This window comes from Pedobacter sp. Leaf132, from assembly GCF_920984695.1.
Classification (GTDB): Bacteria; Bacteroidota; Bacteroidia; order Sphingobacteriales; family Sphingobacteriaceae; genus Pedobacter.
Window position 1 is genome coordinate 115344 of sequence record NZ_CAKLBO010000004.1, and the last position, 115343, is coordinate 230686.

106 protein-coding genes and 1 riboswitch (2 of these 107 cut by a window edge) are annotated in these 115343 nt (G+C 35.8%); of the genes, 55 read left to right on the forward strand and 51 right to left on the reverse strand.

The features are described 5' to 3' along the window. A protein-coding gene (locus LUA86_RS09705; RefSeq protein ID WP_231460426.1) for a YccF domain-containing protein crosses the window boundary here: on the forward strand, window positions 1-325 show its 3' portion. Its footprint begins 44 nt before the window's first position; 325 of the gene's 369 nt are visible here — the last part of the coding sequence; its start codon lies beyond the left edge, outside the window; its stop codon occupies window positions 323-325. Window positions 326-453: 128 nt separating this feature from the next. Here the strand turns inward: LUA86_RS09705 and LUA86_RS09710 are convergent, their stop codons facing one another. Further along, on the reverse strand, window positions 454-1428 hold the full coding sequence (locus tag LUA86_RS09710) for an App1 family protein (RefSeq protein WP_231460427.1): 975 nt from the start codon (window positions 1426-1428) through the stop codon (window positions 454-456). Window positions 1429-1487: 59 nt separating this feature from the next. On the opposite strand from LUA86_RS09710, the gene LUA86_RS09715 reads away from it, so the two are divergent. Further along, window positions 1488-2342: a diacylglycerol kinase family protein gene (locus LUA86_RS09715; RefSeq protein WP_231460428.1), complete on the forward strand. Its 855-nt coding sequence runs from the start codon at window positions 1488-1490 to the stop codon at window positions 2340-2342. Window positions 2343-2344: 2 nt separating this feature from the next. Here LUA86_RS09715 and LUA86_RS09720 read toward each other — a convergent pair whose 3' ends face one another. Genes LUA86_RS09720 through rbfA form a run of 4 tightly spaced genes read right to left on the reverse strand, consistent with a single transcriptional unit; the run spans window position 2345 to window position 4509 of the window. Next, window positions 2345-2734: a hypothetical protein gene (locus LUA86_RS09720; protein WP_231460429.1), complete on the reverse strand. Its 390-nt coding sequence runs from the start codon at window positions 2732-2734 to the stop codon at window positions 2345-2347. Beyond that, window positions 2735-3388, reverse strand: coding sequence for a TonB family protein (locus tag LUA86_RS09725; protein WP_231460430.1), 654 nt, complete (start codon window positions 3386-3388; stop codon window positions 2735-2737). It abuts the gene before it with no gap. A gap of 44 nt (window positions 3389-3432) precedes the next feature. Continuing rightward, window positions 3433-4125, reverse strand: coding sequence for a peptidoglycan DD-metalloendopeptidase family protein (locus LUA86_RS09730; RefSeq protein WP_231460431.1), 693 nt, complete (start codon window positions 4123-4125; stop codon window positions 3433-3435). A 6-nt stretch (window positions 4126-4131) separates the two neighbouring features. Beyond that, a complete protein-coding gene (gene rbfA, locus LUA86_RS09735) occupies window positions 4132-4509 on the reverse strand; it encodes a 30S ribosome-binding factor RbfA (RefSeq protein WP_231460432.1) in 378 nt (125 codons plus the stop codon). A 185-nt stretch (window positions 4510-4694) separates the two neighbouring features. Here rbfA and LUA86_RS09740 point away from each other — a divergent pair, with 185 nt between their 5' ends. Further along, a complete protein-coding gene (locus LUA86_RS09740) occupies window positions 4695-5048 on the forward strand; it encodes a four helix bundle protein (RefSeq protein WP_231460433.1) in 354 nt (117 codons plus the stop codon). Between the two features lie 69 nt (window positions 5049-5117). Here LUA86_RS09740 and hflX read toward each other — a convergent pair whose 3' ends face one another. From hflX to LUA86_RS09765, 5 genes are all read right to left on the reverse strand, one after another. Beyond that, the gene (gene hflX / locus LUA86_RS09745; RefSeq protein WP_231460434.1) at window positions 5118-6308 is read right to left on the reverse strand and encodes a GTPase HflX; all 1191 of its coding nucleotides are present in this window, start codon (window positions 6306-6308) and stop codon (window positions 5118-5120) included. A gap of 197 nt (window positions 6309-6505) precedes the next feature. Next, window positions 6506-7288, reverse strand: coding sequence for an indole-3-glycerol phosphate synthase TrpC (gene trpC / locus LUA86_RS09750; RefSeq protein ID WP_231460435.1), 783 nt, complete (start codon window positions 7286-7288; stop codon window positions 6506-6508). A gap of 81 nt (window positions 7289-7369) precedes the next feature. Further along, window positions 7370-7972: an aminodeoxychorismate/anthranilate synthase component II gene (locus LUA86_RS09755; protein WP_231460436.1), complete on the reverse strand. Its 603-nt coding sequence runs from the start codon at window positions 7970-7972 to the stop codon at window positions 7370-7372. Between the two features lie 77 nt (window positions 7973-8049). Further along, window positions 8050-9447: an anthranilate synthase component I family protein gene (locus LUA86_RS09760; protein WP_231460437.1), complete on the reverse strand. Its 1398-nt coding sequence runs from the start codon at window positions 9445-9447 to the stop codon at window positions 8050-8052. Window positions 9448-9927: 480 nt separating this feature from the next. Further along, entirely contained in the window at window positions 9928-10374 is a 447-nt protein-coding gene (locus LUA86_RS09765; protein ID WP_231460438.1) for a cytochrome B, read from the reverse strand. Window positions 10375-10488: 114 nt separating this feature from the next. Here LUA86_RS09765 and LUA86_RS09770 point away from each other — a divergent pair, with 114 nt between their 5' ends. The 7 genes from LUA86_RS09770 to LUA86_RS19245 all read left to right on the forward strand — a co-directional run bounded on the left by LUA86_RS09770 (window position 10489) and on the right by LUA86_RS19245 (window position 23244). Then, on the forward strand, window positions 10489-13512 hold the full coding sequence (locus LUA86_RS09770; RefSeq protein ID WP_231460439.1) for an amidohydrolase family protein: 3024 nt from the start codon (window positions 10489-10491) through the stop codon (window positions 13510-13512). Beyond that, window positions 13502-14821: an amidohydrolase family protein gene (locus tag LUA86_RS09775; RefSeq protein WP_231460440.1), complete on the forward strand. Its 1320-nt coding sequence runs from the start codon at window positions 13502-13504 to the stop codon at window positions 14819-14821. The genes LUA86_RS09770 and LUA86_RS09775 overlap by 11 nt, the downstream gene beginning before the upstream one ends. Before the next feature lie 192 nt (window positions 14822-15013). Then, window positions 15014-16867, forward strand: a complete 1854-nt coding sequence (locus LUA86_RS09780) for a hypothetical protein (protein WP_231460441.1) — start codon at window positions 15014-15016, stop codon at window positions 16865-16867. 4 nt (window positions 16868-16871) lie between these two features. Further along, window positions 16872-17474, forward strand: a complete 603-nt coding sequence (locus tag LUA86_RS09785) for a hypothetical protein (RefSeq protein ID WP_231460442.1) — start codon at window positions 16872-16874, stop codon at window positions 17472-17474. Between the two features lie 492 nt (window positions 17475-17966). Continuing rightward, window positions 17967-21152: a TonB-dependent receptor gene (locus LUA86_RS09790; RefSeq protein ID WP_231460443.1), complete on the forward strand. Its 3186-nt coding sequence runs from the start codon at window positions 17967-17969 to the stop codon at window positions 21150-21152. 106 nt (window positions 21153-21258) lie between these two features. Continuing rightward, complete coding sequence (locus LUA86_RS09795) at window positions 21259-23010, forward strand: ABC transporter ATP-binding protein (RefSeq protein WP_231460444.1); 1752 nt, start codon at window positions 21259-21261, stop codon at window positions 23008-23010. Between the two features lie 15 nt (window positions 23011-23025). Continuing rightward, entirely contained in the window at window positions 23026-23244 is a 219-nt protein-coding gene (locus tag LUA86_RS19245; protein ID WP_231491029.1) for a PLDc N-terminal domain-containing protein, read from the forward strand. Window positions 23245-23802: 558 nt separating this feature from the next. Here LUA86_RS19245 and LUA86_RS09805 read toward each other — a convergent pair. The 6 genes from LUA86_RS09805 to LUA86_RS09825 all read right to left on the reverse strand — a co-directional run bounded on the left by LUA86_RS09805 (window position 23803) and on the right by LUA86_RS09825 (window position 30156). Further along, entirely contained in the window at window positions 23803-25086 is a 1284-nt protein-coding gene (locus LUA86_RS09805) for an MFS transporter (RefSeq protein WP_231460445.1), read from the reverse strand. An 85-nt stretch (window positions 25087-25171) separates the two neighbouring features. Then, a complete protein-coding gene (gene recG / locus LUA86_RS09810; protein ID WP_231460446.1) occupies window positions 25172-27277 on the reverse strand; it encodes an ATP-dependent DNA helicase RecG in 2106 nt (701 codons plus the stop codon). Window positions 27278-27283: 6 nt separating this feature from the next. Beyond that, window positions 27284-28186, reverse strand: coding sequence for an EamA family transporter (locus tag LUA86_RS09815; protein WP_231460447.1), 903 nt, complete (start codon window positions 28184-28186; stop codon window positions 27284-27286). Between the two features lie 2 nt (window positions 28187-28188). Continuing rightward, window positions 28189-28569: a RidA family protein gene (locus LUA86_RS09820; RefSeq protein ID WP_231460448.1), complete on the reverse strand. Its 381-nt coding sequence runs from the start codon at window positions 28567-28569 to the stop codon at window positions 28189-28191. Window positions 28570-28577: 8 nt separating this feature from the next. Beyond that, window positions 28578-28715 carry a DUF6728 family protein gene (locus tag LUA86_RS19315; RefSeq protein ID WP_370634352.1) on the reverse strand — a complete coding sequence of 46 codons (138 nt, stop codon included), beginning with the start codon at window positions 28713-28715 and terminating at the stop codon, window positions 28578-28580. 94 nt (window positions 28716-28809) lie between these two features. Continuing rightward, window positions 28810-30156: an OmpA family protein gene (locus LUA86_RS09825; RefSeq protein WP_231460449.1), complete on the reverse strand. Its 1347-nt coding sequence runs from the start codon at window positions 30154-30156 to the stop codon at window positions 28810-28812. Window positions 30157-30327: 171 nt separating this feature from the next. Between LUA86_RS09825 and LUA86_RS09830 the strand changes: the two genes are divergently transcribed. Continuing rightward, complete coding sequence (locus tag LUA86_RS09830) at window positions 30328-31617, forward strand: aminopeptidase P family protein (RefSeq protein ID WP_231460450.1); 1290 nt, start codon at window positions 30328-30330, stop codon at window positions 31615-31617. Between the two features lie 94 nt (window positions 31618-31711). On the opposite strand, the gene meaB is transcribed toward LUA86_RS09830, so the two are convergent. Continuing rightward, entirely contained in the window at window positions 31712-32617 is a 906-nt protein-coding gene (gene meaB / locus LUA86_RS09835) for a methylmalonyl Co-A mutase-associated GTPase MeaB (protein ID WP_231460451.1), read from the reverse strand. 75 nt (window positions 32618-32692) lie between these two features. On the opposite strand from meaB, the gene LUA86_RS09840 reads away from it, so the two are divergent. From LUA86_RS09840 to LUA86_RS09870, 7 genes are all read left to right on the forward strand, one after another. Further along, window positions 32693-33568: a glycosyltransferase family 2 protein gene (locus LUA86_RS09840; protein ID WP_231460452.1), complete on the forward strand. Its 876-nt coding sequence runs from the start codon at window positions 32693-32695 to the stop codon at window positions 33566-33568. Beyond that, window positions 33569-34555, forward strand: coding sequence for a glycosyltransferase family 2 protein (locus tag LUA86_RS09845; protein WP_231460453.1), 987 nt, complete (start codon window positions 33569-33571; stop codon window positions 34553-34555). A gap of 129 nt (window positions 34556-34684) precedes the next feature. Further along, window positions 34685-36511, forward strand: coding sequence for an ABC transporter ATP-binding protein (locus LUA86_RS09850; protein ID WP_231460454.1), 1827 nt, complete (start codon window positions 34685-34687; stop codon window positions 36509-36511). A 1-nt stretch (window position 36512) separates the two neighbouring features. Then, window positions 36513-37316, forward strand: a complete 804-nt coding sequence (locus LUA86_RS09855) for a hypothetical protein (RefSeq protein WP_231460455.1) — start codon at window positions 36513-36515, stop codon at window positions 37314-37316. Beyond that, window positions 37286-38206 carry a glycosyltransferase family 2 protein gene (locus LUA86_RS09860; RefSeq protein ID WP_231460456.1) on the forward strand — a complete coding sequence of 307 codons (921 nt, stop codon included), beginning with the start codon at window positions 37286-37288 and terminating at the stop codon, window positions 38204-38206. The genes LUA86_RS09855 and LUA86_RS09860 overlap by 31 nt, the downstream gene beginning before the upstream one ends. A gap of 13 nt (window positions 38207-38219) precedes the next feature. Continuing rightward, on the forward strand, window positions 38220-39161 hold the full coding sequence (locus tag LUA86_RS09865) for a glycosyltransferase family 2 protein (protein ID WP_231460457.1): 942 nt from the start codon (window positions 38220-38222) through the stop codon (window positions 39159-39161). Window positions 39162-39174: 13 nt separating this feature from the next. Beyond that, window positions 39175-40101 (forward strand): glycosyltransferase family 2 protein, encoded by a 927-nt coding sequence (locus LUA86_RS09870; RefSeq protein ID WP_231460458.1) that lies wholly within the window; start codon window positions 39175-39177, stop codon window positions 40099-40101. Here the strand turns inward: LUA86_RS09870 and LUA86_RS09875 are convergent. Further along, a complete protein-coding gene (locus tag LUA86_RS09875) occupies window positions 40096-40974 on the reverse strand; it encodes a glycosyltransferase (RefSeq protein WP_231460459.1) in 879 nt (292 codons plus the stop codon). The two genes, LUA86_RS09870 and LUA86_RS09875, sit on opposite strands and share 6 nt — an antisense overlap. A 161-nt stretch (window positions 40975-41135) precedes the next feature. On the opposite strand from LUA86_RS09875, the gene LUA86_RS09880 reads away from it, so the two are divergent. Beyond that, the gene (locus LUA86_RS09880) at window positions 41136-42218 is read left to right on the forward strand and encodes an acyltransferase (RefSeq protein WP_231460460.1); all 1083 of its coding nucleotides are present in this window, start codon (window positions 41136-41138) and stop codon (window positions 42216-42218) included. 2 nt (window positions 42219-42220) lie between these two features. Here LUA86_RS09880 and LUA86_RS09885 read toward each other — a convergent pair whose 3' ends face one another. Beyond that, window positions 42221-42916: a bifunctional 2-polyprenyl-6-hydroxyphenol methylase/3-demethylubiquinol 3-O-methyltransferase UbiG gene (locus LUA86_RS09885; protein WP_231460461.1), complete on the reverse strand. Its 696-nt coding sequence runs from the start codon at window positions 42914-42916 to the stop codon at window positions 42221-42223. A gap of 353 nt (window positions 42917-43269) precedes the next feature. After that, window positions 43270-43725: a PA2169 family four-helix-bundle protein gene (locus LUA86_RS09890; RefSeq protein WP_231460462.1), complete on the reverse strand. Its 456-nt coding sequence runs from the start codon at window positions 43723-43725 to the stop codon at window positions 43270-43272. A gap of 211 nt (window positions 43726-43936) precedes the next feature. Here LUA86_RS09890 and LUA86_RS09895 point away from each other — a divergent pair, with 211 nt between their 5' ends. Both LUA86_RS09895 and LUA86_RS09900 read left to right on the forward strand, forming a co-directional pair. Next, window positions 43937-44617 (forward strand): hypothetical protein, encoded by a 681-nt coding sequence (locus LUA86_RS09895; RefSeq protein WP_231460463.1) that lies wholly within the window; start codon window positions 43937-43939, stop codon window positions 44615-44617. 46 nt (window positions 44618-44663) lie between these two features. Then, window positions 44664-45071, forward strand: a complete 408-nt coding sequence (locus LUA86_RS09900) for a hypothetical protein (RefSeq protein ID WP_231460464.1) — start codon at window positions 44664-44666, stop codon at window positions 45069-45071. 61 nt (window positions 45072-45132) lie between these two features. Here the strand turns inward: LUA86_RS09900 and LUA86_RS09905 are convergent, their stop codons facing one another. Further along, window positions 45133-46197 carry a branched-chain amino acid aminotransferase gene (locus LUA86_RS09905; protein WP_231460465.1) on the reverse strand — a complete coding sequence of 355 codons (1065 nt, stop codon included), beginning with the start codon at window positions 46195-46197 and terminating at the stop codon, window positions 45133-45135. A 146-nt stretch (window positions 46198-46343) separates the two neighbouring features. Further along, entirely contained in the window at window positions 46344-47309 is a 966-nt protein-coding gene (locus LUA86_RS09910; protein WP_370634359.1) for a tryptophan 2,3-dioxygenase family protein, read from the reverse strand. Window positions 47310-47373: 64 nt separating this feature from the next. Then, window positions 47374-47436, forward strand: a riboswitch (Fluoride riboswitch). A gap of 15 nt (window positions 47437-47451) precedes the next feature. Between LUA86_RS09910 and LUA86_RS09915 the strand changes: the two genes are divergently transcribed. Continuing rightward, complete coding sequence (locus LUA86_RS09915) at window positions 47452-48732, forward strand: voltage-gated chloride channel family protein (RefSeq protein ID WP_231460467.1); 1281 nt, start codon at window positions 47452-47454, stop codon at window positions 48730-48732. A gap of 114 nt (window positions 48733-48846) precedes the next feature. Here the strand turns inward: LUA86_RS09915 and LUA86_RS09920 are convergent, their stop codons facing one another. Together LUA86_RS09920 and LUA86_RS09925 are read right to left on the reverse strand one after the other, a co-directional pair. Beyond that, on the reverse strand, window positions 48847-50148 hold the full coding sequence (locus tag LUA86_RS09920) for an HAD-IB family phosphatase (RefSeq protein WP_231460468.1): 1302 nt from the start codon (window positions 50146-50148) through the stop codon (window positions 48847-48849). Beyond that, window positions 50148-51110, reverse strand: a complete 963-nt coding sequence (locus LUA86_RS09925) for an NAD-dependent epimerase/dehydratase family protein (protein ID WP_231460469.1) — start codon at window positions 51108-51110, stop codon at window positions 50148-50150. Before LUA86_RS09925 ends, LUA86_RS09920 begins: the two co-directional genes overlap by 1 nt. A 71-nt stretch (window positions 51111-51181) precedes the next feature. Between LUA86_RS09925 and LUA86_RS09930 the strand changes: the two genes are divergently transcribed. Together LUA86_RS09930 and LUA86_RS09935 are read left to right on the forward strand one after the other, a co-directional pair. Then, entirely contained in the window at window positions 51182-52363 is a 1182-nt protein-coding gene (locus LUA86_RS09930; RefSeq protein ID WP_231460470.1) for a formimidoylglutamase, read from the forward strand. Window positions 52364-52451: 88 nt separating this feature from the next. Then, window positions 52452-53594: a TlpA disulfide reductase family protein gene (locus LUA86_RS09935; RefSeq protein ID WP_231460471.1), complete on the forward strand. Its 1143-nt coding sequence runs from the start codon at window positions 52452-52454 to the stop codon at window positions 53592-53594. An 85-nt stretch (window positions 53595-53679) separates the two neighbouring features. Here LUA86_RS09935 and purD read toward each other — a convergent pair whose 3' ends face one another. From purD to dcd, 5 genes are all read right to left on the reverse strand, one after another. Further along, a complete protein-coding gene (gene purD / locus LUA86_RS09940) occupies window positions 53680-54951 on the reverse strand; it encodes a phosphoribosylamine--glycine ligase (RefSeq protein ID WP_231460472.1) in 1272 nt (423 codons plus the stop codon). Between the two features lie 138 nt (window positions 54952-55089). After that, a complete protein-coding gene (locus LUA86_RS09945; RefSeq protein ID WP_231460473.1) occupies window positions 55090-55965 on the reverse strand; it encodes an SDR family oxidoreductase in 876 nt (291 codons plus the stop codon). 132 nt (window positions 55966-56097) lie between these two features. Further along, complete coding sequence (locus LUA86_RS09950; RefSeq protein ID WP_231460474.1) at window positions 56098-56859, reverse strand: enoyl-CoA hydratase/isomerase family protein; 762 nt, start codon at window positions 56857-56859, stop codon at window positions 56098-56100. Window positions 56860-57012: 153 nt separating this feature from the next. Continuing rightward, window positions 57013-59703 carry a TonB-dependent receptor plug domain-containing protein gene (locus LUA86_RS09955; protein WP_231460475.1) on the reverse strand — a complete coding sequence of 897 codons (2691 nt, stop codon included), beginning with the start codon at window positions 59701-59703 and terminating at the stop codon, window positions 57013-57015. 84 nt (window positions 59704-59787) lie between these two features. Further along, window positions 59788-60324 (reverse strand): dCTP deaminase, encoded by a 537-nt coding sequence (dcd, locus tag LUA86_RS09960; protein WP_231460476.1) that lies wholly within the window; start codon window positions 60322-60324, stop codon window positions 59788-59790. 72 nt (window positions 60325-60396) lie between these two features. On the opposite strand from dcd, the gene LUA86_RS09965 reads away from it, so the two are divergent. From LUA86_RS09965 to LUA86_RS09975, 3 genes are all read left to right on the forward strand, one after another. Then, a complete protein-coding gene (locus LUA86_RS09965) occupies window positions 60397-61047 on the forward strand; it encodes a 4'-phosphopantetheinyl transferase superfamily protein (protein ID WP_231460477.1) in 651 nt (216 codons plus the stop codon). Window positions 61048-61062: 15 nt separating this feature from the next. Then, the gene (gene lipB / locus LUA86_RS09970; RefSeq protein WP_231460478.1) at window positions 61063-61791 is read left to right on the forward strand and encodes a lipoyl(octanoyl) transferase LipB; all 729 of its coding nucleotides are present in this window, start codon (window positions 61063-61065) and stop codon (window positions 61789-61791) included. Window positions 61792-62358: 567 nt separating this feature from the next. Then, window positions 62359-63084, forward strand: coding sequence for an SGNH/GDSL hydrolase family protein (locus LUA86_RS09975; protein WP_231460479.1), 726 nt, complete (start codon window positions 62359-62361; stop codon window positions 63082-63084). Between the two features lie 5 nt (window positions 63085-63089). On the opposite strand, the gene LUA86_RS09980 is transcribed toward LUA86_RS09975, so the two are convergent. Beyond that, a complete protein-coding gene (locus LUA86_RS09980; RefSeq protein WP_231460480.1) occupies window positions 63090-63833 on the reverse strand; it encodes an RDD family protein in 744 nt (247 codons plus the stop codon). 142 nt (window positions 63834-63975) lie between these two features. Here LUA86_RS09980 and LUA86_RS09985 point away from each other — a divergent pair, with 142 nt between their 5' ends. Genes LUA86_RS09985 through LUA86_RS10010 form a run of 6 tightly spaced genes read left to right on the forward strand, consistent with a single transcriptional unit; the run spans window position 63976 to window position 70050 of the window. Next, window positions 63976-64926 carry a stage II sporulation protein M gene (locus LUA86_RS09985; RefSeq protein WP_231460481.1) on the forward strand — a complete coding sequence of 317 codons (951 nt, stop codon included), beginning with the start codon at window positions 63976-63978 and terminating at the stop codon, window positions 64924-64926. 1 nt (window position 64927) lies between these two features. After that, window positions 64928-65806 (forward strand): hypothetical protein, encoded by an 879-nt coding sequence (locus LUA86_RS09990; protein ID WP_231460482.1) that lies wholly within the window; start codon window positions 64928-64930, stop codon window positions 65804-65806. Between the two features lie 4 nt (window positions 65807-65810). Beyond that, on the forward strand, window positions 65811-66536 hold the full coding sequence (locus LUA86_RS09995) for a DUF4129 domain-containing protein (protein ID WP_231460483.1): 726 nt from the start codon (window positions 65811-65813) through the stop codon (window positions 66534-66536). Then, window positions 66533-67708 carry a DUF4350 domain-containing protein gene (locus LUA86_RS10000; protein WP_231460484.1) on the forward strand — a complete coding sequence of 392 codons (1176 nt, stop codon included), beginning with the start codon at window positions 66533-66535 and terminating at the stop codon, window positions 67706-67708. The genes LUA86_RS09995 and LUA86_RS10000 overlap by 4 nt, the downstream gene beginning before the upstream one ends. Continuing rightward, window positions 67708-68685, forward strand: a complete 978-nt coding sequence (locus tag LUA86_RS10005; RefSeq protein ID WP_231460485.1) for a MoxR family ATPase — start codon at window positions 67708-67710, stop codon at window positions 68683-68685. The genes LUA86_RS10000 and LUA86_RS10005 overlap by 1 nt, the downstream gene beginning before the upstream one ends. Before the next feature lie 18 nt (window positions 68686-68703). Beyond that, window positions 68704-70050: a DUF58 domain-containing protein gene (locus tag LUA86_RS10010; protein ID WP_231460486.1), complete on the forward strand. Its 1347-nt coding sequence runs from the start codon at window positions 68704-68706 to the stop codon at window positions 70048-70050. 294 nt (window positions 70051-70344) lie between these two features. Here LUA86_RS10010 and LUA86_RS10015 read toward each other — a convergent pair whose 3' ends face one another. Further along, entirely contained in the window at window positions 70345-71403 is a 1059-nt protein-coding gene (locus tag LUA86_RS10015; RefSeq protein WP_231460487.1) for a nucleoid-associated protein, read from the reverse strand. 267 nt (window positions 71404-71670) lie between these two features. On the opposite strand from LUA86_RS10015, the gene hisS reads away from it, so the two are divergent. Beyond that, window positions 71671-73053: a histidine--tRNA ligase gene (hisS, locus tag LUA86_RS10020; protein ID WP_231460488.1), complete on the forward strand. Its 1383-nt coding sequence runs from the start codon at window positions 71671-71673 to the stop codon at window positions 73051-73053. A gap of 446 nt (window positions 73054-73499) precedes the next feature. Here hisS and LUA86_RS10025 read toward each other — a convergent pair whose 3' ends face one another. Beyond that, window positions 73500-74231: a class I SAM-dependent methyltransferase gene (locus LUA86_RS10025; protein ID WP_231460489.1), complete on the reverse strand. Its 732-nt coding sequence runs from the start codon at window positions 74229-74231 to the stop codon at window positions 73500-73502. Window positions 74232-74348: 117 nt separating this feature from the next. On the opposite strand from LUA86_RS10025, the gene LUA86_RS10030 reads away from it, so the two are divergent. The 5 genes from LUA86_RS10030 (at window position 74349) to LUA86_RS10050 (ending at window position 80124) form a co-directional block, all read left to right on the forward strand. After that, window positions 74349-75656, forward strand: a complete 1308-nt coding sequence (locus LUA86_RS10030) for an MFS transporter (protein WP_231460490.1) — start codon at window positions 74349-74351, stop codon at window positions 75654-75656. Window positions 75657-75763: 107 nt separating this feature from the next. Continuing rightward, window positions 75764-77044 (forward strand): replication-associated recombination protein A, encoded by a 1281-nt coding sequence (locus tag LUA86_RS10035; protein WP_231460491.1) that lies wholly within the window; start codon window positions 75764-75766, stop codon window positions 77042-77044. A 60-nt stretch (window positions 77045-77104) separates the two neighbouring features. Further along, on the forward strand, window positions 77105-78577 hold the full coding sequence (locus tag LUA86_RS10040; protein WP_231460492.1) for a DUF5687 family protein: 1473 nt from the start codon (window positions 77105-77107) through the stop codon (window positions 78575-78577). A 2-nt stretch (window positions 78578-78579) separates the two neighbouring features. Next, entirely contained in the window at window positions 78580-79272 is a 693-nt protein-coding gene (locus LUA86_RS10045) for an ABC transporter ATP-binding protein (RefSeq protein ID WP_231460493.1), read from the forward strand. Window positions 79273-79446: 174 nt separating this feature from the next. Continuing rightward, a complete protein-coding gene (locus tag LUA86_RS10050; RefSeq protein ID WP_231460494.1) occupies window positions 79447-80124 on the forward strand; it encodes an OmpA family protein in 678 nt (225 codons plus the stop codon). A 251-nt stretch (window positions 80125-80375) separates the two neighbouring features. Here the strand turns inward: LUA86_RS10050 and LUA86_RS10055 are convergent, their stop codons facing one another. From LUA86_RS10055 to hutU, 4 genes are all read right to left on the reverse strand, one after another. Next, window positions 80376-81383 (reverse strand): transposase, encoded by a 1008-nt coding sequence (locus tag LUA86_RS10055; protein ID WP_231460495.1) that lies wholly within the window; start codon window positions 81381-81383, stop codon window positions 80376-80378. Between the two features lie 321 nt (window positions 81384-81704). Continuing rightward, window positions 81705-82271, reverse strand: coding sequence for a TlpA disulfide reductase family protein (locus LUA86_RS10060; RefSeq protein ID WP_231460496.1), 567 nt, complete (start codon window positions 82269-82271; stop codon window positions 81705-81707). A 5-nt stretch (window positions 82272-82276) separates the two neighbouring features. After that, window positions 82277-82714 carry a hypothetical protein gene (locus tag LUA86_RS10065; protein WP_231460497.1) on the reverse strand — a complete coding sequence of 146 codons (438 nt, stop codon included), beginning with the start codon at window positions 82712-82714 and terminating at the stop codon, window positions 82277-82279. Window positions 82715-82718: 4 nt separating this feature from the next. After that, window positions 82719-84389: a urocanate hydratase gene (hutU, locus tag LUA86_RS10070; protein WP_231460498.1), complete on the reverse strand. Its 1671-nt coding sequence runs from the start codon at window positions 84387-84389 to the stop codon at window positions 82719-82721. A 68-nt stretch (window positions 84390-84457) separates the two neighbouring features. Between hutU and LUA86_RS10075 the strand changes: the two genes are divergently transcribed. Together LUA86_RS10075 and LUA86_RS10080 are read left to right on the forward strand one after the other, a co-directional pair. Continuing rightward, a complete protein-coding gene (locus LUA86_RS10075) occupies window positions 84458-84790 on the forward strand; it encodes a hypothetical protein (RefSeq protein ID WP_231460499.1) in 333 nt (110 codons plus the stop codon). Between the two features lie 116 nt (window positions 84791-84906). Next, a complete protein-coding gene (locus LUA86_RS10080; protein ID WP_231460500.1) occupies window positions 84907-87222 on the forward strand; it encodes a TonB-dependent receptor in 2316 nt (771 codons plus the stop codon). Between the two features lie 67 nt (window positions 87223-87289). On the opposite strand, the gene namA is transcribed toward LUA86_RS10080, so the two are convergent. From namA to LUA86_RS10095, 3 genes are all read right to left on the reverse strand, one after another. Then, complete coding sequence (namA, locus tag LUA86_RS10085; RefSeq protein WP_231460501.1) at window positions 87290-88369, reverse strand: NADPH dehydrogenase NamA; 1080 nt, start codon at window positions 88367-88369, stop codon at window positions 87290-87292. Window positions 88370-88480: 111 nt separating this feature from the next. Next, entirely contained in the window at window positions 88481-89470 is a 990-nt protein-coding gene (locus LUA86_RS10090; RefSeq protein WP_231460502.1) for an aldo/keto reductase, read from the reverse strand. A 1-nt stretch (window position 89471) separates the two neighbouring features. Then, window positions 89472-89867 carry a DoxX family protein gene (locus LUA86_RS10095; protein WP_231460503.1) on the reverse strand — a complete coding sequence of 132 codons (396 nt, stop codon included), beginning with the start codon at window positions 89865-89867 and terminating at the stop codon, window positions 89472-89474. Between the two features lie 177 nt (window positions 89868-90044). Between LUA86_RS10095 and LUA86_RS10100 the strand changes: the two genes are divergently transcribed. The 4 genes from LUA86_RS10100 to LUA86_RS10115 are packed head-to-tail and all read left to right on the forward strand — an operon-like array spanning window position 90045 to window position 92930. Next, window positions 90045-90872, forward strand: a complete 828-nt coding sequence (locus tag LUA86_RS10100; protein WP_231460504.1) for an ATP-binding cassette domain-containing protein — start codon at window positions 90045-90047, stop codon at window positions 90870-90872. A gap of 3 nt (window positions 90873-90875) precedes the next feature. Beyond that, window positions 90876-91694 carry a hypothetical protein gene (locus LUA86_RS10105; RefSeq protein WP_231460505.1) on the forward strand — a complete coding sequence of 273 codons (819 nt, stop codon included), beginning with the start codon at window positions 90876-90878 and terminating at the stop codon, window positions 91692-91694. 18 nt (window positions 91695-91712) lie between these two features. Next, a complete protein-coding gene (locus tag LUA86_RS10110; RefSeq protein ID WP_231460506.1) occupies window positions 91713-92087 on the forward strand; it encodes a GntR family transcriptional regulator in 375 nt (124 codons plus the stop codon). Between the two features lie 3 nt (window positions 92088-92090). Further along, window positions 92091-92930, forward strand: coding sequence for a hypothetical protein (locus LUA86_RS10115; protein WP_231460507.1), 840 nt, complete (start codon window positions 92091-92093; stop codon window positions 92928-92930). Between the two features lie 7 nt (window positions 92931-92937). Here the strand turns inward: LUA86_RS10115 and hutH are convergent, their stop codons facing one another. Beyond that, a complete protein-coding gene (gene hutH, locus LUA86_RS10120) occupies window positions 92938-94440 on the reverse strand; it encodes a histidine ammonia-lyase (RefSeq protein ID WP_255713437.1) in 1503 nt (500 codons plus the stop codon). Between the two features lie 79 nt (window positions 94441-94519). On the opposite strand from hutH, the gene LUA86_RS10125 reads away from it, so the two are divergent. Next, window positions 94520-95506, forward strand: coding sequence for an alpha/beta fold hydrolase (locus tag LUA86_RS10125; protein WP_231460509.1), 987 nt, complete (start codon window positions 94520-94522; stop codon window positions 95504-95506). Between the two features lie 3 nt (window positions 95507-95509). Here LUA86_RS10125 and LUA86_RS10130 read toward each other — a convergent pair whose 3' ends face one another. From LUA86_RS10130 to LUA86_RS10140, 3 genes are read right to left on the reverse strand one after another with little or no spacing between them, the layout of a single operon-like run. Further along, window positions 95510-96400: a DUF6263 family protein gene (locus tag LUA86_RS10130; protein ID WP_231460510.1), complete on the reverse strand. Its 891-nt coding sequence runs from the start codon at window positions 96398-96400 to the stop codon at window positions 95510-95512. 14 nt (window positions 96401-96414) lie between these two features. After that, window positions 96415-97188 (reverse strand): zinc-dependent peptidase, encoded by a 774-nt coding sequence (locus LUA86_RS10135; protein ID WP_231460511.1) that lies wholly within the window; start codon window positions 97186-97188, stop codon window positions 96415-96417. Window positions 97189-97203: 15 nt separating this feature from the next. Beyond that, window positions 97204-98223, reverse strand: coding sequence for a Gfo/Idh/MocA family oxidoreductase (locus LUA86_RS10140; protein ID WP_231460512.1), 1020 nt, complete (start codon window positions 98221-98223; stop codon window positions 97204-97206). Window positions 98224-98332: 109 nt separating this feature from the next. Between LUA86_RS10140 and LUA86_RS10145 the strand changes: the two genes are divergently transcribed. The 6 genes from LUA86_RS10145 (at window position 98333) to LUA86_RS10170 (ending at window position 103384) form a co-directional block, all read left to right on the forward strand. Further along, entirely contained in the window at window positions 98333-98677 is a 345-nt protein-coding gene (locus tag LUA86_RS10145) for a hypothetical protein (protein WP_231460513.1), read from the forward strand. 408 nt (window positions 98678-99085) lie between these two features. Then, window positions 99086-100483 carry a class II fumarate hydratase gene (gene fumC, locus LUA86_RS10150; RefSeq protein ID WP_231460514.1) on the forward strand — a complete coding sequence of 466 codons (1398 nt, stop codon included), beginning with the start codon at window positions 99086-99088 and terminating at the stop codon, window positions 100481-100483. 247 nt (window positions 100484-100730) lie between these two features. After that, window positions 100731-101285, forward strand: a complete 555-nt coding sequence (locus tag LUA86_RS10155; protein WP_231460515.1) for a fumarate hydratase — start codon at window positions 100731-100733, stop codon at window positions 101283-101285. Between the two features lie 2 nt (window positions 101286-101287). Continuing rightward, the gene (locus LUA86_RS10160; RefSeq protein WP_231460516.1) at window positions 101288-102094 is read left to right on the forward strand and encodes a S1/P1 nuclease; all 807 of its coding nucleotides are present in this window, start codon (window positions 101288-101290) and stop codon (window positions 102092-102094) included. Window positions 102095-102156: 62 nt separating this feature from the next. Further along, complete coding sequence (locus tag LUA86_RS10165) at window positions 102157-102591, forward strand: low molecular weight protein-tyrosine-phosphatase (RefSeq protein WP_231460517.1); 435 nt, start codon at window positions 102157-102159, stop codon at window positions 102589-102591. A gap of 25 nt (window positions 102592-102616) precedes the next feature. After that, window positions 102617-103384, forward strand: a complete 768-nt coding sequence (locus LUA86_RS10170; RefSeq protein WP_231460518.1) for a ThuA domain-containing protein — start codon at window positions 102617-102619, stop codon at window positions 103382-103384. A 56-nt stretch (window positions 103385-103440) separates the two neighbouring features. Here the strand turns inward: LUA86_RS10170 and LUA86_RS10175 are convergent, their stop codons facing one another. The 5 genes from LUA86_RS10175 to LUA86_RS10200 all read right to left on the reverse strand — a co-directional run bounded on the left by LUA86_RS10175 (window position 103441) and on the right by LUA86_RS10200 (window position 108814). Continuing rightward, on the reverse strand, window positions 103441-103905 hold the full coding sequence (locus LUA86_RS10175; protein ID WP_231460519.1) for a DUF4920 domain-containing protein: 465 nt from the start codon (window positions 103903-103905) through the stop codon (window positions 103441-103443). Window positions 103906-104258: 353 nt separating this feature from the next. Then, window positions 104259-105635 (reverse strand): DNA repair protein RadA, encoded by a 1377-nt coding sequence (gene radA, locus LUA86_RS10180; protein WP_231460520.1) that lies wholly within the window; start codon window positions 105633-105635, stop codon window positions 104259-104261. Between the two features lie 157 nt (window positions 105636-105792). Next, window positions 105793-107343, reverse strand: coding sequence for an Rne/Rng family ribonuclease (locus tag LUA86_RS10185; RefSeq protein ID WP_231460521.1), 1551 nt, complete (start codon window positions 107341-107343; stop codon window positions 105793-105795). Window positions 107344-107624: 281 nt separating this feature from the next. Further along, window positions 107625-108500, reverse strand: a complete 876-nt coding sequence (locus LUA86_RS10195) for a M48 family metallopeptidase (protein WP_231460522.1) — start codon at window positions 108498-108500, stop codon at window positions 107625-107627. A gap of 11 nt (window positions 108501-108511) precedes the next feature. After that, window positions 108512-108814 (reverse strand): HU family DNA-binding protein, encoded by a 303-nt coding sequence (locus LUA86_RS10200; protein WP_055909222.1) that lies wholly within the window; start codon window positions 108812-108814, stop codon window positions 108512-108514. Window positions 108815-108985: 171 nt separating this feature from the next. Between LUA86_RS10200 and mutY the strand changes: the two genes are divergently transcribed. Next, on the forward strand, window positions 108986-110047 hold the full coding sequence (mutY, locus tag LUA86_RS10205; RefSeq protein ID WP_231460523.1) for an A/G-specific adenine glycosylase: 1062 nt from the start codon (window positions 108986-108988) through the stop codon (window positions 110045-110047). Window positions 110048-110109: 62 nt separating this feature from the next. Then, window positions 110110-110550 (forward strand): single-stranded DNA-binding protein, encoded by a 441-nt coding sequence (locus LUA86_RS10210; protein WP_231460524.1) that lies wholly within the window; start codon window positions 110110-110112, stop codon window positions 110548-110550. A gap of 63 nt (window positions 110551-110613) precedes the next feature. Here the strand turns inward: LUA86_RS10210 and glmS are convergent, their stop codons facing one another. The 3 genes from glmS to LUA86_RS10225 form a co-directional block, all read right to left on the reverse strand. Further along, a complete protein-coding gene (gene glmS, locus LUA86_RS10215; protein WP_231460525.1) occupies window positions 110614-112452 on the reverse strand; it encodes a glutamine--fructose-6-phosphate transaminase (isomerizing) in 1839 nt (612 codons plus the stop codon). A gap of 134 nt (window positions 112453-112586) precedes the next feature. Continuing rightward, window positions 112587-113996, reverse strand: a complete 1410-nt coding sequence (locus tag LUA86_RS10220; protein ID WP_231460526.1) for a DUF4270 domain-containing protein — start codon at window positions 113994-113996, stop codon at window positions 112587-112589. Between the two features lie 22 nt (window positions 113997-114018). Then, window positions 114019-114843: a glycogen/starch synthase gene (locus LUA86_RS10225; protein WP_231460527.1), complete on the reverse strand. Its 825-nt coding sequence runs from the start codon at window positions 114841-114843 to the stop codon at window positions 114019-114021. 149 nt (window positions 114844-114992) lie between these two features. Here LUA86_RS10225 and panC point away from each other — a divergent pair, with 149 nt between their 5' ends. Further along, a protein-coding gene (panC, locus tag LUA86_RS10230; RefSeq protein WP_231460528.1) for a pantoate--beta-alanine ligase crosses the window boundary here: on the forward strand, window positions 114993-115343 show its 5' portion. The gene runs 495 nt beyond the window's last position; the window shows 351 of its 846 coding nt (coding positions 1-351); its start codon is at window positions 114993-114995; the stop codon falls past the right edge of the window.

The following is a 115343-nucleotide window of genomic DNA, read 5'->3' on the forward strand; positions in this document are numbered from 1 at the left end:
ATTTATATTCTTTGAATATATAATCGGTGGATTAATATTGTGCTTAACTATTGTTGGTATTCCCTTCGGGATTCAATGTTTTAAATTTGCAATTGTTGGCCTGGCTCCATTTGGGGTAAAAATTACGGATACTTCATCAAATACCGGATGTTTATCAACCGTTATGAATTTAATCTGGATAGTATGTGGAGGTTTTTGGATTGCATTAACACACCTTTTCTTCGGTATTTTACTTTGCATCACAATTGTTGGTATTCCTTTTGGCAGGCAGCATTTTAAATTAATGAACCTGGCTTTTACGCCATTCGGAAAGTCTATTTCATAACCAGTTTGTTTCTTGCCAAAAGCAGCAAATTTATTTAAATAGCCCTCGATTGAATTGAAGCCATTTTTCATGGCGAAATGAAAGCGGGACTATCGAAACCGATGAGCAATACAATTGCGCTCCAAATTCTAAGAAATTAAACCTATTCGTTTAGAATGCTCAATAGCCTCTAAGCTATTGTTAAAAAGGCAGGTCTTAATTGGAAAAGGCTTTACCCTTTCGAATAATTTAAGGCTTTCTTCAACCTTTTCGGGTCTAATATTCCGAATGTAGATGGCTTCGATATTTTTTGGATATTTCTCGGCAATAGACGTATATATTTCCGGATCTTGCTGCGAATTATCGCCAAAAAACACAAACTTTTGGTTAGGGAAAGCGTCTAAAATCCGCATTACTCTAATTAATTTCCCCTCATGTCCGGTTTTACCGGTACGTATCAAATCCTTCCATCTCTTTAAAGTATTTAACAGGAATGCCCCCTCAGGCAATTCATTAAATCTAAAAGTTTCTAAAAGGTAATCGTACAAATTCCATTCGCTGCTACTCACGTAAAAAAAAGGATTTGGCTGGTTTTCTTCCGTATGAGATTTGGCCAAAAGCTGATAATGGTTAGCCACATCAGGAAATGTTTTTCGCGTTCGCGGATTTTTAATGAACAACTCCCGTAATCTACGTCCTATGGTTGCCGAATGCGATACCATTACGGTATCATCAACATCAGAAATAAAGGCGTACTGCGTAATGTGCGGCACATAAACTTTGCCCTCGCTACAGCTTAAAACGGTATCATCTGCGGCTAAAGCCTCAACTTTTACATAATGCCAACCGGCTTCAACGTCACTGTTTGCCTTCCATTCAAATTTAAAAAAGCCATCAGCTTCTGTTTTATTGTAGATGATTTGATCGAAAAATTGCAAGCGTATTTTAACAAAAGCATAAGGTTTTAAAATGAATAATTTAAGTAAGTGAACAATGTTTACAAATAGATTTTCGCTGTAAATCTGCTCAGTTTTTGCTTTCCGCTTAAACACGTGACCATACACCACCAAATTTTGGGTATGCCCGTAACCATGATATATCTTTACGCTTGTAGATTTATTCATCTATTTTAAAACAGACTTTGTGTTTAGTTGTTTTGAAAGGAGCAAATTAGCTTGCATTCATGAAATTACTATTCATTATTAACCCTGGTTCAGGCAGCCACGATATCGATCTAAAAGATGTTATTTCGAAATATTTTATTGATAAAGATATTGAAATAGATTTATTTGAATTGCCGGATGATTGCTCGATGGATAAAATTAAATCTAAAATTGACCAATCAAAAGCTGATAAAGTAATTGCTGCAGGTGGTGATGGCACATTAAAACTCGTGGCCGAATGCTTGCTAAATTCTGATACGCCAATCGGTATAATTCCAGCGGGGTCTGCAAATGGTATGGCAAAGGAACTTGGCATACCAACAAACATTGAAGAGGCATTAAAAATTATTGAACATGGAAAGCCTAAAAAAATTCACCTGGTTAAGTTAAATGATGAAATTTGTATTCATTTGTCTGATTTAGGCTTTAATGCTTATCTGGTTAAAAAGTTTGATACTTTACCCAACCGTGGTATGTGGGGTTATGCAAAGGCTACCTGGCATGCTTTATGGAACCACAAACGCATGGATGTAGAAATTAAAATTAAAGGCGAAAGCGTAAAATCTAAAGCTGCGATGGTTGCCATTGCAAATGCTACCATGTACGGCACTGGTTTAAAAATAAATCCGGATGGAAAGTTAGACGATGACCTTTTCGAAATTATATTGGTAAAGGATTATTCGTACTTAGAAATTTTGAAAATCTGGTTTACCAAACTTCCATTTAACCCAAAAAAAATCGAGGTTTTTCAAACATCTAGCGTAAAAATAGCATCGAAACATAAAGCGCATTTCCAGGTTGACGGAGAATATATCGGAAAAATTAACACTGTTGAAGCAGAGATACTACCTGCTGCTATTTCAGTAATTGTGTAACATTAAAATGTTTCACGATGAATTTTGATGGTAAAATATAATCTGAAAAATTCTGCAATGAAACAAATTTTGAAAAAGATATCAAACCAGAGTTCTTTCAGGTTGAAAAGCTCGGGCAGTAGCGTGATGAAACCTACCGTAAAAACCCAGATGATAAGTCGGATAGGAAATTGAACGTAATAAGCAATAAGCACAAACTTTTTATAGATGATTAAGCCTGCTGCCGATATAAAAAGAAGCAAGAACATTGGCAGTGTTAAAACGACTCTAACTTGAGATAGCGTTTCTTGTGGAATTTCTTTAAAGTGCGTAATAATTTGCCAAAAAGGCTGCGCTAACAAAGCAATACTGATAATATCTAAAAGGGCAAAAATTCTAACGGTTAAACGCATTTATTTACAATGTTTAGAAAGATAATTATCTGCTTTATCGCTACCCAGATTTTTAACCGTAGTAAAATCTTCACAGGCACCTTGTTTATCTCCCTGTTTTATTTTTTTCAAGCCCATATTTATCAACGAGTCGAAATATTCATCATCAATGCCTAATTGCGTTTTGATGGCTAAGATCTGACCTTCTTGACCAGGTTTAGCTGTATCAATGTTTTTATAGAAATTAATTACTGCATTTGTTAATCCCTCTTCGGCTAAAAAAGCGTTAATTGCAGATTTTATTTCGTTACTTGATTTACCCTCGCAACCGTAACCCGAAAGTTTAAAGTTTACCGGAACAACAACAGTAACAGTGGTATCATAACCTGCCGGTATCTGCCATTTTCCACTACTCAGGCGAATTAAACGCAACGCCTCGTTATCCAAATCAGAAATAATTCCTTTTGTAATTTTAGATGAGTATACTTTACCGCTTTTATTTAACTTAAAGCTGATGTTTACACTGCCTTGTATGCAATTCTGTTTTGAAAATTGCGGATAAATGGTGTTATTCTTAATGAAAGTTGCAAAACCAGACGGCCCATTTTTAAACTGCAATTGTGCTTGTGCAAATATAGTGCATAAAATAAAGCAAAGGGTTATTAACTTTTTCATCTATCTAATTTACGTAAAAAAGGTAAAAGGCTAAAGCGTAAAGATTAAAGTGATTTCAGGCTGCAATTTAAAATCAAGTTTGGGTTTAAACAGTTAGCCAAATACTTTTCGCGTTCAGAAAACTTACACACGCCGGGATAATCGCCTTCACAGCCTTCCATATTTTTTACAATTTGAAAGTGCAAATGTGGCGGCCAAAAACCATTTTCTTCTTTAATGCCTAAAGTTGCAAATGCCTTTCCTGCCGGGATAAATTTACCGGTTTCTAAACCATCTAAAGAGGCCAGACTTAAATGACCGTATAAGGCATGAAATTCGTAACCGTCTATTTTGTAATTTAAAATTATAGTTGCGCCGTAATCACCAAAATTATTGTTATTGGCAAAGCTGTGAACGGTAGCATCGTAAAAATTATAGACTGGAGTTAAAGCAGGCGCCCAAATATCTACACCTAAATGCAATCGTCTGGGTTCTTCGCCAGTATCAAAATGTCTGCTTCTAGAGTAGATGGTTCTATGTTCATTATAACCGCCAATGCCATATTTGGCGCCATTCGCCTCGAGTTCATTATTTACCCAAGCCGAAAATAAATCTGTATTATCTAAAATTTCATCTGTTAAAGCCGTATTTGCTGCGGTAAAATCAAGTGCTAATAGTTTATCACTTTGTAGATTGAAATCGACAACTTTACCAACTACAGATTTATTTGCTAAAATAACTTCTTCAAAAGTTTTCATCAAAAACTATTCTGCTTCTTCGTCTGGTTGTCTTGGTTCTTTAGCAATCTTATCAAAAAGATGATCCATCCGTTCTACATATTCGTTGGTATCATCAACAAAAAAAGTAAGTTCTGGAACAACCCTTACCTGATGGCGAATTCTAGACCCTAATTTATACCTGATTTCTCCGGCATGTGAATTTACTGTATTGATTGAAAGCGTAGTATTATTGGTATTAAAAAAGCTTAAATAAACTTTTGCCACCGCTAAATCGGGCGATACACGCACACGAGTGATGGTTACCAATGTGTTTGGCAAAAATGCAGCACCCTCACGCTGAAAAACCTGTGCTAACTCTTCTTGTAGCACTCCTGCAAATTTTTGCTGACGTTTACTTTCCATAATATTAAAATTTTCAAATTTCAATAGTCAATTATCAAACCACAAACGCCAAAAAAATAAAATAACGATTGTATCTGAAAAACAACTACAAAATTCTTTATTGCTGTAAAAATACTATATTTATTTAAGAACATTCCTAATATCAAACTCGATAACTAATATCCCAAGTTTTATTAAGCCATATTATGAATGAAACAAATTTCAATCTTGAAGATAGAACATTTCACTTTGCACAATCTATCAGAAAATACTGTAAAAACGTTAGTCAAACAATCATCAACATTCAAGATATTAAACAAGTTGTACGCTCATCAGGCTCAGTTGCCGCGAATTACATTGAAGCTAATGAAGCATTGAGTAAAGCTGATTTTATATATCGTGTAAAAGTTTGTCGCAAAGAAGCTAAAGAAACAGCACTTTGGATAAATCTAATCGACATAGAAGACAAACCTGAACTTAATTTGGTAAAATCTACATTAGCTGATGAAGCAAAACAACTTATGTTAATCTTTAATGCAATCATTAAAAAATCAGCTTAGCTATTATCTACGAAACTTCGCACCTTGCTGGTTTGATAATTGAAATTTGAAAATTGCTTACTCTATCAATTAATAAAGTAAATTACTATCATACGGGTACCTTGCAACATGCGCTGCTTTAACCTTATCGTATAATAATGTTTTAAACTCTTCGATATTTTCCTTTTCAGTTGCTGAAATAAATAAAACCGGAACCTTATCATGGCTCATCCAGCTGCGTTTAAATTCTTCAAGCGTTAATTTTCCATCGTCGTCTTCATCATCAACCTCCGGCGAAACATAGGCATCAATTTTATTGAAAAGCAAAATCATATCCTTATCAATTGCACCAATATCTTTTAAAGTTTCGTTTACGGTGTTTATCTGATCCTCAAAATTCGGATGCGAAACATCAACAACATGAATCAATAAATCAGCTTCTCTAACTTCATCTAAAGTAGATTTAAAACACTCTACCAAATGGTGAGGAAGTTTGCGAATAAAACCAACCGTATCAGATAAAAGAAATGGAAGATTTTCAATCACCACTTTACGAACAGTAGTATCAAGCGTAGCAAAAAGTTTATTTTCTGCAAATACTTCCGATTTCGAAAGCATATTCATAATCGTTGATTTACCAACATTTGTATAACCTACCAGCGCTACACGAATTAACTGACCGCGATTTTTGCGTTGCGTTTCGTTTTGCTTGTCAATATTTCTTAAACGCTCTTTTAACAGCGAGATTTTATTTAAAATTATCCTTCTATCACTTTCAATCTGCGTTTCACCAGGACCACGCATACCAATACCACCTTTTTGACGCTCAAGGTGCGTCCACATACCAGTTAAACGCGGTAAAACATATTGCAATTGCGCTAACTCTACCTGTGTTTTAGCCTGAGCTGTTTGTGCCCGGTTGGCAAAAATATCCAGAATCAGATTACTTCTATCCAAAACCTTAACACCTAATTCTCTGTCAATATTTCGCAGTTGCGATGGCGACAATTCATCATCAAACACAACCGTATCAATTTCTTCTGATTTTACATAGGCCTTTATTTCCTCGAGCTTACCTGTACCTACAAAAGTAGCACGCTCTGGCTTAAGCATTTTTTGTGTAAAAACCTTCTCCACTTTTCCGCCTGCGGTTTCAACCAAAAAGGAAAGCTCGTCAAGATATTCTTTTGTTTGTTCTTCCTTTTCGCCGGGTGTAACCACACCAACCAAAATTACCCGCTCCTGCTTTATCGCAGTATCATAAAATTTCTGTTTTCCCATTAATGCAACAAAGATACAAAATTTGTAAAATGTGATTTCACATAGAAACCATAGAGATGTAATAAAAGTTTTATAAAGACAGAAAAGCGACCTGCATAAGGCAGCCGTCATTGCGAGGCACGAAGCAATCTACTACTGAGATTGCTTCGTGCCTCGCAATGACGAAAAAATTACGTACTTCCGTGGCAAAGAAAGAATTACAGATGCGTTACAAAATCCCTAATCGCAGCACCCGGATTATCGGTTTTCATAAAATTTTCACCAATTAAAAAGCCGTTAAAACCAGCATTTCTAAGTTCTTTTATCGTTTCCGGATTGCTAATTGCACTTTCCGAAATCTTCATAAACTCATTCGGTATTTTATTAACCAAATCAAAAGAAGTTTGGATATTAACCGTAAAATCAGCCAAATTTCTATTGTTAACACCAATTGCATCTAAATTAGGGCAAATACTGCGTTCTAATTCTTCCAAATCGTGAACTTCTAACAATACATTTAAGCCCAAACTTTGTGCAAATTTGCCGTAATCGCTAATTTCCTTTGGAGTTAATATTGCAGCGATTAAGAGAATAATATCCGCACCCCAGGCTTTAGCTTCCAGAATCTGGTATTCATCAATAATAAAGTCTTTTCTTAAAACCGGAATATTGTTGGCTGCTCTGGCTGCAATTAAATCTTCGGTTTTACCGCCAAAAAAATCAACATCTGTTAAAACAGAAAGCGCAGAAGCACCGGCATCGCTGTAGGCTTTGGTAACTTCAGCAACATCAGCAATTCCATTTATTAAACCTTTGGATGGTGAACGACGCTTGAACTCTGCAATAATTCCGTTTCTATCATCAGCCAAAAGGAAATCTTTAAAAGAATATGGTGTACGGTTAAAATTAGTCGATTGCTCTAAATCAGCAACTGAAACCAACTGCTTTGCATCAGCAACTTCTTCTTTTTTACGTAATACAATTTTATCTAAAATAGTCATTTTTCTAAGCTATCGTCATTGCGAGGCACGAAGCAATCTATTGATGAGATTGCTTCGTGCCTCGCAATGACGTGTTTATTTTTAACTGGTCAACCAGTTCTCCATCATTTGTTTACCATATTCGGTAAGCACACTTTCAGGATGGAATTGTACACCCCGAACATCTAGTGTTTCGTGTCTTAAAGCCATGATTTCGCTCTTGTGGTCTCTTGCTGTGATTTTTAAACAATCCGGAAAATTCTCTTTACTTACTACCCAACTGTGGTATCGCCCAACATTAATGGTTTGCGGGCATTCCCAAAATAAAGATTCATCGCCATCTACAACCGTAACCGGAGTAGCAATACCATGCATTGGTCTGCCAAGGTTTAAAAGCGTTCCTCCAAAAACTTCGGCTATGGCCTGCTGACCTAAACATACGCCAAAAATACTTTTTGTGGCTGCATAAGTTTTTATTACATCAAGAAGCAAACCCGCTTCCTCAGGAATTCCCGGACCTGGAGATAACAAAATCTTATCGTATTTATCTACATCAGCAAGCTCAAATTTATCATTACGCCACACTTCAGCTTCATAACCAACCTCATTAATCAAATGAACCAGATTGTAGGTGAAGCTATCGTAATTATCGATTACAAGAACCACCCCCTTGCCCCCTGAAGGGGGAATATTACTATTATTCATTTCTATCCTTTCTAAAAAAATCCTTTATATACAATCTTCAAAATTTGCTATTAAGCTCCCCTTTATGGGTTTGGGGGTTAAATCTCTTTCGCCATTTCAACTGCTTTTCTAAGCGCAGCAATTTTATTATTCACTTCCTGCATTTCAGTTACAGGTACAGAATCGGCTACAATTCCGGCGCCAGCACGATAATGCAATTCATTATTTTTACTCATAAAAGTTCTAATCATTATGGCATGATTAAAATCTTCGTTAAAGCCCATAAAACCTATTGCACCTGCATAGAAATTTCTACCTAGTTTTTCGTTTTCATCAATTAATTGCATGGCTTTATATTTTGGCGCACCACTTAAAGTTCCGGCCGGATAAGTATCTGCCACAACTTTAAAAGCGCTAACATCATCTTGCAAATGGCCGCTAACTTTACTAACGAGGTGTATTAAGTGAGAATAATATTGAACTTCTTTGAATGATTTAACCTCAACGCGATTACAATGCCTGCTTAAATCGTTTCGAGCCAAATCTACAAGCATCACATGTTCTGCACTTTCTTTTGGGTCTTGCTCTAACTTTTTTGCCTGCTCTGCATCTTCCACATCATTACCACTACGTTTAAAGGTTCCGGCAATTGGGAAAATATTTGCAGTATTATTTTTTATGGTGATTTGTGCCTCCGGCGATGAACCGAAAAGCTTAAAGCTGCCGTAATCGAAGTAAAATAAATACGGCGATGGATTTATAGAACGAAGGCAACGGTAAACATTAAATTCATCGCCAGTAAATGCTTGCTTAAAAGCTCTTGATGGCACAATTTGAAAAACATCACCACGGTAAATATGCTTTTGAAGTTTTTCTACCAAATCGATAAAGCCCTGGTCGGTAAGGTTTGATTTTTCTTCGCCTTTGGTTTGAAATTTATATTCAGGATAGTTTTTATTCTGAATTAAATATTCCATTTTCTCCAAACCACTTTCTTCCTCGCCTTCAAATGAATTTCTAAACAAAGTGATTTCATTTTTGAAATGGTCTATAGCAATAATATATCGGTATAAGTGGTACTGCATTTCAGGAATTTCCTCACCATCTGGTGTTTCAGAACTGAACTTAATATCTTCGAAGTGCTGTACGGCGTTCCAGGTAAAATAGCCAAACAAACCGCTGGTAATAAATTTAATTTCAGGGATTTCGGTTTCCTTAAATTTATCTTTAAAATCCACAATTTCTTCAGTTAAGTTTTCTGTTTCCTTAATCTCAACGGTTCCGTCGGGGAAATAAGTTTCCAACCGATTTCCTTTTAAAATAATTCCGGCAACAGGCTCTGCACAAACAAAACTCATAGAATTTTCTCTACTATGGTAATCAGAACTTTCTAATAAAATACTATTCGGATAAACATCGCGAAGGCGAAGGTAAATACTAACCGGAGTAGTGGTATCGGCAAGCATTTTCTTGTATTGTGTATTTATTTTAAACATTATCTTTTCGTCATTGCGAGGAGGAACGACGAAGCAATCTCTCCCCTTTTGAATTATTATTATAAAAATAAAAAGCCCGGCGTGTGGTTCTACGCCGGGCTTTAATGGTTCTTTTTAAGATTTAGGATGATAGAATATTTTCATCATACGCAGCCGGCGCAATTCTGTTTTGAATTACCTTGCCAAAGCCATGCATGTATATTGTTAATCATATAGAGCAAAAATATAAAGAATTTTGAAAAATGAAAATTTTTATAAAAATAGTTTAATGTATGGTTTGATTTATTAACCAAATTGAGGGGTATGACTATGAATAGATGTACGAGGCCTAAGTTTATAAACCTGACAGCGCGAAAATACTTTTTGTTTCAGAAACTTAAATTAAAGCCCTGCCTTAAACAAAAAGATTGCAGTAATGGCAGGGCTTTGCTTTAATATATGCTGAAACTTGCTTTTCAAATAAATTTGATTAACATATCATTAAGAAATACCAAAAAAGCTTCTTCCCGGAACTTCTTTAACCATAAGGGCAATAGATACAATGATGATAAGTAAACCCAAACCAAAAAAGGTGGCAATAGTACGATGTTTAGCCACAGCATCGGCAACTTTTTTTGATTTCGCATTACCAACGGTAATTAAAATAATTGCGATAATCATCATGCTGATGTGTTCCATTTTAAAATAACGAACCGCAGGCGCACCTTTACTGCTCATAGCATACCAACCTTCGGTAAAATAAAGCACCAATCCGATAAGCAACTGGATGTGTGCACTAATTAAGGTAAACACGTTTAACTTTCTATTGCCTTCAGTGTAAGGTTTGTTGCCAAACCAGCCCGATAATGCTTTAACTACGGCAACAATTAGTAATGCAAAAACAACATAGCGCCAACCTGAATGCGCACTTTTTAGAATTTCGTTCATGATTTTATTTTTATAACCCTCAAAAATAAATATTTATTGTAAAAAATAGGTTAATTAACAAATTGAACAGTAATTTATATTAGTTTTAAAGCAAATAAACCCCCTAAACATATTATGAAGAAAATTTTACTCGCCTTAGCGCTGGTATTTTCCTCTACAATTCTGTTTGCACAGCAAACCACCTATCCTGTTAATGGCTCATACGATACAAGACCAGGAATGTTTGCCTTTACTAACGCAACAATTGTAGTAAATGCCACAAAAACTTTGTCAAATGCAACATTATTAATCAAAGGACAAACGATACAAGCCGTTGGTGCTGGTTTGGCTGTTCCAAAAGGTTATGTGATTGTAGATTTGAAAGGAAAATTTATTTACCCATCACTTGTTGATGCCTTTTCGAGTTATGGTACACCAGATGCAGCCACTCAGGCTCGCGGATTTGGCGGTCAGCGCCAATCTATATTTGTATCAACCAAAAAAGGAGCATACGGTTGGAACGAATCTATCAGACCTGAAACCTATGTAAAAAATATTTTTACAGTTGATAGCAAAAAAGCAGATGATTTACGTAAAGCTGGCTTTGGTAGTGTAAACGCTATCAGTCGCGATGGTATTGCCCGCGGCGTATCAGCCGCTGTAACTTTAAATGATGGTGCAGATAACAACGTTTATCTAAAAGATCAAACCGCAGCCAATTATTCTTTTAATAAAGGAACATCATCAAACGATTACCCGACTTCATTAATGGGTTCTATCGCTTTGCTTCGCCAAACTTATTACGATGCGCAATGGTATGGCAAACAAAAAGAAGAGTATAATATTTCTTTGGATGAATTTGCCAAGCAACAGGCAATGCCTCAAATTTTTGAGGTTGATGGTTGGGCAAACGTACTTCGTGCCGATAAAATTGGTAAAGAGTTTGGTAAACAATACATTATTAAATCTACTGGCGATGAATACCAAAGAATTGCAGAAGTAAAAGCGACTGGTGCAAGTTTAATTATTCCATTAACTTTCCCTAAAGCATATGATGTAGAAGACCCGGCAGAGGCAAGAAACATTACATTAACTCAAATGAAAGCCTGGGAAATGGCACCAACTAATGCTGCAGCTTTAGAAAAAGCAGGTATTAACTTTGCATTAACCTCTTTCGGGTTAGATAACACACGCGATTTCTGGACAAACATCCGCACTGCGATAGAAAATGGATTAACGGAGAAACAAGCTTTAGCTTCGGTAACGGAGATACCAGCTACTTTATTAGGTATAAACGATAAAGTGGGTTCACTGGAGAAAGGTAAAGTAGCCAACTTCTTAATATCATCTGATAATTTATTTAAAAAAGAGAATATCATTTTCGAAAACTGGGTACAAGGAAAACGTTTCATTGTAAATAAAATGGATGTTTCTGATGTTCGTGGTACTTATAATTTAAATGTTGATGGTATTGCTGGAGCATTAATTTTAAAAGTTACCGGAACTGGTAGCGGCTCTAGTGCAGCAATTGAAAGAACTGGTGCAGACAGCACAAAAACAACTGCAACTTTTACCAGAAACGGCGACTGGCTAAGCATCAACTTCAATTTAAAGAAAAACCCTAAAGGAGATGTTCGTTTAAGTGGTTATTTAACCTCTGCAAATCCACTAACTTTTAAAGGCGAAGTAGCTTTGCCTGATGGAACTTTTGGAAAATTTACAGCAACTTATAAAGAAGCTGCAAAAGAAACGCCAAAACGCGATGAACCAAAACCAGCAATAGCTATGGGTTCTTTACTTTATCCTTTCGGTGCTTTCGGAAATACAGAAATACCAAAACAAGAGAGTGTTTTAATTAAAAATGCAACCGTTTGGACTAACGAAAAAGAAGGAATTTTGCAAAATGCAGACGTGCTTTTAGAAAACGGCAAAATAAAAGCCGTTGGAAAAAGCTTATCAGCAGGAAGTGCAAAAGTTATTGATGGTACAGGCAAACACGTAACTGCTGGTATAATTGATGAGCACTCACACATTGCAGGTAGCGGAGGCATTAACGAGGGTGCACAGTCTGTTTCTGCTGAGGTACGTATTGCGGATATCATTAACTCTGAAGATGTAAACATTTATCGCCAGTTGGCTGGTGGTGTTACTACTTCACAAATCTTACACGGTTCGGCAAATCCCATTGGTGGGCAATCTCAATTAATAAAATTACGTTGGGGTAAAGCACCAGAAGAATTAAAATTTGCAGGTGCTGATGGTTTCATCAAATTTGCTTTAGGCGAAAACGTTAAGCAAAGTAATTTTGGTACTGGCGCACGTTTCCCGGTTACCCGTATGGGCGTTGAGCAAACATTTGTAGATGAATTTACACGTGCAAAAGAGTACGAAAAAGCAAGAGCAGTTAAAGGTAATACTGTTCGCCGCGATTTAGAATTGGATGCAATTGTTGAAATTTTAAATAACAAACGCTTTATCACTTGCCACTCTTATGTGCAAAGCGAAATCAATATGTTAATTCATGTTGCAGATAGTTTAGGTTTCAAAATCAACACTTTTACGCACATTTTAGAGGGTTATAAAGTAGCTGATAAAATGAAAGCGCATGGCATTGCAGCTTCTACTTTTTCTGATTGGTGGGCTTACAAAAACGAAGTTGCAGAGGCAATTCCATACAATGGCAAAATTATGCACAACGTTGGTGTAAGAACAGCATTTAACTCTGATGATGCGGAAATGGCTCGTCACTTAAATCAGGAAGCTGGAAAATCAGTGCTATACGGTAATGTTCCGGAAGAAGATGCCTTAAAATTTGTGACTTTAAACCCGGCTCGTATGCTTCATATTGATGATAAGGTTGGCAGTTTAAAGCCTGGTAAAGATGCTGACGTAGTAATCTGGTCGGCAAACCCATTATCTATTTATGCAAAAGCAGAAAAAACTTTTGTTGATGGCGTGGCTTATTGGGATCTGGAAAAAGATGCTCAGGTAATGAAAACACAACAAGGAGAAAAAGCTCGCTTAATTCAAAAAATGTTGGAAAGCAAAAACACCGGCGGTCGTACACAACGTCCGTTTGGCCCTGCACCACGTTTATACAATTGCGAAACTTTAGGAGATTATTCAGCAGACTTAAACGAAACAGACCATGCACACTAACATAAAGTATATCTTAAGTCTGGCTTTATCGACATCTAGCCTGATGTGCTTTGCTCAGGCAAACATATCGCCAGCAAAAAAACAAACTAAAACCATTGCCATAACCGGAGCAACAGTTCATGTTGGCAACGGAACGGTTATTGAAAACGGAACTATCCTTTTTGGTAACGGAAAAATTATCTCGGTAGTGGCGAATGGACAGGTTCCGCAAGATGATGTTTTACGCATCAATGCCTCGGGTAAGCACATTTATCCGGGTTTAATTGCAGCAACAACAAATTTAGGTTTAGCAGAAACTGAATCTATAAAAGCAACTTTAGATTATCAGGAAATAGGTGATTTCAACTCACATATCCGTTCTATTGTGGCTTACAATACCGATTCGAAAGTTCCGGCAACCTTACGTAGTAACGGTGTTTTAATGGCACAACCTACACCACAAGGCGGCACAATATCTGGTAGTTCATCTGTTGTACAACTGGATGCCTGGAACTGGGAAGATGCAGCGATTAAAAAGGATGATGCTATGCACATGACCTGGCCGGTTACGCCTCGTTTCCGTGGTGGTTTTGGCGGTTTTGGTCGCCCGCAGGTTTCTCCGGAAATGCTTAACGAAAGAACGCAGGCAGCAATTAACCAGTTAACTTCTTTCTTTGCCGAAGCAAAAGCATACTCAGAAATGGGAAAAGCAGAAGTAATTAACACGCGTTTTGAAGCAATGAAACCTGTTTTCGCTGGTAAAGAAAAATTATTCATCGCAGCCGAAAGTCAGAAAGATATTGTTGCGGCAGTAAATTTTGCTAAAAAGTTCGGAATCACGCCGGTTATCACCGGCGCAGATGAGGCTTATTTGGTCATCGATTTCCTTAAAGACAATAACATCTCTGTCGTGGTAAAACAACCTCATGCACTACCAAATAATAACGACGATGACGTAAATATGCCTTATAAAAATGCAGCTATTTTAGCTAACGCAGGACTAAATGTGGTGTTAAGTATCGATGGCTACTGGCAACAACGTAATTTAGCATTTATGGCCGGAACAGTTACCGCTTGGGGTTTAGATAAAGAAAAAGCTTTATCAACCATTACGCTAAATGCTGCAAAGGTTATGGGTGTAGATAAAACTACCGGCAGTATCGAAACCGGAAAAGATGCAACTTTCTTTATTTCAGCAGGTGATGCTTTGGACATGAGAACAAACAAAGTGGAGCAGGCTTTTATCCAGGGAAGAGATATTAACCTGGATAACCTACATAAACAGCTTGATAAAAAATTCAGCGATAAATACGAAGCTGAAAAGAAATAAGTTAATCATCTAACAAATCATTTTAATCCCTTCACCGATTCATTTCGGTGGAGGGATTTTTATTTTTTAGGCTATTTTATGTCGTTCATGTGGCCACGTATGTCGTTCATGTCATTTTAGCTAAAGTTTAAGTTTATTATTTTATATTTAAGTATTCATCATCCCTAACCAAACAGAAACTAATTATAAAAAATGATGAATAAATTAATGCTCAGCAAAGGCAAAGCTATGGCTTGCCTAATCTTAATGTGCCTATTTGTGGCGCAAAGTTGTAAGAAAGATTTATTAAAACCCGAATCTAATGACCTTCATAACGGTATTTCTATTGCTGAGGCAAAAGCTTATTTTGATTCGAACTTAAGGCAGAATGCGAAGCCTAAGAAGCTGATGAGCAATGGCCCTTTATCAAACAGCGTAAATTTACATGATTTGCTAAATAGTAAACAACCAATCTGGGATAAAGCTTACGAAAAATTAATTTCGACAGGCAAAGCGGTTAAAATACCTCTAGATTTCGGGAAAGCGGAAATAATTGTTAATTCAAAAACAAAATCAGTTATACCTTTTAGCTCGTTAAATTATTTGTTAATGTACAAAGACAGTCTTGAGCAAATTCATGCAGAGTGGGTGTCGCTTGTTCCACAAGCTTCATGGCTTGAGAAACAAAGTAATGCTTACAGAGGACAAGTATTTGTAAAAGACTGGGCTGGCAAACTGATAAAGTGTTACTCCTATAACACAGTTCAGCCACAACCTAAAACTGCTCTAGGAGCTAAAGGCAAAATAATGTCTGCAACCGAAACGCATTTAACTCTGCCTGTTTATGCTGAATCATACTGTATACGATTACCTGCAGGTGTTTGCACTTGCACAGCGCCTCCTTGCGATTGGAGAAGTTGTAATGTTTGTGGCAAAACAATTTGTGGCCTTGTATGGAGCGGTGGTGGAGGGGATGAACCAGACCAGGAGCCTGAAAATAATAATAGCCAAAATTACGATGGATGGACTCCAACATCGCATTCAGGTGGTGGAGGCGTTACTAACTGGACGGACTATCTGCCAAGTTGTAATCCAGACCCAAATTATACTGTTCCAAATTATCCTGCTCCTAATGGGCAGGAGTGGGTTATGTCTTGTTATGGGCTACCCTTGCCAGAGAGTCCAATATTCGAAGCAAGAGAATATATGGCCAACTATATGGGCATAACCGATTTAAATAAACAAAACTTTTTATTATCAAATAGCAATGTGTATGGTGCTCTTGTAGATTATACACTTGCCAATGGAGATACCCCTGAAAATAAGGATTTTATTAATTGGGCAGTAGGGTATTTAATGCAAAATCCTAGTGTAAATCTCAATGATTTTACAAATCAGTTTTTTCCAACTACTACGATCATCACCAATCCTGATGCAGACAGTTGGACAGACCCTGATGATCAAATATTATTTGATTCTGATCAAACTGTTTATCAGCAATATCAGGATAATCAGCCATGGCCTACTGTTAATAGGGTAATAGAATTTGAAAAATTTGTGCCATTAAGACAAACAATTGGTCCTAATGGACAACCGAAAGATGTAAGTTGTTTAATATTAGCTAAGGAACAACTTGGTAAAGCGGGTTACACCTGTTCTGGTTATTTGCCAGGATCGCAGACATTTTCAATTTATACTACTCAAAACGGCGTAGATTTGGCTGAAACTAAAAAAGCCATTAGTTATGTGATTAGTTCGCTAAATCAAAAAATACCAGTATTAATAGGAGTCGATAATAGACCAGGTCCACCAGCTGCCAATCTAGACAATTCCACCGATCATTATGTGGTTATAGTTGGAATGGGAACCGATATTAATGGTAAGTACTTTCAGTTTGTAGATAGTGCAACGAATAATCCTTCTACCGGAGCAAGTTATAATAATAGGTTATATTATAATTCAGCAACCGGAAAAATCACAGGAAAAACGGCTATAGTAGGCTATAGAAATTTAGCAGGAATGCATGATTATATTATAACTCAAGTTCGGAAAAGCATAAAAAAATAGAATCATGAGGAAGCCAATATTTATACTTATACTTTCTATATTTTCAACTTTTGGTTATGGCCAAAAAAAAGGTAATGACGATATAGCAAAAATTAAAGGCACAATTCTGAATTTTTTAAACTGGTATCGGATGGATCAAATTTTAGATACAACAAAAAAAAACGACCCGAGCATAGAATATCATCCAATTATTATTCGTGAGCAAATAGATACAATGATAAAGTTAAGTGTAGACATGAAAGCAGTTGAAGAATATTTGGTTCACTTAAGATCAAGTAATTATTTATCAGAATCTTTTATAAATGATTTAAGGCAGTATCATCAAAAGATTGCTGATGATATCAAGGGTTCAAAGCCTTATTCAGCCAGAGAGGGGGACTTTGCAATTCCTGGTTTGAATGTTGATGCCATTTTTGGTTTCGAGCCTGAAGATATATTGGACCACATAAAAGAGGGACGTTTTGCAAAAATTCGAATAATATATGATAAAGCATTAGTAAAGTTTGATATTACTAATATTAACCAATACATTTTTACGCTCACAAAAGTTGATAACAGATGGTTAATAGATTACTTTGGATTAGATAGAACAAATATTGAACGATAATTAAGTAACACGTATCAAATTATCCTAACCCCCCTCTAGTTTAAGTGTTCGCTTTTTCAGCGGTCACTTAAATTATTATTAAAAAACGAAGACCTAGAGTGAATTAATACAACTCAATGCCAAATGTCGGTCAGGAGACCTTGTTTTTCACATGGAATTTAAGTGATCCGTAGGAACACTTAAACCAGACTGAGATGTTCTGAAAGGCATCTCGAAGTTTTGATGAAACAAGGATTTGAAATCCTAAAATCATTCCTATTAAGGATGCACTTTGCTAACATCCCAAACAGCAATTCAGCGATAAATGCGAAGCTGAAAAGAAATAAGCTAACATAAACTTAACAAGTAACGGTCAGTATTAATTTATTGGCCGTTTTTTTATGAATAAAGAAGGTAAAAAAACACTATTCCTAAACCATTTCTTAATGATAAATATAATTTCAATTAATACTACTACAGCAACTTTGCAGCATAAAATCAGAAAAACTTATCATGGTAAAAAATTTACTCCTAGCAGTATTAATGCTGTGTTTTTGTGTTTCAAATTCCCTAAAAGCACAAACAACCCAAGCCTCAATTTCCGGTATTGTTACCGATGAAAAAAAACAACCAATCCCTGGTGTATCCGTTCAGGTTAAAAACAATTCTACAGGTTTTACAACCAGAACATCAACAAATGCACAAGGAGAATACACATTTAAAGAACTTCCTTTAGGTGGACCATATTCAATTAAAGCACTTTATATTGGTTATGGCGAACAAACAAGAAGTGGTTACATGTTAAATCTTGGTGATGTGGTTAAAGTTTCTATCAATATGCAAGAAGCTTCACAAAACCTTACCGATGTTGAAGTTAGCGGTACTTCATTAAAAAATAAAGTACAACAATTTGGCGCTTCAACTGAAATTTCATCAAAAACGATGAACATTTTACCAGTAAACGGTCGTAACTTTTCTAGTTTAACTGATTTATCGCCCTTGGCGGGTCCTGGTGGTATATCTGGTCAGCTAGGTTCATCCACCAATTTCACTATTGATGGTATGACTGCTAAAAACCCTACATCTTCCGGCAGCACAACCAGCCGTAGTGGCGCTCCATATTCTATTTCGATAGAAAGTGTTAGAGAGTTTAAAGTGGTTACAAACCAATATGATGTTAGCCTGGGTCGTTCGGGTGGCGGAACCATTAGTGCGGTAACAAAATCTGGTACAAATGAAATTACCGGAAGTGCATTTGCTTATAACCGTGCTGATTTCCTGGCAAGTAAGTATGACATCAGAGGAAATCCTCGAACTAACGATTTCTCTACTTACCAATACGGTTTTAGCTTAGGTGGACCGATCATTAAAGATAAATTACATTATTTCGCAGCCTGGGATCATCAAAGAGATTCTCGTCCTTTGATAATTGCAGATATTAATTCTGATGCAGATGTTGCTCGTTTTAATATTACAAACAGTACGTTAAATAACTTCTTAGCAGTTGCAAGAAGCAAATATGGCGTTGCTAATACCCAACAATTTGGTTCTTTTGCTAAAAAAAGAGGTACAGATGCAGGTTTTCTTCGTTTAGACTGGCAAATTAATGATAAGAATTTATTAACAGTTAGAGATAACTACACCAATGATAGAAATCCATTAGGTTTAGGCGATAATACTGCGATAAATTTCTATGAAAGTTATGGTAACGATAAAAATGTTGATAACAGTTTATTGGCAACATTGCGTTCTACAATTAGCAGCAAAGTAACTAACGAACTAAAATTACAACATTTATATACCTATCAGGCCAGTACTCAAAATGATGAATTAGGTTTTGCTATACCAAGGGCTGTTGTTTCCAACTTAGAGTCTATTTCTCCTACTACCGGGGCAACATTAGCTACAGCAGTTCAAATTGGTGGGCACCGTTTCGGGCAAGAAGGTTTTACCAATAACGTTTTCCAGTTAGTAGATAATTTCTATTACAACACCGATAAAATTAAATATACTTTCGGTATAGACATTATGTACACCCACGCCAAATCGTTATACGGTAGTGAGGTTAATGGTCGTTTCACATTTAACAGATCGGGTACTGCCGCGGCAGGAAATCAACAAACCTCCTTACAAAATTTTAACAACTTAATCCCAATCAGCTATTACAGAGAAGTTCCTTTAGTTGCTGATCCAACTGTTGTTGGAAATTTATGGAATTCTGCAATTTATGGTCAAATGCAAACTAAACTTGGCAAAGGTTTAGACTTTACAGGCGGTATACGTTTAGACTTTAGTAAATATCCAACTTCGCCACTTAACCAACAGTTATTTGATGCGATTGGGGTAAGAACTGATAATAAATTAAAACAATTTTTAATTCAGCCCAGAGTTCAGCTGAATTGGGATATTAATGAAAACAGAACAGATTTCGTTCGTTTTGGAGCAGGTATTTTTGGTTCAGATATTAACAACTACATGACCATTAACAACCTTACCTTTGATGGTAAACACTTCGCAACGGTTGATGTTACGGGTACAGGCGTACCAACGCCTAACTTTATTGGCTACAGAAACGGAAGCGCAACAGCGCCAACATTAGCAGCGCTACAAATTCCAACCATTAATACTTATGCTGATGATGCTAAGGTACCTGTGGTTTACAAAGCAAACTTATCTTACAACAAACTAATAAATGATAAAATACGTATTGGTATTACTGGCTACGTAACATTAGCACGTAACAACTACATGTACGTTGATAGAAACATGGTTGCAAATCCTTTCTTTACATTATCAAATGAAGGAAACAGAGGCGTATATGTGCCTGCTAATACAATTATTCCGGGTAACGGAACTACGGATTGGAAAACCGGTCGTTTAACAAATGCGTTTGGTAGAGTTTTAGAGTTAAACAGCAAAGGTAAAGTTAATCAGTTTGCTGTAGTTGTAGATGGAACATGGAGATACTTTAAAGATGGTGAAATCTCTGCCAGCTTTACCTACAACGATTCGAAAGACAATACTTCGTTTAATGGTAACGTAGCAAATTCGGCAACTTTATCTTTACCTGTAGTTGATGACCCTAGAAATTTAAGTAATATGACTTATTCAAATGGTCAGTTTAGAAACAAAGTTGTAGTTTATGGTACATTGCCATCATTCCATGGAATTAAAGCGGGTATTCGATATTCGGGTATTGGTGGTACCAGATACAGTTTATTATCTGGAGGCAATACAAACGGCGATTTCGTTGCCACAAATGACTTAGCATACATCTTTAGTCCATCAAATACAAATGTGCCGGCAGCGTTAAGAACAGCTTTACAAACATTATTAGCCAATGGCGATGCAAGCCAGAGTTTAAAAGATTATATAACCAAATACGAAGGTACTTTTGCTCAACGTAACGGCGGTATAAATGGCTTTTACGGTACTTTCGATTTAAGATTAGCTTACGAGTTTAGATTCGGACCACGCAAAAAACAAAGCCTGGAAATTTCTGGCGATTTATTTAACGTAGCCAACTTGTTTAAGAAAACCTGGGGCACATCAGAAACTTTAGGTACACAAGCACTTTATGCGGTTACCGGGTTTGATGCTGCAACCTCAAATTACAACTACCGTTTAAATAACACTGGTGTAGTAATTCCAACAGGTAATCCATGGCAAGCTCAAATTGGTTTGAGATACGGATTTTAGTAACAGAAGGATACATTCGTATCTTTTTAAAAAGTCATAAAAAAAGGGAATGGATTTTTATCCGTTCCCTTTTTTTATGTTTGCACTTACAAACAACAAAACTTTAATGGGATTATTATTAGACTACCTGAAAAACCACAAATGGATTGTGGTTTTAGCGTTATTGCTTGCAGGTTTAAATATAGGTTTTTCACTTTTAGACCCATATATAACGGGCAGAATTTTAGATCGCTTTATAAATCAGAAAGACAAACTTACCTACAGCCAATATTTATGGGGCTCTTTAGGTTTAATCGGCTTGGCTATTGGTGCGGCCATGGTTTCGCGAATAGCCAAAAACTTTCAGGATTATTTTACCAGCGTTATTGTACAAAAGGTTGGCGCAAAAATGTATGCCGATGGTTTGCAGCATTCGTTAAAATTACCTTATCAGGTTTTTGAAGATCAGCGAAGTGGCGAAACTTTGGGCATTTTGCAAAAAGTACGCTTAGATTCAGAAAAATTCATCACATCATTTATAAGCATTCTTTTCGTAAGCTTAATCGGGATGATTTTCGTTATTGTTTATTCGATTTCGATAAGCTATAAAGTTACGCTGGTTTATTTTACTGCCATTCCAATCATCAGTTTTGTAAGTTGGTTTTTAAGCCGAAAAATTAAAACCATTCAACGTTCTATTGTTGGCGAAACTACAGCTTTGGCGGGTTCTACAACAGAATCGCTAAGAAACATTGAATTGGTAAAAAGTTTAGGTTTAGCAGATCAGGAGATTGAAAGGTTAAATAAAACTACTTACAAAATTTTAGGTTTGGAGCTTAAAAAGGTAAAATATGTTCGTAGCATGAGCTTTGTTCAGGGCACTACCGTTAACCTGGTAAGAAGTACAATGATTTTAGTTCTGCTCTTGCTTATATTCGATAATGCCATTACCGCCGGTCAGTATTTAACCTTCTTGTTTTACTCTTTCTTCCTTTTCGGACCATTACAAGAACTAGGAAATGTAATTTTAGCCTGGAGGGAGGCAGAAGTATCGTTAGGAAATTTCAAGAAAATCTTGAGCACACCGATTGATAAAAAGCCAGATAATCCGGTATCCATAGAAAAAATAAAAGATTTAACTTTTAGTGATGTAGGTTTTAAGCACCAAACCGCTAACAGAAACGCACTCGAAAATATTTCATTTAAAACGCACAATGGCCAAACCATTGCTTTCGTTGGTCCATCAGGTTCTGGCAAAACAACCTTGGTTAAATTGTTGGTGGGTTTATATCAACCTAAAGATGGCGATGTGCTTTACAATGGTATTTCGAGCAAGCAGATTGATTTAGATGCTTTACGCGAAAAAATCGGTTTTGTAACGCAGGATACACAACTTTTTTCGGGCACAATTAGAGAGAATTTGCTTTTCGTAAACCCAACGGCAACCGATGAGGAATGTTTTAAAGTATTAAATCAGGCCGCTTGCCAAACTTTATTAGCCCGTGCGGATAAAGGTTTAGACTCGCTAATTGGCGAAGGTGGTGTAAAAGTTTCAGGTGGTGAGAAACAGCGATTATCTATTGCAAGAGCTTTATTAAGACAACCAGATATATTAGTATTTGATGAGGCAACGTCCTCTTTAGATTCGATAACTGAAGAGGAAATTACCAAAACGATTAGAAATGTATCTGACTTAACAGACCATATAACCATTTTGATTGCGCACCGTTTATCAACAATTAAGCATGCTGATGTGATTTATGTTTTGGAGAAAGGGCACATTATTGAGCAAGGTAAACATGAAGAACTGATTGCTCAACAAGGCTTATATCAGGCAATGTGGCGCCAACAAATTGGCGAGCGGATTGTTGAAGCATAATATACCGACACATTTATGCTATTACAAACCACCGTTAACAGCAATCAGATTGCTTTATTTATTGTTATTCCGGCTATTTTATGGCTGATATTAATTTTAATTGCGCTTTATCATATTTCCCGAAATCGTGAAATGGCATTTAGTGTTAAAGCTTTATGGTTTATCATAATTATTATGGCGCCGTTTTTAGGCTCGATAATTTATTTAATCTGGGGAAAGAACAGAAAGTTTTGAGGTTTTTTCCCGCAGATTTTAATTGATAAGAATCGCAGATTTTCGCGGATTTTTTTCTAAGGAAACGAACACAGTAGCACAGGTTTGTTTATCTTAATTATTAGGACGCCGTTTTTAGGCTCGATAATTTATTTAATCTGGGGAAAGAACAGAAAGTTTTAAGGTTTTTTCCCGCAGATTTTAATTGATAAGAATCGCAGATTTTAGCGGATTTTTTTCTAAGGAAACGAACATTGTAGCACAGGTTTGTTTATCATAATTATTATGGCGCAGTTTCTAGGCTCGATAACTTATTTAATCTGGGGAAAGAACAGGAAATTTTAAGGTTTTTTCCCGCAGATTTTAATTGATAAGAATCGCAGATTTTCGCGGATTCTTTTCTAAGGAAACCAACGTTGGAGCACAGTTTTTTGTAAATAAACCTGATTGCACGGAAATACTTTTTGGAGCAGGTCTTCGACAAGCTCATACTTACATTGACAAAAGATTGGAGGAAAAGCAGGAGGATGCTTAAATTTTGGTGCTGTTCTGCCTTTCCAAATCAATATAATTAATTCTTTATCCTTTAGCAGTTTGCTCGTTAATATCTTGCAAACTTAGTTTTGTAAGCGGTTTTGTTTTTAGCCAGGTGATAAATGCAATAGCCACAGTCATACTGCCGCCAAAAACAACGGCAGGTACAAGGCGCATGTATTTTGCAGTAAGCCCTGATTCAAATTCACCAATTTCGTTTGATGAACCGATAAACATACTATTTACGGCAGACACCCTTCCCCTCATTTCATCGGGCGTGAGCAACTGCATAATTGTTTGGCGGATAAGTACACTTACGCTATCAAATGAACCTTCTAAGAACAAGAAAAACAGGGTTAAATAAAAATTTCTCGATAGTCCATAACAGATAATACTTAAACCGAAACCCGTTACTGCAATTAATAAATTTCTCCAGGGTTTTCCCATTGGCGAAAAGCGTGTCATGGCAAGCATAGTGATTACAGCGCCTAATGAAGCAGCGCCACGCATCATACCCAAACCGAATGAGCCGAGGTTAAAAACATCTTTTGCAAAAATTGGCAATAAGGCCACTGCGCCACCAAAAAATACCGAAAATAAATCCAGGCTCATTGCCCAAACCATCATTTTTGTTTTGAATACAAATTGAATTCCTTCCTTTAAACTGTTAAAAATGTTTTGGGTTGGAAGGTATGTTGCTTCGTGCTTTTTAAAGCTTAGGATACAGATAAGCGCAATGGTAACAAAGGCCACAATTACGGTATAAGCTGCGGTTATGCCCCAAATCCAATTGACTAAACCACCCAAAGATGGGCCAATTACTGTTGCCAGTTGAAAACTGCTGGTGCTCCAGGTGCTGGCATTTGGGTACAATTCTCTGGGTACAATTTTAGACATTAAAGAGAACGTGGCCGGACCGAAAAAACCTCTTGCAATGCCTATGCAAAAAACCAAACCGTACATAATCAGCACAATAACATCTTCCTTTAAATGGAGATATTTACTGGTGATAATCAGCATTAAAACAGAAACAAACCAAACACCCGAAAATATTTTGAGGAGTAAAGCTCGTTTTTCACTTTTATCGGCAATGTAACCGCCGTAAAGTGCAATACAGATGGCTGGAATAACCTCACAAAGGCCAACTAAACCAAGTTTTAATGGATCGTGTGTTAAATCGTAAATATGGTAGGCAATTACAACAGCCTGCATTTGATAGGCAAGGGTAAAAAAGAAACGCATGCCCAAAAACGAACGAAATTCTTTATAGCGCAATGCCGCAAAGGTATCAGGTTTTATTGCATTGGTATTGGGTTCGGAATCTGCCATTAGAAATTTTTATGCAAAACTACGTTTTGAAAAATTAAAACTTCATTAGCTTTTTGCATAAGATTGTAATTTATTTCTAATGCAATTAAGAAATTTTATCAAAAGAAATGCCCCTTTCTAATCTCTGCAAATGTGCTTTTAAAATTGCATGTTCGGGTTTTTCTAATTTTACGTCCGTTTCAAAGATTGAAATCACCGTGTTCCTGGCTTCAGATAATATGGCTTGGTCTTTAGCTAAATCGGCAAGTTTTAAATCTAATACACCGCTTTGCTGTGTTCCGGTAATATCACCAGGGCCACGCAATTGCAAATCGATTTCAGAAATCTCAAAGCCATTATTGGTTCTCACCATGGTTTCGAGCCTTATTTTACCTTCTTTGCTTAGTTTGTTACTGCTCATTAATATACAAAAAGATTGCTCTGCACCCCTACCAACACGGCCGCGAAGCTGATGTAGTTGTGACAAGCCAAAACGCTCGGCATTTTCTATCACCATAACCGAAGCATTGGGCACATTAACACCCACTTCAATTACGGTGGTGGCTACCATAATCTGGCTTTTACCATCAATAAACTGTTGCATTTCAAACTGCTTATCTGCATTAGGCATTTTACCATGTACAATGCTAATCTGGTAATCTGGCCGTGGAAATTGATAGCTTAATTGCTCAATTCCGGCTTCAAGATGCAAAAGGTCGAGTTTTTCACTTTCTTTTATTAATGGATAAACAATATAAACCTGGCGACCTTTAGCAATTTCCTGTTTCATAAAACCAAACATCCTTAAGCGCTGACCTTCAAATAAGTGTCGGGTTTCGATTGGTTTTCTACCGGCAGGAAGTTCATCAATTTGCGAAACATCCAAATCGCCATATAAAGTCATGGCTAGCGTACGTGGAATTGGCGTGGCCGTCATGACCAAAATATGTGGTGGAATTACATTCTTTCGCCAGAGCTTTGCACGTTGCTCTACTCCAAATCGATGTTGTTCATCGATAACAACCAAACCAAGATTCTTAAATTGAACTTTGTCTTCAATTAAAGCATGGGTGCCTATTAAAATATCGATTTCACCATTTTCCAATTGTTGATGAAGAATGGTTCTTTCTTTCTTTTTGGTGTTGCCCGTTAAAATGGCTACCCTAACCAAATCATCGCTTACCAAATCTGTAATGGACGCGTAATGCTGACGGGCCAAAATTTCTGTTGGCGCCATCATACAAGCTTGGTAGCCATTATCATTAGCCAAAAGCATACTCATCAAGGCCACGGCGGTTTTACCGCTTCCAACATCACCTTGTACCAACCTGTTCATTTGTATGCCTCGCTGCGTATCTATCCTAATTTCTTTGATAACCCTTTTTTGAGCATTTGTGAGTTCAAAAGGTAAAAATTCTGAATAAAAACGATTAACCTTTTCGCCAACTTTATCAAACGAAACCCCTTTAAACTTTAACTGCCTGAGTTGTTTATTGTGCAAAAGCTGTAATTGGATATAAAACAATTCTTCAAACTTCAGCCTTCGTTCTGCAGCATTTAAATCAGTTTGATTTTTAGGAAAATGGATGTTCAATAACGCGGTTCGCTTATCAGGAAGCTGATACTTCTTTAAAATGTATGCCGGAAGATTTTCATCAGTTTGCGGAATTACCTGATCAAGCAATCCGGCAATTAAACGTTGCAAACCTTTTGAGTCGAGATTAAATTTTTTAAGCTTTTCGGTAGAATTGTAAACGGGCTGCAGTGTCTGGTTTCCCCTGCCTGCAACCTTGCTTTGGTATAATTCCATCTCAGGGTGAGAAATACTGAAGGTATTGTTAAATAAAGCAGGCTTTCCAAATGCTACATAAGCTGCACCAACCATTATATTTTCTTCAACCCATTTTAAACTTTGAAACCAAACCAGTTCCATTAATCCGGTTTCATCTTTAAACACAGCAATGATTCGTTTTGTACGTTTTTCGCCAACAAGCGTTTTACTTACAATGCGTCCAATAATTTGAATGTATTGCGAATCGAGGTTTATCTGATTGATTTTATAATACTTTGTTCTATCGATGTATCGAAATGGATAATGCGAGAGCATATCCCGATAGGTAAAAAGACCGAGATCCTTTTTAAGCACATCTGCACGGCTCGGACCAACGCCTTTTATAAATTCAACAGGTGTATCTAAAATCGAGTTGAACAAAATATCTTACTGCTTATTAGTAACCAAACTTTTAATCAATTGTGCATTAAAAATAACAATAGAGACTAGCAAAAGCAAATAAGCAAAAAGCTGATGAACATCTATCTGTTCTTTAAAGTAGAAAAAAGCTACAGCGAAAGCTACAATTGGATTTAGGTAAATTAATATGCCCAATGCCGATGATGGCATACCCAAAAGCGCATAAGAATTTAAGAATAGAGGTATAATGGTAAATATTATGGCGATTAAAAATATATGTGCCCAAAAAAATCCACTTACCGGAAAAGATGCAGCATTAGTAAAGTACAAGGGCAACAGCAATAAACCAGATATAATTAATTGTACGCCTAAAAAATTAAACTTATCGAAATGCTTAATCACTTTTAAAACAATAACGTATAGCGCATAGAATGATGCCACAACTATTGCCCATAATACTTCGTGTAAGGAACCGGTTGCCAGCAATGCAATGCTAACAAACGCAATTATTAAGGCTATAATTTTTGCTTTTGATAATTGTTCTTTAAGGATTATAAAGCCGCATAAAGCTGTAAGCAAAGGGCAAACCATGTAAGCGAATGCAGCGGCTTTTAAGCTTACGCTATTAACGGCATAAATGTAAGTAAACCAGTTACCGGTAATTAATACTGCAGAAAGAAAGGTTAATACGAATAATTTGTTTCTTTCCTTGCTGGATATCGATTTTAGAAAGTTTAAATCATTTGATAATGCTTTTTTTCTAAAAATAAAAATTGTTGCCCACACCAATATAATCGAAACCAGGAGGCGATAAAAAAGAATTTCCTGAGGAGGAAAACTCTTTATGTTACGTAAAGGAACCGACATTGTTCCCCATATAATGTAAGGAATAATGCCGGCAGTAAAATATTTCGCTTTGCTTGCTGCCAAAATTAGCCTTTAACTGCAATCACAGAAATTTCTACATTAACATTTTTTGGTAGTGCCGAAACCTGAACGGTTTCTCTAGCAGGAAAATCCGAAGTAAAATACTTACCATAGATTTCATTTACCGCAGCGAAGTTGCCCATATCTGTTAAAAAAATACTGCTTTTAACTACATTATCTAGAGTTAAACCAGCCTCTAATAATACCGACTTTAGATTTCGCATTACCTGGTGTGTTTCTTCTTCAATATTAGGCATATTTAACTCACCGTTTTCAGGATTTATGGCAACCTGACCAGATACAAACAAGAAATTGCCAGCCATAACAGCCTGGTTATATGGACCAATAGGCGCTGGCGCATTGGTGGTATTAATAATTTGTTTCATTTTATTTATTATTTAGAAAGCCATTCAACAAGCTTATAGATGATACCTGCCAGAAAAACAATGATGGCCAATGCATTTATAAAATGCATGATTTTTAAATTTATATTATTTGGCCTATCGGGATTCTTTTTTCTAAAGAAGTACATAAAGCAAACTTAACAAAAAAGGCGAAGCCTTAAAATTAAAAGGCATAAAAAAAGCCCCGATAAATCGGGGCTTCTAAAATTTTATATTGAAATACTAGTTTCTAGCAGTTTCAACACGACGGTTTTGGATACGACCTTCTTCAGTATCGTTTGAAGCAATTGGATTAGCTTCGCCTAAACCTTTAGTAGTAACTTGACTAGCGTTAACGCCAGAGTTTACTAAGTAAGTTTTAACAGAGTTAGCTCTGTCTTTAGATAATTTCATGTTATATGCAGCAGTACCTTCGCTTGAAGCGTAACCAGTTACAGTTGCTTTACCACCGTTTTCACGTAACACTGAAGATAATTTATCTAAAGTAGGGTAAGACTCAGTTTTTAATACAGATGAGTTGAAATCAAAAGAGATTTTTTCGAAACCTGTTACATTACTTGCAACAGTATCAGCAACCATTTTAGGAAGAGGACAACCTGAACCATCAACAGCAGTACCTGCAGGAGTTCCTGGGCATTTGTCGAATTGATCAGCTACACCATCACCATCAGTATCTTTTTTCAAATCTTCAACAGATTTTTCAACAGCAGATACACGGTTTTTCAACGCTTCAACTTCTTGACGTAAAGTAGGATCTTTTAACTCATCGTACATAGTAGCTAATGGGTTAGACCATTCTAAACTTGGTTTTGCAGAAGAACCTAAAGAGAATTCTAAACCAGCATAACCGTAAGAGAATTTATCTTTAGTTTGACCTTTAGCATAAACTCCGTCTAAGTTATCAGCATCAACAAAGCTCATAGTGTAACCTAAGTTAAAGTTAACACGCTCAGAAACTTTGAATTTAACACCAGCACCAACAGGGATATACATAGCTTTTACGTAATCTTTTGGGGAATCGTGTCTGTCATCAGCAGGACCTAAAGCTTTACCTTTCCAGTCTACAACTGTACCGTTAGTATAAGTTACTTTTGGAGCATAAGCCATATAACCAGCACCAGCTGTAACGAAGAAACTTACAGCGTTTTCACGACGTAAGAAATCGATAGAACCAACGTTAACTACACCACGTAAATCAACTGCATATTGCATTTCTGTTTCGAATTCTCTTACAGTAGCACCAGTAATACCTTCGTTAGTACCTGATAATTTACCACGAGTTCCGTTTAATTCTAAACCAAAAGAGTGACCTAATTGCTTACGGATATTTAAACCATAACCTAAGTTAGCATCCCATTTGTTAAAATCATTAGTACCACCAATAGCAACAATCGGCATTAATACACCACCGTGTACGCCAATTGACCATGTTCTGTACTGTCCTCTACCGCCAAATACCTTGACAGCAGAAGTTGTTGCAGGAGCATCCTGAGCGACAGCAAGAGAAGCAACTCCTGTTAATGCCACTAAAGAAAGCGCAACACTTTTCTTTAAAGTAGAATAATTCATAATCTTTTTCTTTTTTAAGGGTTAAACAATTTAATTGATTAATTTTTTAGTAACTGCAAAATTAAACAAAATATTAAATTTTCAAACTTTTATACAAACTCCGTTCCAAACTTCACTATCCTTTATCATTTTCTTACATTTGGCCATTACCTGTTTTACACTATAATAATTATGAAATATCCCCAAATCAATCAGGATTTATTTGTTTTAAATAGAAAAAATTTCGTTAAACATTTAAAAGACAACTCATTAGCTATATTTCAATCGAATGATGAATTCCCTAGAAGCGGCGATCAAAACTTCATCTTTAAGCAAAATCCCGATTTATTTTATTTATCGGGTATTGACCAGGAACAGACAATATTGCTGCTTTATCCCGATTGTCCTAATCCTTTGTATAGGGAAGTCCTATTTTTAAGACAGACCAACGATTACATAAAAGTTTGGGAAGGATATAAGTATACAAAGGACCAAGCCATGGCTTCATCGGGCATTAAAAGCATTTATTGGCTAGATGATTTCGATAATATATTACACAGCATAGTTAACTACGCAGACAATATTTATTTAAACGCAAATGAAAACGATAGATATGCGCATACAGTTCCCTATCGGGATATCAGATTTATAAATGATATACGAACTAAATATCCATTACATCATTTAGAGCGTTCTGCTCCCATTATGCGCCAGCTTAGGGCTGTAAAATCTGATGTTGAAATAGAACTAACAAAAAAAGCCTGTGCAATTACCCGTGATGCTTTTGTGAGGGTTTTAAAATTTACAAAACCAGGCGTTAAAGAATATGAGATTGAAGCTGAAATTATCCATGAATTTATCCGCCAGGGCGGAACCGGACATGCCTACACGCCAATAATTGCCTCCGGCCATAATGCAAACATTTTGCACTACAATGATAACAACCAGGAATGTAAAGATGGTGATGTAATCTTATTTGATTTTGGAGCAGAATATGCGAATTACAATGCAGACATGAGTCGCTCTATACCGGTTAGCGGTAAATTTACAGACAGGCAAAAACAGGTTTACAAAGCCGTACACCATGTAATGAAAGGCGCTACTAAATTGTTGGTTGATGGTGCCGTTTGGAATACTTATCATGAACAAGTTGGCGAACTTATGACCGAACAACTCGTTAATCTTGGTTTGATATCAACTGATGATGTAAAAAAACAAAATCCTGCTTGGCCAGCTTACAAGAAATATTTTATGCATGGAACATCGCACCATTTAGGTATTGATGTTCATGATTTTGCCGGACGGTACACGCCATTTGCCGTTGGAAATATATTAACTGTAGAACCTGGTATTTATATCCCTCAAGAAGGTTTGGGCATTCGTTTGGAAAATAACATCCTAATTACATCAAATGGCAACATCGATTTAATGGCCGATATACCTTTTGAGGCTGATGAGATTGAAGATATTATGAATGGTTAAAAATGGCAGTGCTATAGTCTAAAGATTGCTTCGTTCATCGTAGTAACGGCCGCCACATCGTCAATGCGAGGAACGAAGCAATCTCCTCACAAAACTAATTTTGAGATGATTGAAATTCATCAGCAAAACGATAGATATTAAAATTATCATTTTTTAAAGCTTCGCGAACGGCATCGCGGAGCTTTTTTTTGTCTATATTTTTCATTTTTTCCTGCTGGATAAGCTTAAGGGCTTTTTCGGCAAATAAAAATATTTTCCTTTCTGATTGATTATCGATATCAGATTTCATCATCCAATTGCACAAATCATCAATACCTAAACCTTTATCGGCAATTGTTTTAAAAACAGATAGCTCTTTAACGCCCTGATGAACCATCTTTTTGAGGTTATTAGCAAAAGTATCGGCACCTTCCCTATCTGCCTTGTTCACCACGAAGCAATCTGCAATTTCCATCAATCCAGATTTTATATTCTGAATTTCATCGCCCGATTCGGGTACCAAAACAACAATGGTTTTATCAGCTAAACCGGCAATCTCCACTTCAGATTGCCCAACACCAACCGTTTCCACCAAAATTAAATCGAAATTGCTGGCTTTTAAAACATCAACCATTTCAATTGTTTTTACCGAAACACCGCCTAATGCACCACGGGTGGCTAAAGAACGAATAAAAACATTGGGCTTATTAAACTGATTAGCCATTCTGATTCTATCGCCTAGCAAAGAGCCAAAATTAAATGGCGAAGTTGGGTCTATCGCTAAAATCGCTATGCGTTTATTTTGTTGTGTAAAATGGTCGGTAATGGCATTTACAAGCGTACTTTTTCCTGCTCCAGGTGGCCCCGTTATACCGATAACTTTAACATCTGTTTTACTATCCAATTCCCGCAAAATCGTTGCCGATGGCGAAATATTATTCTCAACCAAACTCAAAGTTCGGGCAAGTGTTTTAATATTTCCCTGCTTAATTTCGCTTATTACAGATAGACTGGTATTCATCAATAAAACTATATTTGTACAAATAAACAAAAATATAAACCGTTAAGAATCTAAAATCATCAACTAATTTTTTAAATGAAAGTTACCGGATTTACCTTTATCAGAAATGCAATTTCAAACGATTATCCGGTACGGGAAGCTATACTTTCTGTTTTACCCTTATGTGATGATTTTGTAGTTGCCTTAGGGAATTCGACCGATGAAACTTCGGCTTTGGTTAAAAGCATCGACCCGAAAATCAGAACCATTAACACAATTTGGGATGACAGCCTAAAGGAAGGTGGTTTCGTTTTTGCCGATGAAACTAATAAAGCCATTGCCGAGATATCCAAAGATACCGATTGGATGGTTTACATCCAGGGTGATGAAGCCATTCACGAAGATTATTTGCCTTTGATAAGGAAAGAAATGGAGCAGGAGCTAAACAACAACAACGTTGAAGCGCTGCTTTTAAAATACAAACATTTCTATGCTTCTTACGATTACCTTGCGGAATCGAGAAGATGGTACAGACGGGAAGTCAGGATTTTAAAAAATCTTCCTGGCATACAATCTTACCGCGATGCGCAAGGCTTTAGAATTAACGATAGGAAGTTAAAAGTTAAATTAATTGATGCCTACATTTACCATTATGGCTGGGTAAAACCTCCTAAAGGATTACAAGGCAAGGTTAGAAATTTTAACCAATATTATCAAACTGAAGAATGGATTGAAGAACGTTATCCGGTTCAAAATTCGTTTGATATGCATAATGCTGATAGGTTGGTACATTTTAATGGAAGTCACCCAAAGGTGATGACCGAAAGAATTGAGGCAGCCAACTGGAAGTTTGAGCAGGATTTAACCAAGCTTCCATCAAAAATGAATTTTAGAAGAAAACTGCTGCAAAAGATTGAAGACCTAACCGGTTTGCGCTTATTTGAGTACCGTAATTATAAAATTGTGAAATAGATGCAGAAAAGCGTTTCAATTGTAATTCCGAATTATAATGGCAAGCATTTGTTAGAAAATTATCTGCCATCGGTATTTACTGCAGCCCAAAATGCAAAAACTGATTTTGAAGTTATTGTAATAGATGATGGCTCGAAAGATGATAGCATCAGTTTTATTCAACAAGTTTACCCCAACATTAAACTTCTAGTTAACGATAAAAACAGAGGTTTTTCTTATACCTGCAACCATGGCATCCGCGAGGCGAAATATGAATTGATTTTACTTTTAAATTCGGATGTGAAGCTAACACCAGATTATTTTGAGCAGCAATGGAGGTATTTTGAAAAACCAGACACTTTTGGGGTAATGGCGAGAATTATGAGTGTTGATGGTAGTAAAATTGAAGATGCTGCCCGGCTTTTATATTTCAGCGGTTGCCGAATTAAAGCCAGTAAGTTTTATTACAGCGAAAACCCAACGGATGATAATGTTTATACGGCTTATCTTTCTGGTGCAAATGCTTTAGTTGATGCAAAAAAACTGAAAGAATTAGGTGGTTTTGATGAAATTTTCTCGCCATTTTCTTCAGAAGATTTTGATTTAAGTTTAAGGGCATGGCAATTGGGTTGGAAATGTTATTATGAGCACCAATCAGTTTGTTATCATCACGTTAGTGGAAGTACCAAAACGCAGATAAAATCAAACTTTATTAAGAAAATATATTACCGAAATCGCTTTTTATTACAAGCAATTGAGTTAAATGGCTTGCGCTTAACTTTATTACCATTGCATTTGCTTTTTGCCGAAATTATACCAAAAATACTGACCGGTAAATACTGGATTTGGAATGCTTTACAGGAATATAAAGATTTAAAAATCGAGATTGAGGCAAGCAGAAATAGACTAAGCAATTTAAAGAAGAAGAACAATTCTACTATTGATGTAAGCGGCATTATGCAAATCATCAATCAATCGCTTGAAGGTAAGAACATAAAACGATTGTAATTTTAAACCTGTATGGCTGTGAAAAACTTATAGGTCTGTTTCAAAACCGTACATTTGCAAAGTTTAAATTTGGTTTCTTGGATACATTTTTAATCCTTATTCCATTTTACATATACCCTTTTACATAAAATGAAGACATATTTTCGTTTATTATCTTTTGCAAAACCGATTGAAAAGTTTGCTATACCTTATGTTATCGCAACGCTTTTTGCCATAATATTTAATACATTTCTATTTACTTTACTAGGGCCTTTAATGCAAGCTATTTTTTTAAAAGATAGTACCACAAAGCCTTTCACAACTTCAGGAGAGCATTCTTTATTAGATCCGAGAGAGCTTTTTCAATCTTATATTGATAAAATTACTGCACAACATGGCGATGTTTATGCCCTTCAGATAATTTGTGTAGTAATTGTAATTACCGTTTTTCTTGCAAATTTCTTCCGTTATTTCTCTCAACGTTATATGGAAGATTTAAGAGTACATACCCTACTAAATCTTCGCAAAACCGTTTTTAATAATGTGATGAATTTACATGTTGGTTACTTTAATAACGAAAGAAAAGGAGATATTATTTCTAAAGTTGCCTCTGATGTTCAGGTTGTACAGTTTACGGTAACCAATACACTACAGGTAGTTTTTAAAGAGCCTTTACAATTAATATTTTTCATTGCTGTATTGTTGTCTATATCAGTTAAATTAACTCTGTTCTCATTGTTGATTATTCCGGTTTCAGGTTTTATCATCAGTAAAATAGTGAAAAGGTTAAAGCAACAAGCTACGCAATCACATGAATCTTTTGCAAAAATGATTGGCTTTCTGGACGAATCTTTAAGTGGCATAAAAATCATTAAAGCCTTTAATGCATCAAACAGAGTTAAGGAAAAATTTGGAGAAGAGAACAAATTCTACTCTTTTTTAAATCGAAAAATGGCAAGAAGGCAACAGCTTGCTTCTCCAGTATCGCAAACTTTAGGCGTATTGGTTGTCGTATTTATTTTGCTTTATGGCGGAACCATGATTTTAACCGGTCAGGGAAGTTTAAATGGCGGTGAATTTGTGGTTTACCTTGCTACTTTTAGTCAGGTTATGCAACCCATTAAGGCATTAACAGATTCGTTTAGCGGCATCCATTCTGGTATTTCGGCTGGAGAGCGTGTTTTAGAATTAATTGATACAAAACCAGAGCTTAATAATAAGCCAAACGCAGAATCCTTAAATACTTTCGAAAAATCGCTAGTTTTTGAAAATGTAGCTTTTAATTATGGCGAAAAACAAGTTCTAAGAAACATTAATTTAACGATAGAAAAAGGACAAACCATTGCTTTGGTTGGTCCATCAGGAGGCGGAAAAAGTACGCTGATGGATTTGATTCCGCGTTTCCACGATCCAAAATCAGGAATTGTAAAAATTGACGGTATTGATTATAAAGATTTAACGGTTGAAAGTATTCGAAGCAATATGGGTACGGTAAACCAAGAATCTTTTCTTTTTAACGATACTATTTTCAATAACATTGCTTTTGCCAAGCCAGATGCAACCGAAGCAGAAGTTATCGCGGCAGCAAAAATTGCCAATGCGCATGACTTTATCGAAAATACCGAAAACGGCTATCAAACTTTTGTGGGCGATAGAGGTAACAGATTATCAGGCGGACAGAAACAACGGGTTTGTATTGCAAGAGCGGTTTTAGCAAACCCACCGATTATGTTGTTGGATGAAGCAACATCTGCATTAGATACTGAATCAGAAAAATTAGTACAGGAAGCTTTGAACAATTTAATGAAGAATAGAACTTCAATCGTGATTGCACACCGTTTAAGCACCATACAACATGCTGATAAAATTGTTGTGATTGATAAAGGCGAAGTAATTGAAACAGGTTCTCATCAGGATTTGATGCTTAAAAACGGCTTATATAAACGATTAATTGATATGCAAGCCTTTAACGATTAAAATGAGCACAAGCATTTTAAATATTGCCACTTCGATTCAGGCAGAAAATTATGCTTTTGAATTTTCGGTGTGTACGCTTGTTACCCGTAAGCAAGAGTACAATGAAATGCTTCAATCATTTTTATCCAAAGGCTTTAGCAATGATAAATGTGAATTTATTTATGCCGACAACACTGAAAAAAATAATTTTGATGCCTTTTCTGCTATTAATTTATTTTTAAAGAAAGCAAAAGGGAAGTATATCATAATCTGCCATCAGGATGTTTTAATTAATCAAGATGGTTATGAAGATTTAATAAATTGCCTGGCTAAGCTTGATAATTTAGATACCGCTTGGGGTGTTTGCGGGAATGCTGGGGCCGCCGGACCAAACCATATTGTGTATTATATTTCTTACCCAGACGGAACCTTTATGAACAAAGGCAAATTTCCTTTGAAAGTAACAGGTTTGGACGAAAATTTTCTGCTGGTAAAAAATAGCGCAAACCTTAAAGTTTCGAATAATTTAAATGGCTTCCATTTGTACGCAACTGATTTAGTATTGCAAGCCGAATTGAATGGCTTTTCATCTTACGTAATCCCTTTTAACCTCACGCACAAAAGTCGTGGAAATCGGGATGGCGATTTTTTCCGAATCAGAAAAGAATTAATAAACAAATATAATAGGTTTTTTAGAACGCGTTGGATACAAACGAATTCTACGGTTTTTCATTTATCAGGTTCTTTTTTAGGCAAGTTAACCGGAAATGGTTTGTTCTTGTTTTTTGTTAGGATGTGGAACGGATTACAAAAGCGCAGAAAATAATGGATGTGAAACAACCGCTTGTTTCTATTGCTCTATGCACTTACAATGGCGAGAAATTCCTTGCCAAACAACTTGATTCCATTCTAAATCAAGATTACCCGAATGTAGAAATCATCATCAGCGATGACTTATCTAATGATGGAACTGCTGCTATTTTAGAGGATTATGCAGCAAAAAATCGAAATATTAAATTCTGGATAAATGATTCTAATTTAGGTTTTAACCAAAACTTTAAAAAGGCGATTAATAATTGTGTGGGCGATTTTATTGCAATTGCAGACCAAGACGACATCTGGCTCGAAAACAAAATTACACTCTTGATTAAAAACATCGGAGATGATCTTTTAATTTATCACGATTCGGAATTTATAGATGACCAGGACGTGCCGACAGGAAAAAGTACACTTTCTCATCACCGATTTGTTAAAGGCAATTGTAGTAAAAACCTCCTTTACTATAATTGTGTTTCTGGCCATACCTGTTTATTTAAAAAAGAACTTTTAAAACTTATCCAAAATTTCCCTTCAGGACTTTATTATGATTGGTGGTTGGCCTATACAGCAGCTTGCACCGGTAAAATAAGCTATTTAACAGATAAACTTGTGCGCCACCGTAAGCATACAGAAAGTTCAACAAGTAAAGATAAAATTGAGGCAAAATCACTAAGAAAAATGCATCTGAATCTATTTTTAAGTCATCCACTAACGCCAAAAAAACTAAAAGAATTTATTCAATCTTTATTAATTGGTTACGATGAATTAAATAGGAATACTTTCTCCTTAAAACTTTTTACACTGCTGTTAACAAATTTCACATCCCTTTATTACATCAGAAAGCGTTCAGTTTTTTCGTTATTGAAGATAATGTATAGAGAAAGCAAATCGAATTAGTTAATTTTGAACCATGTTAAATCTGCCTTTGATAAGTATTGCCGTGTGCACCTATAATGGGCAAATTCATATACATGAACAACTGCAAAGCCTAGTCAATCAAGATTATATTAACAAAGAAATTATTATTGTTGATGACAGATCAACAGACGGTACTTTAGAAATTTTGAAAGATTATGAGCAAAAATTTTCATTCGTAAAGATTTATCAGAATCCAACAAATTTAGGCTACATAAAAAACTTTGAAAAGGCAATTTCTTATTGCAATGGTGATTACATTGCTTTAAGTGACCAAGATGATATTTGGGATTTACAAAAACTAAGTAAACTTAAGGATAGCTTTAATCAAGCTTCACTTTTAATATATCATAACTCAGCTTTAGTTGATGAGAAAGGAAAATTGCTTAATAAAACGCTTTCGCAAACAATAGGTTATCTTGATAATAATGACGGTAGAAATTTATTGTTAAATAATTGTATTGCCGGTCATTCAATTATGTTCAAAAGAGATTTAAGAAATAAAATTTTACCTTTTCCTAATACAATTCCTCATGACCATTGGCTAGCTTATGTCGCAACTGTTACAGGACAGATACAATATCTTCCCGAAACTTTAGTCGAATACCGTCAACATAATTTTTCCTTAACATTTACGGAGCATTCAAAAGACAATCAACGACTAGTAGTTGAAAATAATGATAAAAAAGCTGAAAAATTAAACTTAAACAATCTGAGGATTAAGCATTTGATAACAATCAAATCATTTTACGAAAATGATAATAAGGAATTAAAGTTCATCAATAAGATAATTCGGTTGTTAGTGAACAAACCTAAAAATGGATTTGCCTTTTCTTTATTCTTTTTTTTAGCTTGCCACCAACAGCGGCTGTTTAAATTGTACCACAAATCTTTTTTAAGCACGTTGATTTTAATAATTAAAGAGTGTAAAAGTTAATCGTTTAAAGCTGATGACATTCCAAAACCCAAAAATCTCTATTGCGATATGTACTTACAATGGTGCTTTATTTATAAGAGAACAACTAAAAAGTATTCTTGATCAAACATACCAAAATTTAGAAATTATCATAATAGATGATAAATCTAGTGATGAGACCGTAAAAATCTGTAAATCTTACAATGACAGTCGCATTCATATATTTTCAAATGAGATAAATTTAGGATATACTAAAAATTTCGAAAAAGCTATTACAAAATGTTCTGGTGAATACATATGTTTATGTGATCAAGATGATATTTGGAATTTAAATAAAGTCGAAACATTACTAAATGAAATAGGCACTAATCAATTAATATATCATGACTCTAATTTTATTAATGAACACGGTGAAGTATTAAATGTAGCTTCGATGGCTAATAGATACCATATGTACCAAGGTAAGGATGCTTTGCCATTTTTGCTATTCAACTGCATATCTGGGCATGCGTCGATGTTTAGGCAAGAATTAACTAAGCATTTATTGCCTTTTGACACAAGATTCTTTCATGATTGGTGGCTAGCCTATGTAGCCGTTAATGTTGGTACTATTAAATTTATTGACAAAATTTTAGTCAGCTATCGCCAGCATACGAATAGCATTACAGATAATTTAGGTTTAAAACCTGACATAAAAAATACAGGCAAACGGGTTAAAATTAACCTAAATTGGATAAAAAAATGTTCTGATTATCCAAACAATAAAAATCCAGAGCTAATACAGCAAGCGTACTACACTTTTAAAATGCTATTGTCTGGTAAGAAACGATTGAGTGCATTTTTATTTATCGTTAGGCATTATGACAATCTATTTTTTATCGCTAACCGAAAGAAAAAAAGCTCAGTAAGTAAGATAAATTTTGCAAGGAAGTTAAGTTTAGCTAATTTGAATGAGTTATGAGCTCGACACTTTTCTTATCAAATAGCGGTTTAGTTTTAGAAATAAGGCGAAGTTATATCTTCTGATTCCATTCTTTATCCATAATACCTTAAAAAGTTGTCTCTTTGAAATTCCGTAGAATAAGGCTTTATTTATAAAATCTTTAAATGTTCTTTTCTCAATACCTTGCAAAGTTTTATTATCTAAGTCAACCGTTGTAATTGGTAAAAATATGCTCCATTTTTGATGAAGTTTGATGATTTCATTTAACCAGGATCTATTAAAATTGCCTTCAGAAAAATGCTGCAAAAGGATATCGTAACGGACATTGATTTCATATTTTTTCCCAACTTGTAATGAAAAATCAATATCATAAGCATGAAAACCTTTAAAAATCTCCTCATCAAAAGGATTTTCAAATACTATTTTTTTTAAAGCACAAAACCATACACCATCAACGCAGGCCACTTTGGTAAATTCTTCCTCATCCGGATTTCTTGTATGATGTAGCTTCGTTTTATCAGAAAATTTAAATGTTTGAATAATATTGCTTCTTTCTGTATTTTCTGAGTTGCTATGCCACCCAGATGGACTTAATGCCTTATAGACACTGCCAGCTATCCCTAAAAGTCCTAATTTAGTATTAGCAATAAAGGCTTGATTAACGATTTCGCCCCAACCATGAGTTTTTATATTAACATCTTCATGCATAAAGCAGAGTAATTCATATTTTGCCACTTTAGCGCCGGAGTTATAGAGTTCACAAAGACCTTTTTTACCTTCACCGTTTTCGAAACTTATAATTTCGAATGGTACTCCAATAGTTTCGGTAATATTTTTAGTTACATTTTCTAGAAAGTGAGGATCCGTTGAAGATATAATTATTGATATCATCGTAAAGAATTATATAAGAATAAATGTATAAAGCTAACGAAAGTAAGTATTTGAAAAATATATTCTGCAATTACACAAATGTTAAAAATGTTTTTTCCTAAGGAATGGATTACTTAAAAAAGCAATAATCAATCAATAGTTCTTATTATTGCAAAATAATTATGTCAGATCCTATTAAAAAAGAAAAATTAAATTACGATTTCATTGATTCGCTAAGATTCATAGCAATTATCACAATTGTTTTAGAACATACTTACATGTGGCCGGAGCCTAAATTCTTTAAGGATGTTATGGAGCAATCAATTCAGCTCTTCACCATGCAGGTTTTTAAATTCGGTACAATATTGTTCTATTTACTTGCAGGATTCCTGATTGGTGAAAAAATTCATACAACAACTTCTTTACAATACTTAAAAAGACGATTTGATGGAACCTTTAAACCTTGGTTATTTTGGATAATTGTATTTTTAATTCTAATATATGCCAATTTACTTGTTGTGTATTTAAAGGGAAGTTGGTCGCCAATGTTCGAGAAACCGCTTTGGGGTTTAGCCAACCAGATTTATGACATTATAGTTAAAACCAGTTTTTGGTTTATTCTCAATTTCCTTGGAAGTATTTCACTTTTATTAATATTTAGAAAATACTTGTATAAATATCAACTCGGTATATTTTTAGGCATTTGCTCTGTTTTTTATTCTATTAATCTATATCATGAGTGGATTTACAGTACGCATACTACAGCCATTTTTGGATTTGTATTTTATTTGTGGTTAGGTGTTATACTTCATAAATATTTTAAAGAATTTAATGAATGGATTAAAAGACGTTCTGTAATCATATTAGGCTTAGCTGCAACGATTACTTTAATAATTTCGTGCTGGGAAAGTTATTATTTAATTAATGCTAATATACAAGGCGATCCTTATAATACATTAAGATTTTCAAACATCATCTACTCTCTGGTTTGCTTTTTGTTTTTGTATCGCCTTGGGAACCCAAAATGGATAAAAAAGTTGAATCCAAGAAGCAGCACTTATGGAATACACTTAATCCATTTTATAATTATTATGCAAATATTGCCTCAAATTTTTAATCCTTTAAAAATCGGGCCAGAAGGGAAGACCTCATTTGAATTAGTAATTCTTCAATACGTCAGATTTTTCATTGTGTATTTAGCTAGTTACTTTATTGTTTACGTCATCAATAAATTCGATAAAATAAAATGGATAGTTGGACAGTAGTGTTAATTTGCTTTCTTAAATAAGTAAAAAACTGCCGTATCACCTCTTCCCTCTGCGTTCAATTTAGCTGCTTTAGTCTGGTAATTTTCTATCTCTTCTTCAGAAAAATATTTTTCTACTGGGTAAGCCAGTCGATTATTTTCTTCGGGAAAAAGCGGAATATCCTTTTTGTATAATTCACTTGCCCAAAACTGAAAACTTAATGAATCAAAAAGTTTATGTCTAATCTCATAACCTGTTTCTTCCGCCAGAATATTCATACTTTTAACAGTATGCAGAAAAAAATGTCTTGGTGCATCTAGTTGAACCCAATTTTCCTTGTATATTTCAAAAGCTTCTGCGATGATTGGAATGGCAATTAACAAGCATCCTTCATCTTTTAGAAGTCTTCTACAATTTTTTAGAGCATTCTGTTGCTCTGGCATGTGTTCCAAAACATGATTCATAATAATTAAATCATAGTTGTTAGGTTTAAGTTCTTCAATATCTTTTTTCAGTATACGAACGCCGAAGCCATGATCAATTTCTTGAGGAATAAATTTATCAACACCTTCAATATTTTCGAAACCAAGATTGAATAAATCGCAAATCTGCCTTCCTTTCCCACAACCTACTTCCAAAATTTTATTAGAAAAATTTACATCAATAGGCTTCAAATAACGTAGGGCTGGACGGTCCTTTTTGAAAAGCTTTTTCAACCTGAAGTTACCTACAATTCTTTTTATAAATGGCTGCCGTTTTAAGGGCGCCGTTTCAGCATTAAAAGAATAATAATATGGGGGATAATATTTATCAATGTTTTGAGGAAACTCGGCAATTTGTAAACAACCACAGCTTGAGCACTGGTTGTAAGAGAATTCATCTCTAAACCCGAACATCATTTCTTTAACAAGGTAGGTATCTGAAAAAGGCGAGTAACAAATTTTACATAATTCGTTGCTCACCTTTAATGCGTTTTCTGTATTCAAAGTAGATTAATTTTATTTACAATAATAAATAAAACATCACAAATACCTAAATTATCATCTGGATTTTAAATGGCTTATAACGATTACCCCTCCGCATCACGCAATCCTTTAATCTTATCATGAGAAACCCTCAAAGCTGCTTTCTGCTCAGAAATTAATTCTCTGATATTGGCAGGAACACCTTCAACTTCTAAAGCCATTTTGTAAGCGTTTTGGGCTGCATCTTCACCAAATTCGCAGTTATTTAATACCGTTTTACGATCGTGGCCGGTAAATAATGCTTTAACGTCCATCCAGGCTCTGTAAATTTTTCCTGAATTTGTAGTTCCTGTTTCAATGTCTTCACCCAATACGCCAACTTCTTGCGCTAAGGCCAACTTATATTTCTGACTTTCTTCTATCATGCTTAAGAATAAAGATTTCAAATCGGCATCACCATCTTTAAGTTCTTTGCGAGCCTTTTCATATCCTTCAATTCTATCGTTATTAATTTGAACTAAATCGTTCAAAACCTCTGCTGTTAATGTTGTCGTATTCATGTTATTATTTTTTATAGTTTTGATGTATTTAAGCAACATCGCTATCCAAAAAAATGTTTGTGCTAATCTAAAAAGCTTACACCTAATGGCTATAATATTACCAGGCCGTTAAATTCTGGTCGCAGTTTTTTTACCTAATGATAAAGCAAAAAGGTTGAAATACCAGGTTTATAAATGCACCTTGCAAATAATCAAAAACGCATTTGTTAATATGAGCGAACTTATCCAGAATCCGCCAGATGGCGGAACAATTTACACCGAGACCAACCTGGCGAACTTTTTCCCTGAACCACTAAATACCATAACAAGTTGTTTCTTTTTGGCTATTGCAATTTACTTTAGCTTTAAAGTTTGGGGCAATTTTAAGAAACATAAGTTCTTATCATTTGCTTTAATTCTGCTTTACATTGGTGGTATTGGAGGCACAACGTATCACGGTTTAAGACGGTGGCCAATATTTATCATGATGGATTGGGTGCCCATAATGCTGCTATGCTTATCTGCCGGGGTTTATTTTCTGGCTAAAATTACCAGATGGTATTTTGCGTTGTTGATAGTGTTGTTATATGCAGTTTTTCAGTTTGTGTTACGCAAGCAATTTACCGGTGGCGATTTCCAGATATTTGTAAACCTAAATTATGCATTTATGGCTGCATTGGTTTTATTCCCGGTATTTGGATATTTGTTAAAAGATGAATGGAGAAACGGTAAATGGGTAGGCTTTGCATTGCTTGCATTTATATTTGCGTTAACTTTTAGAATTGCCGATAAATGGGAAATACTCGATGTTGGAACTCACTTTTTATGGCATACTTTTGGCGCCATCGCATCTTATTGCATGCTCAATTATATTTACTTGGATAATGCCAAAAAGAAATTAGCAAACAAATAAATTCCTGAAAGGAGTAAAAAATTTTATATTCGTAAAACAACACGAAATGAAAAAATTATTTGTAGCAACAGCTCTTTTAATGAGCTTAAACTTTGCAGCACAGGCGCAAAGTATTTTAAACAAAGTTGGCACCGCGGCGGTAGCGGCTTCTGGTTTTAATGTTAATGGTTTAACATCGGGCATTTTGGGTAAATTAACACCTGCATTAAATTTAACACCTGCTCAAAAACCATCCGTAACATCTATTATAAAAGATTTTCTTATACAAAAGGCTGGTATTATGGCCACTCAAAAAACAGATCCGGCAGCTTACAAAAGCAAGTTTTCAAAATTAACAAGCGGTTTAAAATCTAAATTAGGAACCGTTTTGACAGTTGCTCAACTTACAAAGTTTGCCGCTTTAAAACCAAGCGCCAACACGGCTTCTAACGTTTTATCACAGTTATTTTATTAAAAAGCAAAAAGCTCCAAATTTATAATTTGGAGCTTTTTGCTTTTGATTTATAATTATCGGATTATAATACCCAGTTCCATCCAAATTCATCAGTTGCCAATCCGTAACGGATATCATTAAGCTTTTTAGCAATGCCATTAGAAACTGTTCTGGTAGAAGAATCAGTTAACTTATAGGTTTTGCCCAAATAACCAATCTCACCAATTTGAGTTACAGTAGCGGCTGTACCAGCTGCAAAAGCTTCTGTTAAAGTACCACTCTCAATTCCATCAATAACTTCCTTTACAGAAACTCTTCGCTCTTCAACCTCCACACCAGCAGCTTTAGCTAATTTAATAATTGTATCACGAGTTACACCATCTAAAACAGTACTTCGTACCGAAGGTGTAACCAATTTACCATTGACAACAAAAATTAAGTTTGCGGTTCCTGCTTCTTCAATGTACTCATGATTAACAGAATCTGTCCATATTAACTGATCATAACCTTCTTTTTTTGCCTGTTCAAATGGATACAAAGAACGGGCATAGTTACCGGCAGTTTTCGCATAACCTACACCACCTTCATCGGCTCTGGTAAATTCGGTTTCAATTTTAACCTTTAAAGCGCTGCTGTAATATGGACCAGTTGGTGTGGTAAGCAAAGCAAATTTATAGGTATCAGAAGCTCTAACACCTAAATATGGGTCTGTTGCAAACATTACCGGACGAATATACAATGCATAATCATCTTGAGCAGGCACCCATTTTTCATCTATATTAATTAAAGCAGCTAAACCTTGCATAAAAATTTCTTCAGGGATAGATGGCATCGACATTCTGGCTGCAGATTTATTAAAACGCTCAAAGTTTTTATCAGCACGGAAAACACTAATTTTACCATCTGGCTGGCGGTAAGCTTTCAAACCTTCAAAAATTGCCTGCCCGTAATGTAAAGCAGAAATAGCCGGACTCATTTCAATTGGACCATAAGGCAAAATCTGTAAATTCTTCCACTCACCATCTTCGTAATCTGCTGTGAACATGTGGTCGGTAAAAACCTTCCCAAATGGCAGCTGAGAAAAATCTGTAACTGATAAACGGGTTTTATCTGCTTTAACTATGTTAATATCTAATGTTTCAGTCATTTTAATTTAAATTTTGGATGATTGAATTTTGAATGAATGAAGGGATTTGAATTCTGGAAATTCAATCATTTATAAGGTTCTAATTCAGTCAATATTTTTTTTGCAAGTTATAAAAAAACGAGCGATTTTAATAGTTTTTGAGCATATTAATCTTTGTTCCTAAGTGTTTTAAGCACACTAAGCACCCATCCTCTACCCCATTCATCCATCTGTTCATCAGTCCATAAAAATGGATAAAAAATTCTTTTTTGAAAACGCGGTGGCAAATATTTCTGCCAGTTTGTACCACCTGTAGCGGCAATGTCAGTTGGGTCTTTTTCTAAATATCTAACTGCTGATTTATAATGTGATAAAGGCCATTCAACGTTCACATACAAATCAAGCTTTCTTAATTCTTCGGCTAATAGACGTACATCCGCTCCTTGTGCTTCGAGTTTATGGTAAAGGGCAGAAAAGTTAGTTAAAGTTCTGTCTTTTGCCAGTTGCAAGAACTGAGCGGCGTATTTCTTTATAAACTGTTTTAAAGTAAGTGTTTGCTTGCCAGATGAAAGCTCTGTAGCGCCAAATTTCCAGTAAATATGTTCAAACTGTTCTTCTATCGAAGCTTCTTTTAACACTTCCCGTTTACTTTTATCTGTTAAACGAATAAAGTCTGTTGCACTAATTTCAATCATTCTATATTGCCCGGATTGAAATCCGCTTGCGGGTAAAAGCGACATTCTGAATTTTAGAAACTGATCTTTTTCCATGCCATCAACCATCACCTCGAAAGAAGTTGTTAACGCATTAAAATACGCATTTATCCTTTTTACTCTGGTTGTAAAGAATTCAACGGTAAGGTTTTTGTGTTCTGCAACCTGATTAAATTCATGCAAGGCAAGCTTAAAGTAAAGCTCGGTTATTTGATGATACATGATGAAAATTTCTTCATCAGGGAAAGGCGTTTTAGGACTTTGCAGACTTAATAAAGTATCCAGATGAATATAATCCCAATAGGTTAAAAAATCAGCATATAACAAACCATCCAGATATGAAGCCATATCCTGTCCCATTGCCGTATATTTTTCCTGCAACTGGTTAAGTTTATCTTTAATTTCAGGGGTAAAATCCATTGCGTAATTTGTTTCCAAACAAAGGTGATAAACATTTTGCAACAAAAGGCTAAAATTTATACTTTTGACTGATGGCGATGGGGTACCGCCAAAACCGCCAAAACAGGCTGATGACTCCTACGATTTATTTAAATTGATAAAAATGCCTGTTAAAAAATTAACGGAAGGTTTTCTTCTGTCTGTTTCCCAATTCTTTAATCAAGAAATTCGAGTTCTATTTTTAAACCTTTTTAAATGGCTTTTAATCTCTGCTATTTTAGGTACAATTGTTGGCAGCGCTTCGGCTTTATTTTTAGTGAGCTTAGAATATGTAACCGATTACCGCGAACAGCATACTCAAATCATTTATTTGCTCCCGCTTGCAGGTTTAGCAATTGGATTGTTATATCATTACTTCGGAAAAGAGGTAGTAAAAGGCAATAACCTTTTAATAGAAGAACTTCAAAGCCCTAAAAAGGTTATCCCGCTTATTATGGCGCCACTGGTGTTTGCTGGCACAATCATTACTCATTTATTTGGCGGCTCTGCCGGAAGAGAAGGTACTGCCGTTCAAATTGGAGGAGCATTTGCCGATCAGTTTACAAAGCTGTTTAAACTAAGCCCGGCTGATAGAAAAGTTATTCTACTTTGCGGCATAAGTGCCGGCTTTGCCTCTGTTTTCGGTACGCCGTTGGCCGGTGCAATTTTCGGTTTAGAAGTTTTTATCATCGGAAGTTTATTTTACAGCGCCATATTACCATCTTTTTTAACGGCGGTAATTGCCGATTATGTTTGCAAAATATGGGGCGTTGGCCATACCCATTATCATGTAGATTTTGTACCTCAACTAAATGCTTTAAATTTAATTTATACCCTATGTGGCGGAGTACTTTTTGGTTTAGCCGCCCGCCTATTTTCATCTTTAAATCATGGCTTTAGTACGCTTTTTTCCAAGATAAAATATCCGCCGCTAAGGCCTGTTATTGGAGGCATAATTCTGGTGATTATAATTTTTGCTACTGATGCTTTCAAATACATTGGTTTAGGAATTCCGGCGATAGTTGAATCATTCCAGATACGACAGCCTTACTATGCCTTTGCGGTAAAGATATTTCTTACAGCATTAACTTTGGGTGCAGGTTTTAAAGGCGGAGAAGTAACGCCATTGTTTTTTATTGGCGCCACACTCGGTAGTTTTTTAAGCATTTTTATCCCATTACCTGTTGCATTATTAGCAGGAATGGGTTTTGTGGCTGTATTCTCTGGCGCTGCTAATACACCATTAGCCTGTATGATTATGGGTGTAGAGCTATTTGGCAGCACAAGCGGGATTTATATCGCGATAGCTTGTGTTGCTGCGTACTTATTTTCTGGTCACAACGGCATTTACAGTGCTCAAAAGATTGGGAGTTCTAAATTCTACTTACCTAAAAATATTTTATAGTTTTTTATCTTTCTATGAGGATACAAATTATGAGTTATATTAATTTAATTCAGTCTGCAAGGACACAGACTGAGGGATATAAGATACATACCGAGGTCTAAAATTTAAGACGACCTAATATAAAACCCTGAATTTTATAGTATGCTCAATCTTTTTCAGCGCTTTAAATAACTGCTTATCGTATTCGGTGTTAATATCTGTGATGGCATAACCTATTTCAGTGTTTGTCATTAAAAATTGTCCAACAATGTTGATGTTATGTTTAGCAAAAACGGTATTAATTTGTGCCATAATACCCGGAACATTTTTGTGAATATGAATTAAGCGATGTGATTTATCGATTTTAGGCAATTGCAAATTAGGATAGTTTGAGCTTAAATATGTTGCACCACTATTCATAAAATCAATCATCCTTTTAGGTATAAAATCGAAATTACGCGGGTTTGCTTTTGGGTCATCAAATATTACAATGCCCATTTTGGTACAAAGTTCTGCATCAACTTTGTTTTTTGAATTACCCAGATAACCGATGGTTTTCAGTTTCACTGCATTTTTTAATTGTGTTTTATCAATTTTCTCGCCATCTGCCAGCAAAATTACACCAACATCTTTAACATATTTTTCTTCAAAACTTGCTTTATGTCTGATGGATAAGCCATCATTTTTTAATAATGCGATGCTTTTTGGATCAACATCACCTACAACTAAACATAAAATTCGATTCTTAGGGTACGATATCGCCCTTGGCAAATCATTCACATATAAAAATTCATCGAAACTTGGTGTAATGTGATCGGCTTTTGCCACAATACTTTCACGTGCAATATTTTCTGTAAAGGCGAAAAACTTATTTATTAAGCCACTTTCTCTTAATTGGAAATCAGAATAACCATCGCCAATGCCAAAGAGTTCGCCTTCTAACTTAAGATGTTGAAGCAGTTTAACCTTTCCTCCTTCTTCACTTAAAGGATTGGCATGGTCGTAATCTATAATTTTGCCATCGCCTGTGGTTACAAAAGTATTGGCGTAAATATTTTCCTTTTTTATATGATACTGACTAACAACCGGCGTTATAAACTCTTTAAATCCGCCAGAAACTATTAAAACCTCATCAGCATGTTTCTTAAAAAATTCAGCATTTCGAGAAAAAGAAGTAGAAACCTTTTTCTTTAGATGTTTAATCAGCTGTTTTAAATGTTCTTCATCGGCCTCTAACAATTTTACCCTTTGAGCCAGGCTTTCTGAAAAAGATAATTTTCCTTCCATTGCCAGATTGGTATAATCCTCAATTTTTTGAAAAATTGATTCTTTTTGAGGGTGTTTCTTTAGTGAAATTCTGGCTAATTCATCTAAGGCTTCAACTTGCGTAAAAGTGCTATCAAAATCAATAATGTAGTAGGCTTTTTGTTTAGGCATTATTTTAAGTGTTGGATAATTTCTGCAATGCTATTTAAAAGTGGCTTAAATTGTATGCCGATTTGGTTAACGATTTTATCATTTGAATAGTAGCTTAAAGTAACGCTGCTACGTGCTGTATCTTTTGTTATTGAGGGTTGAGTTCTGCTAAAAACCGAGAAAAATTTGAGCGCTCTCCAGGCTATACCCAACATCCAGGGTTTGGCTTCTTTAGTTGGCGCTTTAACATTAAAACCATTTGCAATAGCCCTAAATAAATCTTTGTAATGGATGTTTTCTGAGGAAACAATGTAACGTTCTGCAGTAATTTCACTATCCATTAGTGCAATCATAGATTTTACTACATCATCTACATCTACAAAACCAGATGCGCCATTTGTGTAAAACGGAAAGCCACCTTTTACCAATTTAAATATTGCGCCACTGCCTTCAAAACCAGCGTTTTTACCAATAATTACCGATGGATTAACGATTACAGCATCTAAACCTTCGGTTATGCCACGCCAAACCTCCATTTCGGCTTCATATTTCGAAAGCCCGTATGCATCAGCTTTTGCATCATATTCCCGAAAATCCTTTTCTGTAATTTGTTTTCCCTTTTTAGGCTCGCCTAATGCAGCAATAGAACTTACATGAAGCAACCGGCAATTATTATCCACACAAAGATTTACAATGTTTGATGTGCCTTCGATATTTACATGAAAAAGCTGCTTTTTATGGCTCGAATCTAAAGAAACAAAAGCTGCACAATGAAAAACTTTTGTAATGCCCACAAAAACATCCTCAAGCGATGATGGTTCATTTATATCACCATCAACCCATTCTATTAATTTAATGTCTTTTAATAAGGATGGAATTTTAGAAGTTTCTCTCTTCAACGCCCGAACGGCTAAACCATTATCAGTAAGCTGTTTTATTAATTCAGATCCTAAAAATCCCGTTCCGCCGGTTACGAGTATCATTATATTTTTTGGGGCTATTGGTGAAAATACGCTTTCAAAAATAGATATTTGAGGCGATAGTTTTTAAATATATGTCATTAACCGATTTCTTTTCTCCCTTAAATATTGATCAGTTTACACCAAAACAAGGTTTTCTTACCAGTCAGCTGGGATTAAAGGCCGAATTTTATACTGAATCATTTCCAGATTTGGAGGAAAACAAATTTGATATTGCTGTTTTTGGTGTGCTAGACGGACGAAATGCAGTGAATAATGAAGGTTGTGGTATTGCTCCGGATTATTTCAGAGAAAAATTTTACAAGTTAAACGAGGGCGCATTTGAAAGCAGAATCGTTGATTTAGGAAATATCAGGCCAGGTGCTTCTGTTGCCGACACATATATTGCTGTAAAAATGGCGGTTTCTGAGTTGATCAAAAACAATATTATTCCGGTAATTATTGGCGGCGGCCAAGACCTTACCTATGCACAATATTTGGGCTACGAAGATTTGGAGCAGAAAGTTGATTTAGTAGTGGTAGATAATCAATTTGATATTGATGGACACGAAAGTGAAGGCATTGAAACCCGTTCTGATTGCTATTTAAACAAAATATTCTTACACCAACCTAACTATCTTTTCAATTTCAGCAACCTAGGTTATCAAACCTATTTTGTAAATCAAGAGAGCTTAAATGTTATGGATAAGCTTTATTTTGATGCTCACCGTGTAGGCGAATTTGCACAGGATATAACACTCACAGAACCAATTATCCGCAATGCGAATATGGTAAGTTTTGATATTGGCGCCATACGTTCTGCGGATGCTGCTGCCAATGCAAATACCACACCCAACGGATTTGACGGGGAAGAGGCATGCAGAATTGCCCGATATGCAGGCATGAATGATAAGTTAACCTCTATCGGTTTTTATGAATTTAATCCGGCTTACGATAATAACGGACAGACGGCGTTTTTACTTGCGCAAATGGTTTGGTATTTTGTAGATGGTTTCTACGCCCGTAAAAAAGACTTTCCATTAACACCAAAATCTCAGTTTATCATTTACAGAACGAGCTTAAAAGACGGTTCGGGAGAGATGACATTTGTGAAAAGCAAAAAATCTGACAGGTGGTGGATGCAGGTACCTTATCCTGCGCAGCAATCGAAAAATGAACGATATCATTTGGTTCCTTGTCGCTATGATGACTATCAAACCGCTGTTAACGGAGAAATGCCCGATTTGTGGTGGCGCACTTATCAAAAGCTTGCATAATTTTACAAAACTTTTAATTTGTTAAGCTTACATTTTTATACATTTGATTTTTAGAGTTTAAATCCCTCACAACCAATAAAATAAACCAATGAAAAAAATAATTTTAGCGGCTATGGCAATTTTGCCTTTGGCTGCAATGGCTCAAAAGCCTTTTACAATTAAAGGTGATGCCAAAGCATTAAAAACCGGCAACAAGATTTATCTGATTTACAACGAAAATAGTCAGCGTAAAACAGATTCGGCAACGGTAAGCAACGGTAAATTTGAGTTTAAAGGAACCGTTACCGATCCATTATCAGCAAATCTATTCAGCAAAGTAAATCCTTACGTTAAAGGTGCAAATACAAAAAATTTAGATTTCGCTAATTTATATTTAGAGCCAGGAGTTATTACTGTAAGTTCGGTAGATTCGATAAAATCAATGACCGTTAGTGGTACACCTGCAAATAATGACAACGCTAAACTAAAAGCTAATTTAAAACCTATTGCAGAGCGGATAAGCGCAATTGATGCAGAATATGAAAAACTTTCTGCAGAGCAAAAAAAGGATAATGCGATTGTTGGTGCTTTAAGAGAAAAATATTCGAAGATTTCAGAGGAAATGACTCCGGTATATTTAAACTTCGCGAAAAGTAACCCAAAATCATACGTTAGCTTAATGACGCTTAGTCAACTTTCTGGCGACCCGGATGCGCAAGCCCAGGTTGAATTGGCTTACGCAGGTTTAAGTCCGGAACTAAAAGCAACCAAAATTGGTACAACTTTAGCAAAAACTTTAGAAGCAACCAAAAAAACCGCTGTTGGTGTTATGGCTATGGATTTTACACAAAATGATGTGGATGGAAAACCGGTAAAATTATCAGATTTTAAAGGCAAATATGTTTTGGTTGATTTCTGGGCATCATGGTGTGGCCCTTGCCGTCAAGAAAACCCTAATGTTGTGCTTGCCTACAATAAATTTAAAGACAAGGGTTTTACCGTTTTAGGTGTATCATTGGATAGACCAGGCGCTAAAGATGCTTGGGTTAAAGCCATTGCAGATGATAAATTAACCTGGACACATGTTTCAGATTTAAAATATTGGGAAAATGAAGTTGCTGTAATGTATGGCATACGTTCTATTCCTGCTAACTTTTTAATAGACCCAACCGGAAAAATTATCGCTAAAGGTTTAAGAGAAGAAGCTTTACAAAGTAAATTACAAGAACTTTTAGGAAGTAAAACGAAATAAGTTCTTTTAAACGAAGAAGCCACAGATTAACAGATTTCAATTGAAGAAAATCTGTTAATCTGTGGCTTTTATATTTTACTGATTTTTAAATTAAATCGAAACCGATATCTTCTCTAAAATATTTACCATCAAAATAAATTCTGCCGGCATCGGCCGTTGCAGATTGAAGCGCAGTAAATAAATCTTTTTGCAAGCTTGTAATTGCAATTACTCGTCCGCCATTTGTTTTAACAACATCGTTATCTAACAATGTTCCGGCGTGGAAAGCATTAGAGTGACGAAGATTTTCAATTCCTGAAATCGCTTTTCCTTTCAAATATTCGCCAGGGTAACCACCTGCAACAATCATAACCGTTGCCGCCGTTTCTTCGCTAATTTCCAACTTAACCCGGTTTAAAGTTTTATTGGCAGTTGCCATGAAAAGCTCAACCAAGTCATTTTTTATCCTTGGGATAACACTTTCCGTTTCCGGATCACCCATACGGGCATTGTATTCGATAACGTAAGGTTCATCGCCAACTTTTATCAAGCCAAAGAAAATAAAGCCTGTATAATCGATGTTATCTTTCTTTAAGCCATTTACAGTTGGTTTAATAATTCTTTCTTCAATTTTATTTAGAAATTCTGCAGATGCAAAAGGTACCGGAGATACCGAACCCATTCCGCCAGTATTTAAACCTGTATCGGCCTGACCGATGCGTTTATAATCTTTAGCCTCTGGCAGTGTTATGTAATTTTCGCCATCCGTTAAAACGAAAACTGAAAGTTCTATTCCGCTTAAAAATTCCTCGATTACAACTGTTGCTCCGGCAGCGCCAAATTTGCCACCAAGCATTAGTTTCAATTCCTCCTGGGCCTCGATAGTTTCAGTACAAATTAAAACGCCTTTACCCGCAGCTAAACCATCAGCTTTTAAAACAACTGGTAAAGCATGGTTTTGCAGATAGGCTAAACCGTCTTCCAAAGTATCTGGAGTAAATGAACGCGATGTAGCGGTTGGAATACCGTGTCTCTCCATAAATTGCTTAGAAAAATCTTTACTACCTTCTAAAATTGCGCCTTCTTTTTTTGGTCCGATAATTGGCACATGTGCAATAGTTGAATCGGCTAAAAAGAAATCATGAATACCATTTACCAGGGGTTCTTCAGGCCCAACCACAACCATATCAATTTGCTCTTTTAAAACAATTTTTTTGATTGAATCGAAATCGTTAACGCTGATGTTGATATTAGTACCATAAGCACCAGTACCGCCATTACCCGGTGCAATTATTAGTTTATCACAGTGTGATGACTGGCTCATTTTCCAGGCGAATGCGCTTTCTCTGCCACCTGAACCTAATAGTAAGATATTCATATTGGCAAAGATAATAAATGAGGGATGGAAAATGGTAGATGGATGATGGAAAATATGATAAAATTATGGATGATGCATAGATGCAAGCGTATAATGGGCAAGCATTTCATTATCCATTTTCCATAATTACATTTTACATCATTTAGCGCTTCGTGTCATTTGTTCTAACATATCCCACATTTCATTTGGGATAGCTTCGAGTCCATTCATTTGACCAGCGCCTTGCAGCCATTCGCCACCATCTATGGTAACAACCTCACCATTAATATAACCAGAGAAATCGCTTACTAAAAATGCAGCTAGGTTTGCAAGTTCCTGATGCTCGCCCACTCTTTTAAGTGGCACACGGTTTTTAAAATCGAATTTCTTCGCCAAATCTCCCGGAAGCAACCTTTCCCAGGCGCCTTTTGTTGGGAAAGGACCAGGTGCAATTGCATTTGTCCGGATGCCGTATTTGCCCCATTCTACCGCTAAAGAACGGGTTAATGCTAAAACTCCACCTTTTGCACATGCCGAAGGCACAACATAAGCTGAACCCGTAAAAGCATAAGTTGTAACGATATTTAAAACTGTAGCAGTTTGTTTTTCTTTAATCCAATGTTTACCAAAAGTTAAAGTACAATTAACCGTTCCCTTTAATACGATATCGATTATTGAAGAAAATGCATTGGCCGATAATCGCTCGGTTGGAGATATAAAATTACCCGCAGCATTATTTAAAAGGATATCCACCTTGCCAAATTTTTCTATCGTTTTAGCAAGCACATTTTCAACCTGCTCAATTTCCCGAACATCACATGCTACAGCTAAAACTTTACCTCCCGTTTTTTCCTCCATCTCATCAGCAGCCTTTTGCAAAACATCTTGCTTACGACTTGTAATGACCAGATTAGCACCAAGTTTGAGGAAATAAACGCCCATCGCTTTTCCTAAACCTGTTCCACCTCCGGTAATTACTATTGTTTTACCTTTTAAGGCATCATCGCGTAACATTGGTTGATTAAAATTTAACATATATCTGGTTGTTTACTGGTTGATTGTTTAACTGTTGAACTGAATAATTGTTCAATGGGTTAGTTATTGAACTGACTAAGCGGTTAATTGCTGAACTGGTAATTGAACAATTGTTAATTTATGAATACATAACTATTTCCTTTGCAGGTTTTCTAAAATGGTTTTTAGAATATGCCTGGTAGATGGAGCCCACCATTGTGCTAATATTTTCTGTAAAGTTTCAGATTGCTCACCGCTTACTGCAGCGATTAAATCCGTTCGGATATTTAACTTGCTTTGCGACCAGGTGTTGCTTTCAAGCTCCATAAATTTCTTTATTTTGCGTTCTGCAGCGGTTAATAAACTTTCGTTTTTTACCACCTCATCAACCAAACCCATCTTTAAAGCTTCTTCCGGATTATATAATTTACCGGTTAACAAACTTCTTGAAGCTTCTGCAGTACCAATCCAAAATGAGTATAATTGGAAGATGCTATTAGGCACAATAATTCCAACCGGAACTTCATTTAAACCAATAATAAACTGGCCTTCAGCCATTACTCTATAATCGCAAGCTAAAGCCATAACGCAGCCGCCTGCAGGGCTGTGGCCACTAATTGCCGCTACAATTGGCTTTTTAAACCCAACCAGGTTTGCTGTAAATTTGAAAAATAGTTCGAAGAAAGTTTTTGCCTCCTCCTCGTTATAGCCGTAAAGCTCTACCAGATCTAATCCTGCTGAAAAGAAAGGGGCTTTACCTGTTAAAATAACACCACCAATGTTATCATCTTTCGATATATTATCCAGCATATCGTTAAGCTCGGTAACCAACTCCCTGTTCATGGCATTTGACTTGCCTCTATCTAAAGTAATGGTGGCCAGGCGATCTTTTACGCTAACTTTAATCGTGTTCATAGTATTGGTATTAGTGTTGAATGTTAAGCAAAATAATAAATTTGAATTAGTATGCATGCATACTAATTCAAATTTATTATTTTTTAGCTAGTTAATATCAAAAATGGGAAATCCATTTTAAGATAATACTCTCCAATAGAGTATTTGATATTGCTATTTTACATCAAATGTTGATACCGACCTGGCAAAATGGCCTTCAGCATCAATGCCTTCTATAACCATGCGGTAAGTTCCGGGTTCATCTGCATTATAAAAACTGAATGATGCTTTACCTTCCTTATCGCTCACCACCTGCGGATTCCAGTAAATTGTGCTCCTGTAATCAGCTCTTGTGCTATTTGTTGCATCGTCATATTTAGGAGCATAAAACTCTCTGGAAATAGAAAAGCCTTTTTGATTTACTGTTACTACACCTGGTGCATATACACTTGCTAAATTATCACTTCCACCACGTTTTGTAGTCACAATTAATACGCCACCAGCGCCTCTGCTTCCATAAATAGCTGTATTAGCAGGCGTTCTCAACACTTCAATCGTTTCAACGTCATTAGCATTAAGAATATCTAAAAAATCAGGCTCTACATTCATACCATCAACCACTACAGCCATAGGTGTATTTTGACTTCTTGTTGAATAAGGGATGCCGTTTCGCCAAATTACAAATGGAATTCTTCCGTTTAAACATTGCGAAAGCATAACACAAGCCGATAAATCTTTTGCAGTTATGATAAAGTCTGCACGACCAGCGCCATTTAAATTAGCAGAGTTTTTTGCTGGATTTCGCTGCTCCGTTACCGTAACTTCGTTTAGTTTTATAGTTCTTTCCAGCAACCCTAACCTGGTCATTTCATTAAAGTAATTATCACTTTCTTTAATATATTTCATCAAAGTATTGTTAACATTTACATCAATTTCGGCACCATTTTTACTTTTGGTAATGATTTGATTGGGTACGGCATCAAGTTTAATTTCTACAAACTTTCTATCTGTTTTCGTTCTGGCTTGCACCACAAACCTTACACTATCGTTAAATTCTAAATTATCAAAGCTAAATTTACCTTCGGCATTTGTAATTGTATCTTGGATAAATAAGCCACCTTTTGTAGCCATTATCATTACTTTTCCATTCGGAACAGGCTTGCCTCCTTTTGTAACCGTACCACTAATTGAAGTTGATTGTTCAGCTTTGTAAGTTAATGCCGGACCAACATTGTTGATTACGTTTCTCCACAAAAACCTTCTCCAGCCATGCGTTAAGAGCAAATCATCTAAGTTTTTTGAAGTTGTAACATCATCCTTTAAAAAGTAATAATTTGGCTTTTCTACAAAACCTGCCAAATCCGAAGTAAGCAATAGATTTGCGAAAATGTTACTTTCATTATTTTCATCAGGAGCAACTTTGTTGGTATTGGTAACTGCTACAGAAAAACTGCCGATTAAAGGTTGCTGTTTATTAGAGGCATTAAAACTAATTGTTGATTTGCCTCTCTTTAAGTTAGAAACCTCAGCTGAATTTACTTTTAAATCAATTATATCGCCTCTATTTTTATTAAAGATTAATCGTTCTGCAATAGGCGTATTATCATTTGAAAACAAAGTAAACTGTATTATACCAGCCGGCAATTTGCTTTTAGAAATTGTAGCTGTTAATAACTGTTTATCTACTTTAGCTTTTGAAACATAGTAAATATTACCACCTTGTTGTGCCACAATCTTCAATTCATCACCATTAATCCTGTCGGCGCTGGTCATAATTTTTACAGTAACCTTTCCTGTATCTAAATTATTTACAGATAAAGCATTGCCACTCTTTAGCGCTAAAGGCAATTTAAAATCTTTTTGAGAACCATCTTTAAAGGTAACTTTTGCAGTATAGGCTTTGTTTGGCTGCATGTTTAAAACGAAACTTCCCATACCTAAATGTGTAGTGGCCAGGCTCATTACTTCAAAGCCGGTGTCATCAACAATTTTTGCTTTAATATCTTCGCCCAAGCCAGCAGAGTTTATGGCTTTAATCGCAATTTTTTGTGGCAGCTCTTCAACCATTGCGCCACCTTCAGGTAAAAATTGTACATCTACATCATTACTTGTTGAAGTAATTGGGATAGACTTAACAATCTTTTGCTTATTATCTAAAGTAATGGTGGCAACAATTTTTCCTTTTTTATTTAGAAAAGATTGATTGTTGGTAAAACTTACGCTTGCTTCTCCAGCGTCGTTTGTTGTGGCTTTGCCTTTAGCAACTGTTCTATAATCCAGTTGCACCTCGTAATTTACCTCATTATTTTTATAAGGCGTTCCGTCTTTATCTTCAAACTTTATCGTTGCGTTTACCTTATCTGCGCTATTCTCTTTACTAAATGTATACTGCGTAAAAGTGAAAACCTTATTCGCCCAACCATTACCAATTTTAATATTCTTATCGAAGAAAAAATCTGTTCCGAAATTGCGCATGTAGTTGGTATAGGCTCTGATTCGATAATTACCTTCGCCAAGCGAATCTATAAGTTTTAAATCGCCCCAGGTAATACCGCCAATTATGGGCAACTTAATCAGTCGTTTTAAAGAATCTTTTTCATTAATCAGTTCTACATATAAAATTTTACTGATTTGAGATGGCTCGAGGGTTTTGGTATTAACGGTGTAGGCTTTAAACCATATATCATCGCCTATGGCATAATAAGGTTTATCTAAATGCAGGTATACTTTTTCCTGAGGATACTTGGCAGAATAATCCTCTAGCTTTTTAAGCAATTGCGTAAAAGGATCATCATCCAATTTAAATGCTGCGAAACCTAAAAGCACAACAAAAAAACCGAGCAGGAGCGAGATTTTGATTTTCATCTGGCGTAGTTTATAAATAAAATATGCCTCAAGGTACAAAACCTGAGGCATATAATTATGAATTTTACATGAAAATAGAAAGCGCTAAAAGTTATTCTTCCACATCATACTTTCTACCGGTTTAGTTGTTTTATTGCTATATTTTGCATTGCCTTTATTGTTGTACATCGTTTCTACATCGCCTTCTACAACAAAGTAAATTAATTGCCCAATAGGCATACCTGCATAAACTTTTACAGGTTGCGCAACAGAAATTTCTAATGTCCAGGTATTGCAAAAACCAACATCGCCTTTACCTGCTGTAGCATGAATGTCGATACCTAATCTTCCGGTGCTGCTTTTACCTTCTAAAAATGGCACATGGCTATGCGTTTCTGTATACTCTAAAGTTACACCTAAATACAAGGTACCCGGATGCAGAATAAAACCATCCTTCGGAATTTCGAAATGCTCTATTTCATTATGTTTTTTGGCATCTAATACCCGGTTTTTATACGTTGCCAAATATTTTCCAAGGTGTACATCGTACGAATTGGTACCTAAGCAACTGCGATCGAAAGGCTCAATTATTATCGTTCCCTTTTCAATTTCTTCTAAAATCCTTTTATCAGATAATATCATTTTTATGCGTATTTTTGGCCTAAATTATCATTTATTTAAGATAATTTTGCATGTTAAATTTCAATTTTATAAATGCCAATAGTTTATAATAAAAATATCGATGAACATTCTGTTCTGGCCATCTGGAAAATTGAGGAAACGGAAGCGCAACTCTTAGCCGGGTTACAATTAAAACAGCACGAACTTGATATCATTTCATCTTTAAACAATGGAAAACGATTGCTGCATTGGTTAAGCACCCGCTTGCTACTTCGTACCTTACTAAATACTGCAGAGTACATAGATTGTAAATTTGATGAAGATGGAAAGCCTTATCTGGTAAACTTCGATTACAAAATTTCTTTAAGCCACTCTTACGATTATGCGGCTGTTATGATTAGCAAAGATTATGCGGTAGGCGTAGATATTGAGCTGATAAAACATAAAATAAAAAGCATTAAGCATAAGTTTTTAAACGATATTGAGCTTGCCCAAAGGCAAATTGGCGATAATACCGAAGGACTTTACGTATGTTGGTGTGCAAAGGAAGCCATTTACAAGTGGCACGGCAAAAAAGGACTTGAATTTAAAGCACATATACACATCAAACCGTTTAAGTTAAAAAGTGCAGGCAGTTTAAATGCGCTTGTAGAATTACCAACCGGCACCCGCGAATTAACCGTAAACTATTTTAAAACGGCAGATGGATATATGGTTGGCTATGTACAAGCTGCGCAAAACTAATCCGTTAAAAGAAAAATGAAAGAGGCAAGCGAGCAAAATAATACGGATAAGTTAGTTTTAACACAATTTTTAGATTGGGGATTAACAGATTACCAGCAAGCCTGGGATAAACAGGAAGATTTGTTAAATAAAACTGTTGCCATTAAAAGCGAAAACCGCGTTAATGGTACAAATTTACCAACTCCAAACTATCTTATCTTTAACGAGCATCCGCATGTTTACACACTGGGCAAAAGCGGGCATCCGGAAAACTTGCTTTTAGATGAGCAAGGACTTAAAGATAAGCAAGCCACTTACTACAAAATAAATCGCGGTGGCGATATTACTTACCATGGTCCGGGCCAAATTGTTGGCTACCCGATTTTAGATTTAGATAATTTCTTTACCGATATTCATTTATACCTCCGAACGCTTGAAGAAGCGGTAATTTTGACACTAAAAGATTATGGTATTGCAAGTGGCCGATACGATGGCTACACCGGCGTTTGGCTAGATGCCGATAATGAAAAAGCCCGCAAAATTTGCGCAATGGGCGTTCGTTGCAGCAGATGGGTTACCATGCATGGCTTTGCTTTTAATGTTAACGTAGATTTAGATTATTTTAAAAACATAGTTCCTTGCGGTATTGATGATAAAGCCGTTACATCTTTAGCCCATGAGCTGGGCTACAAACCCGATATTGAAGACGTAAAGAAGAAACTAAAAAATCATATTGCTGCACTCTTTAAAATGAAACTGATTTAATTTTCTACGTTTTTTATTTTGAAAATGTAAGGTTCTGTTCATTTGGCGGCTTACAGCCCTGCTATCGCCTATAGTCCTCGCTCGTGCCTCGCTCCGGGCTATTTGGCTCTATCAGGTTTAAGAACAAAGTTTTCCGCCTAAAGCCCGCATAATGCCAAATATTCATTGCCGTTGGTTTCAACAAACGGATTAATAGATGAAAGCCATAAAGAATTTTTCGATTCGGTTTTGGGTTAGTTTGTACATGCTTTAAAAATAGCCCCGACATAAGCGGAAATACTTTAATTGCAGTAACCTTGAAATTATTGGGTCTCCAAACAATGAAATAGCTGCTTCGTGCCGCAGCAACACAGAAGTTGTTTAAAGATTGCAGCATTGGCGGGACAGAACCCAACCAAAGAATCACAGACATTGCGCTTCTAATTAAAAAAAGAATAACATCTTTATTTTAAGAAGAGAAATTTTTATAAAAGAAAGAAAAGGTTTCGATGAGCAGTTTGCGCTATCAACGTTCGAAATCACAGAATAACTTAAAACCACATAAGCTCCTTTTCCGTAAATTGCCTTATGAAAATTTTATTAAGCGTCATTTTATTTTCTTTTCTATCTTCGGGATGCACTAAAGTAAAAACGATGCCTGCAAAAAATTCGACCGACAATTCATTAGTAACCAAAAATACTACAGGCGTATTTACCTACCTGGCCTTGGGCGATTCTTATACCATTGGCGAGGCAGTACAACAAAATGATTCTTTCCCCTATCAGCTAAAAAATTTATTAGTTAAAAACGGTTTTACGGTTGAAAACCCAAAAATAGTTGCCAAAACCGGCTGGACAACTGATGAACTTCAAGGCGCAATAGCACAAGCAAAAATTTCTCAAAAATTCGACTTCGTTACGCTACTTATTGGTGTAAACAACCAATACCGAAGTTATAGTTTAGAAACCTATAAAAAAGAATTTCGTGAGCTGTTGGAAACCGCTATTGGTTTTGCCGGTGGAAAAAAAGCAAGGGTTTTTGTAGTTTCAATTCCGGATTGGGGTGTAACTCCTTTTGCCAAAAGCGGCTTTAAATCTGCAGATGCTATTGCAAAAGAAATTGACGCTTTTAACAGCGCTGCTGAAAAAATAACTAATGATACTGGCGTAAGTTTTACCAATATTACGCCTGGCTCACGGATGGCTGCAAACGATTTAACACTTGTTGCAAGCGATGGCTTACACCCAAGTGGCAAAATGTACAGCAATTGGGCATCTGCACTCGAGCCGAAAATATCTAGCGTGCTTAAATAAATCCACTAAACATTCATGTTTGCGGTAACATGTTTATAATCCTTCATAACGGTTTCTAAAAACTGTAATTCATTCATCCCGGCAGGAAGATTTACAGCCATGTGGTTTTTAATCTTCGCAGACATGGCATAAATTAAATCCGGATTTCCAGTGGTGTAATAACCCGTCAACACCTCATAAACAAGTTCTGCATCTCTATCGTTTAAATGCAAAACCTCTTTAAAAGTTGGCTGGTAATCTTCAGGCAGCGAAAAGCTAAAAGCAACATTATCAATTTTTGTTCTTGGTACGGTTTTAATCAGTGTTGTTTTCGCTAGTTTATCTCCAATACGCTGGTGTTTTTCGGTTACCGCCACCGAAATTAGTGCAACAACACCCCAACCAAACCACACACCAAAATCAACAATTCTGAAAATCCATCGCATTAAATATTGTCCAAAAGTTGGTTGGCCGCCATCAAGGCTAATGACTTTTATCTTCATAATTTTCTTTCCGAAGCTTTGCCCGTTCATCATCATTTCGCAAACCAAATCGTAAAAAATAAAAATAACCGCAAATAAAATTATTAATACGATAGAAACATTACCAGAGGTGCTAAATTGAGCGGCTACCATTAAAATTAAAACCACAATATATAAAACAGCAAAACCAGCAAGATCTATTAATCTGGCGGCAATGCGCTCGCCTAATCCAGCAATTTCATATTCAATATCAACGTTTTGAGCAGTGCTAATTATAATGGATTCCATGTCTCAAACATAATTTTTTTTATGGATAGATAGTAGTTTAACAAACGTAATTTTTTCATCTGTAAAATAATTAAGCATTTGCTTTATATTTTGTTAGGGAAAAAAATTAAACTATTTTAACCACAGATTTGAGCAGCTATTCATGAGAGAAGCTTTATTTGTTAAACAAAATACCGAAAAGTGGCAACGATTTAATGATTTGCAACAGGCTAGTCCTGATGAATTGGCCGATCGCTTTACGGAAATAACAAATGATTTAGCCTACGCCAAAACTTTTTATCCAAACTCGAAAACTACAGCTTATTTAAATGGCTTAGCCTCAAAACTTCACAGTTCGGTTTATAAAAATAAGAAGGAAAAATCAAACCGCTTTCTAACATTCTGGAAAACTGAACTTCCATTGCTCTTTTTCCAACATAGAAAGCAGGTTTTTTACGCATTGGCCTTTTTCTTAGTTTCTTGTGCAATTGGCGCTATTTCGGCAAAATATGATGATACATTTATCAGACTAATTTTAGGCGATGGTTATGTAAATATGACGAATGATAACATTGCAAAGGGCGACCCATTTGGCGTTTATAAACAACAAAACCCAGTGCTTATGTTTATCCAGATTGGCGCTAACAACATTTTCGTTTCTTTGTACACCTACGTTTTAGGCATAATTTTCTCTTTCGGAAGCATTGTTTCACTATTTAGAAATGGGGTAATGCTTGGTTCGTTTCAATACTTTTTCTTTAGCAAAGGTTTAGGTATTCAATCGGTTTTAGTAATCTGGATTCATGGAACTTTAGAAATATCGGCAATCGTTTTGGCCGGTGCTGCAGGTTTAGTTTTAGGCAATAGCTTCCTGTTTCCAAAAACATATACCAGAATGGCATCTGTTTTAAAAGGCGCTAAAGATGGTTTAAAAATTGTGCTCGGACTTGTACCAATATTCATAGTTGCCGCATTTTTTGAGAGTTTTATTACCCGACATACCGAAATGCACTGGACATTAAGTGGTTCTATATTAATCGGCTCTGCCGCTTTTATAATCTGGTATGTTTTTATTTATCCTAAAAAAATCTATCTGCAAACACAACTAAATTAATATGCTCAATAAAATTGAATTTAAGAAAATACGCGATTTCGGCCAGATAATTAATGATACGTTCACCTTTATCCGACAAAATTTTAAACCATTAATTAAAACCTACTATATATTTTGCGGGCTTTTTGTATTAGCCGGAATGCTGGCAATGCTGTTGCAACAATACAAAGCCGTAAATTTTATAAATAATATGGATGGATTAAGAAATAGAGGATATAGGTCGCAATTATATGGCGTAGAATATTTCATGGCAATACTATTCTCCTTAGCGGGTTATGCATGCACTACGGTTACGACGTTATCATATATAGCAATTTATGTACAAAAAGGTAACCAAACACCAACTACCGATGAAGTTTGGGGCTATATTAAATATTATTTCTTTAGAGTATTTGGCAGTTCACTTTTATTAGGCCTACTGCTTGTTGTTGGCTTTGTTTTTTGCTTACTACCTGGTTTTTGGCTCTTACCAATCATTTCGCTGGTTTTCCCCATTATTGTTATCGAAAATGGAACTTTAGGCTACGCCTTTGGCAGAAGTTTCAAATTAATAAAGGATAACTTTTGGATAACTTTCGGTACGCTGTTTATCATTTGGATAATTGTATACGCTTGCATGTCATTTGTAGTTTTGCCCACCACATTATTTAGCATGCTTGGCTTATTTTCGGGCAGCAAGCCACAAATGTCGTTAGTATTTACAATGCTGAGCACAGTTTTACAATACCTTTGCCAGGTGTGTACCGTTATACCCATCATTACCATAGCACTATCTTACTTTAGTTTGGTTGAGCAAAAGGAAAGCGCTGGCTTAATGGAGCGTATCTCTACATTTGGAAACGAAGAAAAACCAGTTGATTACCGCCCCGAAGAATATTAAGCGCATGCTAAAATTGGTTTTTAAATTCTTGATTTGTTTTCTATTGCTTTTTGCAGGAGCGAAGGCTATTGCGCAAAATAATAAACCAAAACCACAGCTAGCTGTAAAAATAGATAGCAGTAAAGTTTCGCCCTTAGCTTTTGATAAAAAAGCAATTGAAACCTATGAAGAACAAAAAGAATTTAAATATGATGAAGCTCAAACACGAGATTTATCTCTGTGGGATAGGTTTTGGATGTGGTTTTGGCAAATGGTTTCGAGGTTAATAACCACTGCAGGTTCTACACCTGGCTCAAAATATTTCTTCATTATCATCGGCATAGCCATTTTGGTTTACATCATCGTAAAAATAATTGGCTCAGAAAATATTTTTAGTAAAAAATCAAAAGAAACCATTCTTCAATACGATGTTTTAAATGAAAATATCCATGAAATTGACTACGAAAAAGAGCTTCAAAAGCTAATCGACCGAGGAAAATATCGTCTTGCGGTGAGGCTGTTGTATTTAAAAACTTTAAAAAAATTAAGCGACTCCAACATCATTGATTGGAAACCAGAGAAAACCAATTATAACTACCTAACAGAAATTAATAAACCAGAGTTGAAATCGGAATTCGGAAAGCTTACACACCAGTTTGATTATATCTGGTATGGAGATTTCCCGGTTGATGAAAATAAATTCGAGCCAATTAACCAATCTTTTAATCAGTTTAACTCGGCAATAAAATGAAGGGTTATAAAATATATTTTGCCATTGGCTTAATACTGATATTGGTTTATCTTATTGCTCAGTTTAATAAGCCAACACCAACAGATTGGTCTCCATCTTATAAAAAAGAAAGCAAAATTCCTTACGGAACGTATATTCTGTACAACCAACTTCAGGATGTTTTGCCGGGCGCAAAAAAGCAAGCATCGGCTATGCCAATTTACAACACACTAAAAGGCAAAAATAATACTAATGCAAGCTATTTAATTATTGCGCCGCAAATAAAAATTACAAAAGTCGATTTTGAGCAGATAAAGAAGTTTGTAAGTGCCGGGAACAAAGTATTTATTGCCAGTTACACCTTGGGAAATTATGCAGAGGAAGCATTAAAAATAAAAACTGCTTATAATTTTAATAAGGATGGCAGTTCAATAAATTTTACAAATCCGGCCTTAAAAACAGTTGTAAATTATGGTTTTGATAAAGGCATTGGCAATCAATATTATCGAAGTATAGATACTGCAAAAGCAACAGTATTGGGTGTTGATGCGAACAATAAACCAAATTTTATCAGTTATAATTTTGGTAAAGGTGCTCTTTATGTAATTGCCGGGCCAGGCTTTTACAGCAACTGTAATATGCTCGATAAATATGGTCCTGAATATGCTGCCAAAACTTTGAGTTATTTAAAAGGTACAAACACTTTAATTTTTGATGATTACTACAACATTGTTGATGCCGGAGAAACTAATATTTTAAGGGTATTTTTTAAACATCCTGAATTAAAATATGCTTATTATCTGTGTATTTTTAGTTTGCTGCTTTTTGTTTTTTATGATATAAAAAGAAGACAGAGAATAATCCCGATTGCAGATCCCTACACGAACACATCTGTAGAATATGCCCAGGTTGTAGGTAGCGTATATTACCACGAGCATAACAATCTTGACATCGCTCAAAAGAAAATAAGTTATCTGCTAGAGCATTTACGAAGCCGATATTACATCAGAACAAATGAAATCGACAGCGCTTTTGCAATTACCCTGATGCAAAAAACCGGTATTAATGAAGCGATGGCGAAATCGCTAACACGCTACATTACTCAAATTCCAACGCTTAAAAATTACAGCGATTCAGAATTAATTGGCTTAAACCAGATTATAGAAGATTTTTATAAAAACACAAAAACCTAATGGAAGAGGAACAATTTAATCAACGTACAGATTTATCAGCATTAACTGATGCCGTAAATCACATTCGCTCGGTACTTAGCAATATTATTATCGGGCAAAAACAGGTTATCGATTTTTTAATTGTTGGCTTGCTTTCTGACGGACATATTTTAATTGAAGGCGTACCAGGAGTTGCCAAAACCCTGAGTGCAAAATTATTGGCAAAATCAATTGATGCACAATTTTCGAGGGTGCAATTTACACCCGATTTAATGCCTTCTGACGTATTAGGAACACCAATTTTCAATACCAAAAGCGGCGACTTCGAATTTAGAAAAGGTCCAATTTTTGGCAATATTATCTTGGTTGATGAAATTAACCGTGCCCCTGCCAAAACACAATCTGCACTTTTCGAAATAATGGAAGAACGCCAGGTTACCATTGATGGTACAACTTACCTGATGGAAGAGCCTTTTATGGTTTTGGCAACGCAAAACCCGATTGAGCAAGAAGGCACTTATCGCTTACCCGAAGCACAACTGGATAGGTTTTTATTTAAAATTGAAGTTAAATATCCATCCTTGGAAGAAGAAACGGAGATTTTGATGAAGCAGCATAGCTTGGTAAACAAAACCTTGCTTGATGAAGTAAAACCAGTTTTATCGGTTCGGCAAATTAAGTCGGCCAGAGAAACCATTCGGAGTTTATTTGTAGAACCAAAACTTATTGAATTTATTGCAAAAATTGTTAATGAAACACGCAATAACCCATCCTTATATTTGGGTGCTTCACCACGAGCTTCGTTGGCCATTATTCATAGTGCAAAAGCCCTGGCTGCAATACAAAACCGGGATTTTGTTACGCCAGATGATATTATAACCGTTGCCGTTCCGGTTTTGGCACACCGTATTATTTTATCGCCAGAAAAAGAAATGGAAGGCATTACAACAACCGACGTTGTTCATCAAATTATTAAAAGAATAGAAGTTCCAAGATAAGTTAAGCTCAAAAACCAATTGAAAAACATATTCCAACAGTATTATAAAAATTTATTTCTAAGCAACAGGTTATTTGCCGCATTGGCAACCTGTGTATTGTTATTTATTTTAAAGTTTTTCTTTAACTGGTTGGGCGAAATTCCTGAAATTTTTACTGGTGTTGTTTTTATTTTATTGATTTTGGATATCGTAATTCTTTATCGAATAAATAATGGAATTGAAGCAAGCCGATTAACTTCGAAAAGATTAAGCAATGGCGATGAAAATCCGATTCAAATTGAGCTTAAAAACAAATATGGTTTTGGGGTAAATCTTCGGGTGATAGATGAAGTTCCTTTTCAGTTTCAATTACGCGATAAAGATTTTCGATTAAGTTTAAAATCCGGAGACATCAAATCTATCCATTACAATTTAAGGCCAACAAAACGTGGCGAATACGATTTTGGTTTTATAAGGGTTTACGTAAGCTCAGCATTAGGTTTGGTTAGCCGCAGATTTAATTTTGATGGCTCAAAAATCCTTCCGGTTTATCCGTCCTTTATAAATTTAGGCCAATATGAATTAATGGCCGCCTCTAATCATTTAACCGAGTTTGGTGTAAAAAAAATCCGCAAAATCGGACAAAGTACAGCGTTCGACCAGATTAAAAATTACGTTGGTGGCGACGACATCCGAACCATAAACTGGAAAGCTACGGCTAGAAAAAATAGTTTAATGGTTAATACTTATACCGATGAGCGTTCGCAAAATATTTACTGCATAATCGATAAATCGAGAGTAATGCGTATGCCTTTCGAAGGTTTGAGTCTGCTCGATTACGCCATTAATGCAACCGTTGCGCTATCAAAAGTCGCCATGCTTAAACAAGATAAAGCAGGAATAATAACGTTATCAGAAACGATAGGAACAATTGTGCCGGCTGAGCGAAAATCAACCCAGCTTAGCCACATAATGCAAGTGCTTTATAAAGAGAAAACCCGTTATCTAGAAAGCAATATGGAGGCGCTTTACAGCACTATCCGTTCGGTAATAAAACAGCGTAGTCTTGTGGTTTTCTTCACAAATTTTGAAAGTTTATCTGCCTTGCAAAGGCAAATGCCTTACCTTAAAAGGGTAGCAAAATATCATTTGCTTTTAGTGGTGTTTTTTGAAAATACCGAGCTAAAAAGTTTAAGTAACAAACCCGCCAAAGATATCGAAGGTATTTACCATAAAACCATAGCAGAAAAGTTTATCTACGAAAAGAAATTAATGGTTAAAGAGTTAAACAGATGTGGCATTTTATCAATTTTAACTCCGCCGCAAAAATTAACCATTAGTGTAATCAATCAATACTTGGCATTAAAAGCGCAGCAAAAAATTTAGTAAAGGTTGGGTTGTAAGTCTGGTGAATAATTTATTTTATAAATATCAATACCAAAACATTGATTTGTCCTAGCCGGACTGGCTTTTTTCTTTTGGCAGCAAAAGAAACAAAACTGTCGGCTTAAAATTTTTGTATTAAAGTTAGAGGTTTGGCTCTGTTAAGCTATCCCCAAAAATTTGTTAGGCCGATTTAAGCTTAACGACGATACACTACTTAGGCTTAGTTGGACGGGAATACTAAAACTTAAATAGATATTATTAACAACCCATTCTTTGCCCAACAGCAAAAAAAACCTACTCCTCTTCCCTGAAATAAACTTTATAATAGTTCATAGATTTTTCATCATCGTAACCTTTCTCAATCATTTCTTTATTTCCATGAATGTAGATGTGAAAATTCTTATCCAATTTTAAAACACTTTTATAAACCCGAGCTTGTTTTTTAACCGCGGCATCGGCAATTTCAAAACTATCCGCAATCGGACTTTCATATTCCTCCTCGTAATTTTTCTTGTAGTTTTTAAAAGATTCTATTCCTTCGGCATTACCAATAACCTCATTTCCGAATTCTTCAATATCAAAAGTTTCCTTTTCCTTAAAATATTTCATCGAACGGTTAAGCAAATCAATCTTATCAGCTTTACTTATTTCATAATCATCATCAAGCTTTTGAGTTACAAAGTTTTTGTAAACGCCCAACACATTGTTGGTTTGGTTATAACTATCGTTTCTAATTTTCAGTTTCAAAAACTCATCTTTCCAATAAACTGCGCTATCATTGCTGCTCTTAGATTGGTCCAGCACAACAATTTTAAACCCTTCTTCTTTCTCAACATTAAAAATCAAACAACCTTTATCTAATTTATTAATATTGATGGCTTCTTGCTCGTAGCTCACATTAAAACCGTCTTGCTCAGGGTAAACCTTCAAATAAGTGTCTTTATTTTCCGATTTAAAAATACCTAAAACATCAAGCTGCTCGCCTTCAATCTGCACTTTTTCGAAATAGGCAACATATAATTCGCCCGATTTAATTTTCGGATGGTTCGCCACATCATATAAATGTTTTGCCAGCTGTTCCGAATTTTCGTGAAAAAGCGAGTTATTTTCAAAAATCTCATTCGCAAAATGGTACACTTCGTTCAACTGCAAATTATCACTCGGATGGTAAAAGCGAAAAACTTCATTCACCTTTTCAAAAGGCTTTAAAAAATACTGCATTAATAAATTACCCAAAATTTCGTCCTCAATTTTTAAAGGTGCGTCAGATAGTTTGTAATATTCTTCCAGTAATTTATTGCCGGTATGGTGTATAGAAAGTTGCTTTAACGAAGCTTCGAAAAATGAAATCATGGCGGCAAAAGTAAGTAAAAGCCATGGGAAAGAAAGATGCAGATTTTTTAAAATTTTATAATAATTTGAAAATGTTTCAGCAGTAATTCTTGGCAGCTGTAGCCCCGTTATTCGCTCATACGCCTGCAGGCCTTAAGCAAAGGCCGGTATCCGCTACTACCGGGTTTAAAAAACAACGGATGATTAAGGCAAATTTCCTATTTTAATTTACAGATAGTCTATTTTAAAATCTCTGTGGTTAATAAACCTTTTTGTACTTTTGCGGCTATGTCAGTTATTAAACCCAGTTTAGCAAAAGGAACCCGCGATTTTTCTCCTGTAGAAATGGTGAAACGCAACTTTATTTACGATACCATTAAATCGGTTTTCAGGAAATATGGTTATGCAGAAATTCAAACACCAAGCATGGAAAACCTTTCTACCTTAACCGGAAAATATGGCGATGAAGGTGATAAACTGATATTTAAAATCTTAAATAGCGGCGATTATTTGAGTAAAATCGATGAGCAATTACTGGCAACACGCAACTCACAACTGGCAACATCAAAACTATCCGAAAAAGCCCTTCGGTACGATTTAACCGTTCCTTTCGCTCGTTACGTTGTAATGCACCAAAACGACATCACACTTCCTTTCAAACGTTTCCAGGTTCAACCTGTTTGGCGTGCAGATAAACCACAAAAAGGTCGTTACCGCGAATTTTACCAATGCGATGTTGACGTTGTTGGCTCAAAAAGTTTATTAAATGAAGCTGAATTTATTCTGATTTACGATGAAGCTTTAAGCAAATTAGGTTTAAAGGATTTCAATATAAAAATTAACAACCGTAAAATTTTATCGGGCATTGCCGAAATTATTGGCAAACCAGATTTAATTATCGACATGACTGTTGCCATAGATAAACTTGATAAAATTGGTTTGGATGGTGTAAGTAAAGAGTTATTGGAACGTGGTTTTACCGAAACTGATTTAGAAAAACTTCGCCCGGTGATATTGCTTGAAGGCAATAACGAGGAGAAACTGGCCAGCTTAAAAACTGTATTGGCAGAATCAGAAACCGGATTAAAAGGCATAGCTGAAATTGAGCAGGTTTTTGAATATGTAGAAAGACTTATATCTTACACTTTACCTTTAACTGCAAAATTAGAACTCGATATTACACTAGCACGAGGCTTAAATTATTATACGGGTTGTATTTTTGAGGTTAAAACTAACGAAGTTGCTATGGGCAGCATTGGTGGCGGTGGCCGTTATGATGATCTAACAGGCATGTTTGGTTTAAAAGATTTAACCGGCGTTGGTGTATCATTCGGAGCGGATAGAATTTATGATGTTTTAGAAGAACTGAATTTATTCCCGGCATCTGCAGAAGTTGGAACAAAGGTTTTAATCAGCAATTTTGATAATGAAGCTGAACGATTTGCATTGCCAATTCTGCAACAATTTAGAACTGCTGGCATTGCTGCAGAGCTTTACCCAACATCGGCAAAGCTGAAAAAACAAATGTCGTACGCGGATGCAAAGAGAATACCTTACGTGGTGTTAATTGGTGGCGATGAAATTGCAAGCGGCGAGCTTACTTTAAAAGATATGCAAAGTGGCGAGCAGAAAAAAATGACTGCCTTAGCCATTATGGATTTATTGAAATAGAAATTAATAAATGGTCTGTGAAGACAAAGACCATGGAAAAATTTTCCCTTTTTCTAAAAATGGTCGTCATTGCGAATGTATTAGTCTTTTAATTACCTATACTATTATCCGTTGGTTGAAACCAACGGCAATTAATGTCTGCAAGTTTATTAGCACTGCAAAATAGATAATAAGGCATTCATTGCAGGCTGCTTTAGCTGCCTGTTTTATATTAAGCACTTAGCGGCTTTAGCCAAAAACCTTCGTTCTTAAACCCGATTGATTGAAAAGCCCGTAAGCGAGGAACGAGTGCGGACTTGTAAAGGAAAGCGGGACTGAAGTTACCGAAGAATTACTGAAGTAACGTTTTCAAATAATTTTAAAGGCAACTATTTAAAGGTCTTTAAGCTAAGATGCTTCGTATTTCGCAATGACGATAGCTTAAAGCATTGTGGTCAACTAAGTATCTATCTTCCAACTCTCAACAAAACCGGGAAACGGACATCTTTTTCAGCGTCGCTGCCCCAGGCTTCTTTTAGCTCGGTAAACATGTATTCTATCGGGTTTCTTTCGTTCGCTTTTTTGTAATGCTGCAGCGCAGACCAAGTATTTAAATAGCCGATTAGCTGATTAAAATTCCAACGGGTTTTTATCAAGAAATGAGGCGCAGTAATTTCTTCAAAAGGAAACGGAATGGTTTTATAATTCTCCTCGATGTACCTTCTTTCGGGGTCCCAATATTTACCCAAAAAATCTTCGTAAAGTTTGTGTACAGCAGCATCAACCTTTTTATCGATATGCATAATTCCGTAGCCGATTATTGCAAAAATTCCATCAGGTTTTAAGGTTCGTTTAACTTCGCTGTAAAAAGCATCGAAATTAAACCAATGTACCGCTTGCGCTACGGTAATCAAATCAAAACTATCATCATCAACATTTGCTTTATCTGATGATTCTACCTGATAAACAATGTTTGGCAATTTTAAAGCCTGCTCAATCTGCTTTTTGCTAATGTCTGTAGCGTAAACGCCTTCAAAATGCAAAGCTAATTCTCTCGCCACCTGCCCGTTTCCTGTTGCGCAATCCCACGCAGCTTTTTTATTAACAACTAAAGAAAATAAAAAATCATAAAGCTCTTTTGGATAAGTTGGGCGATATATTGCATAATCCGCAGCCTGGTTAGAGAAATTATCTTTCATATCAAAATGCTTAACTTTTAGTAACAGAATAATTGAAGTTATGCATTTGTTTGCAAAAATATTATTCTACTGCTATCTTACCATAAAACATACATTTGTGTTTCATAAACTTTTAAGATGAGCAAAACCTTAACTGATTTTAAAGCCGGAGAAATTGATGAAGTGAAATACAGGCTGAAATCTATTTTTGGCGGCTCGGTAGGGAATTTGGTAGAATGGTACGATTGGTACACCTATTCGGCTTTTGCATTGTATTTTTCTCCTGCATTTTTCCCTAATAGCAACGCTACTGCACAATTATTAAACAGTGCGGGTATTTTTGCAGTAGGCTTTTTAATGCGACCAATAGGCGGTTGGTTATTCGGCAGCATTGCTGATAAATTTGGCAGAAAGCAATCAATGGCGATTTCGGTTTTTATCATGGCCATAGGTTCACTTATCATCGGATTAACGCCAGGCTACAAACAAATTGGAATTGCTGCACCATTATTATTGGTTTTCGCCAGGCTAATTCAAGGTTTAAGTACAGGTGGCGAATATGGAACATCTGCTACCTATTTAAGTGAAATGGCTGCGAAACAGCATCGTGGTTTTTACTCAAGTTTTCAATATGTAACGTTAATTGGCGGCCAGTTATTGGCATTAGGCATACAGCTCATTTTGCAGAATTGGTTGCTAAGTCCGGCAGAATTACAAGCCTGGGGATGGCGCATTCCATTTTTTATTGGTGCAATTTTATCTTTCATTGCTTTGTATTTAAGAAGGCACATTGCCGAAACTTCTGCTTTTAAAAGTAAATCTGTAGATGATAAAAAAGGTGGCATAGCCGTTTTAATGCAATACCCAAAAGAAGTGCTAACCGTAGTTGGCTTAACTTTGGGTGGCACAATTGCATTTTACACTTTTAGCACTTACATGCAAAAATTTCTGGTTAACACGGTTCATTTAAGTAAAGAAACATCAACAGCATTATCTTTTACTTCGTTATTGGTATTTGCAATTATTCAACCTTTATTTGGTTTATTATCCGATAAAATCGGAAGAAAACCTCTTCTAATTGGCTTCGGCGTTTTAGGCGCATTGCTTACTTATCCAATATTAACCGGAATAGCAAATGAAACGAATACAATCCTTATTTTTCTATTAATGATAGCCGCATTAATTATTGTTAGCGGCTATACCAGCATCAACGCAGTGGTAAAAGCAGAATTATTTCCTGCTGAAATTAGAGCACTTGGTGTAGGTTTGCCTTATGCTTTAACAGTAGCAATATTTGGTGGAACTGCCGAATATTTGGCGCTTTGGTTTAAAAACATTGGCCACGAGAATTATTTTTATTGGTATGTAACCGGATGCATTTTAATTTCCCTAATCCTTTATACCACCATGAAAGACACTAAACATCATTCTAAAATTGAGGATTGAAGCTACTGATGCTTTAATTCTAACAATTATAGGTTTGTTACAAAGGCTAAGCTAAAATTCGCAGTAATAATCAGCAGGCAAATATCATTTTTCATATATTTACGATTATGCAAAACCTGCCACCTTTAGCCGAAAGAATGCGCCCGCAAAACCTAAATGAATATGTTGGGCAACAGCATTTGGTAGGCGAAAATGCAGTTTTACGCAAAGCGATTGAAAGTAGCCAGCTACCATCGATGATTTTTTGGGGACCTCCAGGCGTGGGCAAAACAACACTGGCCTACATAATTTCTCAAACATTAGACCGACCATTTTTTAATTTAAGTGCAATTAATAGTGGCGTAAAAGATATTAGAGATGTTATCGATAGAGCTGCCCAATTAAAAGATAGCTTTTTAGGTTTGCCCATTTTATTTATTGATGAGATTCATCGTTTTAGTAAATCGCAACAAGATAGTTTGCTTGGCGCTGTTGAACGGGGTTTAGTAACCTTAATTGGTGCAACAACCGAAAATCCATCTTTCGAAGTTATATCCGCTTTGCTATCGAGATGCCAGGTTTACATTTTAAAATCATTAACAGAAGATGAATTGTCTGGTTTACTACAAACTGCCATTGAAAAAGATACAGTACTGGCTCAAAAAAAAATAACGATTAAAGAGCACGAAGCTTTAATCCGGTTATCGGGTGGCGATGCCCGTAAACTTTTAAATGTTCTGGAAATTGCCATAAACGGAATTGGTGGCGATAAAATTACGCTCACCAATGAAAATGTGCTTGCCCACGCACAACAGAATTTAGCATTGTACGATAAAGCCGGCGAACAACATTATGATATTATTTCTGCTTTTATAAAATCTATTCGCGGTAGCGACCCAAATGCAGCAGTTTACTGGCTAGCCCGAATGATTGAAGGCGGAGAAGACCCCTTATTTATCGCCAGACGATTACTTATTCTTTCTTCAGAAGATATTGGAAATGCAAATCCAAACGCTTTACTCCTTGCCAATAATTGTTTTACAGCAGTAAATGTAATTGGTTATCCCGAGGCGAGAATTATTTTATCGCAATGCGTAACTTATTTAGCCAGCTCGGTAAAAAGCAATGCATCTTACGAAGCAATAAACCGTGCGCAAGCTTTGGTTAAACAAACCGGCAACTTACCTGTGCCCCTGCATATACGTAATGCACCAACCAAGTTGATGAAAAATATTGGTTATGGAAAAGATTATAAATATTCGCACAATTACGATGGTAATTTCGAAACGCAAGAATATTTTCCGGATGAATTGAGCGGAACAAAACTTTACGATCCGGGTAAAAATCCGGCAGAAGAAAAACTTAGAGAGAAGTTACGCCAAAACTGGAAAGAAAAATACAATTACTAACTGTAACATTTTTGGCCTAATGCATACTAATAATAAACCAACATCAATAACTAAAACTATATGCTGAATACTTTTTTAAGCCATCAATGGAAATCATTCTGGCGTTCGCGGAACCGGGGCAGCAGTATTGCGGGCCAAATTGTTTTGGGCTTTTTTATGCTTTACTTTCTTGTTCTTGCGCTTGGTGCAGGTTTCGGAATGCAATTTTTACTGCCGAAAATCTTCCCAAATCAAGATGTTATTAAAAGTTTTAACGGCTTAATTCTTTATTATTTCGCACTAGATTTTATTATGCGCTTGCAACTGCAAGAATTACCAACGCTAAGTATAATTCCTTATCTGCATTTAAGAATCTCAAGAAGTAAAATTATTAGTTTCCTTAACCTAAAGGCATTATTTTCTGCTTTTAATTTATGGCCGATATTTATTTTCTTACCTTTTATATTTTTAAAAATCGGTACAACTTATGGCATATTTACCGCTTTAATGTATGTGGTAACCGTACTTTCTATAACTATTTTTAACAATTATTTGGCGCTGTACATTAAGCGTAAATCGATAAGCAATGTACTCTATACACTTGTTGGCCTAATTATTTTTGCAGTTTTTGCTGCGCTGGAGTACTATAAAGTTATTTCGGTAATGGCTGCATCCGATTATGTTTTTAAAACCATCGCGAAAATGCCATTTATCGACTTTGCCTTTACCTTAGCTGCTGCTGCAATTTTTTACATTAACTCCAGCTTCCTGCTTAAAAACTTATATACCGAAGAATTAAGCAGTAAACAAGAGAAAAAAGCAAGTACCGATTATGCATTCTTAAATAGATTTGGTAGAGTTGGCGAACTTGCAGCATTGGAATTAAAATTAATTTTGCGCCATAAAAGACCTCGTTCTTCTGTAATAATGGGTTTCTTTTTTCTGTTTTACGGATTCATCTTTTACAAAGAAAAAGCCATTGATAGAGATGCTTTCGGACAAATGATGTTCGGTGCAATTTTTATGACTGGTATCTCTATCATCATATACGGTCAGTTCATGTTCGCATGGCAAAGCGCACATTTTGATGGTATTTTGGCTAACAAAATCAATTTCAAAGATTTTATCAGAGCAAAATTTTTACTTTTTACAATTGGCTGTACAGTTATTACTTTGCTGGCAAGTTTTTACGGCTTTTTGAGTCCGAAGTTATTATTGTTACATGTTGCAGCATATTTATACAACATTGGCTTTGGTACAGTGGTGGTTTTATACCTGGCTACCTTAAACTACAAACGCCTTGATATCACAAAAGCCGCAAGTTTTAATTACCAGGGAACTGGCGCTACACAATGGTTATTAATGTTTCCTTACGCATTAACGCCGATATTAATTTATGTTCCTTTCGGGATGTTGGATAAACCATATTGGGGTTTAATTGCCGTTTCCATTTTCGGCCTTATTATGTTATTAATGCGTGGTTTCTGGGTAAACTACATTGCTAAAAGATTAGAATTACAACGTTATAAAATAGCCGAAGGCTTTAGAGAATAATTATGATACTAGAAGTTAAGAATTTACAAAAAGTTTATGGCGATAAAACCGTTGTAAACATTCAGGATTTAAATATCGAAGCCGGAGAAACTGTTGGTTTAGTAGGCAATAATGGCGCTGGTAAAACAACATTCTTTCGGATGCTTTTAGATTTAATTCGCCCAACAAGTGGCGAAGTATTATCAAAAGGCGAGAACGTAATGCAAAACGATAATTGGAAAAATTATACCGCTTCGTTCTTGGATGAGGGTTTTTTAATAGATTACCTCACACCTGAAGAATATTTTACTTTTATTGGCAGTTTGCACAATTTAAGCATAGCTGATGTTTCTGCTTACCTTAAACAATACGGGGAATTTTTTAATGGGGAGATTTTAAATAGTGGCAAATATATTCGCGATTTTAGTAAGGGAAACCAGGTAAAAGTTGGTATTGCCGCTGCCTTAATGCAAAAGCCAGAAATATTAATTCTGGATGAACCGTTTGCAAATTTAGACCCTACAACGCAAATTCGTTTAAAGAATTTATTAAAGCTTCAAGCTGGAAGCATGACTACCTTTATCTCTAGCCACGATTTAAACCACGTAACAGATGTTTGTAACCGGATTATTCTTGTAGAAAAAGGCGTAGTTATTAAAGATTTTAAAACAGACGAAAATACACTGAAAGAACTGGAAAGTTATTTTTCTGCATAACCTTGTACTAATAATGATACAAATGAGGAGCGTTCTACAGCCGGACGCTCTTTTTTTATGCTTTAAATTATTCTTTATTGCTCTGAATTAAGAAAATTACACTAATTCTCTACACAGATATTTTTTGGCATTGTGTTTGAATAATGCAATTCAGAATTATAAATCAAGATTATTATGAATATTTCAAAAGTAAGAATAGCAACATTAAGTATAGGGTTAGCAGTAGGTTCAATGGCATTGCAAAGCTGCGATAGTTTAACTAAGACTCAAAAAGGTGCAGGTATTGGTGCTGCTGCAGGTGGTGTAGTGGGTGCATTAATTGGTAAAAAAGCGGGTAACACAGCAGTAGGTGCATTAATTGGTGGTGCTATTGGTGGTACAGCTGGTGCATTCATCGGACGTAGAATGGACAGACAAGCAGCTGAAATTCAGAAAGCCATTCCTAATGCAGAAGTAATTCGTGAGGGAGAAGGTATTATTGTAAAATTTGATAGTGGTATTTTATTCGATTTCGATAAAACTGCTTTAAAAGATGCAGCAAAAGCAAATGTACAGAGCTTAGCCGCTTCATTAAATCAATATCCTGATACAGATATCAAAGTGATTGGCCACACAGATAGCCGTGGTACTGAACAGTATAACCAAGGTTTATCAGAAAGAAGAGCAGCAGCGGTTAAAGCTTATGCAGTTTCTCAAGGTGTACCTTCATCAAGATTAGTAACAATTGGTAAAGGTTTTGCAGAGCCAATTGCAGATAACGAAACAGATGCTGGCCGTGCGGCTAACCGTCGTGTTGAGATTGTTATTGTTGCAAATGATGCATTAAAATCTACTGCACAAAAACAAGGATAATTTAAAAATTCCCTCTACCTATGAGGTCATTATATATCCAATCCCGATGTCAAAACATCGGGATTTTTTTTGTTTAATAAAAAAATAGTACTGCCGTTATTTCGACCGCAGTGATAAATCTTTTAAGTTAGTTTCTAAGCTCTCTGTTTCGCCGCAGTCAATCGAGAAGACGATATTGCTGGTTTTCTTAGCACAAATCATTGTGCCTAAACCCGTGTTCTATGGTTTTTGCAAATAAATTTTAAAATATTTTAAGCTGCGAGATTTAAATCTTTCTCATATGGTCTATCTTTTAGTACTGCTGCAAACGCCCTGCTAATTAATTTATTTCTAAGTACGTTCAGCACTGATGAATGATGCTTACCCTCCTTTATTTTTCTATCATAGTACCTTTTGAACTCATTATCTTTTTTTATGGTGTTAAGCGCACACATCGTTAGTAGGGTTTTAATTCTTTTATTTGCCAAATGGCTGACCTTTGGTTTTCCTTTCAATGTTGTACCAGATGTATTGCCAAAGGGTGCCAGCCCGCAGTAGCAGGCAAACTTTCTTGGGTTTTCGAATAAAGTAAAGCCTTGGGTTAGTACCACAATGAACATTGCTGTCTGTGCACCAATGCCATGTACTGTTTTTACGAGGTTATATTGCTTTTCAAGTATGCTGTCTTCTTTTACACAGGCTAGAAGTTTTTCCTCCAGCATTTTAATCCTGATGTCGTATTCATTAATTAGTGATTTTCTAATATCCAGGGTAAAATCTGCAGATTCCTTATCGAAAACCTCAAGCTCTCCCGTGGCATTTTTCAATGCGGTTTGCTGTTTTACCAATTGCTTTCTACAGCTCAACAAGTGTTTTAATTTACTGATGGTCTTGCCCGGCAGTTTAAAAAGAATTGCCTTGCGCCTGTGCAGAAAGCCATAGTTGGCTATCTCTGCTGCATCCGCTTTGTCTGACTTGCCACGTTTTAAACCCAGTGAACATTTCAGCCTGAGTGCATTCTCCACCCACAGATTGCCACCTTGTTCATCGAAAAAGGTACAGATTGAGAGCGTGTAAAGTCCAGTGTCCTCAGCACAGAAAAACATGTCTGAAACCAGAAAACCACTAATCTGATTCATCCAGAATACCATCTTTGAACAGCCTTCATCACTGTTTTCAAAGCATTCATGGAACTGCTTGTCTGGGTTCTCAGCAAGAAAAAATACAACATCTATTTTCAATTTTGAAACATCGATGCCTGCAAATAATCTGTAATTCATAACTTTGGGTTGTTAAGTGGAATAAAATAACCTTAATGTTGAATAAAACTAAATCCCTTAACGGTCCGGCTAAGACTAAAATTCTATATGGTTCTTGTTCAACAAACGGAAGTGCTCTGATACGGGTTTTAGATATTTAATCTAGACAGAGTAATAGTTCAGCACTGCCGTTAAGGTTTTTATACAAATCTCAAACTTTTTTGATTATAACAAACCTAAGGGATAGAACCAAATAGCTCCCGATTTTCTCGGGACTATGGGTGATAGCGGGACTGATGGCCGCCATTAAAACCAATCGTTGCTTTTCAAAAAACTATCGTGCTATTTCTTTAATTGGTTTATAAATTCAATAAACTTTTTATTAGCGTAATTTGCAATGCCTTCGTTTTTAAAAGCAAAGCGACCTTTCTTATCAAAAATTACAGTGGTGGGTAATGACCCGGAAAAAATTTGCTCAGGAATTTGGCTTTCTGCCTTGTAAACAGGCATTTCATGTTTTCTATCAGCCATAAACTTTATCGATTTTGGCAAATTACTATCTGCATCTACGAATAAAAAAACTAAATCTTTGTCGTTTTTGAACTGATTATATAATTTATTTATTGATGGTAATTCTGCCCTGCAAGGCGGACACCAGGTTGCCCAAAAATTTAGAAAAATCACCTTACCTTCTAAGCTGTGCAGATCAGTTATTTCTCCTTTCGCATTACTAAATTTTATACCCGACAAATCCATTTTCGGAGTTTCAGTTTTCTCAACTTTTGGCGAGAATAAACCAACTTCCATTAAGCCTCGCATTAAAAAGGCTTTAGCATCGGGCACAAAAATTATAAGTAAAAGGAAAGCTATTAATAAGGTGCTAACTATATTTTTCTTGATGAATTTCATGAGTTTCAATCTATATTATTTTTCTCATTTTTAAAAGCAATAAATACAAACCAAAGATTAACAATTGGTATGGCAAGAACTTTTCCAGGAAATAAAAGTATTTGACTGTATATTATAAAACGGTTAATATCATCGGTATAACGAAACGGATTATCTATAAAACCTAAAAAACCCATATTATCTAAATTGGGTTTTGGGTAAACGTAATAGGAAACGCATAAATAGATAATTATTAAGCCTGTGATGAGCATTGCGTTAGATAATTCGTAATAGTGAAAGCGATTGAAAGGCCCTATGTAAATGATAAACCCGACGACAAGAAGTGAAGTTAAACCAGCAGCAAGAATCCAAATTCGTGGCCAGTTTAACCTGCGGTGACCAGTTTCAAAATCACCGGTTGGTCCGGGATTATTTATTTCAAATAACCATTCAAATATCGACATTTATCTAATCTTTTAATCCTAACCTAAATTTTCTGGCAGTATCTTTTGCAATGTCGTAACCGGCATCTGCATGGCGGATAACGCCCATTGCGGGGTCATTATGTAAAACACGTTTTATTCTTTTTTCAGCCTCTGGCGTTCCATCAGCTACAATTACCATACCGGCGTGGATTGAATAACCAATACCAACACCACCACCATGATGCAGAGAAACCCAACTTGCACCGCCGGCGGTATTTATCAAGGCATTTAAAATTGGCCAGTCGGCAACCGCATCAGAGCCATCGAGCATGGCTTCTGTTTCGCGGTTAGGTGAAGCAACCGAGCCGGTATCCAGATGATCTCTACCAATAACAATTGGCGCTTTCACCTTTCCTTCTGCAACCAGCTTATTAAAAGCTAGTCCGGCTTTTTCTCTTTCGCCTTGCCCTAGCCAGCAAATGCGTGCTGGCAAACCCTGAAAAGCAATACGTTCCTGAGCCATTTTTATCCAACGGTGTAAGCTTTCGTTTTCTGGGAAAAGCTCTAATATTAGTTTATCGGTTTCATAAATATCTTGTGGGTCGCCACTTAAAGCTGCCCAACGAAATGGTCCTTTTCCTTCACAAAATAATGGGCGAATGTATGCCGGAACAAAACCTGGAAAATCGAAAGCATTTTGTATGCCAACCTCTAAAGCACGACCGCGAAGGTTGTTACCGTAATCAAAAGTGATGGCGCCTCTTTTTTGTAACTCAAGCATCAGTTGAACATGTTTTGCCATTGTTGAATACGATTTTGACACATATTCATCAGGATTATTTTTACGTAAACTAGCCGCTTCTTCAACGTTTAAACCTTGTGGAAAATAGCCAATTAATGGATCATGAGCAGATGTTTGGTCGGTTAAAGTATCTGGTGTGATGTTCCTGTCGATCAATCTTTGTAAAAGCTCGACGGCATTGCAAACAACTCCAATAGAAATGGCCTTTTCATCTTTTGTATATTGTAGTGCCTTATCTATCGCTTCATCTATATCATAAATAATTTCATCGATGTATCTGGTTTCCAAACGCTTCTTAATTCGCCATTCTTCAACCTCAGCAGCTAAACAAACGCCTTCGTTCATGGTAATGGCTAAAGGTTGTGCCCCGCCCATGCCACCCAAACCTGCAGTAACATTTAGCTTACCTTTTAAGCTGCCATTGAAATGCTTTTTTGCTAATGCAGCATAAGTTTCATAAGTACCCTGAACAATACCTTGAGAGCCGATGTAAATCCACGAGCCGGCTGTCATTTGCCCGTACATCATTAAACCTTTATCTTCCAATTCATCGAAATGTTTCTGCGTTGCCCATTTTGGAACAAGTTGTGAGTTGGAAATCAAAACCCTGGGTGCATCAGCATGCGTAGGTAACACGGCAACAGGTTTGCCCGATTGGATTAAAAGCGTTTCGTCATTTTCCAAATCCTTAAGTGCAGCTACAATTAAACTTAACGATTCCTTATTCCTGGCAGCTTTACCTCTCCCCCCATAAACGATTAAATCTTCCGGGCGCTCGGCAACATCAGGGTCCAGGTTGTTTAACAGCATACGTAAGGCGGCTTCCTGTATCCAACCTTTACAAGTCAGTTCAGCACCTGTTGGCGTCTGTTTCTGGCTTAAGTTTAAACCAATGGTTAGCTTTGTCGTCATAATTACTATAAAGGCAATGTTACTTTCCAAAGATATATAATTGCATACTAATTGCTAATTTTGGCAAGTTGAAAAAGCACAAGCAACATATTAACCATTTGCTATCAGTATTTATGCTGATGGTTTTTGCTATTGCATTAACGCCATGGAATATTATCCACCATCACCAGCAAGCGCCGGTAACGGTAAAGGAAGTTAACTGTAAACATTTAAGCCACGTACAGGCGCATGCAGATAACTGTTTAATTTGTAATGCCGGCTTTGAAAAGAACTATGTTCATACCGCGTTTCTTTATAAAATTTATCTTTCGGTAAAAATATTCGGACAAACCGAAGCCACTTTAAAAAGTTTTTACACCGAGATAAAGCGAACCTCGTTACGAGGACCACCGCTGGTTTAATTTTTTCTTCTGAGGCATATTCATGCCACAACAATTATTCATTTTTTATTGTGAGATAGAAAAGGCATCGCTTTGCATGCTTAAATTTTCTATTTCAAAATTTTAAACAAACAGACATGAAAAAATTACAGCTTATAGGCTTCGTAATTCTATATACATTATTTAGCATTAACACTTTTGCCAACACCCTGCAAGATATAAAAGGTAAAGTTTTTGATTCGGAAAGTAACCAGCCATTGCCAGGTGCTACCATATTTATCCCCGATTTGAAAGTTACCGCCGTAACCAATGCCGATGGAGAATTTACTTTGAAAAACCTTCCATCAAAAGGAACTTACCTTGTTGAAGTTCATTACATTGGATATAAAGAAGTTGCAAAACTTGTAAATTTTAGTAGTACAGCTCCAATTGAATTTTCGTTAAAATCTACAGCGATTGAAACCAAAGAAGTAGTAATTACCGGAACGCTGATTAGTAGTACAAGCAGACGAAACAGCGCTTCATCTGCAGTTGTAGGGAAAGACCAACTTTTAGCACCATCTACAAATCTAATTGATGCATTAGCTAAAGTTCCGGGGGTTTCGCAAATTACCACGGGTCCATCAATCTCAAAACCAGTTATAAGAGGTTTAGGCTATAACAGGATTGTAACTTTAGATGATGGAATTAAACAACAAGGGCAACAATGGGGCGATGAACACGGAATAGAAATCGACCAGTTTAAATCTGACCGGGTAGAAATTTTACGTGGTGCTGCATCATTAATGTATGGTTCGGATGCACTTGGTGGCGTTATAAATTTACTAGAGCCTAGCACCGCACCAGAAGGGCAAGTGAAAGGTGAGTTTGTAACCAATTACTCGAACAACAACGGCTTAACCGCAAATTCATTAATGCTGAATGGCAATGAAAATGGCTTTGTGTGGAGAGCCAGAGGTACTTATAAAAATGCCCACTCTTTTAACACACCCACAGGTTATTTTCCAAATTCAGGTTTTAATGAAACCGATTTGAGTGCAATGATTGGCTTAAACAAAAGCTGGGGATATACCCATTTAAACGTTTCAAATTTTAGAAATAACATTGGTTTTTTTGAAGGAGGAACAGATGCCAACGGAAATTTTGTTAAAGAAGGTGGCGACCCGTTTTTAGATAGCGATTTTAAAAGCAGAACTTTAGATTACCCTCGTCAGGACATTAGACATTTTAAAATTGCTTTAAATAACAATTTTGTTTTAGGTAATGGCAATTTAAAAGCTGATTTTGGTTACCAGCAAAATCAACGTAGAGAATTGGAAGACGGGCCAGACCCATCATTATTTTTCGACCTTAAAACTTACACCGGCGATTTAAAATACTATATCCATGAAACGAATGGATGGCAGCCAGTTTTTGGTTTAAGTGCAGATGCAGGCAAAAGCTTAAACAAAGGCGAAGAGTTTTTAGTGCCAGATTATAACACTTATGGTATTGGTGCTTTTGCTTATGCAAAAAAGAACTGGGAAAAAAACACTTTCAGTATTGGCGCACGTTATGATTTTCGTAAAAATAACGGAAAACAATTAATTGCCGAAGGCGAAGAAGTTTTTGCGCCGTTTGAAAATAAATTTTCGAATGTTAGCGGTGCTTTAGGCTTTACGCATCAGTTTAATGATGAATTGAATTTTAAAGCAAACGCTGGTTCTGCATTCAGGGCACCAAACCCGGCAGAATTAGGCTCGAATGGTATTCATGAAGGAACTTTTAGATATGAAATCGGCAATGCAAATTTAAGTCCGGAGCGCAGTTACCAGGTTGATGCCGCCTTAGAATATGAGGGTAAAATTGTAAGCGCTAGCGCGAGCATTTACAACAACTACGTTGATAATTTTATTTATGCATCAAACAATGGCGAAACCATTGTTGCCGAAGGCGATGTTTACCCTGTTTACAGATACGGACAAGTTAATGCGAACCTTTATGGGGCTGAGGCAACGTTAACCATTCACCCGGTTTCTTTCATTCATTTTGAAAATACTTTCGGTTATGTACATGCGCAAAACACTACGCTAAATCGTCCTTTGGCTTTTATCCCGGCAGGTACATTAAGAAATGAGTTACGTTTTGAACCAAAAATTAAAGGTACAAATGATGCGTATGTTTCTGTTGGAATTAATTCTGCTTTCAAACAAAATCGTGTTGACGATGTTTTCGAAACGCCAACAAGTGGTTACACACTTTTAAATGCCGGAATTGGCGCAACCTTTAACTTAGGCAAACAGCCGATACGTTTTTCAGTATCGGCAAATAATTTATTAAATCAAAGATATTATGATGCTCTGAGCAGATATAAACCTGGTCGTTTCGACTATGAAAACCCAAGCCTTGGTGTTTTTAACCCAGGAAGAAATATAACCTTTGGGTTGTATGTGCCATTTACTTTGGCAAAATAACGAGGAAGATCATCCCGATTTAACTCAAAAACGCTCCTGATTTATTGGGAGCGTTTTTTATGAAAACCTATTTTTTAAAAGTTTCTCTTTTAGCTCTTACATATTGATTTGGCCATTCAATATTATCACCTAAAATCTGTGCGGCATGAGTTGGAAAATAAGCATCTCTTAAAGATTCGCGAGCAATAAAAATCAAATCGGCTTTTCCTTGCTGCAAAATATCCTCTGCCTGATTTGCATCTACAATAACACCTACAGCACCAGTGTAAATACCAATTTCATTGCGGATTTTATCGGCAAAAGGAACCTGATAATTTGGTCCTGCCGGGATAAACGCATCCGGAACGTTGCCACCAGATGAGGTATCAATTAAATCAACGCCTTTATCTTTTAAAACCGCAGCCAGTTGCAACGAATCATTTTCATTCCATCCACCTTCTGTCCAATCTGTTGCAGAAATGCGTACAAATAATGGTAATTCCTGTGGCCAAACCGATTGCACTGCCTCAACAACATCTATCACGAAACGAATTCTGTTTTCGAAACTTCCGCCATAAATATCATTTCGTTTATTGCTAATCGGACTAAAAAACTGATGTAAAAGATAACCATGTGCCGCATGAACTTCTACAACTTTATAGCCTGCTTCTACTGCTCGCTTTGCCGCAGCTCTAAATGCAAAAACAATTTCCTGAATTTCTTCAATACTCAATTCATGTGGTGCTTTCTGACCGCTTTTAAACGGAACTGGAGATGGCGCAACTGTTTGCCAACTGTTTTCTCCTTCGGCGATTTGTTCTCCACCGTTCCATGGCAACTCGCAACTTGCTTTTCTTCCGGCGTGAGCCAATTGAATACCGGCAATTGCTCCGTTTTCATGAATAAAAGATACAATTTGCTTTAATTTATCGAGGTGTTCATCTTTCCAGATACCTAAATCTGCATGAGTAATTCTACCTTCTGGCATTACAGCTGTAGCTTCCTGAATGATTAATCCGGCGCCACCAACAGCTCTGCTTCCAAGATGCACTAAATGCCAATCGTTCGCAAAACCATCTACCGCCGAATACTGGCACATCGGTGAGATTACAATCCTATTTTTTAGGGTGATATCCTTTAACTTAAAAGGAGAAAATAATTTAGACATGCGTGTTTTGATTTTTGTAATATATTGAAATATGTAAGTCTGAGCCTATCGGAGACTTAATAATTGTATTCGAAAGGCTCAAACTGACAAGTAAAAGTAGTAAGCTTGAATTTAAAATCCTGTGTTTTTAAGTTCTTTGTTTATAAATTCAATTTCTTCAGAACTTAATTTTACTTTTACTGCCTCAGCATTTTGTTTAGATTGATCTGCATTTCTGGCACCTGCCAAGGCTATTGTTATACCAGGTCTTTCAATTGTCCAACGCAAAACCAATTGAGACAATGTTGCATTTTTTTCATCAGCCAAAGGCTTAATTTTTGCCAAAAAAGCATTTGTTTTTTCTATGCTTTCTGGCGTGAAAAATGGGTTTCCCTGACGATGATCTCCTGCTTCAAATTTATGGTCTGCTTTTAATTTACCTGTCAATAAGCCTCTTTCCATTGGGCTGTAAGCCAAAACAGCTTTGTTTTTTTTAATACAATATGGCACGGTTTCGTCCTCAACACCACGATTAACCATACTGAATGGAATTTGATTTGAAACAATTTCCAAGGTCTTATCAGCTTCTTTTAGTTGCGCTACATCGTAATTACAAACTCCGGCGTAACGAACTTTTCCTTGCTCAATTAATTTGCTCACCGCTTCAAAAGTTTCGCTAATTGGAGTTGTTGTATCTGGCCAATGAATTTGATATAAATCGATGTAATCTGTGCCTAATCTTTTTAAAGACTGCTCACATTCGTAAATCACACTTTCTTTACCTGCATATTTGTAAATATCAATCTCCTTACCAGAATTATCTTTGCTCTTGAAACCAAAGTCGCCTTTGGCTAAATCCCAACGCATCCCAAATTTGGTAACAATTTGCAATTTGTCTCTCGAGATTCCTTTAATTGCATCACCAACAATTTCTTCACTATCACCTTGACCGTAAATTGGAGCGGTATCTATAGAAGTTACACCTAAATCATACGAAGCTTTGATGGCTTCTATTGCATCATTTCTATCAGTGCTTCCCCACATCCAACCACCGGCGGCCCATGCACCGAACGTAATTACCGAAAGTTCTAAATCTGAATTTCCAATTCTTCTGTATTCCATATTATTTCTTTAAAATTTTATCAACCGCATAACTATTATACGGAAGGTATGCCAATAAGATTGATAAAAATGCCACGTGGATAAGCTGCGATGGTAAAGCCTCCCAATTTTCTATCATAGTTGTACCAAAAATTAATGCCAGCGATGTTACGCCAGCTAGCAGCAACCCTTGCCTGGTAAACAAGCCAATTAAAATCATTAAGCCTGCTACAAACTCCAATATTGGAAGCGTATAACTAAATGGCAAAACCAGCGCATCGGGTAAAATAGATTTTTCAAACTGGCCCATCATCCACTTACTAAAGCCATCAAGCTTAGGTAAACGCACCAATCCATGTCCAAAAAAGCTTAAACCAATGGCCAATCTGCTAATTAAATAGCCTAAATTTTTATCCATAGCAACATTATTATCATATAAATATACAATTGGCTAAGGCCTGATGTTTGGTTGTAAAGTATATTAAACTCACATTTTACATAAACTTTATAATGGAAGAGAAAAAAGATCAGAAATAATTTGGTGATGTGAAAAATAGAAGATACTTTAGTGTATTATTTAACTAATACAGTAGAGATGATAAAAATTGACAATCTTAATTTTGGTTACAGCAAGCATAAGCTATTATTTAAAAACATGAGCATGCAACTTAGCAATGGTCATATTTATGGTTTGCTTGGCAAAAATGGTGCGGGCAAATCTACGCTCCTAAAGAATTTGGCTGGTTTGGTTTATGCCCAAAGCGGAACTTTGGATGTAATGGGTTTTAACCCTGCAAAGCGCCAGCCACAGCTTCTGGAGCAAATTTGTTTTATACCTGAGGAATTGTATTTGCCATCGGTAAAAATTGATGCGTATTTGAAAGCAAATGCACCTTTCTACAAAAACTTTAATCATGAATATTTTGATTCGTTAATTAAAGAATTCGATATCCCGGCAGGCAACAAACTTATTAATATGAGTTATGGCCAAAGGAAGAAATTCATTATTGCGTTTGGTTTGGCAACGGAAGCAAAGCTGATTATTATGGACGAGCCCACAAATGGTTTGGATATCCCTTCCAAAGCTCAGTTTAGAAAAATAATGGCTTCAGCTTTAACCGAAGATAAATGTATAATTATCTCAACACACCAGGTTAGAGATTTGGATAATCTCATAGACACCGTTATTATGCTTGATGATAATGATGTAGCATTGAAGGCATCGGTACAAGAAATTACTGAAAAATTGACTTTTAAAAAAATAAAAGAAGTTGATGAAAGCATCATCTATGCAGAGCCATCATTATCTGGCTTTAACGCCGTAATGCCCAACTATCATAACGAAGAAAGCAGACTGGATATGGAATTGTTATTTAACGCTATCCTGGCAGAAAAAACCAAGTTTAAACCATTATTTAATTAAGCGATGAACAATACATTTAACATTAACCGTTTCGGGTTATTACTAAAAAGACAATGGTTAGATTTTGGAAAGATATACCTGGTAAGTCTGCTTGTAATTATGGGGATAATTATAGGCTTTTACGCCTGGAATGCGCCATCGCCGTTAAGATTTAATAACTATGATACTGATGGCAATCTTGATATGCGATTTAGATATGGTTTATTCCTAATTTTAGGCTTTCTTTTTATAAGTATTGTTGCGAGCAGCTATTTTGCCTCACTCGGACAAAAAGCAAGGGCTATTCTTGAGCTAATGAACCCAGCATCTTCATTTGAAAAATTTTTAGCAGGTGTATTTTATACTGCAATTTTTAGTTTGGCTACTTATCTGATACTATTTTACCTGGTCGATTTATCTTTCGTAAAATACATTAATTCAAATCTTTCTGAATATAAATTTGATGAGGCTAGAATTTCGGCAGTAAAACCCGCAGAAAGCATTGCAGCTCAACTTTTTGATGATGCACACTACAGAACTTACCTATTGTATTTTATTTCTGTACCCTTTTTGGTTACCAGCGTGTTTTTATTAGGATCAATCTATTTCAACCGATTTCATTATATAAAAACAGCTATTTCAGTAATGCTTTTTATCGGTGCCGCGAGTTACATCATTTATAAGTCAGCAAGCTTTTTTACACGCAATATGGTAAATGTAAATCATAGTGTTAGTGAGCATAAAGAGGACCTTGCCTTTTTACTAATCTTCTTGATAACAACAGCTTTAACATTAATTTTTTGGGCCATTGCATACATCCGCCTAAAAGAAAAAGAGGTTTAATTTTTAATTGGTATACACATGGAATTTAGAGATAATAAGGCAATATACCTTCAAATAGCAGATTATGTTTGCGAACACATTCTGTTAGGAAAATGGAAAGCCGACGAGAAAGTACCTTCTGTAAGAGAATTAGCTGTACAAATGGAAGTAAACCCAAATACTGTTATGCGCACTTACGAATTACTTCAAAATAAGGGCATTATTAACAACAAGAGAGGCATTGGTTTTTTTGTTGATGAACATGCAATCGATAATGTTAAAAGTTATCGTAAAGTTCAGTTTATTGATGATGAATTACCGGTGGTTTTTAGAAACATCTATTTACTAAACATCGGTTTTGATGAACTTGAGGCCAAATACAAATCATTTGTTAAAGAAAATTTTAACGCTTAAAACATGAAAACAAGTAATAAATTATTAATCGCCTTAGCCGTTTCGCTAATCATAATACCAATCATTGTAATTGCGGTAAATGTTAAAATGAATTACAAAAACGAAAAGGCTTTCTATAAAAATTTAAAAGAAAATACAGAACTTAAATCTACATTAGATGGTTACACGAGCAAAGAATTACCACAATTTTCTGCCGTAAGTTTAAAAGATGGCAACGATGCTTATGTGAATTTTGTTATTATAAAAAGTGATAAATCCGGCATCAAAATCCCAACTGATTTAATGGAAATTTATGATGTTAAAGTTGATAATAATGGTATCCTTCAGTTTGAGTTGAAAAATGCAGACAAGAAATTAAAATATTCTTTAACAGCCTATATTTATTCCAATAATGTTAAGGCTTTTGATATTGCAAAAGCCGCCGGGTTTACTTTAGATATTAAAACCGATTCGGTTATTATCAATGCGAAAGATATAAATCGTTTAAATTTTCAAGAATTAACGGAGATAGACCATCTAAAAATTAATACCGATAAGGTTGCTGATTTGAGTTTCGACAGCAATAAAATTAACAACGTTGATGTAATTTTAAATAATTCAAATTTTAGAAGTTTAAAATCAATGTTTAAAACCATTAATATTGATGCTTTAGGGAAATCGAACATCGAAATTTATGGTGATGCAAAAGAAAAGCATCAGCTTAGTGATTTGATGATTAAAACAGCCGGCAAAACAAAATTAAACATCGATGCTATTCAAGTGCTTAAATCTTCAGGCAGTTTATCCGATTCGACGAAGGTAAATGCTTCAGCATCAATAATTAAATCAATGTTTAATAAATAGATAAATTCTAACTCAGTAAGTTTTGTGCTTCAAATTTCTGCATAAAATTTACTGAGTTTTTTATATCATCAGCCAAAATTCTATCGGCATCATTAAAAGAAACATATTGGCGGTAAGCATTCCAGATTTCTTCTACTCTTTTTGATGATTTTAAAGGCCTTCTCAAATCCAAAGCCTGGCAAGCCGTTAATAATTCAATCGCCAGTATATTTTCTAAGTTATTAACCACACGTAAACATTTGGTTGCGCCATTTGCACCCATACTTACATGATCTTCCTGTCCGTTGCTACTTACAATACTATCAACTGATGATGGTGTACAAAGTTGTTTATTTTCACTCACGATTGATGCAGCAGTATATTGCGCTATCATCAAGCCAGAATTTAAACCTGCATTTTTAACTAAGAAGGGCGGCAAACCGCGTTGTCCGGATATTAATTGAAAAACTCTTCTTTCGGATATTGAGCCAAGTTCTGCTAAGGCAATACATAGAAAATCTAAACTCAGTGCTAATGGTTGTCCGTGGAAATTCCCGGCAGATATAATTCTGTCTTCCTCCGGAAAAACATTCGGGTTATCCGTAACAGAATTAATTTCAGTCTCAAAAACAGAGCTAATATAAGTTATGCTATCTTTACTGGCGCCATGTACTTGTGGCACACACCTAAATGAATATGGGTCTTGAGTTTGCTTGCCTGATTGTTGTATAATCTCACTACCACTCAAAAAATTTTGTATAAAATCAGCGGTTTCCAGCTGACCTTTATGCGGCCTAATCTGATGGCTTAACGCATCAAAAGGTTCAATTCTACAATCAAAAGCATCAATAGAAATTGCAGCAATTTTATCTGCCCAGCTTAGCAACTGATTTGTTTTTATCAACATGTGAATACCATAGGCACTCATAAATTGTGTTCCGTTTATTAAAGCCAAACCCTCTTTAGATTGCAAATCCAGCGGTTGCCAGCTTAATTTTTTATAAAGCTCGGTAGTTTTAATTTTTTTATTTTGATAAATCACTTCGCCCTCGCCAATAAGTGGTAAAGCCAAATGAGCTAGCGGCGCCAAATCTCCAGATGCACCCAAAGAACCTTGCGTATAAACAACAGGAAAAATATGATGTGTATAAAAATCTACTAAACGTTCTACGGTTTTAAGCGAAACTGCAGAGAAACCATAGCTAAGTGATTGTATTTTTAACAGCAACATTAACTTTACAATTTCCTGAGGCACCTCTGCACCCGTTCCGCAGGCATGAGAAAGCAATAAATTATGCTGCAAAGTTGTTAAATGTTGGTGTTCTACTTTAACGTTCTGTAAGTAACCAAAGCCAGTATTAATTCCGTAAACAGGCTCATTATTAAGCTTTAACTTGTTATCAAGGTAAGTTCTGCATTTCGTAATTCTCTCTTTTGCCACATCGCCAAGGGCGATGGTATAATGGCCTTTTATGATTTTAGAAATAATTTTTATGCTCAAAGGCTGCTCACCTATATAAAAAACGGGCATGGTTTTTAGTCTATTTGGTTGGCTCAAAATTATAAATTAAGTCGGTTAGCAAATTAAATTGCAATAAAATATTTTACACATGAGAAAACTTTTCCTATTTATATCGATTACCGTTCTTTCGTTATCAGCAACTTACGCACAAAAAATAGATACATTATCAATTAATTTAGAAAATGTAAATTATCCTTATGCATTAAAATATTTGCCTCTAAATGTTGATGGGCAGGACATCAAAATGGCTTACATGGATGTTGCACCAACTATTAAACCTAATGGCAGAACGGTAATGCTTTTTCATGGGAAAAATTTTGGCGGCTACTATTGGGGCAACCTAATTAGGGCTTTAACAGGTGTTGGTTTTAGAGTAATAGCTCCGGATCAGATAGGTTTCGGACGTTCATCTAAACCCATTATAAATTATACATTTGAGCAGCTTGTTAATTGGAACAAAAAGCTATTAGATTCCTTGGGTATCCAAAAAACATCTATTTTAGGACATAGCATGGGCGGTATGTTAGCAACCAGATTTGCCTTAATGTATCCCGATAGGATGGAAAAACTCCTTTTAGAAAACCCGATTGGACTAGAGGATTACAAAACATTTGTACCGGCATCAACCGTTGAGGAACAGTACCAACGCGAATTGAAAAATACTGCCGAAAGCATTCGCAAATATTACAGAAGTTCATATTTTACCGTTTGGAAACCTGATTACGAATATTTGGTAAACATTGGTGCGGGTGTAACTTTTAGCGCCGATTACCCAAGATATGCGAAAGTTGCAGCGCTGACTTACAATATGATTTACAACCAGCCTGTTGTTGATGAGTTTAAAAATCTTAAAGTACCTACAATTTTATTTATTGGCAAAGATGATAAAACCATTGTTGGAAAAGGTTTACTCAACGCCGACCAGCAAGCCATCCACGGGTTATACCGGTTTTTAGGAAAGAATACAGCTTTAAAAATTCCAGGCTCAAAAATTGTAGAATTTGATGCTTGCGGACACATTCCACACATAGAAATTACGACAGAATTTTTGGTAGCCTTAACTGGAAGCTTATAACATTTAATTAATTTCTTTCCCGGTGATTTTTGTGATGCCTTCTAAGTCGAAATCAGATTCAGAGCCTGCGGATTTTATTTTACCATAAAGTTCTAATCTGGTATGGCCGCTAGATATCATTCCTGTGGTTAAATCAACCTGGGCATCACCAATATTTAAACCCTTTAAATCGGTTTGAGTTTTTGTTCCCATAACTTCAAATTCGCCTTTGGATAAAAGATTACCACTTACCGTTAGTACGCCAATATTTCCTTTCACTTCCTTTAAGGTGTATTTCGTTGTTGATTCTATCGGCATGGTAATGTTTACTTTTGAAACGATTGTCCAACTATCACCAACTTTAACCGGTTTATCCGGGAAAATTTTTAACGCAGATTCCATGGTTTGTTTAATCACTTCGGCATTAAACTGCTTAGAAAGCGAAGCTTTAACTGCTCTAATTTGAGCCGTATCGGTTGTAATTTTACCAACCATATCGGTAACCATTTTTTCTACACCGGAAACCGATTTAACGCTACCGTTTGCACTCAGAAGCATACTAAAACTTGCATTCTTTAACCCGGAAAATGGGTTTGGTTTACCAACTTCATTAATATCCGAATCCAGAATTAGCTCGTTGCCCATGCCGGCAGATTTTATCCGAACACGATTGTAAACCACTTTTATATTTTTATCCAAAGCTTTGGCTTCAGTAATTTCAAATGTATAATCGGTACCAACATTTTGAATATAATTGGATTCCTTTCCATCAACTTTCTGACTAATAATCTGGTCGGAATTTATAGTGTAAGCGTACTTTTTACCTACAGGAAAAGATTGTTTAAGCGTGTAAGTTTTTTGAGCAAAGCTGCTTGTAACGATTAAAAAGCAGGCAATTGTGGTTAAGAGTTTCATAGAATGATTTTTTGTTATTTTGCTGGTTGTTGGGCAAAAATCCTGCTCAGTTGTAGGTATAGTTCCGGATGTTTTTCTTTAAACAAATATGGTTTTTCGAAGAAATATTCTGAAACTACTGCAAAAAATTCTGCTTCATTTGTTATTGCATAAGGATTTATATCCGATTTATTATCTTCTATCCTTTCAATTTCTTCACGCATCATTTTTAGCCAGGGTAAAGTATATTCATGGGCCATTAAATTTTCTGGAATGCCGTCAGTTGCTCCATCAGATTTATCCAATAAATGTACAAATTCATGAATGGCAGTATTTTCTTTACCAGCGCTTTTAGAAAATCCATGCCTTAACGCCGACCGCGATAAAATCATTTGCCCATTCATGTATCCACTACCAACCATACCCATAATATTTCTTTCGCCACCTTCAAACTGGAAATCTTTGTTAAAAGTATCAGGATATAGCAAAACGCTGCTCAGGTTTTTATATTGCCAATCATCGAAACCAAAAATCGGTATCACAGCACTAGAGGCAATTAGCAATTCATCTAAAGTTGTTAACTCCAGCTCAATGCCTTCAATGCGAACGGAAGCGAAAAAATCGGCCACCTTTTGCTCAAAACGGAGTTTATCAGCCTTATCTAATTTTTGATAAAAGCCTACATAATCATTTAAAATTTGCTTGTCAACCGCTGTTAAAGCTTCAACCTTTGGCTTTTTTTTTCGAAGGATAAAATACAAAGCAATTAAAAAAATTGGTATTAAATACGCAAATGGTAGTGAATTCATATTCTGAATTAAGGCTTAGCTTTCTAAAATTTCTAATTGGATTAAAACATCCTCACGCTTAACCGGATAAGGAATATGGTTTGTTATCGATTGATAAACAGCTTCAAAAAGCGGCAAATAGCTTCCAATTTCCGAAGGAATAATTTCTTCGGTTTTATTACCTTCTTTATTCATTGTTGTTAATAAACCTTCCTTACCTTTTGCTTCTACCCCGTAACCATCATCAGTTAATTTCATTCCAGAAAGTAATTGTTCTTCCTGGCTATCACTGCGGTCTTTAATAAAACTTCCATTTACACCATGCAAAACAAAGGCTGCCTGTGGGTTTACAACTAACATGCTCGAGGTTACAAAAACATTTACGCTATCTTCATAATTCAACTGAATGGTAAAATAATCATCAACTATAGTATCTTTTCGGTTTTTGCCTAGGGTTTTGTGATAAGAAACAGGTTTACCAAACAGACTGATAACCTGGTCTAAAAGGTGTGGGCCCAAATCATATAGTAATCCGCTGGCTTCAATAGCCTGCTCTTTAAAAGCCTTCGGACCGATAACATTTCTGTATCTATCATATCGCAGATGAAATTCATTGAGTTTACCTAATTTTCCACTCGCCAACACCTTTTTTACTGAAGCAAAGTCACTATCCCAACGGCGGTTTTGGTAAAAGAAAATTTGTTTCCCAACTGAATCTGCCACATCAAATAAAGTTTTTGCTTGTGCAGAAGTTGCTGTAAAAGGTTTTTCTACTAAAATGTGTTTACCGCTTTTTAAGGCAGCTTCTGCATGTTCGTAATGTAAATTATTTGGTGTATTAATAACCACCAACTCAATTTCCGAATCATTTAATAATTCATTAACGCTATTGTAACTTAAAATTTCAGGATAATCTGTAGCAGCTTTTTTAGTGTTTCGTTCCACAACAGCTTTTAATTTAAATCCATTATGTGCATTTAAAAAAGGTGCGTGAAATACCTTACCAGACATTCCGTATGCCAACAAACCTGCTGTTATTATTTTATCTTGATTCATATTTACTCGTTATAATGCAGGTAAAAATACAATTATCAATTAAGCTTTGTTCTTTATCGATAACCTTTTTACGTTAAGGCGTAAATGTTTTTACGCTATCTTTGCTTATATGAAACCGTCGGAGATTAACGCTAAATGGAAAGTTTTACAAGAAAGGATTTCGCAAGAATTTGATTCTGATTTCCCTGACTTGAAAGTAATGCTTTTTTTAATTGGCGTTCAGGAGTTAGGAAAAGGACCAAAAAAATACAGCAAACGCCAAAAAGAAGAGTTAATGCATATTGCAACCTGCAGACTTTTAAGCGAGATGGATTTTTATGAATTAGAAGGTGTAGACCAGGATGGCTGGCCGCATTGGAAACTGATAAAACCAATTCCTCCGTACACAATGCTAGAGCAGGAGCTTTTAATGAAATCTTTAGTCGTTCGCTATTTCGAAGATATTTATTCTTAGTTTATATTCTCCGTTGGTTGAAACCAAAGGTAATGAATAATCAGCGAGTTTACTAATGTAATTCCATCCTTGCCGTTTGGTTTCAACCAAGGGTAAATTTAAATGCAGTTATTGGCTTTAGCCAAATCTAAAATTTGCAGTTTTGTGCAGTTTCCATTGTTCCTAAACCCGATGGCAGCGGAAATACTTTTTGTTGCAGTATTTCGACAAGTTCAACATAACAATCACAAAAAGATTGCAGCGAATCAGCGGGGCCGAACCAAACCCAAAAACCTCTCCAGCACCTTTCCAAAACAAGAATCAGTGCAATCTTAAAATCAGTGTAATTAACCGGAAGGAAATATCGAATATAATACCTTGCTTTATAGGCAAAAAACTTAAATTTGCGACAACAAAAATCAAATTATAATGAGTTTCAGAATAGAACACGATACCATGGGCGAGGTTCAAGTGCCTGCCGATAAATACTGGGGTGCACAAACCGAACGCTCACGCAATAACTTTAAAATTGGGCCCGAAGGTTCGATGCCTAAAGAAATTATTCATGCTTTTGGTTATTTGAAAAAAGCTGCTGCTTTGGCAAATACCGAGCTTGGTGTACTTGCTGCCGATAAAGCGGAATTAATTGCTAAAGCTTGCGATGAAATTATTGCTGGCGATTTAGATGACCAATTTCCATTGGTGATTTGGCAAACGGGTTCTGGTACGCAAAGTAACATGAACGGAAACGAAGTAATTGCAAACCGTGCTCATGTAATTAACGGTGGCGCATTGGCTGATGATAAAAAAGTGCTTCACCCGAATGATGATGTAAATAAATCGCAATCATCTAACGATACTTACCCAACTGCAATGCACATTGCAGCATATAAATTAACAGTAGAAAATACTATCCCGGGTTTAGAAACCTTACGTAATGCTTTAGCAAAAAAAGTTGAGGAATTTTCGGGTATTACCAAAACTGGCCGTACCCATTTTATGGATGCTACGCCTTTAACGCTTGGACAAGAATTTTCGGGCTACGTACAACAAATTGATAATAGTATTAGAGCAATTAAAAATGCATTAGTTATGGTTGCCGAGTTGGCTTTAGGTGGTACTGCAGTTGGTACAGGCTTAAATACACCAAAAGGTTACGATGTTTTAGTGGCACAAAAAATTGCCGAACTAACAGGTTTGCCTTTTGTAACCGCTCCGAATAAATTTGAAGCTTTAGCTGCACATGATGCAATGGTTGAGCTTTCTGGCGCTTTAAAACGTACGGCTGTAGCTTTAATGAAAGTTGCTAATGATGTACGTATGCTAAGTTCTGGACCGCGTTGTGGTATCGGCGAAATTGTTATTCCTGATAATGAACCGGGTTCATCAATAATGCCTGGTAAAGTTAATCCAACACAGCCAGAGGCTTTAACTATGGTTTGCGCTCAGGTTATCGGTAACGATGTTGCGGTTTCTGTAGGCGGTATGTCTGGTCATTTTGAGCTTAACGTTTTCAAACCTTTAATTGCAGCCAATGTTTTACAATCTGCCCGCTTAATTGGCGATGCTTGTGTTTCTTTCACTGTTAAATGTGCGGAAGGCATTACAGCAAACTTGCCTGAAATTGAAAAGCATTTACAAAACTCGTTAATGTTAGTTACAGCTTTAAACCCACATGTTGGTTATGAAAACGCTGCTAAAATTGCTAAAAAGGCACATAAAGAAAACAAAACTTTAAAAGCTGCAGCTGTAGAATTGGGCTTATTAACCAACGAACAGTTTGACGAGTGGGTAAGACCGGAAGATATGGTTGGAAGTTTAAAATAATCAGCCCAACCTGGCCTTCTCAACGGGAGGAACTTCTCTCTATCGTCTATAAAAAATGTTAGAGAATTTAAGGGTTTTAGTAAAGCAGGGCAAATCGTTCTTCGGGTACGACAGCCCCGCTTTCCAATTCAATCTTTCTCAAACCAATAAGGTTTTAAAAACCTTATTGGTTTATTAAAAGTATTTCCTTTCCAATCGGGTTTAGTAAACTTAAAATAGTGCTTAAAAAATAATCGCCTTGCGAAAAATGCTAAAAACAAAACTAAATCATTTAAAGAAATACTGGCGACTCAATTTTCGTCTCCCTATTTTCTCCTTTTTACATTTTACTTTTTACTTTCTACTTTTATTATCGGCCTGTTCTCCTCGCCCTAACATTCAAGGTAAAGGAGAAGAATTTATGCAAGGTGTTTGGAATGAAGATTCTGTTGCCTTTAGCGATAAATTAAGCAATTACACGCAACACCATTTCAAAATTTCTTGCGATTCTATCTACATAGACTTAGTAACTAAAAGCAAGTTAAATTTATACGAAGACTCTTGCTATAATAATGGTGTATGGAAAGAATATGCAAAAGGAGTTTATGCTGTAAAAGGCGATACTTTATTTGTTGGCGCAACTTTTACCCATGCAAATTATAAACAAAAAATTTCTGGTTGCTATCGTATTGGGCGCTACGACAAGAATTTCCTGATTAAGAAAAAAACAACCGACAGTTTAATTTTAGAAAGTTTAAGCGACCAACGGGAAATTGTGCTTTCTTTAAAACAAAAAATAACCTGCGTACAAAAAGAATTATAAAAATGATAATCAAATCAATTAAAAAGAAACTTACAACCATTGCAACCGTAGGTTTACTGGCTTACTTACCAATACAGGCGAACGCCTGGGGCATGATTGGACACCGCGTTGTAGGCGAAATTGCTGATAGCTACCTAAAAGCTAAAACACGTAAAGCCATTCAGGCAATATTAGGCAATGAATCTATCGCAATGTCGGCCAACTGGGGCGATTTCATTAAATCAGATTCTGCTTACAATTACCTTTATAACTGGCATTTTGTTAACCTCCCGGGAGGATTAGATAAACAAGGAGTTTACAACATTTTAGAAACAGAGAAAGCACCTAATCTTTACAACAAAATACTTGATTTAACTGCAATTTTAAAAAAGCCCGGCAGCACTGTGGAAGAAAAAAAATTAGCCTTACGTATGTTAATTCACATGGCTGGAGATTTAAGTCAGCCTATGCATGTTGCACATAAAGAAGATTTAGGCGGAAATAGAATTTCAGTGCTTTGGTTTAACGAAAAATCAAACCTTCACCGCGTTTGGGATGAGCAGTTAATCGAATACCAGCAATTAAGCTATACAGAATATACTAAAGCGATTAATCATCCATCTGCTGTTCAACTTTATAACTGGCAAAACACAACATTAAAAGATTGTATTTACGAATCGTATCAGGTTTGTTCAAAAATTTACGATAAGACAAAACCTGATTCAAAATTAAGTTACCGTTATAACTTTGATTGGGTTGAAACATTAAACGAACAATTGCTAAAAGGTGGAATACGTTTAGCAAAAATGCTAAACGATATTTACGGATAGTTAATATTAAAATCCTTCTTTTTGAAGGATTTTTTTTGTTCAAATTTTAACAAATTGAAAAAATGAAAATTTTAATGGTGTGCCTTGGCAATATTTGTCGTTCTCCTTTAGCAGAAGGTATTATGCGTCATTTATCTGATAAGGGAAATTTAAACTGGGAAATTGCTTCTGCCGGAACAGGAAACTGGCACATTGGTAAAGCACCTGATAGCAGAAGTATAGCCGCTGCAAAACATCTAGGCTTTGATATCAGCAGCCAAAAAGCGCAACAATTTAACCATAGCATGTTTGCAAAATACAATTTGATTTTTGTGATGGATAAAAACAATTTGAAGGATGTTCAAAGTTTGGCCTTAACAGATGAGGAACGTAAAAAGGTGAAACTATTTTTGGATAACGATGAAGTTACTGACCCATATTGGGATAATGCACTATTTAATCCAGTTTGTTTGCAGGTTGAAGAAAGATGCAAAGAAATTATCAAACAACTTTCTTAAATTTATCAACCTAACCAAAACCTATATGAAAAAAATTTTAGCCCTTTGTTTTATTATTATTTCGATTATTCTATTACAAAGTTTCGCAGCTCAAAAAAAACAGGCCAGAATTTTAGTTTTCTCCAAAACCAAGGGTTTTAGGCACAATTCAATAGAAACCGGAAAATTAGCCATTCAGCAACTTGGCATAAAAAATAATTTCGATGTTGATACCACTGAGAATGCAGATGTGTTTACTGAAGATAATTTAAAAAAATATGCTTCGGTTGTGTTTTTAAGTACAACCGGTGATGTTTTAAATGATAAGCAACAAATAGCATTTGAAAGATATATACAAGCAGGAGGAGGTTTTGTTGGCATACATGCCGCAACAGATACCGAGTATGATTGGCCTTGGTATGGTAAGCTTGTAGGTGCTTATTTTATCAGCCATCCTGAAGTACAGGAAGCACGTTTTGTTATTAAAGATAAAAACCATCCCTCAACAAAATTTTTTACCGATTCTGTTTGGATGCACAAAGATGAGCTTTACAACTTTAAGAACATCAATCCAGATTTAAAGGTGCTGATTTCTATTGATGAAAATTCATATAAAGGTGGGAAAAATGGAGCCTTCCACCCCTTTAGCTGGTACCATAATTTCGATGGAGGTAGAGCCTTTTATACATCAATGGGGCATACAAAAGAATGTTGGACTGAAGAGAAATTCCTGAATCATTTATTAGGCGGCATAAAATACGCTATTGGAAATCAAAAGAGCTTAAACTATAAAAAAGCAGTTTCAAAATTTTAACAAACAAAAAGGGCTAACTGATATCAGTTAGCCCTTTTTGTCTTGATTGCTGTATTCTATTTATCTAAAATAACAACACCTTTAGCTTCAAAAGCAAGTTCCTTTTTTGGGTCGGTTATTTTTGCAATCTCTTCAGGCGATTTTTTAGCGTCTTCAGCATAATGTTTTAAGGTTTCAACTGATATAGTTTGCTTTTTAGCAATACCATCTAAAACAACATCTTTACCAACAATATCCATCGGCATAAAAAAAGCATAATCTTTAAAGGTTACACGCATTGGCTCTCCATTTGGTGTTTCCAATGTCATCCAGCAACCTTTCTTTTTGCAAACCTCAACCACTTTGCCTTTAATCTTCATATCAGCAACATTTTTATTGCCCATCGATGATTCAATTTTAGCTACGGTTTTGATATCGCCAGGTGTTACAGCTGCTCCAAATTTTTGACCTTTAAAATCAGCTTGGGCAAATGTTACTGCTGCAAATAGGCAAAAACTCAAGCTTAGGATAATCTTTTTCATAATAATATTTTTTCAGTATTTGGTTTATAATTTATTCGGTTAATTATCTGCTACAAAGTTATTTAAATTTTTGTCTAAATAATATAAAGCAAAAAAAATCCTCGCTAGCTCTCACTAACGAGGAAAATCATCCCTATTGTTATAGATCACATCCCATGATGTACAACACAATGTATTAGGCAACTTCCAATCCAAATTTTAAAAATCGTAAATTTACATTGCAACACATTGTAAATGAATACATTGTATAAAATAATTAAATATACCAAACAGTAAATCAATTGGGGATGTGAGGAATATATTCTCTGTATTGTGGAAATTTGTGGATTGCATTCCTCTTCTTTTAATTTAATTTATCCAAAAATTAACCCAAAAACATCTTCAATCTTGCTAACAGCCTTAATTTCTAGGTTATATTTTTTGGCATCAATACCTTTTAAATTATATTTTGAGATATAAATGGTTTCAAAACCTAGTTTATCTGCTTCGGCTATGCGCTGTTCTATTCTATTTACTGCCCTAATTTCTCCAGACAAACCAACTTCGGCAGCAAAACAGTTTTTGCTCGATACCGGAATATCCTGATGGGAAGAAATAATTGCAATTAAAACGGCTAAATCTATTGCAGGATCTTCTACTCGAATTCCGCCGGCAATATTAAGAAACACATCTTGAGCACTCAGCCTAAATCCGCATCGTTTCTCTAAAACTGCCAAAAGCATATTCATACGTTTGGTATCAAAACCGGTAGCCGAGCGTTGTGGCGTTCCATAGGCAGCCTGGCTAACCAAAGCCTGCGTTTCTATCAACATTGGCCTTGCGCCTTCCAACATTGCCGCAATGGCTATTCCGCTTAATTCTTCATCGCGTTGCGAAAGTAGAATTTCGGAAGGATTAGAAACCTCTCTTAGACCGCTTCCTTGCATTTCGTATATCCCAAGTTCTGCAGCTGCACCAAAGCGATTTTTTATCGAACGTAAAATACGGTAAACGTGATGCCTGTCGCCTTCAAACTGTAAAACCGTATCAACCATGTGCTCCAAAATTTTCGGACCAGCAATCGCACCATCTTTTGTAATATGACCAATCAAAAAAACTGGTGTACCGGTTTCTTTAGCAAAACGAAGCAGTTCTGCAGTACATTCTCTAACCTGAGAAACACTTCCTGGTGTAGAATCGATATGTGCAGAATGTAAAGTTTGTATAGAATCGACAACTACAATATCAGGTTCAAGAATTTCTATTTGCTTAAATATATTTTGGGTTGATGTTTCTGTTAATATGTAGCAATTAGATGACGGATTTTCGGTAATTCTTTCCGCCCGCATCTTTATTTGTTGCTCGCTTTCTTCACCAGAAACATATAAAAGTTTTTTACCTTTCAAATTTAAAGCAAGTTGCAACATCAGTGTAGATTTACCAATTCCAGGTTCACCACCAATTAATATCAACGAACCTTCAACCAAACCACCGCCTAAAACCCTATCTAGTTCTTTGTCATTAGTAGATATTCGTCTTTCTACAGATTGTTCTATTTCATCAACCTTGCTTGGTTTATTAACTTTTCTTCCGGTAGTTTCGTTTTTCCAGGTTGGTACAGAGGCTGGCGTTTTTTCAACAATTTCCTCTACAAAGGTATTCCATTGATTGCAAGAAGGACATTTACCAAGCCATTTTGCAGATTCGTACCCACAACTCTGACAGAAATATGCAGTTTTAGATTTTGCCAATTGATTTTAGATTTTAGATTTACGAATTTAAATTTAAACGGCTTTAAATTCTGTAATATTTTTGAACATGATTTAGGCGAGTAAGGCTTTAATAAATCATGGAAAAACAAAAAGCCTGATTAATAAAAACCAGGCTTTCTGCTAAATGTATTTTAAATTAAAGTTTTATTTCTTCGTCTTTGGAAGATATAAAATGAAACTCAGTTAAGTAATATGCTGATTGTGCTTTAACTTTAATCCATTGGCCATATTTAAAGAACCAACGGCGCTGAAGATTGAAAACACCTTTTGTAATGTAAGCTTCGATATATGGATGTACACAAAGTGTAATTCCTTTTTCATTTTGCTCACGTAAAATATAATTCAGGTTATTTTCAATATCATCCATTAAAACAATACTTGCTTTAATTTCTCCGGTCCCATCGCAGGCCGGACATTTTTCTACCGTAACAATATTCATTTCCGGACGAACACGTTGTCTGGTAATTTGAACCAAACCAAATTTACTTGGAGGTAAAATGGTATGTTTCGCTCTATCCAATAACATCAGCTCACGCAAATAATCGAATAGTATTTTACGGTTTGTTGGCTTGTGCATATCAATAAAATCGATAACTACAATGCCGCCCATATCACGCAAGCGCAACTGACGGGCAATTTCTTTAGCCGCTTCTTTATTTACCTGTAAAGCATTTTCCTCTTGGTTTTCTTTACTGGCAGTGCGGTTTCCACTATTCACATCTATAACGTGAAGTGCTTCGGTATGCTCTACAACTAGGTAAGAACCACCTGGTAAGTTTACTGTTTTGCCAAAAGCATTTTTGATTTGCTTTTCTATTCCAAAATGGTCGTATATAGGTTCCTTTTGCTTATAAAGTTTCACAATTTTTTCCATTTCCGGAGAAATATCATGCACATAAGAACGAATATCATCGTACAATTCTGGTGTACTCACATAAACGTTTGTAAAATCAGGATTCAGAATATCACGTATCAACGTTGATGATCTGTCCATTTCGCCCCAAACCCTTTTTGAAGGTTCGGCAGTAGGAAGTTTTTTAATAAATGTTTCCCATTTAGCAATTAAATCTAAAAGATCTTTTTGCATTTCGGCAACACCTCTTCCTTCGGAAACGGTTCTGATAATTACCCCAAAATTTTGAGGCTTAATACTTTCGATAATCTTTTTTAAACGATTACGTTCAGTATTACTTTTTATTTTTTTTGATATGGAAATGGTATTGGAGAATGGCACCAGTACCACATATCTGCCGGCAATTGATAGATCGGAACTTAAACGCGGTCCTTTAGTAGAAATAGGTTCTTTTGCAATTTGCACTGGCAAAAGCATATTTTTACTTAGCACATCAGATATTTTACCAGCCTTGTTTATATCGGCTTCGAGTTTTAAATTATCTAATAATGTGCCTGTAACCGAGCCATTTCGCTTGATCTTCGTTAGCTTGATTAAAGATTGTACCTGCGGGCCCAAATCAAAATAATGCAAAAAAGCATCTTTCTCATAACCAACATCCACGAAAGCAGCATTCAGGCCGGGCATAATTTTTTTAATGCGACCCAAATAAATATCGCCTACGGCGTAGTTATTATTGATTTGTTCTTTATGAAGCTCAACAAGTTGTTTGTCTTCAATCAATGCTATGGTAACTCCGGCAGGAGTCGAATTGATAATTAATTCTTTTACCAACAGCTACAGATTTAAGGCTTTCGCCTATTAACAAATGGATAGTATATAAGAACACAGTGATACAGCCCTAACGTTATACGAAAGAAAATCTTGTATAAGTATTTAAACCTCACAGTACAACTATGAGGTTTAAACAGGCTAAATCAAATAAGAAATTATTTTTTCTTATGTCTGTTTTTTCTTAAACGTTTTTTACGTTTGTGGGTAGCCATTTTATGTCTTTTTCTTTTTTTACCGCTTGGCATAATTTTAAGTTTTAAATGTTTTTATTAATCCGTTAATTAATTTTTATTCTTTAGTTCAGCAACCTTCTTATCGATAAAAGATGATAAAGTTGGATTTGCCGCTAATTTTTTGCTTTTTAAATAAGCTTCTACAGCTTCTTTATTTTTGTCTAAATTTTCTAAAGCCGTAGCTAAATAAAAATAGGCTTCAGGTGTTGGTGCTGTTGTAATAACCGTATTAAAACGTGGTATTGCTTTATCAAACTGACCTGATTTAATAGAGAATAAACCAAGATTCATGTTTGCTTTTACGTTTTTAGATTCTTTAGCAACCACTTCAAGCAACATTGCAATACCTTGCATTGGTGCGCCTAAGCCGTTTACTATAGTTACGCCTAATCCTGTTTTCGCATCTATATTTTCTTTGTCTAATTCTAGTGCTTTTTTGAAAGATACATTTGCTTTTTGCAACAACGCAGGCTGTGCTAAACTATCTTGTGTGCTTTCAAAAGCCTTTAAAAATTTGTTACCAGATGCCAACCAGCTAGCTGTAGATGGCTTTGCTTCTGCAACAACTTCTAAATAAAGTGCCGATGGTGTTATCTGTTCAACATCATCCCATTTCTGGGCAAGTTGTTGTGCAAACTCAACCTTTTCATCACCTTTTGCACCTTTAAAGCTGTTCTCTAAGTTTGTAATATCTTTAGCAAGGCTTTGATTTATTACATTTTTAGCAGCTGTAGAGGTTTGTTCAATCGTTAAACCAGAGGTTGATGGTACACCTTGCTGAGCAATCTGACCAGCTGCAGGCATTTTACCATTCTCTTCTGTAGGCTTAACTAAACCTTTAATATCTCTTGTAAATAAGAAAGCAACAAGCAATAAAATCGCTCCGATAATGATGGTTTGTTTTAATCTGATGCTACTATTCACAATAATATGGCTTAGGCTTCTACTTTAATTTTCTTTGAGTTACTTTTTACTTTATCAACAAATACTTTTGCTGGTTTAAAGCTCGGTACAAAATGTTCAGGGATAATTATTGCAGTGTTTTTAGAGATGTTTCTAGCAGTTTTTTGCGCTCTCTTTTTAACAACAAAGCTTCCGAAGCCTCTAACATAAACATTTTCTCCGCCAATCATACTCGTTTTGATAACCTTGAAGAATGCCTCAACTGTTTCCTGCACATCAACCTTCTCAATTCCGGTTTTTGTTGATATTTCTGAAATAATATCTGCCTTAGTCATATTTTATTATTTATAATGTATTGTGTATTTTAATATTATCACTGATTTGGGGTTGCAAAAGTATTGCTTTTTAATGAGATAGGGAAATAAAAGATGATTTTTTTATCTATGCGCTTATCAGAGTATTGCAACTTTTTCTTAAAACCAATTATTAGCCCGTAATTTGCACTGATGACATTCCAAAATGAAATTATAAACTGGTATTTAGCCAATAAAAGAGATTTGCCCTGGAGACACACAAACGATGCTTACACGATATGGCTTTCAGAAATAATTTTGCAACAAACAAGGGTAGAACAAGGCCTGCCTTACTTTAATAAGTTTTTATCCAATTTTCCAACCGTTAACGATTTTGCAAACGCTACCGAAGCTAAGGTTTTACAACTTTGGCAAGGTTTGGGTTATTATTCTCGTGGCAGAAACATGCACGCCACAGCCCAAATCGTACTAAATGAACATAAAGGAATTTTTCCAACAAGCTACCATGAATTAATCAAACTTAAAGGTGTTGGTGAGTATACCGCAGCGGCAATTTCGTCGTTTTCTTCGGGCGAAGCTAAAGCTGTTGTGGATGGGAATGTATTTAGGGTTTTAGCAAGGTATTACGGCATCGATACTCCAATAAACACGCCAAAAGGCAAAAAAGATTTTTTCAATCTTGCTAATGATTTGCTTTACATACCCGACCCGGCTTTGTATAATCAGGCAATAATGGAGTTTGGAGCAATTCAATGCAAACCTAAATCTCCAAATTGTGCGGTTTGCCCGCTAAATTTAGATTGCCATGCGCTTAGAAAAAATATCGTAAATCAGCTCCCTGTTAAACTTCCAAAAGCTGAAAAAAAATTTAGATATTTAAATTATTTCGTATGCATTGCAGATGGCAAAATTTTGGTTCGCGAACGACAAAAAGGAGATATCTGGCAACATTTGTATGATTTTCCCTCAATTGAAACAGCGCATATTCCAGATAGCAATGATGAAAATTTTATAAAATCAGTGAAAGAAGAATATGGAGAAACTGCAGCGGTTAAGCTGGTAAGTTATAAGAAGCATGTATTAACTCACCAAATAATCCATGTTCAATTTTTTGCTTTAAAAAATTATATCTTTAACTTTAATAAACAAAAGGAACTTAATTGGGTTTCTTTTAATAGCTTGGATGAATTACCAAAACCTAATGTAATCAGAACTTTTATTGAGGAATTTTCTGAAAGCATTTTGAAGACTTAACTAACCTTCTTTTAAAGGTTTTTTGGTTCAACTGAGTTGAAAACTAACCAAAAAAATTTTTTATGTCTGGAATTAACAAAGTTATTTTAGTTGGACATTTGGGCAAAGACCCTGAAGTTCGGCACTTAGATGGAGGCGTTACAGTAGCAAGCTTTCCTTTAGCCACATCTGAAACATACAATAAAGACGGCAAGCGGGTAGAACAAACTGAATGGCATAATATCGTTTTATGGAGAGGTTTGGCTGAGGTTGCTTCGAAATATTTGCAAAAGGGAAAGTTAGTTTACATTGAAGGAAAGCTTAGAACCCGTTCTTTTGAAGATAAAGAAAAAGTAAAGAAATACGTAACCGAGATTGTTGCCGAAAACTTTACAATGCTAGGTAGAAAAAGCGATTTTGAACCAGGGCAAGCCACAAATCATAGTCAACCGAATTCAGAAACTAAAATAGAGGATGAGTTTACAATAAGATCAGGCGATGAAAGTGGTGATTTACCATTTTAACTAACATATAAACGCAAAAAGGCAGCTTTCATAAGAAAGCTGCCTTTTTTTATGAATACAATACTACTCTACCGTAACCGATTTGGCAAGATTTCTTGGCTGATCAACATTACAACCACGCATTACTGCAATGTGGTAAGATAACAACTGAAGCGGAATAGTTGCTAACAGCGGTAAAAATGCTTCGTCAGCATCCGGAATTTCAATGCAGTAATCTGCCATTTTCTTAACCTCAGTATCGCCTTGCGTAACAATTGCAATAACCTTTCCTTTACGGGCTTTTACCTCTTGAATATTACTGATTACCTTTTCGTACGATGAATTTTGTGTTGCAATAAACACAACCGGCATTTCCTCGTCAATTAATGCGATTGGACCGTGTTTCATTTCTGCCGCAGGATAACCTTCAGCATGTATGTACGATATCTCTTTAAGTTTTAATGCACCTTCCAACGCTACAGGAAAGCCGCTACCCCTTCCTAAGAACAGGCAGTTTCTAGAATCCTTTATTTTCTCTGCAACTTCTTTAATTAATTCATTTGACTCTAAAGCAACCTGAATTTTATCAGGTACACTTTCTAACTCAGTTAATAAATTAATCATTTTAGATTGTGTGATGGTACCTTTCTGCTGTGCTATGTAAAAAGCCATCAATGTAAGTGCTGTAACCTGGGCGGTAAATGCTTTTGTAGAAGCTACGCCAATTTCAGGCCCAGCATGAGTGTAAACACCAGCGTGAGACAAGCGTGGAATAGATGCTCCGGCCACATTACAAATTCCAAAAATGGTTGCACCTTTTTCTTTCGCCATTTCGATTGCGGCCATTGTATCGGCAGTTTCGCCAGATTGAGAAATTGCAATTACAACATCCTTTTCAGATATGATTGGGTTTCTATATCTAAATTCAGAAGCATACTCAACCTCAACCGGTATACGAGCATATTCTTCAATTAAATACTCACCCACCAACCCAGCATGCCATGATGTACCACAGGCAACAATAATAATCCTGTCAACGTTCTTTAACTTCTCTACAAACTCTTTTATACCGCCAAGTTGTACTTTACCTTCCTCAGGATAAATACGACCACGCATACAATCCTTAACAGAACGTGGTTGCTCATAAATTTCTTTCAGCATAAAGTGGTCAAAGCCACCTTTTTCTAACATTTCCAGTTTCAACTCAAGCTCTTGAATTAAAGGGGTTTGTACAACGTTATCGATATGTTTAACAAGTAAATCACCTTTGGTAACTAAAGCAATTTCATTATCGTTAAGGTAGATTACATTTTTAGTGTATTCGATAATTGGCGTAGCATCAGATGCGATAAAATATTCGCCTTTGCCTACACCAATAACCATTGGACTGCCTTTTCTGGCAGCAATTAAACGCTCTGGGTTTTCCTTATCCATGATAACGATGGCGTAAGCACCGCTAACCTCGTGTAAAGCCAATCTAACAGCCTCAAATAAATCAATTTGCTCAATTTTTTGAATCTCTTCAATCAGGTGAATTAAAACTTCAGTATCTGTATCACTATTAAATTCGTGACCACGACCTATAAGTTCCTCTTTAATAGTTGCATAATTTTCGATTATACCATTGTGGATGATAGACAACTGACCGTTATTTGAAGTGTGGGGATGTGAATTACGGTCAGATGGAACGCCATGTGTAGCCCATCTGGTGTGGCCCATTGCAATATTTCCAGATTTATCTTTGTTTTCTGCAAATTCTTCGAGAGCAGCAACTTTACCTACCTTTTTGTAGATATGTTCACCGTTATCATTCATTATTGCAATTCCTGCGCTATCGTAACCACGATACTCTAATCTTTTCAGACCTTTTAAAACGATTGGCCAAGCATCTCTATAGCCAATGTAACCTACTATTCCACACATGTTTTTATAAATATATGTGGCAAATATAACAAACAAACGTTTGTTTTAATCAATCATCAATATTTTAGAAATTTAATCCAAAAAAAAACCTTACCTACTGAGCAGATAAGGTTTTTAAAGAAAAATTATTTTGCTTAATTCATTTTTGTATAGTAAATATTGAGCTTTAGGCGATTTGTAGGATTACCAAAAGTTCCAACAACTGCTCTTGATGCAGTGGTAGTCGTTCTTGACAAACCCAGATTTACAGATGTTGCTGTTAAAGATTCAGGTGCAATGAAAGTACCATAATCAGTTTTTGTTCCGTCAATTAAATCCTGAATATATGCCGTAATATTAAAAACGTATCTGTTTTTTAATGAGTCGTAATATCCACCAAAAGCTGCATCAGTTTTCGCTCTAGGGTCTCCGCTGTAGTTAGATGCAGACTGATCTCGATCAGGTACGTTTACTTCTTGCTGTGCAATATCCCAACGGTATAAAGATAATCTTTGAGATGGCGCAAAAGGTGCAGCAAATGTTCCTGCGCTTAAATCTAAAACTAATTCTGCCTTATTAATAACTGCTTTACCATAAACAGTTGTAAAGTTTTTTAGGTTCGGAAAAGAAATCTTTGTTCTAACGCCAGCTAAACCTTGTAAATAAGTTACACCATATTGAACCGTTGGATTATCCAATTGCGTTTGTACTGCAGTACCGCTGTAATCATGTTTAATATTGGCTGTAACAGTATTTGCTGATGCAATTGCAAAGTTTTTTGATAAAGTATCTATACCATTTGTAGTATTTGGTTTCCTGTAAACTAATTGCAAATAAGAATTTGAGCCTGCAAAATCTAAAAATGCAACACCACCTGTTCCTGTTGATGATGTTTTATTAACCTCAGCATACAAACCCTTAAAATATTCTATAAATTTTTCAGCTGTAGATGTACTGGTAGCAGGCAAAGCCAAAATAGTATTTTGGATAAACGCTTTGTTTAAAGGAATTCTGATTTGAGGTGTCATTGTCCTTATCGTATCATTTTTACTAGCTACAACTTCAGTAACCTTAACTTTAGTATTAGGAAAAATCTTATTATTAAAATTACCTAATAAAGTAGAATTATGCGGAAGTGCATCAGAAGATTTGTACTTGGTAATCTTATTAGTTAACTGATAAACATCAATACTATATTTAGATGTAGCAGTATCGCCATAAAACTGCGGAGCTAGGTTAAGTACCAATACTGCAGAATCTAGTGTTGCAGAGGTAAAATCTAAGCTTGTTTCAGTTCCCGGAAGTGAAACAGTCATCCCGACGTTCGATTCGGTTTTACCAAAAATCGGATCAACCATATAACCAAGAGGATGAGCAGATAACATAGATGTTGTTAAATCTGGTTCTCTTACGGTTTGGGAAGTAACCAATTGATCGTTAACAAGAGTGCCTTGAATCGCCGAATTTGGATCTACATCTAAACCAACTCCATCAGGATTTTTACAAGACGCAAAAAGAAAAAGACCTATCAACAGGGTTAATAAGTCTTGTTTTATAAATTTCATATTTAAAAATAATAATGCCTATTTAAGCTACAGAAACCAATTCTTCATTTGAAATCTCCTCGTAGAAAGTATAGAAGTTTTCAAAATTTTCGGTTAAGTTATAAGCTAAAGTTGGCTTATTTGAATCTTTAACAAATTTTAACATAGCCGCATCAAGGTTTTCATCTGCTAAAACTACTGCATCAGAATGTGTTATAGCGCCCATGTGCAAACTATTAACATCAGCACCTTCATAAGCTTTAGTATCTTCTTCAGTCATGTTTGCCATTACAGCCTTTTTAGAAAAATTCTCATTTAATTTCTCTGTAAAACCATCTTCATAAACCGAATAAACAACTCTAGAGTTTTTAAACGTAGGGTCGTTTTTGTAAGTAGTTTTGATATAAGCAGGAACTAGAGAACTCATCCAACCATGGCAATGAACAATGTCCGGAGCCCATCCTAATTTCTTTACTGTTTCTAATGCGCCTTTGCAGAAGAAAATAGTGCGCTCATCGTTATCGTCGAAAAATTTTCCGCTTGCATCTCTGAATACCTGCTTACGCTGAAAATATTCTTCATTATCCAAGAAGTAAACCTGCATACGTGCCGCAGGGATTGAAGCTACCTTAATAATTAAAGGGTTATCATTGTCATCAATAATGATGTTCATTCCAGATAAGCGAATTACTTCGTGTAAACGATTTCTTCTCTCATTTATATTACCAAACTTCGGCATAAGAATACGGATTTCGAATCCTTTTTCTTGCATAGCCTGCGGTAATTGACGAGTAATTTCAGAAATTTTAGTAAGCTCGAGGAAAGGCGACATCTCGTGTGTAACAATCAGCAGCTTCGTTTTTGCCATCTCCATATTTTAGAAAAATATTATGTTAATTAAAAGATAATGAGCTGCAAAGATAAGAATAATAATACTATTTATCAATATAACAAGTATTTGTTTGCTTAGTTTTAGATTAATTTACACCTTTATGCCTTTAATTTAGATTGTCGGAATTGGAAATATTCAAAACAAAAGACGCACTTAAAGCTTACCTCAAACCTTTAAAAGCATCAGGAAAAATAATTGCACTTGTGCCTACTATGGGCGCATTGCATAACGGCCATATTTCGTTGATTAAGCTTGCACAAGAAAATGCCGATATCATTATTTGCAGCATTTTTGTTAATCCAACTCAATTTACAGATCCGAAGGATTTAGAAAAATACCCAAGACCTATCGAACATGATTTGGCCATGTTAGAAAATGCAGGATGCAATGGTGTTTTCATGCCAGATGTTACAGAGATGTATCCATCTGATAAAACCGAACACTGGCACATAGATTTAGGCAGAGCCGAATTTTTA

Coding starts and splice junctions, on each gene's coding strand:
- LUA86_RS09710 (WP_231460427.1), bottom strand. CDS start 1,428: ATGAATAAATCTACAAGCGTAAAGATATATCATGGTTACGGGCATACC.
- LUA86_RS09715 (WP_231460428.1), top strand. CDS start 1,488: ATGAAATTACTATTCATTATTAACCCTGGTTCAGGCAGCCACGATATC.
- LUA86_RS09720 (WP_231460429.1), bottom strand. CDS start 2,734: ATGCGTTTAACCGTTAGAATTTTTGCCCTTTTAGATATTATCAGTATT.
- LUA86_RS09725 (WP_231460430.1), bottom strand. CDS start 3,388: ATGAAAAAGTTAATAACCCTTTGCTTTATTTTATGCACTATATTTGCA.
- LUA86_RS09730 (WP_231460431.1), bottom strand. CDS start 4,125: ATGAAAACTTTTGAAGAAGTTATTTTAGCAAATAAATCTGTAGTTGGT.
- rbfA (WP_231460432.1), bottom strand. CDS start 4,509: ATGGAAAGTAAACGTCAGCAAAAATTTGCAGGAGTGCTACAAGAAGAG.
- LUA86_RS09740 (WP_231460433.1), top strand. CDS start 4,695: ATGAATGAAACAAATTTCAATCTTGAAGATAGAACATTTCACTTTGCA.
- hflX (WP_231460434.1), bottom strand. CDS start 6,308: ATGGGAAAACAGAAATTTTATGATACTGCGATAAAGCAGGAGCGGGTA.
- trpC (WP_231460435.1), bottom strand. CDS start 7,288: ATGACTATTTTAGATAAAATTGTATTACGTAAAAAAGAAGAAGTTGCT.
- LUA86_RS09755 (WP_231460436.1), bottom strand. CDS start 7,972: ATGAATAATAGTAATATTCCCCCTTCAGGGGGCAAGGGGGTGGTTCTT.
- LUA86_RS09760 (WP_231460437.1), bottom strand. CDS start 9,447: ATGTTTAAAATAAATACACAATACAAGAAAATGCTTGCCGATACCACT.
- LUA86_RS09765 (WP_231460438.1), bottom strand. CDS start 10,374: ATGAACGAAATTCTAAAAAGTGCGCATTCAGGTTGGCGCTATGTTGTT.
- LUA86_RS09770 (WP_231460439.1), top strand. CDS start 10,489: ATGAAGAAAATTTTACTCGCCTTAGCGCTGGTATTTTCCTCTACAATT.
- LUA86_RS09775 (WP_231460440.1), top strand. CDS start 13,502: ATGCACACTAACATAAAGTATATCTTAAGTCTGGCTTTATCGACATCT.
- LUA86_RS09780 (WP_231460441.1), top strand. CDS start 15,014: ATGATGAATAAATTAATGCTCAGCAAAGGCAAAGCTATGGCTTGCCTA.
- LUA86_RS09785 (WP_231460442.1), top strand. CDS start 16,872: ATGAGGAAGCCAATATTTATACTTATACTTTCTATATTTTCAACTTTT.
- LUA86_RS09790 (WP_231460443.1), top strand. CDS start 17,967: ATGGTAAAAAATTTACTCCTAGCAGTATTAATGCTGTGTTTTTGTGTT.
- LUA86_RS09795 (WP_231460444.1), top strand. CDS start 21,259: ATGGGATTATTATTAGACTACCTGAAAAACCACAAATGGATTGTGGTT.
- LUA86_RS19245 (WP_231491029.1), top strand. CDS start 23,026: ATGCTATTACAAACCACCGTTAACAGCAATCAGATTGCTTTATTTATT.
- LUA86_RS09805 (WP_231460445.1), bottom strand. CDS start 25,086: ATGGCAGATTCCGAACCCAATACCAATGCAATAAAACCTGATACCTTT.
- LUA86_RS09820 (WP_231460448.1), bottom strand. CDS start 28,569: ATGAAACAAATTATTAATACCACCAATGCGCCAGCGCCTATTGGTCCA.
- LUA86_RS19315 (WP_370634352.1), bottom strand. CDS start 28,715: ATGTACTTCTTTAGAAAAAAGAATCCCGATAGGCCAAATAATATAAAT.
- LUA86_RS09825 (WP_231460449.1), bottom strand. CDS start 30,156: ATGAATTATTCTACTTTAAAGAAAAGTGTTGCGCTTTCTTTAGTGGCA.
- LUA86_RS09830 (WP_231460450.1), top strand. CDS start 30,328: ATGAAATATCCCCAAATCAATCAGGATTTATTTGTTTTAAATAGAAAA.
- meaB (WP_231460451.1), bottom strand. CDS start 32,617: ATGAATACCAGTCTATCTGTAATAAGCGAAATTAAGCAGGGAAATATT.
- LUA86_RS09840 (WP_231460452.1), top strand. CDS start 32,693: ATGAAAGTTACCGGATTTACCTTTATCAGAAATGCAATTTCAAACGAT.
- LUA86_RS09845 (WP_231460453.1), top strand. CDS start 33,569: ATGCAGAAAAGCGTTTCAATTGTAATTCCGAATTATAATGGCAAGCAT.
- LUA86_RS09850 (WP_231460454.1), top strand. CDS start 34,685: ATGAAGACATATTTTCGTTTATTATCTTTTGCAAAACCGATTGAAAAG.
- LUA86_RS09855 (WP_231460455.1), top strand. CDS start 36,513: ATGAGCACAAGCATTTTAAATATTGCCACTTCGATTCAGGCAGAAAAT.
- LUA86_RS09865 (WP_231460457.1), top strand. CDS start 38,220: ATGTTAAATCTGCCTTTGATAAGTATTGCCGTGTGCACCTATAATGGG.
- LUA86_RS09870 (WP_231460458.1), top strand. CDS start 39,175: ATGACATTCCAAAACCCAAAAATCTCTATTGCGATATGTACTTACAAT.
- LUA86_RS09875 (WP_231460459.1), bottom strand. CDS start 40,974: ATGATATCAATAATTATATCTTCAACGGATCCTCACTTTCTAGAAAAT.
- LUA86_RS09880 (WP_231460460.1), top strand. CDS start 41,136: ATGTCAGATCCTATTAAAAAAGAAAAATTAAATTACGATTTCATTGAT.
- LUA86_RS09890 (WP_231460462.1), bottom strand. CDS start 43,725: ATGAATACGACAACATTAACAGCAGAGGTTTTGAACGATTTAGTTCAA.
- LUA86_RS09895 (WP_231460463.1), top strand. CDS start 43,937: ATGAGCGAACTTATCCAGAATCCGCCAGATGGCGGAACAATTTACACC.
- LUA86_RS09900 (WP_231460464.1), top strand. CDS start 44,664: ATGAAAAAATTATTTGTAGCAACAGCTCTTTTAATGAGCTTAAACTTT.
- LUA86_RS09905 (WP_231460465.1), bottom strand. CDS start 46,197: ATGACTGAAACATTAGATATTAACATAGTTAAAGCAGATAAAACCCGT.
- LUA86_RS09910 (WP_370634359.1), bottom strand. CDS start 47,309: ATGGATTTTACCCCTGAAATTAAAGATAAACTTAACCAGTTGCAGGAA.
- LUA86_RS09915 (WP_231460467.1), top strand. CDS start 47,452: ATGCCTGTTAAAAAATTAACGGAAGGTTTTCTTCTGTCTGTTTCCCAA.
- LUA86_RS09920 (WP_231460468.1), bottom strand. CDS start 50,148: ATGCCTAAACAAAAAGCCTACTACATTATTGATTTTGATAGCACTTTT.
- LUA86_RS09925 (WP_231460469.1), bottom strand. CDS start 51,110: ATGATACTCGTAACCGGCGGAACGGGATTTTTAGGATCTGAATTAATA.
- LUA86_RS09930 (WP_231460470.1), top strand. CDS start 51,182: ATGTCATTAACCGATTTCTTTTCTCCCTTAAATATTGATCAGTTTACA.
- LUA86_RS09935 (WP_231460471.1), top strand. CDS start 52,452: ATGAAAAAAATAATTTTAGCGGCTATGGCAATTTTGCCTTTGGCTGCA.
- purD (WP_231460472.1), bottom strand. CDS start 54,951: ATGAATATCTTACTATTAGGTTCAGGTGGCAGAGAAAGCGCATTCGCC.
- LUA86_RS09945 (WP_231460473.1), bottom strand. CDS start 55,965: ATGTTAAATTTTAATCAACCAATGTTACGCGATGATGCCTTAAAAGGT.
- LUA86_RS09950 (WP_231460474.1), bottom strand. CDS start 56,859: ATGAACACGATTAAAGTTAGCGTAAAAGATCGCCTGGCCACCATTACT.
- LUA86_RS09955 (WP_231460475.1), bottom strand. CDS start 59,703: ATGAAAATCAAAATCTCGCTCCTGCTCGGTTTTTTTGTTGTGCTTTTA.
- dcd (WP_231460476.1), bottom strand. CDS start 60,324: ATGATATTATCTGATAAAAGGATTTTAGAAGAAATTGAAAAGGGAACG.
- LUA86_RS09965 (WP_231460477.1), top strand. CDS start 60,397: ATGCCAATAGTTTATAATAAAAATATCGATGAACATTCTGTTCTGGCC.
- lipB (WP_231460478.1), top strand. CDS start 61,063: ATGAAAGAGGCAAGCGAGCAAAATAATACGGATAAGTTAGTTTTAACA.
- LUA86_RS09975 (WP_231460479.1), top strand. CDS start 62,359: ATGAAAATTTTATTAAGCGTCATTTTATTTTCTTTTCTATCTTCGGGA.
- LUA86_RS09980 (WP_231460480.1), bottom strand. CDS start 63,833: ATGGAATCCATTATAATTAGCACTGCTCAAAACGTTGATATTGAATAT.
- LUA86_RS09985 (WP_231460481.1), top strand. CDS start 63,976: ATGAGAGAAGCTTTATTTGTTAAACAAAATACCGAAAAGTGGCAACGA.
- LUA86_RS09990 (WP_231460482.1), top strand. CDS start 64,928: ATGCTCAATAAAATTGAATTTAAGAAAATACGCGATTTCGGCCAGATA.
- LUA86_RS09995 (WP_231460483.1), top strand. CDS start 65,811: ATGCTAAAATTGGTTTTTAAATTCTTGATTTGTTTTCTATTGCTTTTT.
- LUA86_RS10000 (WP_231460484.1), top strand. CDS start 66,533: ATGAAGGGTTATAAAATATATTTTGCCATTGGCTTAATACTGATATTG.
- LUA86_RS10005 (WP_231460485.1), top strand. CDS start 67,708: ATGGAAGAGGAACAATTTAATCAACGTACAGATTTATCAGCATTAACT.
- LUA86_RS10015 (WP_231460487.1), bottom strand. CDS start 71,403: ATGATTTCATTTTTCGAAGCTTCGTTAAAGCAACTTTCTATACACCAT.
- hisS (WP_231460488.1), top strand. CDS start 71,671: ATGTCAGTTATTAAACCCAGTTTAGCAAAAGGAACCCGCGATTTTTCT.
- LUA86_RS10025 (WP_231460489.1), bottom strand. CDS start 74,231: ATGAAAGATAATTTCTCTAACCAGGCTGCGGATTATGCAATATATCGC.
- LUA86_RS10030 (WP_231460490.1), top strand. CDS start 74,349: ATGAGCAAAACCTTAACTGATTTTAAAGCCGGAGAAATTGATGAAGTG.
- LUA86_RS10035 (WP_231460491.1), top strand. CDS start 75,764: ATGCAAAACCTGCCACCTTTAGCCGAAAGAATGCGCCCGCAAAACCTA.
- LUA86_RS10040 (WP_231460492.1), top strand. CDS start 77,105: ATGCTGAATACTTTTTTAAGCCATCAATGGAAATCATTCTGGCGTTCG.
- LUA86_RS10045 (WP_231460493.1), top strand. CDS start 78,580: ATGATACTAGAAGTTAAGAATTTACAAAAAGTTTATGGCGATAAAACC.
- LUA86_RS10050 (WP_231460494.1), top strand. CDS start 79,447: ATGAATATTTCAAAAGTAAGAATAGCAACATTAAGTATAGGGTTAGCA.
- LUA86_RS10055 (WP_231460495.1), bottom strand. CDS start 81,383: ATGAATTACAGATTATTTGCAGGCATCGATGTTTCAAAATTGAAAATA.
- LUA86_RS10060 (WP_231460496.1), bottom strand. CDS start 82,271: ATGAAATTCATCAAGAAAAATATAGTTAGCACCTTATTAATAGCTTTC.
- LUA86_RS10065 (WP_231460497.1), bottom strand. CDS start 82,714: ATGTCGATATTTGAATGGTTATTTGAAATAAATAATCCCGGACCAACC.
- hutU (WP_231460498.1), bottom strand. CDS start 84,389: ATGACGACAAAGCTAACCATTGGTTTAAACTTAAGCCAGAAACAGACG.
- LUA86_RS10080 (WP_231460500.1), top strand. CDS start 84,907: ATGAAAAAATTACAGCTTATAGGCTTCGTAATTCTATATACATTATTT.
- namA (WP_231460501.1), bottom strand. CDS start 88,369: ATGTCTAAATTATTTTCTCCTTTTAAGTTAAAGGATATCACCCTAAAA.
- LUA86_RS10090 (WP_231460502.1), bottom strand. CDS start 89,470: ATGGAATACAGAAGAATTGGAAATTCAGATTTAGAACTTTCGGTAATT.
- LUA86_RS10095 (WP_231460503.1), bottom strand. CDS start 89,867: ATGGATAAAAATTTAGGCTATTTAATTAGCAGATTGGCCATTGGTTTA.
- LUA86_RS10100 (WP_231460504.1), top strand. CDS start 90,045: ATGATAAAAATTGACAATCTTAATTTTGGTTACAGCAAGCATAAGCTA.
- LUA86_RS10105 (WP_231460505.1), top strand. CDS start 90,876: ATGAACAATACATTTAACATTAACCGTTTCGGGTTATTACTAAAAAGA.
- LUA86_RS10110 (WP_231460506.1), top strand. CDS start 91,713: ATGGAATTTAGAGATAATAAGGCAATATACCTTCAAATAGCAGATTAT.
- LUA86_RS10115 (WP_231460507.1), top strand. CDS start 92,091: ATGAAAACAAGTAATAAATTATTAATCGCCTTAGCCGTTTCGCTAATC.
- hutH (WP_255713437.1), bottom strand. CDS start 94,440: ATGCCCGTTTTTTATATAGGTGAGCAGCCTTTGAGCATAAAAATTATT.
- LUA86_RS10125 (WP_231460509.1), top strand. CDS start 94,520: ATGAGAAAACTTTTCCTATTTATATCGATTACCGTTCTTTCGTTATCA.
- LUA86_RS10130 (WP_231460510.1), bottom strand. CDS start 96,400: ATGAAACTCTTAACCACAATTGCCTGCTTTTTAATCGTTACAAGCAGC.
- LUA86_RS10135 (WP_231460511.1), bottom strand. CDS start 97,188: ATGAATTCACTACCATTTGCGTATTTAATACCAATTTTTTTAATTGCT.
- LUA86_RS10140 (WP_231460512.1), bottom strand. CDS start 98,223: ATGAATCAAGATAAAATAATAACAGCAGGTTTGTTGGCATACGGAATG.
- LUA86_RS10145 (WP_231460513.1), top strand. CDS start 98,333: ATGAAACCGTCGGAGATTAACGCTAAATGGAAAGTTTTACAAGAAAGG.
- fumC (WP_231460514.1), top strand. CDS start 99,086: ATGAGTTTCAGAATAGAACACGATACCATGGGCGAGGTTCAAGTGCCT.
- LUA86_RS10155 (WP_231460515.1), top strand. CDS start 100,731: ATGCTAAAAACAAAACTAAATCATTTAAAGAAATACTGGCGACTCAAT.
- LUA86_RS10160 (WP_231460516.1), top strand. CDS start 101,288: ATGATAATCAAATCAATTAAAAAGAAACTTACAACCATTGCAACCGTA.
- LUA86_RS10165 (WP_231460517.1), top strand. CDS start 102,157: ATGAAAATTTTAATGGTGTGCCTTGGCAATATTTGTCGTTCTCCTTTA.
- LUA86_RS10170 (WP_231460518.1), top strand. CDS start 102,617: ATGAAAAAAATTTTAGCCCTTTGTTTTATTATTATTTCGATTATTCTA.
- LUA86_RS10175 (WP_231460519.1), bottom strand. CDS start 103,905: ATGAAAAAGATTATCCTAAGCTTGAGTTTTTGCCTATTTGCAGCAGTA.
- LUA86_RS10200 (WP_055909222.1), bottom strand. CDS start 108,814: ATGACTAAGGCAGATATTATTTCAGAAATATCAACAAAAACCGGAATT.
- mutY (WP_231460523.1), top strand. CDS start 108,986: ATGACATTCCAAAATGAAATTATAAACTGGTATTTAGCCAATAAAAGA.
- LUA86_RS10210 (WP_231460524.1), top strand. CDS start 110,110: ATGTCTGGAATTAACAAAGTTATTTTAGTTGGACATTTGGGCAAAGAC.
- glmS (WP_231460525.1), bottom strand. CDS start 112,452: ATGTGTGGAATAGTAGGTTACATTGGCTATAGAGATGCTTGGCCAATC.
- LUA86_RS10220 (WP_231460526.1), bottom strand. CDS start 113,996: ATGAAATTTATAAAACAAGACTTATTAACCCTGTTGATAGGTCTTTTT.
- LUA86_RS10225 (WP_231460527.1), bottom strand. CDS start 114,843: ATGGCAAAAACGAAGCTGCTGATTGTTACACACGAGATGTCGCCTTTC.